At 59.2% G+C, this 109768-nt stretch carries 134 protein-coding genes and 1 tRNA gene (1 of these 135 cut by a window edge); 82 read left to right on the forward strand and 53 right to left on the reverse strand.

Features of this window, described 5'->3' with window-relative positions:
- Nucleotides 1-135: 135 nt before the first annotated feature.
- From rplI to EI185_RS09715, 7 genes are all read right to left on the reverse strand, one after another.
- Nucleotides 136-585 (reverse strand): 50S ribosomal protein L9, encoded by a 450-nt coding sequence (gene rplI, locus EI185_RS09685; protein ID WP_124704949.1) that lies wholly within the window; start codon nt 583-585, stop codon nt 136-138.
- 10 nt (nt 586-595) lie between these two features.
- A complete protein-coding gene (rpsR, locus tag EI185_RS09690; RefSeq protein WP_124704950.1) occupies nt 596-865 on the reverse strand; it encodes a 30S ribosomal protein S18 in 270 nt (89 codons plus the stop codon).
- A 13-nt stretch (nt 866-878) separates the two neighbouring features.
- The gene (priB, locus tag EI185_RS09695) at nt 879-1175 is read right to left on the reverse strand and encodes a primosomal replication protein N (protein WP_223247772.1); all 297 of its coding nucleotides are present in this window, start codon (nt 1173-1175) and stop codon (nt 879-881) included.
- 4 nt (nt 1176-1179) lie between these two features.
- Nucleotides 1180-1572, reverse strand: a complete 393-nt coding sequence (rpsF, locus tag EI185_RS09700) for a 30S ribosomal protein S6 (RefSeq protein ID WP_124704951.1) — start codon at nt 1570-1572, stop codon at nt 1180-1182.
- A 165-nt stretch (nt 1573-1737) separates the two neighbouring features.
- Nucleotides 1738-2082 (reverse strand): SpoIIAA family protein, encoded by a 345-nt coding sequence (locus EI185_RS09705; RefSeq protein ID WP_124704952.1) that lies wholly within the window; start codon nt 2080-2082, stop codon nt 1738-1740.
- A gap of 251 nt (nt 2083-2333) precedes the next feature.
- Complete coding sequence (locus EI185_RS09710; protein WP_306308278.1) at nt 2334-3185, reverse strand: DMT family transporter; 852 nt, start codon at nt 3183-3185, stop codon at nt 2334-2336.
- Nucleotides 3182-4291 carry an aromatic ring-hydroxylating oxygenase subunit alpha gene (locus EI185_RS09715; protein ID WP_124704953.1) on the reverse strand — a complete coding sequence of 370 codons (1110 nt, stop codon included), beginning with the start codon at nt 4289-4291 and terminating at the stop codon, nt 3182-3184. Before EI185_RS09715 ends, EI185_RS09710 begins: the two co-directional genes overlap by 4 nt.
- Nucleotides 4292-4463: 172 nt before the next feature.
- Between EI185_RS09715 and EI185_RS09720 the strand changes: the two genes are divergently transcribed.
- The 4 genes from EI185_RS09720 (at nt 4464) to folE2 (ending at nt 8335) form a co-directional block, all read left to right on the forward strand.
- Nucleotides 4464-4709: an exodeoxyribonuclease VII small subunit gene (locus tag EI185_RS09720; RefSeq protein WP_124704954.1), complete on the forward strand. Its 246-nt coding sequence runs from the start codon at nt 4464-4466 to the stop codon at nt 4707-4709.
- On the forward strand, nt 4699-5589 hold the full coding sequence (locus EI185_RS09725) for a polyprenyl synthetase family protein (protein WP_124705154.1): 891 nt from the start codon (nt 4699-4701) through the stop codon (nt 5587-5589). The genes EI185_RS09720 and EI185_RS09725 overlap by 11 nt, the downstream gene beginning before the upstream one ends.
- Nucleotides 5586-7439 (forward strand): 1-deoxy-D-xylulose-5-phosphate synthase, encoded by a 1854-nt coding sequence (gene dxs / locus EI185_RS09730; RefSeq protein ID WP_124704955.1) that lies wholly within the window; start codon nt 5586-5588, stop codon nt 7437-7439. The genes EI185_RS09725 and dxs overlap by 4 nt, the downstream gene beginning before the upstream one ends.
- Before the next feature lie 62 nt (nt 7440-7501).
- Nucleotides 7502-8335, forward strand: coding sequence for a GTP cyclohydrolase FolE2 (gene folE2 / locus EI185_RS09735; protein ID WP_124704956.1), 834 nt, complete (start codon nt 7502-7504; stop codon nt 8333-8335).
- Between the two features lie 71 nt (nt 8336-8406).
- Here folE2 and EI185_RS09740 read toward each other — a convergent pair whose 3' ends face one another.
- Together EI185_RS09740 and EI185_RS09745 are read right to left on the reverse strand one after the other, a co-directional pair.
- A complete protein-coding gene (locus EI185_RS09740; protein WP_189836363.1) occupies nt 8407-9300 on the reverse strand; it encodes a tetratricopeptide repeat protein in 894 nt (297 codons plus the stop codon).
- Between the two features lie 123 nt (nt 9301-9423).
- A complete protein-coding gene (locus EI185_RS09745) occupies nt 9424-10008 on the reverse strand; it encodes a retropepsin-like aspartic protease family protein (RefSeq protein WP_223247773.1) in 585 nt (194 codons plus the stop codon).
- Nucleotides 10009-10085: 77 nt separating this feature from the next.
- Here EI185_RS09745 and EI185_RS09750 point away from each other — a divergent pair, with 77 nt between their 5' ends.
- The 10 genes from EI185_RS09750 to EI185_RS09795 all read left to right on the forward strand — a co-directional run bounded on the left by EI185_RS09750 (nt 10086) and on the right by EI185_RS09795 (nt 19898).
- Nucleotides 10086-10790 carry a type 1 glutamine amidotransferase gene (locus EI185_RS09750; protein WP_124704958.1) on the forward strand — a complete coding sequence of 235 codons (705 nt, stop codon included), beginning with the start codon at nt 10086-10088 and terminating at the stop codon, nt 10788-10790.
- Nucleotides 10790-11053, forward strand: a complete 264-nt coding sequence (locus EI185_RS09755) for a hypothetical protein (protein WP_124704959.1) — start codon at nt 10790-10792, stop codon at nt 11051-11053. Before EI185_RS09750 ends, EI185_RS09755 begins: the two co-directional genes overlap by 1 nt.
- A gap of 79 nt (nt 11054-11132) precedes the next feature.
- The gene (locus EI185_RS09760) at nt 11133-11546 is read left to right on the forward strand and encodes a hypothetical protein (protein WP_124704960.1); all 414 of its coding nucleotides are present in this window, start codon (nt 11133-11135) and stop codon (nt 11544-11546) included.
- Between the two features lie 175 nt (nt 11547-11721).
- Nucleotides 11722-12939: a sulfate adenylyltransferase gene (gene sat / locus EI185_RS09765; RefSeq protein ID WP_124704961.1), complete on the forward strand. Its 1218-nt coding sequence runs from the start codon at nt 11722-11724 to the stop codon at nt 12937-12939.
- 171 nt (nt 12940-13110) lie between these two features.
- A complete protein-coding gene (aprB, locus tag EI185_RS09770; RefSeq protein ID WP_124704962.1) occupies nt 13111-13578 on the forward strand; it encodes an adenylyl-sulfate reductase subunit beta in 468 nt (155 codons plus the stop codon).
- Nucleotides 13579-13659: 81 nt separating this feature from the next.
- Nucleotides 13660-15681: an adenylyl-sulfate reductase subunit alpha gene (aprA, locus tag EI185_RS09775; RefSeq protein WP_124704963.1), complete on the forward strand. Its 2022-nt coding sequence runs from the start codon at nt 13660-13662 to the stop codon at nt 15679-15681.
- A gap of 228 nt (nt 15682-15909) precedes the next feature.
- A complete protein-coding gene (locus EI185_RS09780) occupies nt 15910-16824 on the forward strand; it encodes a YkgJ family cysteine cluster protein (RefSeq protein WP_124704964.1) in 915 nt (304 codons plus the stop codon).
- 7 nt (nt 16825-16831) lie between these two features.
- Nucleotides 16832-17644 carry a CbbQ/NirQ/NorQ/GpvN family protein gene (locus EI185_RS09785; protein WP_124704965.1) on the forward strand — a complete coding sequence of 271 codons (813 nt, stop codon included), beginning with the start codon at nt 16832-16834 and terminating at the stop codon, nt 17642-17644.
- Between the two features lie 9 nt (nt 17645-17653).
- The gene (locus EI185_RS09790) at nt 17654-19780 is read left to right on the forward strand and encodes a nitric oxide reductase activation protein NorD (protein WP_124704966.1); all 2127 of its coding nucleotides are present in this window, start codon (nt 17654-17656) and stop codon (nt 19778-19780) included.
- Between the two features lie 42 nt (nt 19781-19822).
- Nucleotides 19823-19898, forward strand: a tRNA-Lys gene (locus EI185_RS09795).
- A gap of 100 nt (nt 19899-19998) precedes the next feature.
- Here the strand turns inward: EI185_RS09795 and EI185_RS09800 are convergent.
- On the reverse strand, nt 19999-20316 hold the full coding sequence (locus EI185_RS09800; protein ID WP_124704967.1) for a CcdB family protein: 318 nt from the start codon (nt 20314-20316) through the stop codon (nt 19999-20001).
- 5 nt (nt 20317-20321) lie between these two features.
- Nucleotides 20322-20561: a type II toxin-antitoxin system CcdA family antitoxin gene (locus EI185_RS09805; protein ID WP_124704968.1), complete on the reverse strand. Its 240-nt coding sequence runs from the start codon at nt 20559-20561 to the stop codon at nt 20322-20324.
- Between the two features lie 357 nt (nt 20562-20918).
- Between EI185_RS09805 and EI185_RS09810 the strand changes: the two genes are divergently transcribed.
- Nucleotides 20919-21362, forward strand: coding sequence for a pilin (locus tag EI185_RS09810; RefSeq protein WP_124704969.1), 444 nt, complete (start codon nt 20919-20921; stop codon nt 21360-21362).
- A gap of 82 nt (nt 21363-21444) precedes the next feature.
- Complete coding sequence (locus tag EI185_RS09815) at nt 21445-23490, forward strand: O-antigen ligase family protein (RefSeq protein WP_124704970.1); 2046 nt, start codon at nt 21445-21447, stop codon at nt 23488-23490.
- Between the two features lie 64 nt (nt 23491-23554).
- Here the strand turns inward: EI185_RS09815 and EI185_RS09820 are convergent, their stop codons facing one another.
- The 5 genes from EI185_RS09820 to EI185_RS09840 all read right to left on the reverse strand — a co-directional run bounded on the left by EI185_RS09820 (nt 23555) and on the right by EI185_RS09840 (nt 28259).
- Nucleotides 23555-24241: an energy transducer TonB gene (locus tag EI185_RS09820; RefSeq protein ID WP_124704971.1), complete on the reverse strand. Its 687-nt coding sequence runs from the start codon at nt 24239-24241 to the stop codon at nt 23555-23557.
- Complete coding sequence (locus tag EI185_RS09825) at nt 24234-24635, reverse strand: ExbD/TolR family protein (protein ID WP_124704972.1); 402 nt, start codon at nt 24633-24635, stop codon at nt 24234-24236. Before EI185_RS09825 ends, EI185_RS09820 begins: the two co-directional genes overlap by 8 nt.
- Nucleotides 24632-25285: a MotA/TolQ/ExbB proton channel family protein gene (locus EI185_RS09830; RefSeq protein ID WP_124704973.1), complete on the reverse strand. Its 654-nt coding sequence runs from the start codon at nt 25283-25285 to the stop codon at nt 24632-24634. Before EI185_RS09830 ends, EI185_RS09825 begins: the two co-directional genes overlap by 4 nt.
- 234 nt (nt 25286-25519) lie before the next feature.
- Nucleotides 25520-27871 (reverse strand): TonB-dependent receptor, encoded by a 2352-nt coding sequence (locus EI185_RS09835; protein ID WP_124704974.1) that lies wholly within the window; start codon nt 27869-27871, stop codon nt 25520-25522.
- A gap of 73 nt (nt 27872-27944) precedes the next feature.
- The gene (locus EI185_RS09840; protein WP_124704975.1) at nt 27945-28259 is read right to left on the reverse strand and encodes a hypothetical protein; all 315 of its coding nucleotides are present in this window, start codon (nt 28257-28259) and stop codon (nt 27945-27947) included.
- Between the two features lie 211 nt (nt 28260-28470).
- On the opposite strand from EI185_RS09840, the gene hemN reads away from it, so the two are divergent.
- The 3 genes from hemN (at nt 28471) to EI185_RS09855 (ending at nt 31418) form a co-directional block, all read left to right on the forward strand.
- On the forward strand, nt 28471-29841 hold the full coding sequence (hemN, locus tag EI185_RS09845) for an oxygen-independent coproporphyrinogen III oxidase (RefSeq protein WP_124704976.1): 1371 nt from the start codon (nt 28471-28473) through the stop codon (nt 29839-29841).
- A 176-nt stretch (nt 29842-30017) separates the two neighbouring features.
- On the forward strand, nt 30018-30845 hold the full coding sequence (locus EI185_RS09850; RefSeq protein ID WP_124704977.1) for a TlpA disulfide reductase family protein: 828 nt from the start codon (nt 30018-30020) through the stop codon (nt 30843-30845).
- A 6-nt stretch (nt 30846-30851) separates the two neighbouring features.
- Nucleotides 30852-31418, forward strand: coding sequence for a TlpA family protein disulfide reductase (locus tag EI185_RS09855; RefSeq protein WP_124704978.1), 567 nt, complete (start codon nt 30852-30854; stop codon nt 31416-31418).
- Between the two features lie 249 nt (nt 31419-31667).
- Here EI185_RS09855 and EI185_RS09860 read toward each other — a convergent pair whose 3' ends face one another.
- Complete coding sequence (locus EI185_RS09860; RefSeq protein ID WP_124704979.1) at nt 31668-32756, reverse strand: TRAP transporter substrate-binding protein; 1089 nt, start codon at nt 32754-32756, stop codon at nt 31668-31670.
- 60 nt (nt 32757-32816) lie between these two features.
- On the opposite strand from EI185_RS09860, the gene EI185_RS09865 reads away from it, so the two are divergent.
- The 3 genes from EI185_RS09865 to EI185_RS09875 all read left to right on the forward strand — a co-directional run bounded on the left by EI185_RS09865 (nt 32817) and on the right by EI185_RS09875 (nt 37348).
- Nucleotides 32817-34502, forward strand: coding sequence for a glutamine--tRNA ligase/YqeY domain fusion protein (locus EI185_RS09865; RefSeq protein ID WP_124704980.1), 1686 nt, complete (start codon nt 32817-32819; stop codon nt 34500-34502).
- A gap of 1736 nt (nt 34503-36238) precedes the next feature.
- Nucleotides 36239-36598 carry an MbcA/ParS/Xre antitoxin family protein gene (locus EI185_RS09870; protein ID WP_124704981.1) on the forward strand — a complete coding sequence of 120 codons (360 nt, stop codon included), beginning with the start codon at nt 36239-36241 and terminating at the stop codon, nt 36596-36598.
- Nucleotides 36599-37348 (forward strand): RES family NAD+ phosphorylase, encoded by a 750-nt coding sequence (locus tag EI185_RS09875; RefSeq protein ID WP_124704982.1) that lies wholly within the window; start codon nt 36599-36601, stop codon nt 37346-37348.
- Between the two features lie 13 nt (nt 37349-37361).
- Here the strand turns inward: EI185_RS09875 and lplT are convergent, their stop codons facing one another.
- The 5 genes from lplT to EI185_RS09900 all read right to left on the reverse strand — a co-directional run bounded on the left by lplT (nt 37362) and on the right by EI185_RS09900 (nt 42992).
- A complete protein-coding gene (gene lplT, locus EI185_RS09880) occupies nt 37362-38561 on the reverse strand; it encodes a lysophospholipid transporter LplT (RefSeq protein ID WP_124704983.1) in 1200 nt (399 codons plus the stop codon).
- Nucleotides 38558-39793, reverse strand: a complete 1236-nt coding sequence (locus tag EI185_RS09885; protein ID WP_124704984.1) for an amidohydrolase family protein — start codon at nt 39791-39793, stop codon at nt 38558-38560. Before EI185_RS09885 ends, lplT begins: the two co-directional genes overlap by 4 nt.
- Nucleotides 39793-41913 carry a bifunctional acyl-ACP--phospholipid O-acyltransferase/long-chain-fatty-acid--ACP ligase gene (gene aas / locus EI185_RS09890; protein ID WP_124704985.1) on the reverse strand — a complete coding sequence of 707 codons (2121 nt, stop codon included), beginning with the start codon at nt 41911-41913 and terminating at the stop codon, nt 39793-39795. Before aas ends, EI185_RS09885 begins: the two co-directional genes overlap by 1 nt.
- A 21-nt stretch (nt 41914-41934) precedes the next feature.
- Nucleotides 41935-42246, reverse strand: a complete 312-nt coding sequence (locus EI185_RS09895) for an ArsR/SmtB family transcription factor (RefSeq protein WP_223247774.1) — start codon at nt 42244-42246, stop codon at nt 41935-41937.
- 146 nt (nt 42247-42392) lie between these two features.
- On the reverse strand, nt 42393-42992 hold the full coding sequence (locus tag EI185_RS09900; protein WP_124704987.1) for a peroxiredoxin: 600 nt from the start codon (nt 42990-42992) through the stop codon (nt 42393-42395).
- A 147-nt stretch (nt 42993-43139) separates the two neighbouring features.
- Between EI185_RS09900 and EI185_RS09905 the strand changes: the two genes are divergently transcribed.
- The 10 genes from EI185_RS09905 (at nt 43140) to EI185_RS09950 (ending at nt 52397) form a co-directional block, all read left to right on the forward strand.
- Nucleotides 43140-44159, forward strand: a complete 1020-nt coding sequence (locus EI185_RS09905; RefSeq protein ID WP_124704988.1) for an AI-2E family transporter — start codon at nt 43140-43142, stop codon at nt 44157-44159.
- Between the two features lie 133 nt (nt 44160-44292).
- Nucleotides 44293-45930 carry an ArnT family glycosyltransferase gene (locus EI185_RS09910; RefSeq protein WP_124704989.1) on the forward strand — a complete coding sequence of 546 codons (1638 nt, stop codon included), beginning with the start codon at nt 44293-44295 and terminating at the stop codon, nt 45928-45930.
- Nucleotides 45927-46298 (forward strand): SMR family transporter, encoded by a 372-nt coding sequence (locus EI185_RS09915; protein ID WP_124704990.1) that lies wholly within the window; start codon nt 45927-45929, stop codon nt 46296-46298. Before EI185_RS09910 ends, EI185_RS09915 begins: the two co-directional genes overlap by 4 nt.
- Before the next feature lie 2 nt (nt 46299-46300).
- Complete coding sequence (locus EI185_RS09920; RefSeq protein WP_124704991.1) at nt 46301-47425, forward strand: DegT/DnrJ/EryC1/StrS family aminotransferase; 1125 nt, start codon at nt 46301-46303, stop codon at nt 47423-47425.
- Nucleotides 47422-48372 (forward strand): glycosyltransferase, encoded by a 951-nt coding sequence (locus EI185_RS09925; RefSeq protein ID WP_124704992.1) that lies wholly within the window; start codon nt 47422-47424, stop codon nt 48370-48372. Before EI185_RS09920 ends, EI185_RS09925 begins: the two co-directional genes overlap by 4 nt.
- Nucleotides 48369-49289, forward strand: coding sequence for a formyltransferase (locus EI185_RS09930; RefSeq protein ID WP_124704993.1), 921 nt, complete (start codon nt 48369-48371; stop codon nt 49287-49289). The genes EI185_RS09925 and EI185_RS09930 overlap by 4 nt, the downstream gene beginning before the upstream one ends.
- 27 nt (nt 49290-49316) lie before the next feature.
- Nucleotides 49317-50360: a bifunctional UDP-4-keto-pentose/UDP-xylose synthase gene (locus EI185_RS09935; RefSeq protein ID WP_124704994.1), complete on the forward strand. Its 1044-nt coding sequence runs from the start codon at nt 49317-49319 to the stop codon at nt 50358-50360.
- Between the two features lie 578 nt (nt 50361-50938).
- Nucleotides 50939-51154, forward strand: coding sequence for a DUF433 domain-containing protein (locus tag EI185_RS09940; RefSeq protein ID WP_223247775.1), 216 nt, complete (start codon nt 50939-50941; stop codon nt 51152-51154).
- A gap of 1 nt (nt 51155) precedes the next feature.
- Nucleotides 51156-51491, forward strand: coding sequence for a DUF5615 family PIN-like protein (locus tag EI185_RS09945; RefSeq protein WP_223247776.1), 336 nt, complete (start codon nt 51156-51158; stop codon nt 51489-51491).
- Nucleotides 51492-51962: 471 nt separating this feature from the next.
- Nucleotides 51963-52397 (forward strand): lysozyme inhibitor LprI family protein, encoded by a 435-nt coding sequence (locus EI185_RS09950; protein WP_124704996.1) that lies wholly within the window; start codon nt 51963-51965, stop codon nt 52395-52397.
- A gap of 264 nt (nt 52398-52661) precedes the next feature.
- On the opposite strand, the gene EI185_RS09955 is transcribed toward EI185_RS09950, so the two are convergent.
- The 27 genes from EI185_RS09955 to EI185_RS10085 form a co-directional block, all read right to left on the reverse strand.
- Complete coding sequence (locus EI185_RS09955) at nt 52662-54806, reverse strand: phage tail protein (protein WP_124704997.1); 2145 nt, start codon at nt 54804-54806, stop codon at nt 52662-52664.
- Nucleotides 54793-54990, reverse strand: a complete 198-nt coding sequence (locus EI185_RS09960) for a hypothetical protein (RefSeq protein ID WP_124704998.1) — start codon at nt 54988-54990, stop codon at nt 54793-54795. The genes EI185_RS09955 and EI185_RS09960 overlap by 14 nt, the downstream gene beginning before the upstream one ends.
- Nucleotides 54987-55208 carry a hypothetical protein gene (locus EI185_RS09965; RefSeq protein WP_124704999.1) on the reverse strand — a complete coding sequence of 74 codons (222 nt, stop codon included), beginning with the start codon at nt 55206-55208 and terminating at the stop codon, nt 54987-54989. The genes EI185_RS09960 and EI185_RS09965 overlap by 4 nt, the downstream gene beginning before the upstream one ends.
- Before the next feature lie 14 nt (nt 55209-55222).
- Entirely contained in the window at nt 55223-56023 is an 801-nt protein-coding gene (locus EI185_RS09970) for a phage BR0599 family protein (protein ID WP_124705000.1), read from the reverse strand.
- Nucleotides 56020-57714: a hypothetical protein gene (locus EI185_RS09975; RefSeq protein WP_124705001.1), complete on the reverse strand. Its 1695-nt coding sequence runs from the start codon at nt 57712-57714 to the stop codon at nt 56020-56022. Before EI185_RS09975 ends, EI185_RS09970 begins: the two co-directional genes overlap by 4 nt.
- A 2-nt stretch (nt 57715-57716) precedes the next feature.
- The gene (locus tag EI185_RS09980; RefSeq protein ID WP_189836364.1) at nt 57717-58694 is read right to left on the reverse strand and encodes a hypothetical protein; all 978 of its coding nucleotides are present in this window, start codon (nt 58692-58694) and stop codon (nt 57717-57719) included.
- 11 nt (nt 58695-58705) lie between these two features.
- Nucleotides 58706-59905, reverse strand: coding sequence for a hypothetical protein (locus tag EI185_RS09985; protein WP_124705003.1), 1200 nt, complete (start codon nt 59903-59905; stop codon nt 58706-58708).
- On the reverse strand, nt 59905-62673 hold the full coding sequence (locus EI185_RS09990) for a hypothetical protein (protein WP_124705004.1): 2769 nt from the start codon (nt 62671-62673) through the stop codon (nt 59905-59907). Before EI185_RS09990 ends, EI185_RS09985 begins: the two co-directional genes overlap by 1 nt.
- Nucleotides 62674-62787: 114 nt before the next feature.
- Entirely contained in the window at nt 62788-63078 is a 291-nt protein-coding gene (locus EI185_RS09995; protein WP_124705005.1) for a hypothetical protein, read from the reverse strand.
- A gap of 2 nt (nt 63079-63080) precedes the next feature.
- A complete protein-coding gene (locus EI185_RS10000; RefSeq protein WP_124705006.1) occupies nt 63081-63419 on the reverse strand; it encodes a hypothetical protein in 339 nt (112 codons plus the stop codon).
- A gap of 114 nt (nt 63420-63533) precedes the next feature.
- Nucleotides 63534-63824 carry a hypothetical protein gene (locus EI185_RS10005; protein WP_124705007.1) on the reverse strand — a complete coding sequence of 97 codons (291 nt, stop codon included), beginning with the start codon at nt 63822-63824 and terminating at the stop codon, nt 63534-63536.
- Nucleotides 63821-65524 carry a LamG-like jellyroll fold domain-containing protein gene (locus EI185_RS10010; RefSeq protein ID WP_124705008.1) on the reverse strand — a complete coding sequence of 568 codons (1704 nt, stop codon included), beginning with the start codon at nt 65522-65524 and terminating at the stop codon, nt 63821-63823. The genes EI185_RS10005 and EI185_RS10010 overlap by 4 nt, the downstream gene beginning before the upstream one ends.
- Before the next feature lie 5 nt (nt 65525-65529).
- The gene (locus EI185_RS10015; RefSeq protein WP_124705009.1) at nt 65530-65970 is read right to left on the reverse strand and encodes a hypothetical protein; all 441 of its coding nucleotides are present in this window, start codon (nt 65968-65970) and stop codon (nt 65530-65532) included.
- Nucleotides 65971-65972: 2 nt separating this feature from the next.
- On the reverse strand, nt 65973-66425 hold the full coding sequence (locus EI185_RS10020) for a hypothetical protein (RefSeq protein ID WP_124705010.1): 453 nt from the start codon (nt 66423-66425) through the stop codon (nt 65973-65975).
- Between the two features lie 4 nt (nt 66426-66429).
- Nucleotides 66430-66939, reverse strand: a complete 510-nt coding sequence (locus EI185_RS10025; protein WP_124705011.1) for a phage tail fiber protein — start codon at nt 66937-66939, stop codon at nt 66430-66432.
- Between the two features lie 31 nt (nt 66940-66970).
- A complete protein-coding gene (locus EI185_RS10030) occupies nt 66971-67759 on the reverse strand; it encodes a phage tail tube protein (protein ID WP_124705012.1) in 789 nt (262 codons plus the stop codon).
- A 1-nt stretch (nt 67760) separates the two neighbouring features.
- Nucleotides 67761-68195 carry a phage tail terminator protein gene (locus tag EI185_RS10035; RefSeq protein ID WP_124705013.1) on the reverse strand — a complete coding sequence of 145 codons (435 nt, stop codon included), beginning with the start codon at nt 68193-68195 and terminating at the stop codon, nt 67761-67763.
- Entirely contained in the window at nt 68192-68602 is a 411-nt protein-coding gene (locus EI185_RS10040) for a gp436 family protein (protein ID WP_124705014.1), read from the reverse strand. The genes EI185_RS10035 and EI185_RS10040 overlap by 4 nt, the downstream gene beginning before the upstream one ends.
- Before the next feature lie 2 nt (nt 68603-68604).
- The gene (locus EI185_RS10045) at nt 68605-68790 is read right to left on the reverse strand and encodes a hypothetical protein (RefSeq protein WP_124705015.1); all 186 of its coding nucleotides are present in this window, start codon (nt 68788-68790) and stop codon (nt 68605-68607) included.
- A gap of 103 nt (nt 68791-68893) precedes the next feature.
- Nucleotides 68894-69838: a major capsid protein gene (locus EI185_RS10050; RefSeq protein WP_124705016.1), complete on the reverse strand. Its 945-nt coding sequence runs from the start codon at nt 69836-69838 to the stop codon at nt 68894-68896.
- A 29-nt stretch (nt 69839-69867) separates the two neighbouring features.
- Nucleotides 69868-70212 (reverse strand): capsid cement protein, encoded by a 345-nt coding sequence (locus EI185_RS10055; protein WP_124705017.1) that lies wholly within the window; start codon nt 70210-70212, stop codon nt 69868-69870.
- Complete coding sequence (locus tag EI185_RS10060; protein WP_124705018.1) at nt 70209-71372, reverse strand: peptidase; 1164 nt, start codon at nt 71370-71372, stop codon at nt 70209-70211. The genes EI185_RS10055 and EI185_RS10060 overlap by 4 nt, the downstream gene beginning before the upstream one ends.
- 294 nt (nt 71373-71666) lie before the next feature.
- Complete coding sequence (locus tag EI185_RS10065) at nt 71667-71876, reverse strand: hypothetical protein (RefSeq protein WP_124705019.1); 210 nt, start codon at nt 71874-71876, stop codon at nt 71667-71669.
- Between the two features lie 17 nt (nt 71877-71893).
- Nucleotides 71894-72262, reverse strand: coding sequence for a hypothetical protein (locus tag EI185_RS10070; RefSeq protein ID WP_124705020.1), 369 nt, complete (start codon nt 72260-72262; stop codon nt 71894-71896).
- Between the two features lie 19 nt (nt 72263-72281).
- Nucleotides 72282-72527 (reverse strand): hypothetical protein, encoded by a 246-nt coding sequence (locus tag EI185_RS10075; protein ID WP_124705021.1) that lies wholly within the window; start codon nt 72525-72527, stop codon nt 72282-72284.
- On the reverse strand, nt 72524-72931 hold the full coding sequence (locus EI185_RS10080) for a hypothetical protein (protein WP_124705022.1): 408 nt from the start codon (nt 72929-72931) through the stop codon (nt 72524-72526). Before EI185_RS10080 ends, EI185_RS10075 begins: the two co-directional genes overlap by 4 nt.
- Before the next feature lie 179 nt (nt 72932-73110).
- Nucleotides 73111-73431, reverse strand: coding sequence for a hypothetical protein (locus tag EI185_RS10085; protein WP_124705023.1), 321 nt, complete (start codon nt 73429-73431; stop codon nt 73111-73113).
- Nucleotides 73432-73467: 36 nt separating this feature from the next.
- Between EI185_RS10085 and EI185_RS10090 the strand changes: the two genes are divergently transcribed.
- The 43 genes from EI185_RS10090 to EI185_RS10295 all read left to right on the forward strand — a co-directional run bounded on the left by EI185_RS10090 (nt 73468) and on the right by EI185_RS10295 (nt 99037).
- Nucleotides 73468-73671: a DNA-binding protein gene (locus tag EI185_RS10090; RefSeq protein ID WP_124705024.1), complete on the forward strand. Its 204-nt coding sequence runs from the start codon at nt 73468-73470 to the stop codon at nt 73669-73671.
- A 19-nt stretch (nt 73672-73690) separates the two neighbouring features.
- Nucleotides 73691-73894: a hypothetical protein gene (locus tag EI185_RS10095; protein WP_124705025.1), complete on the forward strand. Its 204-nt coding sequence runs from the start codon at nt 73691-73693 to the stop codon at nt 73892-73894.
- A 52-nt stretch (nt 73895-73946) separates the two neighbouring features.
- Nucleotides 73947-74453 carry a hypothetical protein gene (locus EI185_RS10100; protein WP_223247777.1) on the forward strand — a complete coding sequence of 169 codons (507 nt, stop codon included), beginning with the start codon at nt 73947-73949 and terminating at the stop codon, nt 74451-74453.
- On the forward strand, nt 74446-74757 hold the full coding sequence (locus tag EI185_RS10105) for a helix-turn-helix domain-containing protein (RefSeq protein WP_124705026.1): 312 nt from the start codon (nt 74446-74448) through the stop codon (nt 74755-74757). Before EI185_RS10100 ends, EI185_RS10105 begins: the two co-directional genes overlap by 8 nt.
- A 57-nt stretch (nt 74758-74814) precedes the next feature.
- Nucleotides 74815-75744: a hypothetical protein gene (locus EI185_RS10110; protein ID WP_189836365.1), complete on the forward strand. Its 930-nt coding sequence runs from the start codon at nt 74815-74817 to the stop codon at nt 75742-75744.
- Between the two features lie 10 nt (nt 75745-75754).
- Nucleotides 75755-77512 (forward strand): helix-turn-helix domain-containing protein, encoded by a 1758-nt coding sequence (locus EI185_RS10115; protein ID WP_189836366.1) that lies wholly within the window; start codon nt 75755-75757, stop codon nt 77510-77512.
- A 123-nt stretch (nt 77513-77635) separates the two neighbouring features.
- Nucleotides 77636-78844 (forward strand): ExeA family protein, encoded by a 1209-nt coding sequence (locus tag EI185_RS10120; RefSeq protein ID WP_124705029.1) that lies wholly within the window; start codon nt 77636-77638, stop codon nt 78842-78844.
- Entirely contained in the window at nt 78844-79041 is a 198-nt protein-coding gene (locus tag EI185_RS10125) for a hypothetical protein (RefSeq protein WP_124705030.1), read from the forward strand. Before EI185_RS10120 ends, EI185_RS10125 begins: the two co-directional genes overlap by 1 nt.
- Nucleotide 79042: 1 nt before the next feature.
- Entirely contained in the window at nt 79043-79345 is a 303-nt protein-coding gene (locus tag EI185_RS10130; RefSeq protein ID WP_124705031.1) for a hypothetical protein, read from the forward strand.
- A gap of 80 nt (nt 79346-79425) precedes the next feature.
- Nucleotides 79426-80007 (forward strand): hypothetical protein, encoded by a 582-nt coding sequence (locus EI185_RS10135; RefSeq protein ID WP_124705032.1) that lies wholly within the window; start codon nt 79426-79428, stop codon nt 80005-80007.
- Nucleotides 80004-80198, forward strand: coding sequence for a hypothetical protein (locus tag EI185_RS10140; protein ID WP_124705033.1), 195 nt, complete (start codon nt 80004-80006; stop codon nt 80196-80198). The genes EI185_RS10135 and EI185_RS10140 overlap by 4 nt, the downstream gene beginning before the upstream one ends.
- Entirely contained in the window at nt 80195-80833 is a 639-nt protein-coding gene (locus tag EI185_RS10145; protein ID WP_124705034.1) for an HNH endonuclease signature motif containing protein, read from the forward strand. The genes EI185_RS10140 and EI185_RS10145 overlap by 4 nt, the downstream gene beginning before the upstream one ends.
- The gene (locus EI185_RS10150) at nt 80814-81053 is read left to right on the forward strand and encodes a hypothetical protein (protein ID WP_124705035.1); all 240 of its coding nucleotides are present in this window, start codon (nt 80814-80816) and stop codon (nt 81051-81053) included. Before EI185_RS10145 ends, EI185_RS10150 begins: the two co-directional genes overlap by 20 nt.
- Nucleotides 81053-81601 carry an HI_1489 N-terminal domain-containing protein gene (locus EI185_RS10155; RefSeq protein WP_124705036.1) on the forward strand — a complete coding sequence of 183 codons (549 nt, stop codon included), beginning with the start codon at nt 81053-81055 and terminating at the stop codon, nt 81599-81601. Before EI185_RS10150 ends, EI185_RS10155 begins: the two co-directional genes overlap by 1 nt.
- Nucleotides 81598-81915 carry a hypothetical protein gene (locus EI185_RS10160; protein ID WP_124705037.1) on the forward strand — a complete coding sequence of 106 codons (318 nt, stop codon included), beginning with the start codon at nt 81598-81600 and terminating at the stop codon, nt 81913-81915. Before EI185_RS10155 ends, EI185_RS10160 begins: the two co-directional genes overlap by 4 nt.
- A gap of 9 nt (nt 81916-81924) precedes the next feature.
- Nucleotides 81925-82155, forward strand: a complete 231-nt coding sequence (locus EI185_RS10165; protein ID WP_124705038.1) for a hypothetical protein — start codon at nt 81925-81927, stop codon at nt 82153-82155.
- Complete coding sequence (locus tag EI185_RS10170; RefSeq protein ID WP_124705039.1) at nt 82152-82658, forward strand: host-nuclease inhibitor Gam family protein; 507 nt, start codon at nt 82152-82154, stop codon at nt 82656-82658. Before EI185_RS10165 ends, EI185_RS10170 begins: the two co-directional genes overlap by 4 nt.
- Nucleotides 82659-82906: 248 nt before the next feature.
- The gene (locus tag EI185_RS18360; RefSeq protein ID WP_262982387.1) at nt 82907-83029 is read left to right on the forward strand and encodes a hypothetical protein; all 123 of its coding nucleotides are present in this window, start codon (nt 82907-82909) and stop codon (nt 83027-83029) included.
- A gap of 16 nt (nt 83030-83045) precedes the next feature.
- Entirely contained in the window at nt 83046-83429 is a 384-nt protein-coding gene (locus tag EI185_RS10175) for an ASCH domain-containing protein (RefSeq protein ID WP_124705040.1), read from the forward strand.
- 7 nt (nt 83430-83436) lie between these two features.
- A complete protein-coding gene (locus EI185_RS10180) occupies nt 83437-83835 on the forward strand; it encodes a regulatory protein GemA (RefSeq protein ID WP_124705041.1) in 399 nt (132 codons plus the stop codon).
- Nucleotides 83820-84176, forward strand: a complete 357-nt coding sequence (locus EI185_RS10185; RefSeq protein WP_124705042.1) for a Mor transcription activator family protein — start codon at nt 83820-83822, stop codon at nt 84174-84176. The genes EI185_RS10180 and EI185_RS10185 overlap by 16 nt, the downstream gene beginning before the upstream one ends.
- Nucleotides 84177-84289: 113 nt before the next feature.
- Entirely contained in the window at nt 84290-84550 is a 261-nt protein-coding gene (locus EI185_RS10190) for a hypothetical protein (RefSeq protein WP_124705043.1), read from the forward strand.
- A gap of 103 nt (nt 84551-84653) precedes the next feature.
- Nucleotides 84654-85115, forward strand: a complete 462-nt coding sequence (locus EI185_RS10195) for a lysozyme (protein WP_124705044.1) — start codon at nt 84654-84656, stop codon at nt 85113-85115.
- Nucleotides 85105-85350, forward strand: a complete 246-nt coding sequence (locus EI185_RS10200; protein WP_124705045.1) for a hypothetical protein — start codon at nt 85105-85107, stop codon at nt 85348-85350. Before EI185_RS10195 ends, EI185_RS10200 begins: the two co-directional genes overlap by 11 nt.
- Nucleotides 85340-85537, forward strand: coding sequence for a hypothetical protein (locus EI185_RS10205; protein WP_124705046.1), 198 nt, complete (start codon nt 85340-85342; stop codon nt 85535-85537). The genes EI185_RS10200 and EI185_RS10205 overlap by 11 nt, the downstream gene beginning before the upstream one ends.
- Nucleotides 85534-86139 carry a hypothetical protein gene (locus EI185_RS10210; protein WP_124705047.1) on the forward strand — a complete coding sequence of 202 codons (606 nt, stop codon included), beginning with the start codon at nt 85534-85536 and terminating at the stop codon, nt 86137-86139. Before EI185_RS10205 ends, EI185_RS10210 begins: the two co-directional genes overlap by 4 nt.
- A 94-nt stretch (nt 86140-86233) precedes the next feature.
- A complete protein-coding gene (locus tag EI185_RS10215) occupies nt 86234-86425 on the forward strand; it encodes a hypothetical protein (RefSeq protein WP_223247778.1) in 192 nt (63 codons plus the stop codon).
- Nucleotides 86425-86754: a DUF2730 family protein gene (locus tag EI185_RS10220; RefSeq protein ID WP_124705048.1), complete on the forward strand. Its 330-nt coding sequence runs from the start codon at nt 86425-86427 to the stop codon at nt 86752-86754. The genes EI185_RS10215 and EI185_RS10220 overlap by 1 nt, the downstream gene beginning before the upstream one ends.
- Nucleotides 86751-87050, forward strand: coding sequence for a VpaChn25_0724 family phage protein (locus tag EI185_RS10225; RefSeq protein WP_124705049.1), 300 nt, complete (start codon nt 86751-86753; stop codon nt 87048-87050). The genes EI185_RS10220 and EI185_RS10225 overlap by 4 nt, the downstream gene beginning before the upstream one ends.
- Nucleotides 87050-87568, forward strand: a complete 519-nt coding sequence (locus EI185_RS10230; protein WP_223247785.1) for a phage protein Gp27 family protein — start codon at nt 87050-87052, stop codon at nt 87566-87568. The genes EI185_RS10225 and EI185_RS10230 overlap by 1 nt, the downstream gene beginning before the upstream one ends.
- Nucleotides 87555-88940, forward strand: coding sequence for a terminase large subunit domain-containing protein (locus tag EI185_RS10235; protein ID WP_124705051.1), 1386 nt, complete (start codon nt 87555-87557; stop codon nt 88938-88940). Before EI185_RS10230 ends, EI185_RS10235 begins: the two co-directional genes overlap by 14 nt.
- A 1-nt stretch (nt 88941) precedes the next feature.
- On the forward strand, nt 88942-90444 hold the full coding sequence (locus tag EI185_RS10240; RefSeq protein WP_124705052.1) for a DUF935 domain-containing protein: 1503 nt from the start codon (nt 88942-88944) through the stop codon (nt 90442-90444).
- Entirely contained in the window at nt 90441-91775 is a 1335-nt protein-coding gene (locus EI185_RS10245) for a hypothetical protein (protein ID WP_124705053.1), read from the forward strand. Before EI185_RS10240 ends, EI185_RS10245 begins: the two co-directional genes overlap by 4 nt.
- Nucleotides 91775-92440, forward strand: coding sequence for a hypothetical protein (locus EI185_RS10250; protein ID WP_124705054.1), 666 nt, complete (start codon nt 91775-91777; stop codon nt 92438-92440). The genes EI185_RS10245 and EI185_RS10250 overlap by 1 nt, the downstream gene beginning before the upstream one ends.
- Nucleotides 92433-93131, forward strand: a complete 699-nt coding sequence (locus EI185_RS10255) for a phosphoadenosine phosphosulfate reductase family protein (protein ID WP_124705055.1) — start codon at nt 92433-92435, stop codon at nt 93129-93131. The genes EI185_RS10250 and EI185_RS10255 overlap by 8 nt, the downstream gene beginning before the upstream one ends.
- On the forward strand, nt 93128-93769 hold the full coding sequence (locus EI185_RS10260) for a Csf3-related protein (protein WP_124705056.1): 642 nt from the start codon (nt 93128-93130) through the stop codon (nt 93767-93769). Before EI185_RS10255 ends, EI185_RS10260 begins: the two co-directional genes overlap by 4 nt.
- Nucleotides 93757-94509 carry a phage head morphogenesis protein gene (locus EI185_RS10265; RefSeq protein WP_124705057.1) on the forward strand — a complete coding sequence of 251 codons (753 nt, stop codon included), beginning with the start codon at nt 93757-93759 and terminating at the stop codon, nt 94507-94509. Before EI185_RS10260 ends, EI185_RS10265 begins: the two co-directional genes overlap by 13 nt.
- A complete protein-coding gene (locus tag EI185_RS10270) occupies nt 94506-95024 on the forward strand; it encodes a phage virion morphogenesis protein (protein ID WP_124705058.1) in 519 nt (172 codons plus the stop codon). Before EI185_RS10265 ends, EI185_RS10270 begins: the two co-directional genes overlap by 4 nt.
- Before the next feature lie 136 nt (nt 95025-95160).
- Nucleotides 95161-95430, forward strand: a complete 270-nt coding sequence (locus EI185_RS10275) for a hypothetical protein (RefSeq protein WP_124705059.1) — start codon at nt 95161-95163, stop codon at nt 95428-95430.
- Nucleotides 95431-95476: 46 nt separating this feature from the next.
- Nucleotides 95477-95719, forward strand: a complete 243-nt coding sequence (locus EI185_RS10280) for a hypothetical protein (protein ID WP_124705060.1) — start codon at nt 95477-95479, stop codon at nt 95717-95719.
- Nucleotides 95712-95993 (forward strand): hypothetical protein, encoded by a 282-nt coding sequence (locus EI185_RS10285; RefSeq protein WP_124705061.1) that lies wholly within the window; start codon nt 95712-95714, stop codon nt 95991-95993. The genes EI185_RS10280 and EI185_RS10285 overlap by 8 nt, the downstream gene beginning before the upstream one ends.
- Nucleotides 95994-96329: 336 nt before the next feature.
- The gene (locus EI185_RS10290) at nt 96330-97220 is read left to right on the forward strand and encodes a polysaccharide deacetylase family protein (protein ID WP_223247786.1); all 891 of its coding nucleotides are present in this window, start codon (nt 96330-96332) and stop codon (nt 97218-97220) included.
- A gap of 131 nt (nt 97221-97351) precedes the next feature.
- Nucleotides 97352-99037 carry an ArnT family glycosyltransferase gene (locus EI185_RS10295; protein ID WP_124705063.1) on the forward strand — a complete coding sequence of 562 codons (1686 nt, stop codon included), beginning with the start codon at nt 97352-97354 and terminating at the stop codon, nt 99035-99037.
- A gap of 10 nt (nt 99038-99047) precedes the next feature.
- Here the strand turns inward: EI185_RS10295 and EI185_RS10300 are convergent, their stop codons facing one another.
- Nucleotides 99048-101363: a Tex family protein gene (locus EI185_RS10300; RefSeq protein WP_124705064.1), complete on the reverse strand. Its 2316-nt coding sequence runs from the start codon at nt 101361-101363 to the stop codon at nt 99048-99050.
- Between the two features lie 104 nt (nt 101364-101467).
- On the opposite strand from EI185_RS10300, the gene hslO reads away from it, so the two are divergent.
- From hslO to recQ, 3 genes are read left to right on the forward strand one after another with little or no spacing between them, the layout of a single operon-like run.
- A complete protein-coding gene (gene hslO / locus EI185_RS10305; protein WP_124705065.1) occupies nt 101468-102346 on the forward strand; it encodes an Hsp33 family molecular chaperone HslO in 879 nt (292 codons plus the stop codon).
- 11 nt (nt 102347-102357) lie between these two features.
- Nucleotides 102358-103449, forward strand: a complete 1092-nt coding sequence (gene corA / locus EI185_RS10310) for a magnesium/cobalt transporter CorA (RefSeq protein WP_124705066.1) — start codon at nt 102358-102360, stop codon at nt 103447-103449.
- The gene (gene recQ / locus EI185_RS10315; RefSeq protein WP_223247779.1) at nt 103437-105236 is read left to right on the forward strand and encodes a DNA helicase RecQ; all 1800 of its coding nucleotides are present in this window, start codon (nt 103437-103439) and stop codon (nt 105234-105236) included. Before corA ends, recQ begins: the two co-directional genes overlap by 13 nt.
- Before the next feature lie 54 nt (nt 105237-105290).
- Here recQ and EI185_RS18045 read toward each other — a convergent pair whose 3' ends face one another.
- Both EI185_RS18045 and msrA read right to left on the reverse strand, forming a co-directional pair.
- Nucleotides 105291-105467 (reverse strand): hypothetical protein, encoded by a 177-nt coding sequence (locus tag EI185_RS18045; RefSeq protein WP_189836367.1) that lies wholly within the window; start codon nt 105465-105467, stop codon nt 105291-105293.
- Between the two features lies 1 nt (nt 105468).
- A complete protein-coding gene (gene msrA, locus EI185_RS10320; RefSeq protein ID WP_124705067.1) occupies nt 105469-106041 on the reverse strand; it encodes a peptide-methionine (S)-S-oxide reductase MsrA in 573 nt (190 codons plus the stop codon).
- 117 nt (nt 106042-106158) lie between these two features.
- Between msrA and EI185_RS10325 the strand changes: the two genes are divergently transcribed.
- A complete protein-coding gene (locus EI185_RS10325; RefSeq protein WP_124705068.1) occupies nt 106159-106968 on the forward strand; it encodes a potassium channel family protein in 810 nt (269 codons plus the stop codon).
- A 57-nt stretch (nt 106969-107025) separates the two neighbouring features.
- Here the strand turns inward: EI185_RS10325 and EI185_RS10330 are convergent, their stop codons facing one another.
- Entirely contained in the window at nt 107026-107283 is a 258-nt protein-coding gene (locus tag EI185_RS10330; protein ID WP_124705069.1) for a hypothetical protein, read from the reverse strand.
- Between the two features lie 212 nt (nt 107284-107495).
- Here EI185_RS10330 and glyA point away from each other — a divergent pair, with 212 nt between their 5' ends.
- The 3 genes from glyA to ribD form a co-directional block, all read left to right on the forward strand.
- Entirely contained in the window at nt 107496-108740 is a 1245-nt protein-coding gene (gene glyA / locus EI185_RS10335; RefSeq protein ID WP_124705070.1) for a serine hydroxymethyltransferase, read from the forward strand.
- 69 nt (nt 108741-108809) lie between these two features.
- Nucleotides 108810-109259: a transcriptional regulator NrdR gene (gene nrdR, locus EI185_RS10340; protein WP_124705071.1), complete on the forward strand. Its 450-nt coding sequence runs from the start codon at nt 108810-108812 to the stop codon at nt 109257-109259.
- Nucleotides 109260-109289: 30 nt separating this feature from the next.
- A protein-coding gene (gene ribD / locus EI185_RS10345) for a bifunctional diaminohydroxyphosphoribosylaminopyrimidine deaminase/5-amino-6-(5-phosphoribosylamino)uracil reductase RibD (protein ID WP_124705072.1) crosses the window boundary here: on the forward strand, nt 109290-109768 show its beginning. The gene runs 592 nt beyond the window's last position; the window shows 479 of its 1071 coding nt (coding positions 1-479); the start codon lies at nt 109290-109292; its stop codon lies off the right edge, out of view.

Raw genomic sequence — 109768 nt, forward strand, 5'->3', positions numbered from 1 at the left:
CCTTGCCGTTCAGCTAACTCTTCCCCTTGCCGGGCGAGTAGAGGTCTTTCACCTCCAAGTAAGTGCGCCCTGCCGGGCGCACCAATAAAAAAAGGGGCTGTACTCAGCCCCTTTTCATGCGGTTATGAAACCGGCTTAGTGTTCGCCCAGCACCGAAACGGTAATCTCAGCCACCACGTCGGCATGCATCGCGACGCTGATGGGAAAATCACCGATGGCCTTGAGCGGGCCGGTCGGCATGCGCACTTCAGCCTTGGCCACTTCGAAGCCCTGCGCATTGAGCGCGTCAGCAATGTCCGCATTGGTTACGGAGCCGAACAAGCGGCCATCCATACCGGCCTTCTGCGAAATCTGCAGCAAGAAACCAGCCAGTTTCTCGGCACGGGCCTGAGCCGCAGCCAATGTGGCCGCATGAGCTTTTTCCAGCTCGGCGCGTTTTTCTTCGAAGTGCTTGAGATTGGCGCTGGTGGCGCGCTTGGCTTTGCCTTGCGGGATCAGAAAATTACGCGCGTAACCATCCTTGACCTTGACCACATCGCCCAGGGTACCCAGGTTGACCACTTTTTCCATCAGAATAATTTGCATGGCGGTCTCCTTAATGCAGGTCGGTGTAAGGCATCAGCGCAAGGAAGCGGGCGCGCTTGATGGCAGTGGATAGCTGACGCTGATACCGGGTCTTGGTCCCGGTAATACGGGCCGGGATGATCTTGCCGTTTTCAGCGACAAAATCTTTCAGGATTTCCACGTCTTTGTAGTCAACCCACTTGATACCTTCAACGGTAAAGCGGCAGAACTTGCGACGTTTGAACAGCTGGCGGGAACCTTCCCGGCGCTTGGTGTTTTTGCTATTGGTTGGACGAGGCATGATGCACTCCTATCTAAACTGTTTTTAAGCTGCAAATATGCAGCACGATCTGATTACTCTGCGGACTCTTTCGGGCCAGGAAACCTTCCACACTGATGTGGCTGCCGCCGGGTAGAGCACTGATACCTTGCGCTATTTCCCCGATTGCCACCGCCGCCATCTCTACATTTACCCGGCGCACTACACCTGCTTCCATCTGCTGCGATTCATGGCGGATATGCAGGCTCACCAAGGGTACCCCGGCCGGGGTATAACGCAGCGCTTCGGGTTCAGCAACAACGCCGGTCAGCGTCAGCCGGTTGGTTTCCAAGCACTCAGGCAGCCGATGCTTCCGGAGCGGCTTGCTCTGGCTTGGCTTCAACCGGCGGCTGGGTCAGGGAGCGCGATTTCTCTTCCTTCATCATTGGCGATGGCGCTGTGACTGCCTCATCCATCCGCACTGTCAATTGACGCAACACCGCGTCATTGAACTTGAAGCCATGCTCAAGCTCGTCCAGGGTTTCCTGGTCGCACTCGATGTTCATCAACACATAGTGGGCTTTGTGGACTTTCTGAATCGGATAAGCCATCTGACGACGGCCCCAGTCTTCCAGACGATGAACCAGACCATTGCGCGCTGCAATCTGGCCACGATAGCGCTCGATCATTGCAGGCACTTGCTCGCTCTGATCCGGGTGCACGATAAATACGATTTCATAATGACGCATGCAAACTCCTTCTGGGTTAAAGCCCCCCGTGCGTTGGCGGTGGGGCAAGGGAAACCGCGCATTGTACTGGTTATTCATGCACTTTTCAATGGCATTCGGTGCATCAACCCCATACTGGCGTTAATAGTTACCAGCGCAAGTACGCAAGTAACTTGGAGGCAAACTTTATTCTGCCAGCCAGTTCTCCGCCCCCTCCAAATCCTCGAAAACCTGAATCTGCGCCTCCACGAACAGGCGCGTGACCCACGCGCTCCAGATCATCCACTGGCTTTGGGCCACGACCGCAACACGGGCAAAATCAGCCGCATGTGCGCGACCAAAACTAATTTCTTCCCACGCCACATCCACAGTGAATTTGAGCATATCGCGCAAATCCAGCAATAGATTTACTCGCCCTTCGAGCTTCACGCCATACAGGATGGTCTGTTCAAATTCGCGGTAATCCGCCAAGGTGAATTCGCCCATTACGGCCGCGCGAACAGTATTGCCGCTGATAGAGATATTGATCATGGAATTCCCGGTATTGTTGTGGGTAGCTGAGAACAACTATAAGGGAGTTGTGTGTGACAGGCAAAAAAAGCGGGCGTCCGAAGACGCCCGAAATACCGCATGGAGGATGAAGATGAAACATGCATTAACTCGTAAACACATGCTCCGATTAGTATTAAGCAAATCCGATGCCAAGTAATTTATTGTTAAATAACCTGGTGTTAGTGAAATTTCATTATGACTGTTACGCATCAAAACTGTGCACTCCGGATTTATTTCGCCCCAACTGTACGCACACTCACCAGCCCGCTGATCACAATAAGCCCCATACCAAGCCATGCCTGCAGCGGTAAAATTTCATGCCATATCAGCATGCCAAACAAGCTGGCAAAAATTACTGTGCTATAGGCGAGACTGCCCACTACCAAGGCATTGCCCAGACGATATGCGCGCGTCAAAGCAAGTTGCGCCAGCGTGGCGGACATTCCCAGGCCGAGCAACAACAAAGCTGCGTGTGCATTGACCGCGTGCCAGCCATTCCAGGCCGCCCATGCGCCAGCGCCCAGCGTGGACACCAGCGTAAAATAAAATACCGTACGCCAGTCCGGTTCACCCATACGGCTCAAAACACGCAGATTCAAATATGCCACGCCCGCAAGGAAACCCGACGCCAATCCCATCAGGCCGGCGCTCAATTGCGCACTCTCAAGACTTGGGCGCAACAGCAACACCACCCCGCAAAACCCCAGCGTCACGCCCGCCACCAGGGGCCAGTGCGGTTTTTCACCCTGCCACAGGGTGAGCAATAGCGCCAGAAACAGGGGTGATGTGTAGTTGAGCGTTACAGCCGTTGCCAACGGCAACACATCTATCGCGTGGAAAAACAGGAGTAGTGCGACAAAGCCTGAAATACTGCGCACCAGGTGAGCTCGCAAATGTTGGGTGGAGAATGGCCGCGCGAGATGTGGATGACGGCGGCGGATCACCCAGTAAATCATCACCAGGCCAAACAGGGACCGGTAAAACACCAGTTCGGCACTGGAAAACTGGTCCGAAGCAAGTTTGACCAGCACGCCCATGATGGCGAACAGCAAACCCGCCACCAGCATCCAGGCGGATTTCACTCGCTCAGATGCGGTGCAATCTCGCGCCGAATGAATTCATGAAAATGCACCATGCCGTCTTCCATGGGAGATTGATATGGTCCCGCCTCTTCGCGCCCCTGGCGGTAAAGTTCACGGCGTCCCTGGTGCATACGGCGGCAAATTTCATCGTCTTCGAGTGCGGTTTCGTTATAAGCGGCCTGTTCGGCCTCCACGAATTCACGTTCGAACAGGACAATATCTTCAGGATAATAAAACTCCACCACATTGCGGCAGGATTCGATACCGGTAGGGATAATCGTGCTGATAACCAGCACATGCGGGTACCACTCCACCATGATGTTGGGATAGTAGGTCAACCAGATCGCCCCCTGGCGAGGGGTCTGGCCAGCATTGTATTGCAGCACCTGCTCCTGCCATTTTTGATACACGGGTGTGCCCGGCTTGCCCAGACCGCGTGCTACGCCAACAGTCTGTACGCTATACCAGTCGCCATATTCCCATTTGAGATCGGCGCAAGTGACGAAATTGCCCAGGCCTGGGTGGAAAGGCTCGACGTGGTAATCCTCAAGATAAACTTCGATGAAAGTCTTCCAGTTAAAGTCGTACTCCTCGACCATCACGCGGTCGAGCATATAGCCGTCAAAATCCAGGTCCTGCAGCACGCCCAGCCTGGCCAAATCGCGCGCCACATCACGCTGGCCATTGAACAGCAGGCCGTTCCAGTTTTGCAGGGGCGTCTTGCCCAGATTAAGACAGGGATTGCCAGGGAAATGCGGCGCGCCGAGCAGACGGCCTTCCATGTCATAGGTCCAGCGGTGCAGCGGGCAAACGATGTTTTTGCTGTGGCCCCGTCCCTCATACATCATGGCCTGGCGGTGACGGCAAATATTGGAAACCATTTCCACACCGTTTGCGTTATGCACCAGCATGGAGGCATTGTGCCTCGTTTCCAGTACCTGATAGTCACCCACATTGGGCACCATCAGTGCATGGCCGACATAACCCGGCGCGCAGGCGAACAGGTACTTTTGCTCAAGTGCGTAAACCTGGGCATCGAAATACCAGCTGATTGGTAGCTGGGGAGAGGTGTTGGTCAACGCAGCGCTGACAGCCAAATCGGTCATATTTAAATTCGGAATACCCTGGACGAAGTCCATGGACACGGATAATCAAGCTGACTGAGCGCCGCTTAAGCCCCTGTAACGCAAATGAAAACAAAGAGCGGAATTATCGCCAAAAATAGCTTTGAGCGCAATAATTCGGTAAGATTTCCGCCTTTGCCTATTCTCCACTGCAATGACACGCAAGCCCCCAGCCCAGCCTCAGAGCTTTGAAACCGCGATGGCGGAGTTAGAGCGCATCGTCGCCGACATGGAATCCGGCCAGTTGCCTTTGCAGCAATCACTGGCCGCCTATCAACGCGGTGCCGAATTGCTGCAATTCTGCCAGCAGGCGCTCGCTGCCGCGCAACAACAGGTGCAGGTACTGGAAAACGGCGTGTTGAAACCATTCACCACCCCGGACAGCAATGATGAATCCTGATTTTCTTGCCTGGTCTGGTAACCTGCAGGCGCGCATCGAGACCGTGCTGGAACGCCTGCTGCCTGACCCTCAACACACCCCGCAAACTCTGCACGCAGCGATGCGCTATGCTGCGCTGGAAGGCGGCAAGCGTGTGCGTCCACTACTGGCGTTTGCTGCTGGCGAAGTGGTGGGTGCCGATCCAGCGAGAGTGGAAATCGCAGCGAGTGCAGTCGAACTGATCCACGCCTATTCACTGGTACACGACGACTTGCCGTGCATGGACAACGACATGTTGCGCCGCGGCAAGCCTACCTGCCATGTCGAATACGGTGAAGCCACGGCGCTGCTGGTAGGTGATAGCCTGCACAGCCTGGCGTTCGAGCTGATCTCTGCACACACATTGTCGGATACCCCTGAACGCCAACTGGAAATGGTGAAACTGCTGGCCCTTGCGGCCGGATCGCGTGGCATGGCCGGCGGCCAGGCAATCGATCTGGTCAGCGTGGGGCAGACGCTCACACTTCCCGAGCTGGAATTCATGCATATCCACAAGACCGGCGCCCTGATTCGCGCGTCTGTACTGCTGGGCACCTACTGCGGCAGCGCATTGGACGACACTGCATTGGCCAAACTTGATCATTACGCCAAATGCGTCGGCCTTGCGTTCCAGGTTGTGGACGATATCCTCGACGCGGAAGCGCCCACTGCCACGCTGGGCAAAACTGCCGGCAAGGATGCCGAAAACAACAAACCCACTTATGTAACGCTGATGGGCAGTGCGCGCGCCAAGGCGTTCGCCGCCGAATTGCACAGCGATGCCCTGGACGCGCTGGCTGGGTTCGATTCGGCACAACGCCTGCGCGAGTTGGCCGATTTCATTGTGCAGAGACAATTTTGACTTCCACTTATCCGCTGCTGGACAGCGTTGCTTTACCTGCCGACCTGCGCAAGCTGAACCGGGAACAACTGGAAACTCTGGCCGCAGAACTGCGCGCCTTCATTCTGCACAGCGTCGCGCAAACCGGTGGTCATCTCGCCTCCAACCTGGGCGCGGTGGAACTCACCATCGCCCTGCACTATGTGTTCAATACGCCGGATGACCGGCTGGTGTGGGACGTCGGCCACCAGAGCTACCCGCACAAGATAATCACAGGCCGCCGCGAAGCCATGGCCGGGCTGCGCAAAGCCGGTGGCATTGCCGGCTTCCCCAAACGTGACGAGAGCCCATATGATACCTTTGGCACCGGTCACTCCAGCACCTCGATTTCTGCGGCGCTGGGGATGGCGGTAGCGGCCAAACTGGCTGGACTGGAACACCGTTCGGTAGCCATTATCGGCGACGGCGCAATGACTGCCGGCATGGCATTCGAGGCACTCAACAATGCGGGCGATATCGACGCCAATCTGTTAGTCATATTGAACGACAATGACATGTCGATCTCGCCCAACGTCGGCGCGCTCAACAATTATCTGGCCAGGCTCATGTCCGGGCGCTTTTACGCCGCGGCGCGCCGCGCCGGGGAAAAAGTGCTGGGCAAGGTTCCGCCCATGCTGGAACTGGCACGCCGCACCGAGGAACACGTCAAGGGTATGGTCACCCCGGGTACCCTGTTCGAGGAATTCGGCTTCAACTACATTGGTCCGATAGACGGTCACGACCTCGACGTATTGGTGGATACGCTCACCAACATCCGTCGCCTGCGTGGCCCGCAATTTCTGCACATTGTCACCCGCAAGGGTAAAGGCTATGCGCCGGCCGAGGATAATCCCTGCCTGTACCACGGTGTGAGCCGGTTTGAACCTGACACCGGCATAGTGGAAAAAATCGCTGCAAAACCAACCTACACCCAGGTATTCGGCGACTGGTTATGCGACATGGCAGCGACCGAACCGCGCCTGATCGGCATTACCCCTGCCATGCGCGAGGGATCCGGGCTGGTACGCTTCTCCGAGGAATACCCTGATCGTTACTTTGACGTCGGCATTGCCGAGCAACACGCACTGACTTTCGCCGCTGGCCTGGCCTGCGACGGCTACAAGCCGGTCGTGGCGATCTACTCCACCTTTTTGCAGCGCGCCTATGACCAGTTGATCCACGACATCGCTCTGCAGAAACTGCCGGTGGTACTGGCGATAGACCGCGCCGGGCTGGTGGGCGCGGATGGCCCCACCCACGCCGGCAGTTTCGACTTGAGCTACCTGCGCTGCATCCCCAATCTGACGCTGATGACGCCCTCTGATGAAAATGAGTGCCGCCAGATGCTCTACACTGCAATGACACTGGATGGTCCCGCTGCCGTACGTTACCCGCGCGGCACCGGGCCGGGTGCCGCAATCGAGGCTACCATGCATGCATTACCGGTCGGCAAGGGCATCTTGCGTCGCACAGGCCGGCGCGTTGCTTTGCTGGCGTTCGGCAGCATGGTCGCCCCCGCACTGGCTGCCGCGACCAGGCTCGACGCCAGCGTCGCCGATATGCGCTTTGTTAAACCGCTGGACGAAGAACTGCTGCATCAATTGGCACAAACTCACGAACTGCTGGTCACACTGGAAGAAAATGCGGTGATGGGCGGCGCCGGTAGCGCAGTGATCGAATGCTTGCTGCGCCTGGGGTTGCCCACACGAGTAGTACAGATGGGCTTGCCCGACATCTTCATCGATCATGGCGACCATGCCACCATGCTGAAAAACTGCGGGCTGGATGCAGACGGTATTGAAGCTATGGTGCACCAGCACTTACCCGAGTAGTTTACTCAACTATTAGGCTGGTTTATACTTTGTCTAAATCAGCTCACGAAGGAAAAAACATCATGAACGACTGCTGTGGAGTCGCCGCCATGCCCGATGTGCAGAACTATGCGGATACGCGCCAGCTTGCCATCAATAAAGTCGGCATCAAATCCATCCGCCACCCGGTCAGGGTCGCCGATAAAAGCGGCGGCGTGCAGCACACCGTGGCCAGCTTCAATATGTACGTCTATCTGCCGCACAATTTCAAAGGCACGCACATGTCGCGCTTTGTCGAAATACTGAACACACGCGAACGCGAAATCTCGGTGGAAAATTTCGAGTCCATGATGCGCCAGATGGTCGAACGCCTGGAAGCAGAATCCGGCTACATCGAGATGAATTTCCCCTACTTCATCAACAAGGCCGCGCCGGTATCCGGCGTGCAAAGCCTGATGGACTACGATGTCACCTTCATCGGCGCCATCGAAAATGGGCGCTATACCCACACCACCAAGATCGTGGTGCCGGTTACCAGCCTGTGCCCCTGCTCGAAAAAAATCTCCGACTACGGTGCGCACAATCAGCGCTCTCACGTCACCGTCAGCGCGCGCACCAACGGCTTCCTGTGGATCGAGGACATCGTGCGCATGGTGGAAGATCAGGCGTCATGCGAGCTATACGGCCTGCTCAAGCGTCCCGATGAAAAATACGTCACCGAACGTGCTTATGACAATCCCAAGTTTGTCGAAGACATGGTGCGCGACGTTGCGGCTGCATTGGAAAAAGAAACTAAAATAGACGCTTATGTGGTGGAATCGGAAAATTTCGAGTCCATCCATAACCATTCGGCCTACGCCCTGATCGAAAATGACAAGACGCACCCGACCCAAATCAGTTCAGAAGGAACCGCATAGATTTTGTTCTGCCAATTTGGCTCGGCCAGGTCAAGAACGGTTGTACAGCCGAGGTCCGGCAGGTACACCCATCATGGTTGCGCGGATTGCGCACGATTTGCCCAATATTCCGCTATGCGCGGGTCGGCAACAACCCCGTCGAGCCCCTTGGCATAAATATGCGCGAGGCTTTTCATCGCCATGACATGGCCATTGTCGGCGGCTTTTTTAAACCAGTACAGCGCCTTGGCACTATCCTGAGGTTCGCCATGACCGCTTTCATAGCGTGTCGCCAACCGGTATTGACTCTCTGCATCGCCGTCTTGCGCCAGTTTGTGAATGTCCGCAGGGTGTTGGTGAAATAATTCCGATACCTTGTAACGGGCGTTTTCCATAAATTGCAGAAACTCGGCAGCGGACCCAAAACCCTGGGACGCAGATTTGGCCAGCATATTGCCCGACAATGCCTGTTCGCGCGTATTGGAATCGCGCAGTTTGTACATTTTCCCCAATAGAAACTGCGCTTCGCTGTTACCTTCTATCGCTGCGCGCTGTAGCCAATATTCAGCTTTTTCCGGGCTCTTCTCCACACCGGCGCCGGCCAGATACATTTTGCCCAGGCTCACCTGCGCGTCGGTGTTACCACGCAGCGCCGCCTTGGTGCGCCAGTCCGCGCTGACCTTGAGATTTTCCGGCACGCCGCGCCCCTGCTCATACAGATCGCCCAGCATTTTCTGCGCGGCCACGTTGCCCTGTATCGCAGCACGTTCAAACCAGTACGCAGCCTGCTTTTCATCCTTTGCACGCGCCGCATCACCGTGCAGGTATTCGAACGCCAATAATAGTTGCGCACCATCGTTGCCGCGTTCGGCCGCATTGGACAGCATCACGGTTTCTTCCGGGGTCATCGCCTGGCTAATGGATGGAGACAGCATCCCCAGCGCCAGAACGGCCAATACTGCGATTTTTTTATGCATTCTTTTCATGTTGTGCGTTTCACGGAATTGATTCAAATTAATTGTTGATTTTAAATTGTACCGGCACTCGCGCAAAGGGTTGGCAAGGAATCTGCGCATTCGCCCCTATCATGCGACAAGGGATAGTGTGAATTAATAACGCTGGGTGAGCGTCATGATCGTACCTTCACGCTTCATGTCGAGCTGATTGAGAAAACTCATCCCCAGCAGCGCAACCGACATGCCGTCTCCTTCCAGCACCATCGCCGGCACCATATTGAGACTGATCCCGCCGATGCGCACATTGTTGAGCAACACCCGATACGCTACCGCCGTGCCATTGGCTGTGCTCACCAGAGTACGCTGCCCGCTACGGTAATTCACCCCCATTCGATCAGCCTCCCGAGAGCTGAGAGCGACTGAGCTGGCACCCGTATCCACCATAAAATCGACACTGTGACCGTTGATGGTACCGGTAGTAAAAAAGTGTCCGCGCCCATCTGCATTCAGGCTGACAATAGGCTTGGCACCTCCGCCACTGCCCGCATAAGATTGCCCCATGCTCAAAACGCGGCGTTTCCCATCCACTTCGAACGTAGCGGACTGCGCATCAGCAGACAGCAACTTCACCCCCTGCTCCGACTCCCCCGCAGCCAGGACACGCGGTTTGCCGCCATTGACTATCACCATGACCCTGTCCTTGAACAGCCCGCTCACGTTGATCTGGGTTGCTGTCACATTTGCGCTCAACAAAAGCGCAACAATTGCCATACAATACAATTTCATTCTATTCATCGCCGCCCCTGAGTTGAATCATGAAAACCGTTGCTATTTTTCGCCATACCCCGTCTGAGGGTCCCGGCTATTTTGCCACTTTTCTGAATAACCATGACATTCCATGGGAAATCATCAAAGTGGATGAAGGCCAACCGATCCCGGACGACCCGACAACCCATGCAGGACTGGTGTTCATGGGCGGGCCGATGAGCGTGAACGATCCGCTGCCCTGGATTCCGCCCATCCTGCAGCTTATTCGTTCCGCAGTGGCCGCTGACGTACCTGTGTTGGGCCATTGCCTGGGTGGGCAACTGATATCCAAAGCGCTTGGCGGCGTGGTCAAACGCAATCCGGTCAAGGAAATCGGCTGGGGTCAAATTTGCGCAACCGACAATGATGCTGCCCGTGCCTGGCTGGATGGGCTGACACAGTTCGAAGGGTTTCACTGGCATGGCGAGACATTCTCTCTGCCTGACACTGCCACCCATATCATGAGCAGTGCACATTGTGAAAACCAGGCTTATGTCATCGGCAAGCATCTGGCCATGCAATGCCATATCGAGATGACACCGACCATGATCCGCTCCTGGTGCAATAGCTGGGCCGATGAAATCGCAACCAGCGAAAGCCCCGCGGTACAGACCCCGGAAATCATGCAAGCCAATATGGAGGACCAACTCAGCGCACTCAACCAGGTAGCTGACCGGCTATATGGGCGCTGGATCAAAGGACTGGCGCAATAATGGAACTACTTCCGATCAGTCTGACGCAACTGCAGGGCATGATCGGCCTGCGTCTGCGGTGGCGCGACCTGGATTATGAAATAGTGGAAGTGCTGGAGGACGGCCCGTCACTGGTTGCGCAAAGCTTTGCAGTCAGTACCGCCATCCAGAGTGACGTGCACGGACGTGCTCGGCGCGAGGTGCAACAGGTAGTGGTCATTCCCGTACTCAACTCCGACAAAACCCTGCTGCATCCCGAATTTCTGGAAATAGAACTACTTTGACAAAGACTACAAACAGGCACACGATTACACCATAAAAACACCTTACAAAGGTTGCACTTTATTTAACGGAGAATGAAAAATGGAAACGGTGAATTACAGCCAGTTCAATTTCGGCAAACGCCTGCGTGAGTATATGCATGAAGTATTCAATCACAGCGGCGTAACCCGTACTGAAGCCGAGCTGACTGATGGCCAGAAAGTGTTCCTGAAAGCGCTCAAGCGCGAACTGTTGAAATATGTCGACACTGGCCGTACCGGTTATCCGCATAACCAGCTGGAACAGATGGAGTCCTTTACACGCACCATCGGCGATCTGCATAACTCCTACTTCGACAACGGCATGCACAAGATAAGCGACTGCCTGTTCAACCGCTGGCGCATGCTATTCGAAGAAACCAAAAAACTTGCTGCCGCCGGCGGAGCCAGCCAGCCTTGCTGGATAGAAAAGATCGAAGTCGAGCAATCCGACATGCCGATGTTTTTTGACGCCTGAACGAAAAGAAAATTTTTGAATAAAAAAGCCCGGCTAAGCATGCCGGGCTTTTTTATTCAGTATTGCCAAGAATCGAAAAATCTTATTTTGGAATAAGAAACTTGGATTAGGGCAGCCTAGCCTTAGTGCTATGCTAGCCAGCACTAATAATACTACCCGGATGAGGAAACAAAACATGTCCAAACTCGTGAAACCCCACGGTGGTGGTGAACTCAAGCCATTACTGCTTACCGGCGCTGCACATGACGCCGAACTCGCACGCGCACAAAGTCTGCCCAAGGTACGCATGTCGTCGCGTGAAACCGGTGATCTGATTATGCTGGGTATTGGTGGCTTTACCCCACTGGACGGTTTCATGACCCATGCCGACTGGCAGGGTGTATGTGATGGCTACAAAATGGCCAATGGTCTGTTCTGGCCGATACCCGTTACGCTTTCTACCGATGAAATCAGTGCACAAGGCGTCAAGGAAGGTTCGGAGATAGCGCTGGTGGATGGTGTGAGCGGCGAAATCATGGGCACCATGAAGATCACCGAAAAATACACCATCGACAAGGCACACGAGTGCATGATGGTGTACAAAACCACCGATCTCGAGCACCCCGGCGTCAAAATGGTCATGGAGCAAGGGCCGGTTAACCTCGCCGGACCGGTTAAAGTATTGTCCACAGGCGGTTTCAAGGAGGAATACGGCGACCAGTTCATGACGCCTGCCGAAACCCGCGCTGCGTTCGAGAAGGCTGGCTGGAGCCGGGTGGCTGCATTCCAGACGCGCAACCCGATGCATCGCTCGCACGAATATCTGGCCAAGATTGCCATAGAAACCATGGACGGCGTACTGATCCACTCACTGCTGGGCGCGCTCAAACCTGGCGACATCCCTGCCGAGGTACGTTCCGAAGCCATCAGCACCCTGGTTGAAAATTATTTTGCACCCAACACCGTCATTCAGGCCGGCTACCCGCTCGACATGCGTTATGCCGGTCCGCGCGAGGCGCTGCTGCACGCTCTGTTCCGCCAGAATTACGGCTGCTCGCATTTGATCGTCGGTCGCGACCACGCCGGTGTGGGCGACTACTATGGTCCGTTCGATGCACAGAAAATTTTCGACGAAATCCCTGCCGGCTCGCTCGAAACCACCAACATGAACATCGACTGGACCTTCTGGTGCAAAAAATGCGGTGGCATGGCGTCGCAGCGCACCTGTCCGCATGGTAAAGATGATCGCATCCTGCTGTCCGGCACCAAAGTGCGTTCGATGCTGTCCGAAGGCCAGGATTTGCCGGTGGAATTCAGCCGCCCGGAAGTGGCGAAGGTGTTACAAAAATACTACGCCGGCCTGAGCAAGGAGCAAAACGTCAAAGTTGAATTGAAAGGCCACTCGGCAGCTTGATGCTACGAAGTCGCATTCATTGATTGCGGCTGGATTTACAGAATTTGAAGCTCTGAGCCTCCCGGAAGCGGAAGAAGCTGGACAGCCCAGCATTCGCCCCGGCCAAGGCTGGTTCAGCGTCTCAAAGGGCCGCGACTTACGCGGTGTTTTTAACGTAATGGAGACTAAGACATGCCTACCTATGTTCGTACTGACAAGTGCGATGGCTGCAAGGGTCAAGATAAAACCGCTTGTATGTACATCTGCCCGCACGACCTGATGAAGCTGGACAAAGACGGTTCCGAAACCGGTCACGCCATGAAGGCGTTCAACCAGGAACCTGAGCAGTGCTGGGAATGCTATTCCTGCGTGAAAATCTGCCCACAAAACGCAATTGAAGTGCGCCACTATGCCGACATTGTCCCGCTGGGCGGTTCGGTGCAGCCATTGCGCGGCTCCGATTCCATCATGTGGACCATCAAATTCCGCAATGGCACGCTCAAACGCTTCAAATTCCCGATCCGCACGACTCCGGAAGGCTCGATTGACTGCTACGGCGGCAAAGAAACAGCCAAGCTGGAAAACATTACCAAATCAGGATTCTTCACCGCTTCGGGTGGCTATCGCGCCGGTAATCCTGCCGAGTTGATCCGCAAGTAAGCTGAGAAGTTAACCCAACACATATTGCAGGAGGGAGCGGGCCTGTGCGCCACGCTGAACTGCAAGCTAGGAGATTAGATAATGGCTGGAGAATTTGGTAATCCCGAAGTAGTTCAAGAGGAAGTAGACATCCTCTTCATTGGTGGTGGTATGGCCTGTTGCGGTGCCGCTTACGAAGTCATGCGTTGGGCAGACGCCGCCAAGGCTGAAACCGGCATCGACCTGAAAATCAAACTGGTGGACAAAGCCGCCATGGATCGTTCCGGTGCCGTGGCACAGGGACTGTCCGCAATCAATACTTATATCGGCACCGAGCAGGATCCGGCCGATTACGCCCGCATGGTATCCAACGACCTGATGGGTATCACCCGCGACGACCTGTCCTATGACCTGGGTCGTCACGTCGATGAATCCGTGCACCTGTTCGAAGAATGGGGCCTGCCAATCTGGAAAACCGACGAAAACGGCGAACGCCATGACGGCTCCAAAGGCATGCCTGCATTGAAAGATGGCGGCAAGCCAGTGCGCTCCGGCAAATGGCAGATCATGATCAACGGCGAATCCTACAAGTGGATTGTTGCCGAAGCCGCTAAAAAAGCGCTCGGCATGGACCGTATCGAAGAGCGTATTTTCATCGTCAAGCTGGTCAACGACAAGAACGATCCTTCGCGCATCGCCGGTGCTGTCGGCTTCTCCACGCGCGATCACAAGGTGGTCGTATACAAGGCCAAGGCCATCCTGCTGGCGGCTGGTGGCTGCGTTAACCTGTTCCGTCCGCGCTCCGTAGGCGAAGGTCAGGGCCGTGCCTGGTACCCGGTATGGAACGCCGGTTCGACCTACTCGATGGCTGCAGAAGCAGGCGCCGAGTTGACCATGATGGAAAACCGCTTCGTGCCCGCCCGCTTCAAGGACGGCTACGGCCCGGTGGGCGCCTGGTTCCTGCTGTTCAAAGCCCAGGCCACCAACGCCATTGGCGAAGTGTACATGGTGAAAAACAAGGAACTGCTGAACGACTACCCTCCCTACGGACAAGCAGCCGTGCCCGCTTCTTGCCTGCGTAACCACCTGATGCTGAAGGAAATGCGCGAAGGCCGCGGTCCGATTTACATGGATACGGTAACAGCTCTGGCCAAACTGCGTGAGACCCTGTCTCCACGTGAAGTGAAGCACCTGGAGGCCGAAGCCTGGGAAGACTTCCTCGATATGTGCGTGGGGCAATGCGGCGTATGGGTCGGTGAAAACATCGAACCGGAGAAGAAGAACTCCGAACTGATGCCTACCGAGCCCTACCTGTTGGGTTCACACTCAGGTTGCTGCGGTATCTGGGTATCCGGTCCCGAGGATCTCGGCGCCCCCACCTCGGAAGAACACGCCGAAGCAGACAAAATCCCGGGCTACCTGCCAAAAGGGTGGAACTGGGGCTATCGCTCCATGACCACGGTCAAGGGTCTGTTCACCGCTGGCGACGGCGTGGGCGCATCCGGCCACAAGTTCTCCTCCGGTTCGCATGCCGAAGGCCGCATGTGCGCCAAGGCCATGGTCAAGTACTGCATTGACAACAAGGACTGGAAACCCGAGCTGGACACCTCGCCCGAGCAACTGGTCGCGGACATCTATCAGCCGGTCAAGACCTACCTTGAGTTCAAGGACTACACCACCGCAATCGACATCAACCCGCACTACATCACGCCCAAGATGCTGCAGTTCCGTCTGCAAAAAATCATGGACGAGTACGTAGCCGGTGTTGCGACCTACTACCAGACCAACGCTCACATGCTGGCCGTGGCGGAAGAGAAACTGGAAATGCTGAAAGAAGACGCCATGAAGATGCGTGCAAAAGACCTGCACGAACTGCTGCGCGCCTGGGAAAACTACCACCGTATCCTGACGGCGGAAGCCCACATGAAGCATATCCAGTTCCGTGAAGAGTCCCGTTATCCGGGCTTCTACTACCGTATGGACAAAAACTTTGTGGACGAAGAAAACTGGCATTGTTTCGTCAACTCCGTGTATGACAAGAACTCCAAGAAATGGACGGTGTTCAAGCGTGCCCACGTGGATCTGGTGGACAAATCCAAGCTGTTCAAACCTGCCGCGCATTAATGCCGGTATCGCAGTAAAATTGAACCGGGCACCACGGTGCCCGGTTTTTTGTTTCCAAAGCAGTTGGAATACCGACTGCTTTGGAAACCTGATGCACACTTAAAAGCTTTTTGGCCATGGAGTTCACTGAGGGCAGACCATACGGGAATCACCATTCCTTCGTATTCTTCTCCGTAAACGCCGTGTCTCCGTAGCTACTGAATCACCGTTTATGCAACGAGGCCCATCATGCAACAACCTGACATCAATGATTTCCCCTTCCCGCAAAGCCCGGTTGTGCCACAACTGGTAGAAGGCGACAAAACCATCCAGTTCCAGTGTCGCAAAGGCATCAAGTGCTGGAATGCATGCTGCAGCAACATCGACATCAGCCTCACGCCATACGACGTACTGCGCTTGAAAAACCACCTCAACATGAGTTCCGGTGATTTCCTGGTCAAATATACCGTTCCATACGAACTCGAGCCCGGCGGCATTGCCGGCATCAAGCTGAAACCGGTCGATGAAGGCACCGCCTGCCAGTTCATGCGTCCGGAAGGTTGCAGCGTCTACGAAGATCGTCCTACCTCATGCCGCTACTACCCGGTCGCGCTGCTGTCCATGCGCCGCCAGGACGAAACCACCGACCGTACCTCCTACGCCATGGTGCAGGAGACGCACTGCCTCGGCCACAACGAACCGCGCAGCATCACCGTCAACGACTATCGCAAGGAACAGGGCGTCGAGATATACGACGAACTCGGGCGCGGCTGGCGCCAGCTCATCCTGAAGAAAAAATCCGCCGGACCCACCATCGGCAAACCCACGGACCGCAGCCTGCAACTGTTCTTCATGGCCTGCTACGACCTGGACCGTTTCCGCCAGTTCGTCGAGCACCCTTCGTTCCGCGAAGTTTACGACCTCAGCGACACTGAAATGAGCCAGATACTCGGTTCCGAACCGGAACTGATGCAATTCGGTTTCCGCCTGCTGCGCCAGGTCATGTTCAACGAGCCCAGCATTGCGCTGAAAGCAGACGCCTACGACAAGCGCCTGTCACGCAAGACCGAGCGTGAAGCGATCATGGATGAAATCACCGCCAAAATTCCGGCCGAAGCGATCCGGCACGGCGATCCCAACGACAAATACGAAATCAAAGACTGAGACCGCCGTGAACGCCCGCACCCTCAACCCGGAATCCAACTTCATCGAGCGCGAGCCGTATTACGAAGCGGTCGGCAGCGAAATCAGCATTTTCGAAGCCGCCTACGCCAACCGCCTGCCGGTGTTGCTGAAAGGCCCAACCGGCTGCGGCAAGACGCGCTTTATGGAGTATATGGCGTGGCGCCTGAAGCGTCCGCTGATTACCGTCTCCTGCCATGACGACCTCACCGCGTCCGACCTGGTCGGGCGCTACCTGGTCAAGGGCGGCGAGACGGTGTGGATGGACGGGCCACTGGCGCGGGCAGTGCGCGCCGGCGCGATCTGCTACCTGGACGAAATCGTCGAAGCGCGCAAGGACACGATGGTGGTGATCCATCCGCTGGCCGACGACCGCCGCGCGCTGCCGATGGAAAAGCTCGGCGTCATTATCGAAGCCAACGCGGATTTCTGTCTGGCCATTTCCTACAACCCCGGTTACCAGAGCGTGCTCAAGGACTTGAAGCAGAGCACCCGCCAGCGCTTCGTGGCGCTGGAATTCGACTACCCCAGCGCCAGCCTGGAAGCCAAGATCGTCGCCGCCGAGAGCGGCGTGGATGCGGCGCTGGCCGAGCGTCTGGTCAAATTCGCCCAGATGACGCGCAACCTCAAAGGCAGCGGCCTGGAAGAAGGTGCCAGCACGCGGCTGCTGATCCATGCCGGCAAGCTCATCGCCAAAGGTGTCCCGCCAGTCACCGCCTGCCAATGTGCAATTGCCCAGGCGATTACCGATGACGCGGAAATGCTGGCGGCGGTACAGGAACTGTCCTCGTCGCTGTTCTGATCCCCTTTGATGGTTCAGCACCCGCCGTTAACCGCCGAAGCAATTGAAACTTTCCTCGAACAAACGCTTGAGGCTGAGTTCTCCTTCCTGCGTCTGGATGAACTGATCGCCGCCATTCATCCCTTACCGCGGGCTCAGCAGGACTATCTGCTGGACTGGGTCAAGCGCATCAGCACCACCAATATCGAAATCGCCTACCAGTTCGCCGGACGCGCCGTGCCGCTGCTCGACCAGCTCGACCAGCGCGTCCTGGAAACCTGGGCGCTCACCGCGATGGACACCTACGACCGCACCGGCCTGCGCGATGCGCTGCTGGTTATCCGCAACGTCGAACAATTCGTCCATACCAGTGAAATCCGCACCTCCGGTACCGTGTTCGAAGATATCAGCGGCATCCTGTTCACTTTTATACGCGGCCTGTCCGGTCGCAAACTGAAGCTGGAACAGGCGGACGCGCCTTTCACCGACAGCGAAACCCTGTACCTGCCCACCGTCATCGCGTGGATGGAAACGGTGGAGGACAACTTCCGCCTGGCCAAAGCCATGGTCGCATTCCAGTGGGCACAAACGCGCTATGGCAGCTTTCGCGTCAACCTGCACGACGCACTGGCCGATTATCCCGACCAGGCGCATGCGCTCAATTGTTTTTTTGCACTGGAAACCCTGCGCCTTGACGCCTGCCTGGCGCGTGAACTGCCCGGGCTCTACCGCGACATGCTGGCGCTGCGGCAGGCACTCGGCCAAACCGCCCTGCCCGCCGGCTGGGACAGTTTTGCGCATGAACTGGCGTCGCCCGATGCTGGCGTCTCCGACACCCTGAGCTGCCTGCAATCCGCCTACCCGCACCCGGCACCCACACCAGTGTGCTACCAGGGCGAGCTGCGCCCGGATGCCGTAGCCAGCACACTAGCCGCACGGCTGGAACGCGAAAAAATGCTGCTGCGCGTCAAACTGGCGGAACTCGTCGACGACCTGCACCCGCCTCGGCAAGGCGAGGAAGAGAAGAAACCACCCGTGTTCAGCCTCAAGGAACCCGAAGAAGGCAACACCCCCAACATCGACCAGTTTGAAATCACCCTCAACGACATGCCTGTCGTACCGCCCGAAGACGTGCGCCAGCTGATCACCTCGATCAAGCTCGACCTCGGCGACATCCCGCCCGAATACCTCACCCCGGCGGGCGACGGCGAATACGACCCCAAGCTCTACCAGGACGAGGAACGCGATCCCGATGCCGTCTGGCAGGGCACCTACCACGAAGAAGGCGCACACCTCTATCCGGAATGGGATTGCGGCCGCAAGCACTACCGCAAGAACTGGTGCGTACTGCGCGAAAAGGACGTGCGTCCCGGTGAGCCCGGCTATGTGGCGGAAGTCCTCGCCCGCTACGGCGGCCTGGTCAAGCACCTGCGCAAGACCTTCGAAGCCATGCGCGACGAAAACCGCGTGGAGAAACGCCAGGTGCAAGGCGACGAGGTGGACATCGACGCGCTGGTGGAAGCCTTGGCCGACGCCCGCGACGGCAGCGAAATGAGCGACCGCCTGTTCACCCGCATGCACCGCTCCGAGCGCAATATCGCCGTCATGTTCATGGTGGACATGAGCGGCTCGACCAAAGGCTGGATCAACGACGCCGAGCGCGAAGCCCTGGTATTGCTGGCCGAGGCGCTGGAAGTGCTGGGCGACCGCTACGCGATTTACGGGTTTTCCGGCATCACCCGCAAGCGCTGCGAAATCTTCCGCGTCAAAAGCTTCGACGAACCCTACACGCCGGCAGTCAAGGCGCGCATCGCCGGCATCGCCCCCCAGGAATACACGCGCATGGGCGTCGCCATCCGCCATCTATCCAAACTGCTGATCGAGGTCGAAGCCCGCACCAAGCTGCTGATTACCCTTTCCGACGGCAAGCCCGACGATTATTTCGACGTCTACCGCGGCCAGTACGGCATCGAAGACACGCGCCAGGCGCTGATCGAAGCGCGCCGCGCTGGCATCCACCCGTTCTGCATCACCATCGACCGCGAAGCCAAAGCCTATCTGCCGCACATGTATGGTGCGGCCAATTACATCGAAATCGACGATGTAAAAAAATTACCGCTCAAAGCAGCCGACATCTACCGCAAACTCACGACCTGATGTTGACGGAGCAGCCTAATACCGTATAATGGCGGGCTTGCCGGGTCGGTAGCTCAGCCGGTAGAGCAGCGGACTTTTAATCCGTTTGTCGCGGGTTCGACCCCCGCCCGACCCACCAAAACAGCAAAAAGGCCACGTGAAAACGTGGCCTTTTTGCTTTATGTCAGTAGGTGTCTCTGCGGATTGAACCAAATCTCGCGACTGCCGTTTTTATCTCATCAAAACCCCTGAAACAGGAAATCCAGTGCTGCCGTGATTTCAAACTGGCTGGCCGCCAACGTGGTGACGCGTGTTTTCAGCAAGCACAGCGGCACAGCCGCGAGCTTGGGTATTTCCAGGATACATTCGATCCCCTCTATCTCGAACGTCGGCGTAAGATTGGTCGGCAAGCTAACATCAGGAAAACGATCGCGTCTGCGCAGCGGCACGACAATTCGCGTCTGCAGCCCTTGCAACAAATCGCTTTGCACATCCAACAGATACGGCGTTACATCAGCATGCGCGCCCGTGTTGCGGTACACATCAAAACGCGCCATACAGGCTAAAACGTCCGCCACTGATCCAGCGGCAAACCTTCAGCATCTACCGTCTGATTATAAGCAGTAACAAAATCGGCATGATCATGCTGCCAGCGGCGTTCGCGTTCAGCGCGCACCAACTCGCGCAAATATTGGTCGCACGCCTGCGAAATATTGATCTTCAAAGCCTTGGCTTCAGACAACACATCGGCGGAAAGCGTGATGTTGGTCGCTTTTTTGGCGGAATGAACCGTGGACAACATGACATGGACTCCTTTTACACTGGATAATCATGCGCATAATATAATAATACATTACATGGTGACATACGTCTTCGCCATCACCCTACCGCCACCTGCCGCAAAACGTCACTTTCCGCCTTGGATCATCACTGCGCCGATCACAATCCATGACCATGCGCACGCCTGAAATAAAAAATTAATGCGCCATCAAAATAGATTAAGCACTTAATAAACAAAACTATTTTTGTGCATTTAGCAGCCTGCCAGCAACGCCCACAGAAAACTGCCCAGCGCAAAATCAAGCTGGCACAGCCGTTGCAACTACCCAGCCAAACACTACGGTGTTTTGTTTTTCTTAACCAACAGGAGATATTCAAAATGAAAAGCATGCAAAAGGGTTTTACCCTGATTGAATTGATGATCGTCGTGGCGATTATCGGTATTCTGGCCGCCATCGCGATTCCCAGCTATCAGAACTACATCAAAAAGGCCAAGTTTACGGAAGTTGTGTCAGCTACTGCCCCTGTTAAACTTGCCGTCGAAGAGTGTGTCACTGACGGATCTTGTGTATCGGCTGGCGCCATCGTTGGCATTGCTGCAGGCGCTGCCGGCTTCCCAACCTTGCCTACCGCCTCTGGTAACCTGTCCAGCATGACCATCGCTGCAGATGGTACAATCACTGCTACGGGTGTAGCTGCCGTTGACAGCAAGACCATAGTGCTGAAGCCAACTGTGGCTGCTACGGGTGCAGGTGGCTCGGATCATGTCACATGGGGGACCGACGCAGCCTCTACATGTCTTGCAGCGGGTTTGTGCAAGTAAAGCCTGAGTCCGCACAGGGTGCATTAGCTAAAGATATAATGCACTCTACGCAAAAAAACGCCTCCTTCGGGAGGCTTTTTTAATGTCATTACTCGGTAGCATCTCCATGCATTTTCATCATCGACCTTTTACAATTAGCCTGCTAATAATTGCCAGTGTGATTTCCAGTTTTGCCACTACCGGGGCGGTGACAGCAGGCTTGTTAGTGCTATGGATAGGCTGGGCAACCTGGTTTGCATTAGGCAAACCCCTTTGGCCCAAGGGCAAGCTACCCCTCCTGATGCTGGGTTTTTTACTGTGGATTGCCACGTCAATCTGGTGGAGCCATTCCCCCTACAATAGCTGGAACACAGCCCTGATATTAGGTGCGCTCCCCCTCAGCTTTATTGCCTGGCAACTCGCGTCCAACCCGGACGAGATATGGGCGCAATTAAAAAAACCATTTATTGCAGGCGCATGGCTCGTTTCATTATGGGGTATCTATCAGGTTGTTTTTCCTGGTCTGCCCCGCGCGTTGGGCCCACTCGCAGATCCGAATGTATACGCATGCCTCCTGAATCTTGCATGGTTTCCCTTACTTGCGGCTTTTTTTAAACCTGATTCAACATTTGGAGAAAAGACGCGTTTTGCTCAATTGGTATTGGGTACGAGCCTATTGCTTGTAAGCCTGGCTTTTTTTGCAGCCTCGTCACGCGGCGCCATGTTGGCGTGGCTACTGCTCATGCCTCTCGCATTTTGGGCATTCAGACAGCTGCCAGGGTTCCGTAAAAACGTCTTCATATCATTGTCACTTGCGCTGGCAAGCTACTTGATCATTTCGGCCGTTACCCATATCAACCTGGCCGCACGCGCTAACCTTCATTATCTCGAAAGTGACGCGTCTGTTTCCTTAAGGCTGCTGATTTGGCGCAGCACGCTGGATATGTTTTCTGCACACCCATGGCTGGGAACGGGACTGGGAACCTGGGGCGATTTTTACCCAGCTTATCGTCAGGCAGCGGATAACAACACAGCCGGTTATTACGCCCACAATGATTATCTGCAAATTGCACAGGAGGGCGGGCTGGTTACTTTCGTACTGTTCATGTGCATTTTTGCCTTTCTCGCCTTGCTTGCCTTCCGTACAATTTCTCCTGCAAAACGACGGCCGGTTCAAATTGAGAATGTCGGGCTAATGCTTGGCATCATGGCGGCTTACCTGCATGCCGCTGTCAATTTCATTTTTTATCTCAACTACATCAATATCATTGTCGGTCTTTATGCGGCTCGCGTTTGGCAATCAAGCCAGGTGTCCCAGCGCGTCATGTTCGGCCTGCCAAAAACAGTTAGCCCGTCACTGCAACGTACCCTGCTGTTAATCGTGCTCGCCATACCGATTTCCCAAATCGCATTGCATGAAGCCAGTGAAATATTGCTGAACGGAAAGAGTCGGTCACTCTCATTGCTGCGGAAACAATTTCCGCAATTAACGCCCTACGACATCGCACGCTTCATAGCAGCCATCAGACCCAATGAATACATCGCACAACGTTATGTGGTGGACAGCGCGGCACAAGCGCTAGATGAAATCGACCCGCGCAATACATTGCTTCAAAAAGAAGTTTTTTTAGAGACCATCGAGAAATACGATGAGTTACGCCGGAATTCCGCAAACTCCCCCGAACTTGGAGCAGCGGAAGCAGATTTAATATTAAAGCACCGTCATCTCATGCCGGGTAACAGTGCGATTCAGCAGGCGCGTTCTATTGCCAAAAGCGCTTTAGAGTCTGACCCAAGACATGTAGCAAGCATCATTGCTCTGGCCGATAGCTATTTTCTGGAAGGAAACCCATCCTTTGGCTATGAAGTGCTGTCTACTGGAATATCAAAAATGATTTTTTTGAGAGACAGACTTGTCTTGCAAGCCGAAGTATTGAAACATCAAATCCCACAAAAAGAAGCGCTTGATCAAATTCAGGACAAATTAAGGAATATGCGATCTGCCTGCAAAGTTGGCGACTGCCTGGGAAATCAAGCAATAGAAGATGAGCAACAGACTCGGCTACGCAGATTCGCTGCTTTAATCGCGCCCATTTCTGATCCAGCAATCAATAATTCACTTTACTCACTCTTGGAAACAAAGCAATAAACCCAACCACCTCCGTTGTTCTCAATGACCATATTCAGGATTAAAGCCGATCCCGGCGCATGCCCTACTCCACATCAATCGCCACTTTCACGTCCTGCACCGACGCCACCGGTTTGCCGGCCTGGATTGCCGGGAAGAAGCGCCAGGTTTTGAGGGTGTTCAAAATCAGCTGATTGACGCGCGGGTTGGGGGCGGCCTGGGTCAGCTCGACCGTCGCGCTGCCGTCGGGCTTGATGTGGAAGCGTGCCATCACCACGGTGTGGATGGTTTCATCGCGCAGGTCCTCCGGCAGCGTCGGTTTGGGTTGGTACAGGGCGCGCGCGCCCATTTGCTGGGTGCCGCCCTGGCCGGTGCTGGGGCTGGGTTCCGGCTTGGGCGGCGGCGGAACAGGGGCAGGCTCGGCATGGGTTGGCGCTGGTACAGGTGCTGGTGGCGTGGGCAATGCCACTTTCGGCGCGGGCGGCGGCGTTTGCACAGCTTGCGGGGTAGGCCGCACCACCGGTACAGGGCGTGCCACTTTCTCCGCTTTAACCACCGGCTTGGGCTGGAGCTTGGGTGGGGCTGGAGGCGGCGGCAGCTCGATGATGCGTGCGTCTATCGGGGCGGGAGGAATGCTTGCTACCTTGGCAGGCGCTGCGAAAAAAAAGCCGAACCCCCACAGCATCAGCGCCCACAGCACTAGCGCCAGGGGCAACGGCCACCACGGGTTGATTGGTTGGACCGGCGGGTCAATAGCAACGGCGCTATTCATGTGCCACGGCAATCAGGAAATGCTGCGCGCCGGCTGCGCGCGCCTGCAGCATGGCCTGCACCACCACGCCTTGCGGGGCTTTGCTGTCTGCCGAAACCACGATGTTTTCCTCGCTGCTGCGCATCAGTGGCTTTAGCGTGGCGGCAAGGGTGGACAGGCTGACCGGCGCGCGGTTGATGAAGAGTTTGCCGTCGGCGGTGACCGATAGCGTCACCGGCGTTTCGGTACTCAGGCGCTCGGCCTTGCCCTGCGGCAGGTTGACCTTGAGCGAGTTGAGGCTCTGCATGGACAGGGACGCCAGCATGAACGTCGCCAGCAGAAAAAACATCACGTCGATCATCGGGATGATTTCGATGCGCCCCTTGCGCTGCACCCTGGCTTTGCGCAGCTTCATGGCCGTGCTCCTGCCGGCCCGTGTTCCTGCTCGTCAAGACGGATATGGTCGATCAGGCGCGTGCCGAGGCGTTCCATTTCATCCATAGTTTGCGCCTGCAGGCGCGAGAAATAGTTGAAGCCGAACAGCGAAATCAGCGCAATGAGCAGGCCCACTGCGGTGGCAATCAGTGCCTGCGCCACGCCGCCGGTCACGCCGGTGGGGTTGACCAGGCCAGCGCCGCCGATCAGCTGGAAAGCGTGCATCATGCCGCCGATGGTGCCCATCAGGCCGAGCAGCGGCGCCGCGGTGACGATGGTTTCCAGCACCCACAGGCGCCGCGACAGCGCGGTTTCGATGAGTTGCGCCTCGTCGGCGGCACGCGATTCCGTCCACCACGCCGGACGGCTGCGGTTGGCCAGCACCACGCTGAAAAAGCGCCGGAAATAATTGCGCTGGTTGAGCGCAGTCAGCTTGTGTTCCAGTGTCTCCCAGGCGAATCCATAGGTTTCCACCAGGTCGAGCAGCTCGCCGGAGAGGCGCGCGTAGCGCCAGTACAGCACCGCTTTTTCGAGCATGATGGCGAGTGCCAGCACGGCCAGCAGTGACAACGGAAAAATCATGACGCCACCGAGTTTGATGGCGATCCAGCTTTCGTGTAAATCTTGCATGAAGGTATCTCCTGAGTTATTCCAAGCCGTATTCAAGCAAATACGGCGTTACCGCTGCTTGTTGGTACCAATCGAGAAAAGCAGTTGAAGCCACAGAGAGCACAGAGGCCACAGAGTGTGTCGCAGGCTTTGAGGAAAATCGTTTTTTCCCCTTGACGGACAAATCTGGAAAACCACCAATGCATTGTTTTTCTCGGTGGCCTCTGTGTTCTCTGTGGCAACTGCCATGATTAATCAAAAAAACTTGTCGAGGCTGAAGTAAACCGCACGGCGCGGGCCGTATTGCGGGGCACCCACGCCGATGCCGCTGCCGTCGCGGATCTGGTAGCTTTGGTCGAACAGGTTGAGGATGCTCACGCGGCCTTCGAATTTGCCCAGTTGCGCCACGTTGAAGGTATGCGCGGCAGCAACGTTGACCTGGACATACGCGGGCAAATGCCCGGTGTTGGCAAAGCCGTTGCGCAGGCCGCTGCCATAGATCGCATCGGCGCTGTAGGTGGTGTCGCGCCAGCGATACGCGGTGCCGAGCGAGGCGGTGATGCGCTGGTCGTGATCCAGATGCACCCAGTTGTTGGCGATGTAGGCCAGTTCAGCCGCATCGAAATTGTACTGCGCCGAGTTGATACCGCGCCCCATTGCAGTGGAGTGGGCGAGATTGAGGTAAGCCGAGAAATTATCCTTGCGGTAATTGGCAGTCAGCTCCGCGCCGTATATCTTGCCCTGGCTGTAATTGAACGGCGTATACAGCAGCGCCGAGCCGAACTGGCCTTCGTCCAGCATGTTTTTCACCGTTTTGTAATAGCTGTCCAGCCCCAGCGTGAGGTGCGGCGTGAGCTGGTGGCTGAGGCCGATGTCGAAGTAGTCGGATGATTCCGATTTGACCGGGTCATTCTGCGTGCCTGGCGGCGCATTGGTGGTGCCCTGGAAGCTCGCCACGGTCTGCCCGCTGATCAGCTCGTTGGGCGGCGGCGTGAAGTAGCGCGCATAGCCTGCATGCAAGGTGGTCTGCGGGTCGATCTGATACACCGCGCCGAGACGCGGGCTCAACTGGTGGCCGGTGACGTAAGCGTCCACCTGATCAAAACGCGCGCCGTAGTTGATGGTGAGCTTGTTGGTAGCCTTCCATTCGTCCTGAGCATAGACGCCGTACAGATTGGCGGTTTTGCTGTTGTTGGCGGTAAAGCCGATCGGCGTGGTGCTGGTCTGGTTACCCGCACTGTCGGCCGGAAAGGTGAGCACATCATTGTTGTTATTGAGATGTTCCTGGCTGATGAATACACCGGTGCGCAAGGTGTGCCGGGGGTTCAGATGATAGCTGCCGTCGGCTTGCAGCCCGTTGGCCTGGCTGGTGCGCAGCACGCGCGAGGCAACCCCGGTATAGAGGAGATCGCCCGTGGCATCCGGCTCGAACAATACCTTGGAATAACGGCTGAACGCCGCAAGCTGGTAATCGAATTGATCGCCCAGCGTGCCTTGCAGCGCAAGAATGCCGTAGCGCGTGGTTTCGCGCTGGCGCTCGTCGAGGTTGGCGGACTGGTAACTGGTGACGCCATTCAGCGTGTAATTCGGCGTCTGGCCGGGCACGTTGGGAATCTGGAACTTGTTGTCGGAACTGCCCAGAATCAGGCTCAGTTTTGCGCTGTCGCTGAGCAGGTAGGAAAAGTAGCCGAAGCCCTTGTTCTGGTGCGTGGTGTCGTGGATGGCGCTGGTCGAGGCGGTGGGGTTTTCAATGCCGAGATCGTTTTTTAGGGCGGAGGCATTGAGGTAGTAATTCAGCTTGCCATTGTGTCCGCTCACTTCGCCCGACAGCTCGCGCGTGTTGTGGCTGCCCACGGTCACGCCGATGCGTCCGTCGTTATCAAACTCGCCGCTTTTGGTATGGATATCCACCACGCCCGCAGTGCGGTCGCCATATTGCGCCGGCAGCGCACCGGTGAGCAGATTGATGCTCTCGGCAAAGCGCGTATCCAGCGACTGGCCAAAGCCGGTGATGGCCTCCGGCACGATGATGTCGTTGATGCGGTACTGCACGTTGCCGTGGTCGCCGCGGATATGCAGCTGGCCGTAGGAATCCTGCGCCACGCCGGGCGCCTGCAACAGCACCTGGTTGAGCGGCGTGCTGGCGCCTTGCGGCAGCGCGGCCACATCCTTGGCGCTGATGCGGTAATTGCTGCTGCCGGTATCCACTGCGATGCCGTTGCGCGGACGCTCCCGTTTGCGCGCCGTCACCTTGACTTCCAGCGCCTGCGTGCTGGCCAGGGTAATGGTGCTGGCTTTGCCCGCATCGGCGTTCAGCGTGACGATGTCGGTGCCGGTCTGGAAATTGGCCTTGTCCACCACCACCGCATAAATGCCGGGTGCCAGCCGGGAGAAACTGAAATGGCCTTGCGCGTCGCTTTGCGTGACGCCCTGGGTTTTGCCGTCGGGTGATTGCAGCTTGATCGAGGCTGCAGCGACGGCATGCCCCAGCGTGTCGTTGACCCGGCCTTCGATCTGTCCGGGTTGAATGGCAGCCGCGCGCGCCGGTGCGATGACCGCAAATGCGAGCGCAAACGCCGCGCCCATGCGGGATAAACGAATATTCATAAGCCAGACTCCAGTAAGCAAAATGCCACACGCGCACGCTGCCAGGCGCGCGCGTTACATAAAAAACAGTGGATCAGGCTAATGGAGGGGCGTGAGAAGGGGGACGGACGTGGCGACGCAGAACAGGATAAACAACACGTACTGGATGCGCCGCAATCCAGTAGGCAAGGATAAGCGCCACCATCGGCAGCACAGCCGCAATCGCGGGTGTACCACCCGAGAAATGGGTAGCAAGATTACATGCAGGGCAGTTATCCTGCTGGGTGCTCAGGTCATGATGATGCTGAGTCAGCGCGACAAGCTGCAGGCTGAGTAGCACAGCCAGAAAAAAATTCAGTACGCTGCGCAGGCGTAACCTGGTGGGTTTTAGCTTGCTAGTGGATTGCATGGGCTAACTATAAAGGGGCGCCGGGTCCGGATCAAATACAATTTTTACTGAAGGTGCAATGCACTCAACAGACCGGATGCGTTTCGACAAGTTCAGCACTCGCCAAAAAATTTCGGCGTTGCATAAAACAGATGGTCATGGATAAACGGCTACAATACTGACAGAAACAGCGTCCAGAAATCGAATCTTTCAGCAGAAATCGGAGTTGACCATGCAGGCATCCTTTGCACTTCTGGAAAAGTACAGCAAGCCCGGCCCACGCTATACCTCCTATCCTACCGCGCCCTACTTCAGCACCACCTTCAGCGAGGCCGACTGGCGCGCCGAGTTGGCGCGCTCCCAGGCCAGCGGACGCGATCTCTCGCTTTACGTGCATATCCCGTTCTGCGACAGCCTGTGCTACTACTGCGGCTGCAACATGGTGGCGACGCAGGATTACACCAAAGCGACGACCTATCTTGACGTGCTGTTCGACGAAATCGAACGCAGCGCCAAGGCAGCCGGCGGCGGACGCGTGGTACGCCAGATCCACTGGGGCGGCGGCACGCCCACCTACCTCAAGCCCGCCGATATCCTGCGCCTGTCGCAGCATCTGCGCAGCCATTTCCAGGTGGACGATGACGCAGAGGCCGGGTGTGAAGTCGATCCGCGCGAGCTCTCCCGCGAGCACGTACAGGCGCTCAAGCAGGCGGGCTTCAATCGCATCAGCCTCGGGGTGCAGGACCTCGACGAGCGCGTGCAGCGCGCGGTGAACCGGCTGCAACCGCTGGCGCTGATCCAGCAGGTGTATGGCTGGATGCGCAGCGAGGGTTTTAACAGCATCAACATGGATTTGATGGTGGGATTGCCGCACCAGACCGTGGCCAGCTTCAACGCCACGCTGGATGAAATCCTCGCGCTGTCCCCCGACCGGCTGGCGGTATTCGGTTATGCGCATGTGCCCTGGCTCAAAAAACACCAGAAGCTCATTCAGGAGCCGGATCTGCCTGATTTCGCCACCCGTATCAGCCTGCAGGAGTTGATCCAGTGCCGTCTGTCCGAGGCGGGTTATGTTTATATCGGCATGGATCATTTTGCCAGGCACGACGATGAACTGGTGCGCGCCCAACAGCAGAAAACGCTATGGCGCAACTTTCAGGGCTACACCACGCACCGCGACTGCGACATCCTGGCCTTCGGCGCCTCGGCCATCAGCCAGACCGACGAAGTTTACGCGCAAAATTTCAAGCGGCTGGCGGACTATCACGCCAGCGTGGCGCAAGGCAGCCTGCCCATCGAGCGCGGCCTGCGCATCAGCCAGGACGACAAAATCCGCCGCGATGCCATCACCCGCATCATGTGCGACCTGGAGCTGGACAAGGCGGCATTCGCCCACGCATGGGGGCTGGATTTCGACACCTACTTTGCGCAGAGCCTGACAGAACTGGAGGCATTGTGCGCCGACGGGCTGGTCGAGCTCACCCCGGAAAAGGTACGCGTGACCGAAGCCGGGCGAATTTTTCTGCGCAATATCGCCATGACGTTCGACGCTTACCTGCAACAGACCGAAGGTGCCGCACCGCGCTATTCACGTACCGTGTAGGCGCCAGCTTGGCGTATCAACTTCGAAAAAACCGCTGCGAACGCAGAAGGCCGGCGTTAGCGCGGGTTTTCAGGCGAAAGTTTTCTCGTGGATAAGTCTGGATAAACCACCGCTACGTACACAGGGTCAGCAGACGAATTCTTCGTCCGTCTGGCACAGGCAAGGAAAAACTGAACATGCTATCCATGAATGTAGGTCCGTTCGCATTATCGGGCAATGTACTGCTGTTGCTGGCAGCCGGGCTGGTGGCGGCTGGCGTAGGCCACCTGGTTGGGCGGCGCCAGCAAACAGGGATCGTCAATACCTTGAGCGACATGCTGATCGCCGGGGTGATCGTGGCGCGCATCGCCTTTGTCGCCCTCTGGTTCGACACTTATCGCAGCAGCCCCTGGTCGATGCTCGATATCCGCGACGGCGGGTTCACACCCTGGGCCGGGATGGCGGCGGCGCTGCTGGTGGCGATCTGGCGCGGCTGGCGTCAGCCGGCACTGCGCAAACCGCTGCTGCTGGGGCTGACGGCAGGCGCGCTGGTGTGGGGCGCGCTGTTCGGTGCACTCCGCACGACTGAACGGCCGGCTCTGCCCAAGCTGGCGTTGACGACGCTTGCCGGTGCGCCGACCAGCCTTGCTGCGCTGGCCGACGGCAAACCCATGGTCGTCAACCTGTGGGCGAGCTGGTGCCCGCCATGCCGACGTGAAATGCCGGTGCTCGCCGCTACGCAACAACGCGAAACCGGGGTCCGTTTCGTGTTCGTCAATCAGGGCGAGGATGGGGCGACGGCGCAGCGCTACCTCAGCGCGGGTCAACTCAATCTCGCCAATGTGCTGCTCGATCCGGGCGCGGCGCTCGGTCGCGAAGTCGGCTCGGGCGCGTTGCCAACCACCCTGTTCTATGACGCCAATGGACGGCTGGTCGATAACCACCTGGGTGAGCTGTCCGCTGCTTCGCTGGCAAGCAAATTGGAACCGTTGCGCACGTCCGCCAGTGCTTCGGGCAAAGATTGAGACCTGATGATCAAAAATCCCCTGGCGTCTATTGCGGCAATACCGGGCGCGATGCGCCGAGTCTGGCACGGTTTGTCGACACGTAAACGGACCATTCTGGCGTTGGTGTTATTGGTGCTGGCATGGCAAGGGATACTGGGCGCTCTGCGCCTGATGGATAACTCGGCGCTGTCTGAAATGCAGGCGACGATGCTGTCTGGCGAATCGACAAACCTTGCCGCGCTGGCCGACGGCAAACCCATGGTCGTCAATCTTTGGGCAAGCTGGTGCCCGCCGTGCCGGCACGAAATGCCGATGCTCGCCGCCGCGCAACAACGCGAAACCGGGGTGCGCTTTGTCTTTGCCAATCAGGGCGAAAACGCGACAACCGTCCAGCGTTATCTGTCCGCCGGCCAGCTTGATCTGACTAATGTCATGCTTGATCGAGACACCCGGCTGGGTACTGTGGCCGGCTCGATGGTGTTACCCATCACACTGTTCTACGACGCTAGCGGACGGCTGATCGATACCCATCTGGGTGAGCTATCGGCGGCTGCACTGGCGAGCAAATTAAACCTGTTGCGTGCGCACTGAATTTCACCAGCAATGGCGTGCTCGATGGACTGTTTTGGCGGAATTCAATAACCCCGCTTTGCGTCGCACCTTGCGCACGATGATCTCCTGATTATGGATGGCGCTTAACTTTTGCCTTTTGCCTTTTGCCTTTTGCCTTTTGCCTTTTGCCTTTTGCCTTTTGCCTTTTGCCTTTTACCTTTTGCCTTTTGCCTTTTGCCTTTTGCCTTTTGCCTTCAGCGCCCTTAGGTCGGCAGCGGCGTAATTGCCTTACTTCATGTAATAGAGAAAATTCTCATACGGCGCTTCGGCCACCTTGAACCACTGGATTTCGCTGTCGCGGAATTTTTTCCATTCGCTGTAGATGGTCCTGAACGCCGGGTTCCTGGCTGATTCCTCGTCGTAGAGTGCAAACGCCGCAGCACGCGCGGCGAGCATGACATCCTTGGGGAAAGCGTGCAGCTTGACGCCGTTCTGCACCAGACGCATCAGGGCGGGAGCGTTGACGGTATCGTAGCGCGCCAGCATGGCCATGTTGGCTTCCACCGCAGCGACTTCAAACGCTTGCCGATACTGTTCGGGCAGCGCATTCCATTTTTGCAGGTTGACCATGAACGACAGTTGCGGACCGCCTTCCCACCAGCCCGGATAGTAGTAATTTTTCGCGATTTTGTAGAAGCCAAGTTTTTCGTCGTCGTAAGGCCCCACCCACTCGGCGGCGTCGAGCGCGCCGCGTTCCAGCGCCGGGTAGATGTCGGCGCCGGCCAGCGTCTGCGGCACGGCGCCGAGCCGCGCCATGATCTTGCCGCCGAGCCCGGGGATACGCATTTTCAGCCCCTTGAGGTCAGCCAGCGACCTGATCTCGTGGCGGAACCAGCCGCCCATCTGGGTGCCGGTATTGCCGCCGGGAAACTGGATGATATTGTAGCCTTTGAAGAAATCGCGCATCAGCGCAATACCGCCGCCGGAATACATCCAGGCGTTTTGCTGGCGCGCGGTGAGGCCGAACGGCAACGCGCAGTCGAAAGCGAACGCCATGTTTTTGCCCACATAGTAGTAGCTCGCCGAATGGCCGCATTCCACCGTGCCGTTCTGCACCGCATCCAGCACTTGCAGGCCGGGCACCAGTTCACCGCCGGCGAATACGCGAATCTCGAATTTGCCGTTGGTGAGTGCGGATACGCGCCTGGACAACAGTTCTGCTGCGCCGTAAATGGTATCCAGGCTCTTGGGAAAACTGGACGCCATGCGCCATTTTATGACGGGCGAATCGGCCGCCTGTGCCGGTAGCGCAGCAAGCGCCGCACCGCTAGCCAGACCCATTCCCCCTGCACCCTTCAGAAAATCGCGTCGTTTCATTGTTATCCTCCCGTGTTTAGCGGGTAAAATTATAAAGACCAAACTCCCGACCCTTCGAACATGTCCGAACCAGCCGAAAAAATCCCCGCGACCAATTTCATCCGCAACATTATTGCCGACGACATCGCCAGCGACAAATGGGGCGGCCGCGTTGCCACGCGTTTTCCGCCGGAGCCGAACGGCTATCTGCATTATGGCCACGCCAAATCCATCTGCCTGAATTTCGGCCTGGCACGCGATTACAACGGCGTGTGCCACCTGCGCTTCGACGACACCAATCCGGAAAAAGAAGAGCAGGAGTATGTGGACTCCATTCTCGATGCAGTGCGCTGGCTGGGTTTCGACTGGGGCGAGCATCAATATTTCGCCTCGGATTATTTCGCCAAACTCTACACTTTTGCCGAATACCTGATCGAGCAGGGTCTGGCCTATGTGGACAGCCTGAGCGCCGAAGAAATGCGCGCGCTACGCGGCAGCCACGTCGAGCCGGGCGAGAACAGCCCCTACCGCGACCGTAGCGTGGCAGAAAACCTCGACCTGTTCCGGCGCATGAAAGCAGGCGAATTCGCCGACGGCGCGCATGTGCTGCGTGCAAAAATCGACATGGCCTCGCCCAATTTCAATTTACGCGATCCGGTGATCTACCGCATCCGCCACGCCGAGCATCACCGCACCGGCAACGAATGGTGCATCTATCCGCTGTACGATTACACCCACTGCGTATCCGACGCGCTCGAGCATATCACCCACTCCATCTGCACACTGGAATTCGAGGACCATCGCCCGCTGTACGACTGGGTGCTCGACCAGTTGCAGCCGCTGATCGGCTGGCACCCGCAGCAGATCGAATTCTCGCGTCTCAACCTCACTTATGTGGTGCTGTCCAAGCGCAAGCTGATCGACCTGGTGGAAGGCGGTTATGTCGATGGCTGGGACGACCCGCGCATGCCAACGCTGGTGGGTGCGCGCCGACGCGGCTTTACCGCTGCGGGTTTCCGCCTGTTCACCGACCGCATCGGCGTGTCCAAGGCGGATTCGTGGATCGACATGAGCGTGCTGGAAGACTGCATGCGCGAGGATTTGAATATCGCCGCCGAACGCCGCATCGCGGTGCTCAATCCACTCAAGCTGGTGATCGATAATTACCCGGAAGGACAGAGCGAAGACTGCTTCGCGCCCAACCACCCGCTCAAACCCGAGCTCGGCAAGCGGGCCGTGCCGCTGTCGCGCGAACTGTGGATCGAGCGCGAGGACTTCATGGAGACGCCGTCCAAGGGCTATTTCCGCCTGTTCCCCGGTAACCGGGTGCGGCTGCGCTACGGCTACGTGGTCGAATGTACCGGCTGCGACAAGGACGCCGACGGCCACATCACCGCAGTGCACTGCACCTATCTGCCCGATACCAAATCCGGCACGCCGGGCTCGGACAGCGTCAAGGTCAAGGGCAATATCCACTGGGTCTCCGTCGCCCACGCCTACCAGGCCGAAGTGCGTCTGTACGACCGCCTGTTCGCCGCCGCCAATCCCGGTGCCGGGGACCGGGATTACCGGCTCGACCTCAATCCGGATTCCAAGACGGTGATCAGCGCCTGCCTGGAACCGTCACTCAGGGACGCGTCAGCAGAGGACAGCTTTCAGTTCGAGCGCCACGGTTATTTCGTCGCCGACCGCGTGGACAGCCAGCCGGGTAAACCGGTGTTCAACCGCACGGTGACGCTGAAGGATTCGTGGGGGAAACAGGGGTAGGTGGCATTGTTCTGGGTTTGACCCGATCACACCTTAGCGCGTCTTCCATATACGTAGAGTTAGACCCCTGCGGGTGCAGAAGACTATGACTGCACTTCATTTGGACTTTCATTGAGCGACCAATTGTTCTCGAATACGGACAACGGGAGTTTGTTTAGTTTCGACCAAGATATATCTCGAAACCATGCATCCTTTCGATTTGGGCCTGGTACATTTGCGCAAGCTTTGGCTACCGCATAAGGCACAACCCATGAACGGACAACGCCAGTTTTTGGTTTGAAGATAAGGACGATCCAATCGCAGTTTTTTCGGTCGTCAAAGCTAAACCATCGACTTGTTTTCCAGCCCTCGCTTTCACTTCTGGTCTTCACACTTACTCGCACAAGGCCACCGGTTTCGACTGCAAGGTCGTAAGCCTCCCAGTTATCTGGCATTTTTGCAGCGTACTTGCCGGCGAAGCTGAATTGACTGAGAGCGTAGTGCTCACCTGCATCGCCGAGGAGCTTGGAGGACGGGCGTACTTTTGGCGTCATAGAGAAAAGAGTTCTAACGAGGCTGTAGAAAAACTACTTGAGGGGTCAGGCAAACCGGTTTTCGGGGGTCACTTGATCCTTCCCCAGTCCACGATCGTTGAATACAGCGCATTTTGAGAGGTCGATTTTTATTCATTGTTGGTCCGATTTTTCGTCAGAGGGTTTTTCTACAGCGTCAACGTATAGCTAATCGGCGCTGCGCCAGCTTTATCGTGCAGCGCCCAGTAAATGAAGCGAGCCATGTTAGGAGTGTTCAATTCGCCATCCATGTGTGAGGTCCAGAAGGACACGGAGACTGCGGAGGGTCTTTTGGTTTTCGTGCTGGGTCTGTGCGAAAAGTGCCACACGCTACACAACGCCAACCTGTTTTTTCGTTTTTTAGCGGGACGATAGTTTTCTTGGCACGGCAAGTGCCGCAGTACCGAAGGCCCGTGAAATGACTAACCCATGTGCCAGTTGGTTCGTCCCATTTGAGCCAAGGGCGCTGGAGAACAATAAATACCAATAGAAGCATACATAACCATAGTAGTAGAGTTCCTATGTTTAGGAGCGTTACTGGGTCCTGTGCTGCTATGTGAGGCGATAGGGTGTTTTGGAACCACAGGGCAAGTGCTGACGGTGACGTGGCCAATAGGAACATTATGGCTGGGAACCACCATTTCTTTAAAAATTCACCAAGTGGAGTCATTGGATTGCCTCAACGTAATATAGACCGCACTGACTTTAGACCGCCATACCGTCTAAATCAATCATTCTGTACCATCCTTTTAATTTTGTTACCAATTATGGCTGTCGCTCATTTTGGTCTGACCTAAAATTCTGACAGTCAGGCCGTGGTTGCCCGGCGGCAAGTTCTTTCTTTGCTCGTGCAAAGAAATGAACCAAAGAAAGCACGCCCCACCTTGCAGGCCTTCGGCTTCCCCCTGGCATCAGGCCAAAAACCGGCCGGGACGGGAACTCGCCTGCGGCTCAAACAGCCGCCCCGCCTGATCGGTTTTTGGCCTGATGCCAGGGGCTGCTGCAGAGGGGAAATGCGTCCCATAATTTGTGTGTGCCGGGAAAGGCTGACTGTAGCTGTTGGCGCTTATCTGTGTCCTTTGTCATTGGAGTTAGTTAAATCCGTCGTTTTGTGCAAATTAAACAAATAACACATAAAATGTGCTAAATTGACAATAATTCTTGCGCTGAATCAGGAGGCACCCCATGAACTTGGCACTCGTACCCAATACTGATCAATCCAGTGTGCTGTCGGAAGCCTTGGCCAATGCCGGCAAGCACTTGGGGATGAGTCAGGCTGACCTGGGCGAGATCATTGGCAAGAACCGCACCGCCATCAGCCGGGGTGGTATCGACCCGGGCAGCAAGGCGGGTGAGTTGGCGCTGCTGTTCATCCGTTGTTACCGCGCGCTGTATGTGCTGGTTGGCGGCAACCCCGAGCAGATGCGGCACTGGATGCAGACCGAAAACCTGCATACGGGCGGGGTTCCGGGCGAGCAGGTCAAAACCGTGCAAGGGCTTACCACCGTGCTGGAATATCTGGATGCCATGCGGGGCAAGTTGTAAGTGATTGACTGGGATGCATGTCTGGCGGAAACCAGACCGCTGCGGCTTTCAGGCGAGTTACTGCGCCTGGTGGAAAGCCAGGAGCAGGTGGCGACCAATCAACTGGTCAGTTCGCTCGACCGCCAGGCGGTGCTGGAAGACCTGCTGGAGTCAACCAAGCCGCGTTTGCGCCCGGGAACCGAACGCCTGGATTATCTGCTGGCAACACCGTTTCGCTATCCGCCGCTGAAGCATGGCTCGCGCTTTGGTACACGCAGCGCACCCAGCCTGTTTTATGGGGCGTTGAAAACCGGCACAGTGCTGGCAGAAGCCGCCTATTACCGGCTCCTGTTCTGGTACGGCATGGTCACGCCTCCTGCGGGCAAGCTGGATACCCAACACACTTTGTTTGGCGCGGAATACCGGACCGACAAGGGGCTGCAACTCCAGGCAGCACCGTTTGCAGCGCATCGGGATGTGTTGAGCAGCCCGTCGGACTATGGCGCAAGCCAGGCGCTCGGTGCCAGCATGCGCGCGGCGGGGATTGAGGCATTCGAGTATGTTTCTGCACGCGACCCGGATGGCGGCATCAATGTCGCTCTGTATACACCGCAGGCCCTGAAGGGGAGTAAACCCGTGTTCCAGGAAGCCTGGTTATGCGAACTGACCGGCGAGCGCGTCAGCTTTCATGCCGCTCACAACCGCGCCCTGCATACATTTCCCATCGATATGTTCCTGATAGCGGGCAAGTTGCCACAGGCGGCGAATTAAGGTTTAGCCAATTTCATTCGCTGCGTGCCAGCCGCCACCAAGCCAGCAATCCTATCCCTACCAGTACCAGCGCGCCGAATCCGGTAGCCGCTGCGACAACTGAAATGCCGGATTTAATCAGCAGCACGTACACGCCGATCATCAGCAGCATGGTCAGGTTCTCGAAAAAATTCTGCACGGCAATGGCGTGACCGGCACCGACGGTTTCGTGGCCGCGTTCCTGCAACAAAGCATTGAGCGGCACCACGTAAAACCCGCCACAGGCACCGATCAGGACAAGCATGGCTATGGTGGTTGGCATGCTGGTGACATGTGCAAACACCATGATCAGCAGACCGATGGCGATACCGGCGGGCAGCGCGCGGTTGACATTGCTCAGGTTGACGAAGCGCGCAGCAGCGGCAGCTCCGAAGGCGATACCAATGGCGACGACACCGCTCAGGGTGGCGGGCACCGTATTGTCAGTGATGAGCAGGGCGACCGGTACCCACGCCACCAGCAAAAAGCGCAAGGTGCTGCCCGCACCCCAGAATATGCTGGTCCCGAGCAGCGAAAAACGTGCGTCGCGGTTGCGTATCAGGGTACGCAATGCACGGGCGAAATCCTTTACCAGCACGACAGGCGAGAGCTGCGTCAGCGGATGCTCTGCCGGAAGGCGCGGAATCAGCAGGTTGGACAGCGCCGCCAACAGGTAGACGCCGACCACGCTGGTCAGCGCGCCCAGCACCGACCAGTCCGCCAGCATGCCGCCCAGCACTGCACCGAGCAGAATAGCGACGATGGTCGAGCCTTCGATCAGGCTGTTGGCCTTGACCAGTTTGTCGGCGCTCACCAGGTCGCGCAGGATGCCGTACTTGGCCGGCGAATAGGCCGCCGCGCCGATTCCGACCAGGCTGTATGCCAGCAGCGGGTGTGCGCCGGACAGCATCATGGCAGCGCCGATCAGTTTCATGGCATTGGCCAGCAGCATGGCGCGGCCCTTGGGAATGTAATCGGCAAACGGCCCGACAAATGGAGCGAGCAGGATGAAGGCAAGCACGAAGGCTTCCTGCAGCAGCGGGGTTTGCCACGCTGCCGCCTGTTGCGATTTAAGCAGCGCGATGGCGGCAAACAGCAGCGCATTATCCGCCAGTGCAGAAAGAAATTGCGCAGCCAGCACCGCAATCATGCCGCGCGAAAACAGGCTTCCAGCCTTGAAGTTCGGAATGGTCATGCGGACTTCCTTTCAAAAAAACGACGTGTCTCGAATACGCTGGACGGAAATTGGTGTTGGTCAAAACGCAGCAAACGTTTCAGCGCAAAATCGAACAACAGCGGATTGTGCACCCTGATCTCCTGCAACAATGGCACTGCGGCAGGATCAAGCAAGCCCCTATTCGCCATGTCGATAGCCGAGAACAACGGCATGACGCCGGGCAAGGGATAATCGGAACCATTGAGCAGGCGCGGATGCCAGTCGTCGCGCTGCAATACGGCCTTGAGCGCCCAGGCCCGATTGAGCTGGGTCAGCGCAGAAATATCGGCATGCAGTTTATCCGCGTAGCGCGGCTCGTCCATCATGCGGGCGAACAGTTCGTAACTGCGCACGCGCGGACCATTCGGGCCTTGATCGATATCCTGGTCGCTGCCATCGGAGGCACAGTGGGCGACGACTACCCGTACGCCGTGATCCATTGCCCGGCGCAAGCGCAATGGATTGCCGAAATCCTGATTGCCGCCCTGCACTGCCAGCTCGCGCCCGGCATGGCTGATGATGGGCATATCCACCCCTGCCAGTGCTTCGTAAAATCGGTCGCAGCGTGATGAAAGCGGATCAATCCCCATAGCCGAGGGCAGCCATTTAACGGCCCGCGCGCCTTCACGCATTGCCGATTGCAGAGCCTCTACACAATCAGCCCGGTACGGGTGGATGGATGCCGCCCACTCGAAAGCCGCGGGATGGGCGTGCGCAACCTGCGCCGCATAGTGGTTGGAAATGTAGAAAATGGAGCGTTGCTTGTCGGCCTTGCCGGCTTCGTCATGAAACAGATCGAAAGCGAACAACAGGGCTTTGAATCCTGCCGGCAGGCTTTCAATCTGCTGGAGCATTCTGGCAACATAGCTGGTGTCGAGTTTGCCGGGAACTTCATTGACGCAGGCCGCGTTCATATAAAACGATTTCTGCAAGCGCAGCAACGGATGCCCCAAGCTGTTCATGTCCGGGCTGAACCATGCGCCATTGCCTGCATCTCCTTCACCTACCAGGTGAACATGGCTATCCCATACTTGCGCCGGATCCAGCCCTGCCCATACCGAGCGCATCAGCGGATGGTGCGCGACAGCTTCCGGCAGGCCGGCGAGACATGGGTTGGTGAATCCCTGTTCCGGCCAGTATTTCCATGCGCCCACGCCCGCAGCGCCCAACCCTAACGCGCCCAAAGCACCCAAAAATTCACGGCGCTTCATTACGCGGCTTCCGCCATCTGTTTCAGCGTGACGTAATCAATCTTGCCGGTACCCAACAGCGGCAATCCAGCCACCTGCATGATCTTGCGGGCTACAGCCAGTTCCGGGCTGCCCAGTTGCCGCGCGGCGCTGAGCAAAGCTTCGCGGCCAAGTCCTGCATCCGTGGTAAACAGCAGGATATTTTCGCCGCGCTGCGGATCAACTTGCGTGGTCGCGGCGTGTTGACAGTCCGGCGATGCAAGATTGGCAATCTGCTCCACCACTTCCAGCGACACCATTTCTCCGGCAATCTTGGCGAAGCGCTTGACGCGGCCCAGGATGCGCACGAAGCCATCCGCGTCGATCTCCACTACATCACCGGTGCTGTACCAGCCGTCTGCCGGCGGCTTCAGCACCCCGGGGTTATCGAACAGGTAATAGCCTTGCATCACATTGGGGCCGCGCACGCTGAGCAGGCCGCCCTGTGCAATGCCGGGTACGCTCTCCAGCCTTGATTCCAGACCAGGCAGCAGCGGACCAACCGTGCCGGCGCGGCAGGCCATCGGCGTATTGACCGCCAGCACCGGCGCGCATTCGGTGGCGCCATAGCCTTCCAGGATGCGGATGCCGAATTTTTCCATCCAGGTCTTGCGCACTTCTTCGTTGAGCTTTTCCGCCCCGGCCACGACGTAACGCAGCTTGTAGAAATCGTAAGGATGGGCGAATCGGGCATAGTTGCCGAGAAAGGTGCTGGTGCCAAACAGCACCGTGCAGCCACGGTCGTAAATAATCTCGGGAATGATGCGATAGTGCAATGGCGATGGATAAAGGAACATTCTGGAACCCGTCACCAATGGCATGATGCCCCCACACGTGAATCCAAAGGCATGAAACAGCGGTAGCGAGATCATGAATTTGTCGGAAGGCGAGAAGTCGATCACCGCTCGAATCTGAGCGATATTGGACAGGATGCCGCGATGCGTATGCACCACGCCTTTGGGTTTGCCTTCCGAGCCGGAAGTGAACAGCACGACCGCAGGATCGTCCGCTTGCCCTTGCTGCACAGCCAGGGCAGGCATCCAGCGGGCAAAGCCCATCAGCCATATCTTGTCCCACAGACTGAACTGCGTACGCAGGTCTTCCAGATAAACGATATTGAGATTTTCCAGACCTGCCAGGGCCGGTGCCAGTTTGGCGGCCGCCACGAATTGACGTGAGGTAACGATGGTACGCACCCCGGCTGCGATGCAGGCGTTCTGCATCCCGGCACTACCGGCCGTATAGTTCAGCATGGCGGGTATACGCCGCATGGCGCTCATGCCAAAAATCAGACAAATGGTATTGGTGACGTTTGGCAGCAGCACCCCTACGTTCTCACCGACAGCGCTGACCTTGCCGACCAGACGCCCCAATGCCAGGCTTTTTTTCAGTAGCTGGCCGTAGGTCTCCTCCCTCTGTTGCATGTCTTCCAGCAAGCGCGTGCCGCGTCCATGAATCTTGATTGCGTCGAGCAAGGCACTGAACAGTGTTTGCACCGGCTGCGAGGCGAACAGCATTTCCTGCATCACGCGGCGCATCGCTTCTCCCGCCATACGGCGACGCAATTTTGCGCTGGGCGCATCGGGCATGGTGATGGAGGTTGTGGGCAGAATGGACAGGGTGATTTTTGGAAAAATGCTGCGCGGGTGGTTGCCCGACAGGCGGCTGAAGTAGGAGCGTGCCGCCCCGTCCAGCCGTACCGGAAGTATGGTGGCGCCGGTCTTGGCGGCAACAAATCCCGGACCGTCATAGACTTTCATCAGACTGCCGGTCATGGTGATTCGGCCTTCCGGGAAAATCACCACCGGCTTACCTGCCTCCAGTAGCCGGATAACCTTCTTCATCGCCAGCGGGCTGGTTGGATCCACCGCCAGATGCGGCACACGCGATAATAGCAAGCGGAAAACCGGATTGTTCAGCACCGTGGTGTGCACCACAAAGGTTGCACGTATCGGCAGAAAAAGCCCCAGCAACAAACCATCCAGAAATGATTCATGATTGGCGATGATCAGCAGTTTTCCGGTTTCGGGCAGATTGACGCCACCGTGAATTTCAACCCGAAACAGTATCCTGCACAACAGGCGCAATAACGTTTTCAAAATCTCTCCCCTTTTTGTCGCTGTTCAACTATTGTTTTTGACGTAATCCAGTACACGCTGCAAGGTGGCGGCGATATTTTTTTTGTCGACCCAGAAGTACACTTCCTTGCCTATCTTTTCGCTTTGCAATGCCCCGGCCTGGCGCAGTATCTTGAGGTGGTGCGACACAGCCGTGCGACTAAGCGTAGATGCAGTCACAATTTGCGTAACGTTTAGCCGCTCCCCGGGCTGGAATGTGAGCAGGATGCGTTGACGTTGTTCATCGCCCAAGGCGACGAACATCCCGGAAACATCTTTCCACTCGTCTGGTAATGCCTGAATGAGATCGGTATACATGACTACATGTTTACTCATGTAGTTATATGTGTCAACAATTATTTCTACACAAGATAATCACTACCCATGCACAGTCATACTTCGGATACTCAAACCAAAACGGCCATCCCACAGGATGGCCGTTTTTAATTTAATACCGTGCTTGTTTACAGCGATTCAGCGTGCTCGGCCAGATACTTGGCCACGCCTTCCGGCGAGGCACCCATGCCGGCGTTGCCTTTTTGCCAGCCTGCCGGGCACACTTCGCCGTGCTCTTCGGTGAATTGCAGCGCGTCTATCATGCGCAGCATTTCGTCGACGTCACGCCCCAGCGGCAAGTCGTTTACCACCTGGTGGCGCACGATGCCGGAGCGGTCGATCAGGAACGAGCCGCGCAGCGCCACGCCGCCGTTCAGTTCCACATCGTAGGCGCGACAAATGTCGTGTTTGATGTCGGCCAGCAATGGATATTTAACTTGGCCGATGCCGCCTTTATTGACCGGGGTGTTTTTCCACGCCAGGTGGGTATATTCGGAATCGATCGAGGCGCCGATGACTTGCACGCCGCGCTGGTTGAATTCTTCCAGGCGATTATCGAAAGCGATCAGTTCGGACGGGCACACAAAGGTGAAGTCGAGCGGATAGAAAAACAGCACGACATATTTGCCCTGGGTGAATTCGGAAAAGGTGATGTCCTTGATTTCATTGTCGCCCAATACGGCGGTTGCGGTGAAATCGGGTGCGGCTTTGCCGACGAGAACTGCCATGAAAAACTCCTGTTGTGATAAAAATTCTGCCTCTGCTTGAGGCTTTTTCAATCTAGCCAGCGCAGGGCCATCTGTCAATTTTACTTAAGAATTAACTCCAGCAAACCGGTTAAACTGTACCCATCATAAAAAACAAACTGCCTAGCTATGGATGATGCCCGAACTTCACGTCCCACTGCTTGTGAAATAGCCGCATGGTTGGCGACAGCGGTCGTGCTGCTGTTTGTATTGGTGTTTCACTTGCTGCCTGCGCTGCTCGCCGGGTTGCTGGTGTTCGAATTGGTGCACCTGATCTCGCCCTGGATTGCGCGCCACTTGCCCGGCCAGCGTGCCAAGATTATTGCGGTGGCTCTTCTGTCATTTGCCGTGATCAGCGTGTTGACGCTGGCGTGCGTGGGACTCATCGCCTTTTTCCGTTCAGATGCCGGCAGTCTGCCCATGCTGTTTTCAAAAATGGCGCAAATTATTGAGGATTCACGCAAGATCCTGCCCGACTGGGTGCTTGAACGGTTGCCGGCGGATGCCGAAACATTCAAGCTCGTCGCCTCGGAGTGGTTGCGTACCCATGCCGCCACATTGCAGTTGGCAGGAAAAGAGGCCGGTCGTTTGATCGCGCACATTCTGATAGGGATGATCATAGGAGGCCTGGTGGCGCTGCGCGAAGTGGTGGCCGTGGAAGATTACAAACCGTTGGCGCGCGCGCTCACGGAACGTATCAGCCGGCTCGGCCTGGCATTCCGCCGCATCGTGTTCGCCCAGGTGCGCATTGCCGCAATCAATGCAACGTTCACGGCCATCTATCTGGTGCTGATTCTGCCGTTGGCAGGGATCCACCTGCCGCTGACCAAAACCATGATCGCAGTCACTTTCATCGCCGGCCTGCTGCCAGTCATCGGCAATCTGATTTCCAACACCATCATCGTGGTGGTGAGCCTGAGCCAGTCGCTGGCTGTGGCAATCGGCTCTCTGGTTTTCCTGATCCTCATCCACAAGCTGGAATATTTCCTCAACGCGCGCATTGTCGGCAGCCAGATCAGCGCCCGCGCCTGGGAACTGCTGGCGGCCATGTTATTGATGGAAGCAGCATTCGGTCTGCCGGGTCTGGTAGCGGGACCGATTTATTATGCTTATCTTAAAAACGAATTGTCGGCGCGTGGCCTGGTGTAATCGGTTCCGACAAAATTACCCCGGGTCCCGGATACTGAATAAACGCTTAAGCAGCCCGTAAGTCGGGTTTGATATAATCCGGTTCGCCCACCAACCAACTACACATCCCTACTTGAACTCTGCCCATCCCCCTTTGTCACGCGCCTGGCTTTTGCTGCTGCTGATTGTTGCAGCGTTTACCTGGTTCGCTCCCCTCGATTACAACGCGCTGATTCGACCCGACGAGGGCCGCTATGCGGAAATTCCGCGCGAGATGGTGGCCACCGGAGACTGGAACACGCCGCGCCTGAACGGAATCAAGTATTTCGAAAAACCGGCGCTGCAATACTGGGCCACGGCCACCGCTTTCACCCTGTTCGGGGAGCATAACTGGACCGCCCGGCTGTGGTCGGCACTGACCGGTTTCCTCGGCATTGTGCTGGTGTATTACACCGGCATGCGCCTGTTCGGGCGCGAGGCGGGGCTGATGGGTGCGCTGGTACTGGGTAGCAGCTTTCTCTATGTGATGCTGGGCCATATCAACATCCTCGACATGGGCGTCACTTTCTTCATGGAACTGACGCTGGCCACCATGCTGCTGGCGCAACGCGACGGGGCGAGCACTCGGGAAAATCGCAACTGGATGTACGTTTGCTGGGCCGCAATGGGCTTGTCCATGCTCAGCAAAGGCCTGATGGGCATCGCGTTGCCGGGCACGGTGCTGTTGTTGTACAGCCTGATCCAGCGCGACTGGGCGTTATGGAAACGCCTGCATCTGGGTGTGGGGCTGCTGATTTTTGTGGCCGTCGCAGCGCCCTGGCTCATTACCGTATCCATCGACAACCCGGAGTTTCCGTGGTTCTTTTTCGTGCACGAGCAGATCCTGCGCTTTCTGACCACGATTCACGGCCGCGTCCACCCCTGGTACACCTTTATTCCGGTGGTGATGCTGGGCATCCTGCCCTGGCTGTTCCCGATGTTCGACAGCCTCTGGCGTGCCTGGCGCAGCGAGGCGCCCGCACGCGGCCAGTTTGCGCCGCGCCGCATGCTGCTGATCTGGGTGGTGTTCATCTTCCTGTTTTTTTCCAAATCCGATTCCAAGCTGGTTCCGTACATCCTGCCGATCTTTCCGGCGCTGGCGCTGCTGATGGGCGATCGGCTCAGCCGCATATCCGGCAAGACGCTGTTCCGGCAACTCCTCATCATGTTGCCGATTGCACTGGCTGCCCTGGTATTCGCGCCCATGTCTGTGCGTGCCGGCAGCACCGAGGTGCCGGCTGCTTTGTATGCCCACTTCGTCCCCTGGATTCAGGCGGCAGCGGCCAGCTGGCTGATCGGCACACTGCTGGCATTATGGTTCTCACATCGCGAGCGGGTACGTCCGGCGGTGATTTCGCTGGCGCTGGCCGGCATGCTCACGGCGCAACTGACATTCATGGGTTATAACGAACTCTCACCGGCCAGTTCGGCCTACAATATCGCCCAGCAAATCAAACCCTACCTCAAACCGGGCGTACCGTTTTATAGTGTGGGGATGTACGAGCAAACGCTGCCGCCATACATTGATCGCACCGTCACATTGGTGGCGCACACCGATGAAATGGCATTCGGGCTGGAACAGGAACCCAACAAATGGATACCGACCGTGGAAGCATGGAAAAAAATCTGGCTGCAACAACCTTATGCGCTGGCGGTGATGTCGCCGTCAACTTATGACCAGTTCGTGCAGCAAAAACTGCCGATGCGTTTGATAGCCCGCGACACACGTCGTGCGGTGGTGACCACACCATGAGCGCGGTCAGTTGGATGTTGATTCTGACCGGCGTGCTGCTCAACGCCTGTGCGCAATTGCTGCTGAAAGCCGGCACCAACAGCGTTGGCGCATTTTCTTTCAGCGCCAATAATCTGCTGCCGGTCGGGATCAAGCTCGCCACCGAGCCGCATATCCTGGGCGGCCTGACCTGTTATGTGATCAGCGTGGTGGTGTGGATCATGGCGCTGTCGCGCGTCGAAGTCAGCCTGGCCTACCCGATGCTGTCGATCGGTTATGTGGTCAACGCGCTGGCGGCGTGGTGGCTGTTTGGCGAGGCACTGACTGTGGAACGTCTGGTCGGCATCGGCGTGATTATTTTTGGCGTATTTTTGCTGGCTAGAACCTGAACATGGATTTCTTACCCTTTACCCGCCCGTCACTGGACGAGCAAACCATCGCCGAGGTCGGCGACGTACTGCGCTCCGGCTGGCTTACCAGCGGACCCAAGGTGCAGGCGTTCGAGGCACAACTCTCCGCGCTGATGAACGGGCGCGTGGTGCGCAGCCTCAATTCCGGTACCGCCGCGCTGGAGATTGCCCTGCGTCTGATCGACATCCAGCCCGGCGACGAGGTCATCACCACGCCGCTGTCGTGGGTGGCGACCGCCAATGTGGTGGTGCTGGCGGGCGCGAAACCGGTATTTGTCGACATCGACCCGGTCACCCGCAATATCGACCTGGACCGGATCGAAGCTGCGATCACGCCGCGCACCCGCGCCGTCATCGCGGTGGATCTGGCCGGGCTGCCGGTGGATCGCGACCGTCTCTACACCATTGCCAAACAGTACAACTTGCGCATCATTGAAGACGCCGCGCAGTCGTTCGGGGCGACCTGGAAGGGGCGTGCGATCGGCAGTTTCGGCGATCTGGTGGCCTTCAGCTTTCATGCCAACAAGAACATCACCACCGGCGAAGGCGGCTGCCTGGTACTCCCCGACGCCAGCCTTACCGGCTTGTGTGAAAAACTGCGCCTGCAAGGTGTGGTGCGCCAGCCCGACGGCAGCATGGAGGTGGACGTGGCCGGCGGAAAATTCAACCTCACTGATATCGCCGCCGCCATCGGCCTCGGTCAGCTGCGCCACCTGGATGCATTCACTGCGCGCCGGCGCGAGCTGGCACGGCATTATTTCGATCATTTTGACCGCAACTTCGGCTGCGAGCTGCCGCCGGCAAACTTCACCGATTCCAACTGGCACATGTTCCAGATCGTGCTGCCGCTGGAGCGCATGAGCATCGCGCGCGGCGAATTCATCGCGCGCATGAAGGCCCGTGATATTGGTATCGGCGTGCACTACCCGCCCATTCACTTGTTCCAGCTCTACCGCGAGCTTGGTTTTAGCGCTGGTCAGTTCCCGCATGCCGAGCGCGTGGGCGCCGGCATTGCCACGCTGCCATTGTTCCCCGCCATGACCGAGGCCGACGTCGAACGCGTATGCGCTGCCTGTGCCGAAGTGTTGAACGAGGTGATGCAATGAGCGCGCTGCAGTTATCCGTGGTCATCCCGGTATACAACGAAGAGGCCGGCCTCGACGTGCTGTTCGCGCGCCTGTACCCGGCGCTGGACGCGCTGAATCTGAGTTACGAAATCATCTTCATCAACGACGGCAGTCGCGACCGTTCCGCTGCCATGCTGCGCGAGCAGTTCGAGCGCCGCCCGGACGTGACGCGCGTCGTGCTGCTGGCCGGCAATTTCGGCCAGCACATGGCGATCATGGCCGGGTTCTCGCGTTGCCGCGGCGAGCGTGTGGTGACTTTGGACGCCGACCTGCAAAATCCGCCGGAGGAAATCGGCAAGCTGCTGGCGCGCATGGACGAAGGCTACGACTACGTTGGCGGCGTGCGTCAGCAACGCCAGGATTCATCCTGGCGGCGCCATGCCTCGTGGGCGATGAACCGCCTGCGCGAGCGCATCACCCACGTGGTGATGTCGGATCAGGGCTGCATGCTGCGCGCCTACAGTCGCGAGGTGATTGCCGCCATCAACAATAGTCACGAGGTCAACACCTTCATTCCGGCGCTGGCCTATACCTACGCGCGCAATCCCGGCGAGGTGCAGGTCGCGCATGAGGAACGCGCGGCAGGCGAATCGAAATACTCGCTGTACAACCTGATCCGCCTCAATTTCGATCTGGTGACCGGCTTTTCGCTGGTGCCGCTGCAAATATTCTCGATGGTCGGGCTGGTGTTGTCGCTGCTGTCCGGACTGCTGGTGGTGTATCTGGGCCTGCGCCGCATCTTTCTGGGGCCGGAAGTGGACGGCGTGTTCACCCTGTTTGCGATTGTATTTTTCCTGCTCGGCGTGGTGCTGTTCGGCATCGGCCTGCTGGGGGAATACACCGGGCGCATTTACCAGCAGGTGCGCCAGCGTCCGCGCTATCTGATCGAAGCCGTGCTGGAGCAGACCGGGGCAGACCAACCGTGACCCGCGCCGTGGTGTTTGCCTACCATGATGTCGGCGTGCGCTGCCTGTCGGTGCTGCTCGACGCGGGTGTGGACGTGGCGCTGGTGGTGACTCACACCGACGCGCCGGGCGACACCATCTGGTTCGACAGCGTGGCGCAACTCGCCGCGCGTTACGACATCCCCACCGTCACCCCCGACGACCCCAATACGCCGGAATTCGTGGAAAAAATCCGCGCACTGACACCGGATTTCCTGTTCTCGTTCTACTACAAGCTGATGCTCAAGGCACCTTTGCTGGCGCTGCCAAAACGTGGCGCGCTGAACATGCACGGCTCGCTGCTGCCGCAATACCGGGGCCGCGTGCCGGTAAACTGGGCAATCATTCATGGCGAACGCGAAACCGGCGCGACCCTGCATTACATGACCGAAAAGCCCGACGCCGGTGCTATCGTGGATCAGCAGGCGGTGCCCATCCTGCGCGACGACACCGCCGCCGAAGTGATGCGCAAGCTTACTTGCGCAGCGGAAGCAACCCTGCACCGCGCCTTGCCTGACCTGATTTCCGGTACAGCTACCGCCACGGCTCAGGATTTGACCCAGGGTGGGTATTTTGGCGGACGCCGTCCCGAACACGGGCGTATAGACTGGTCACAGCCGGCACAAAGCATCCACAATCTGATCCGGGCCGTTGCACCCCCCTATCCTGGCGCCCATACCACGCTGGCTGGGAAACCGGCGCGCTTGTTACGCAGCCGGGTAGTTGGTACGCAAGCTGCGGTCACCTCCCCCGCTTTGCTTTGTGACGGTAAAACCTTCCATGCTGTATGCGGCGATGGCGGCATGCTGCGCATTCTTGAACTGGAACTGGACGGACAAATCATTGCGCCAGCCGATTTTGTCCAGCAATATGGTCGCCATTCAATCCCCCTGATATAAATTTTCAACTTTTAAACGGGCCTATTCATGAAAAAAATCCTTATCCTCGGCGTCAACGGTTTCATCGGTCATCACCTGTCCAAGCGCATCCTGGAGACCACCGACTGGGAAGTCTACGGCATGGACATGAACCGCGACCGCGTCGCCGAGTTTGCCGGCAACGAGCGCTTCCATTTCTTCGAGGGCGACATCACCATCAACAAGGAATGGATCGAATACCACGTCAGGAAATGCGACGTGGTGCTGCCGCTGGTCGCCATCGCCACCCCGGCCACCTACGTGACCGACCCGCTGAAAGTGTTCGAGCTGGATTTCGAAGCCAACCTGCCCATCGTGCGCCAGTGCGTCAAATACGGCACGCGCGTGTTGTTCCCGTCCACCTCCGAAGTCTACGGCATGTGCCATGACACCGAATTCGACCCGGAAAATTCCGAGCTGATACTCGGCCCGATCAACAAGCCGCGCTGGATTTACTCCTGCTCCAAGCAGCTCATGGACCGCATCATCTGGGCCTACGGCATGCAGGGTGCGCTCGAATTCACCCTGTTCCGTCCGTTCAACTGGATCGGCGCCGGGCTGGACAGCATCCACACTCCCAAGGAAGGCAGCTCGCGCGTCATCACCCAGTTCCTCGGCCACATCGTGCGCGGCGAAGACATCAAGCTGGTCGACGGTGGCAACCAGAAACGTGCGTTCACCTACGTCGCCGACGGCATTTCCGCGCTGATGAAAATCATCGACAATAAAGACGGCGTCGCCAACGGCCAGATCTACAACATCGGCAACCCGGTCAATAATTTCTCGGTCAAGGAACTGGCGACCATGATGCTGGAACTGGCCAAATCCTATCCCGAATACCGCGACAACGCCGCCAAGGTGAAGATGGTGGAAACCACCTCCGCCGCCTACTACGGCAAAGGCTATCAGGACGTGCAGAACCGCGTGCCGAAAATCGAAAACACCATGAAAGACCTGGACTGGAAGCCTGAATACAGCATGGAACAAGCGTTGAAACACGTATTCGATGCGTACAAGGATCAGGTGGCTGCGGCGCGGGATCTGGTAAATTAAAGCAGAGGTTTCGTGGGCGGGTTTGCCCGGTTTGCGTAAGGCCTAAGTAGGGTGCCAATAAGCGAAGCGCATTGCACCGGATGCGGCGTCCATTCGGCGCAATAACGATTGCGCCCTACGCGGGCTAAAGCGGGGTTCGTCTGCAGGTTGGGTCATGCCTGGAAATTTACCGGGCCGATAAATCGTGCGGCGCATTTCCCCCTCTGCAGCAGCCCCTGGTGTCGGGTCAAAAACCGATCAGGCGGGGCGGCTGTTTGAGCCGCAGGCGAGTTACCGTCCCGACCGGTTTTTGGCCTGATACCAGGGGGAAGCCGAAGGCCTGCAAGGTGGGGCGTGCTTTCTTTGGTTCATTTCTTTGCACGAGCAAAGAAAGAACTTGCCGCCGGGCAACCCCGGCCAATCACGCGCTGAATTGGTATCACATTTGCGAAATACATCATTACAATGATGTGACCATTATGACGGCGCTTATGACGGCGTGTGTGTAAAACAAACGACTTGATTGCGTCCCGCAGAGGTGTGTTTTAGACTCGCAAAATCAGTTCTGGTTGATGAAATTCAGAGTGGAGAAAATGCCAATGGAAAGAATTACCGTCAACCCCGATCAATGCGGAGGTCGCCCCTGCATTCGTGGCATGCGCATACGCGTCAGCGACATACTTGAATTGCTTGCTGCAGGTGAAAGCCGCGAACAGATACTGGTGGATTATCCCTACCTCGAAGCGGATGACATTACCGCGGTGCTGCTGTACGCCGCGCGCCAATTCGACCACCCCGTCCTGATAGCTGCCTGACGTGCTGCGCTTCCTGGTCGATGCGCAGCTGCCGCCCGCCCTGGCCAGAAAGTTGACCGCGCTGGGGCATAAGGCAATACATGTACTCGATGTTGATCTGCTCGAAGCGAGTGACAGTAAAATATGGGATTACGCCCTTGCAGACGGCGCAGTGATCATCACCAAAGATGAAGACTTTGCCATCCGGGCATCCGTCAGCAAAAATGCACCTGCCATCGCCTGGGTCAGGATAGGCAATTGCCCCAATGAAAAATTGCTTGCTTGGTTCGAGCGTGAGCTGCCTGCTGTCATCGCGGCATTTGAAGCTGGAAACCGATTAGTCGAGATTAGCGGCTGATGTGTTTATTGAAGACATTGAAATTGAAGCAACCTGAGTTGTTAAAGAATTAACATGCATTTTTATCTTTCGGAATTAAATTCGATAGGCAAAAGGCAAGACCCGGTTCTTGGCTCGTACTTGGCTCACGTTGGAAAGTGAACTCTGAGGCGCACTTCCCCTCTGCAACAGCCCCTGGCGTCAGGCCAAAAACCGATCAGGCGGGATGGCTGTTTGAGCCGCAAGCGAGTTCCCGCCCCGGCCGGTTTTTGGTCTGATGCCAGGGGGAAGCCGAAGGCCTGCAAGGTGGGGCGTGTTTTCTTTGGTTCATTTCTTTGCACGAGCAAAGAAAGAACTTGCCGCCGGGCAACCTCGGCTTGGTGTGACTGGCGAAATGCTACATGGCTAGACCCGACCCCGCGTTTTTACGAAGGTGCCTTCGCTGGCGCCCCTTCGGGGTGTCGCTCAACTCGAACACATTAGGGGCACTTAATGCGCGCATTGCAGCAAACGTTGTTATTACTGTGGCTTGTTTCTATACCTATACATACCTTTGCTTCTGATCCATGCGAAAAAGACGAAGTGACGCCTGATGCAACTGCAGCATGTTCTGTACAGAGACTAAACGAAGATAAACAGGCCGTAATGATTGAATACAAAAAGCTTTTGTCATTGCTTCCGCAAAAACCTGATGAAACATCGGAGATTGCTCCAAGTGCTACCAAGTCTTGGTTAAGAAACGCGCAAACTGCATGGACAAAATCTGTTGATATTAATTGTGAATTTGGCCCAGCCATTTCAGGAGGTGAATTCCATTATGTTATGGCGAGGGCGAACTCTTGCCGACAAAAAGAATATAAACGTAGGACCACACAATTACGCAACTGGCGGTCGTGTATTCAAGGAGATGCATCACAATGCCCCTAACCAATCTCTACGCGCCGAGTGATGGGGGTCGGGTCTTGCCGTCATCACATTTCTGGGTGACTAAAACAGGTTCGTACATTCTGTAAGCCGCGTCAGGCCGGGGGTTGCCCGGCGGCAAGTCACTTTCTCTTGCTTGCCCAAGAGAAAGTAACCAAAGAGAATGGCACTAACGCCGCGCGATATATTTTTCGCTCAGAAGTGAGATATTTGATGATTTAATATTTTGCATCAGTAACAAATAAATTGCATGTATTGCAATTGATCTTACCTTGAAAAGCTGACGTTGTGTTTCGTCCAGCTCACATATCCTGCTCTAACCGCCTCCAGTTCAATCCTCAAACTGGTATTAACAATACCGCCATTATCAGTCTGCTCGTCTGTGGTCAGATAGGTGTAGGTCGTGCCTGCCAATGCAGTGACTGTACGTTTCAGGGTACCGCCATCACCGTAGATACGCAGCGTGTAGGTCGTGCCAGCTTCAGGGCCAATGCTGACTTCGGACTGCTCGACCAGGTAGGCGGTTTGTTGCAGGCGGTCGCGGTGCGCCCAGTCTACGGTGAGCTGGCCTACGATGGTGGCGGGATAGGCCACGCCATTAATCAGCAGTTTACCTGGCGGATAGGGGCGGATGTAGCGCGCATTGAGAGTGATGCTGTCTGCTGGTGCGGCGGCTTCGGCCAGGGTGCCAAGGCTGGTAGTGGGCAGCAGCTTGATATTGACGATCTCGCCGCTGCTCCACTCTGTTTTGTCGATGGCATTGCGGGAATCGGCGAAATAGATGATCTCGCCGGCGCTGTGTGCGATCGGGACGGTATCGAGCACGCCGCGCGCGAACGTGACGGTGCTGGTGCCGACGGCTTTGACCTTGAGCATCTCCCCGCCCAGTATCGCCCACTTGTCGATTTGGACATCACCCAGCGCGGTTGGGTTGATGATGTTGATAATCGTATCGGTGACACCGATGCTGTTGGCCAGCACGGCGGTCGGGCAGAAACTGCCGTTGGCCTTTTTGCCGTAAGCGACTGCGCCGGTTCTATCCCACAGCTCATAGTTATAGGCATCACCGCTGGGCCGAGTACCGCTGGCGCCGACCAGTCCGGACAGCGGGTCGAGATCGGCGAACAGGCTGGGGAACTGGCCGATCACTTCGCGCACCAGGGTCCAGTACGGTACCTCGAACAGGATGCGTTGCGGGCAGGCTGCCGGGGCGCTGGAAGGTGAGGTCCAGCTGCTCGGCTGCGGTGCGGCGAACACCGCATGCGCGGCACTAAATATATCCTGCACGCACTCGATGCGGATTTGGCCGTCGGTGAGGTCGCCATAGTCGATCGAGGCGATACGCATCACTATATCGGTAACGCCATACGGCGCCCACTGCAAGCGGAATACGTCGCCCAGGTTAAGCCCCCATACGGTGCGGTTGCAGATCAGCGAAGCGCGGATCAGCGGCGTGGACAGTGTGGACAGCTCGCGCGCGGCGACAGCGGCTGCCAGCGTGCCGTCCGGAATGCCCTTGAAATCGCGCGTGACGCTGACTACCTGGCCGCCCTGCATCTGGATCACGGCGATGTCCTGCACGCTGACGCTGGCATCCTTGCCGGCATCGCGGTCGTGGTATTTGAGCACTACCTCGCCGGTCAGCTCGCCGGGTAGCGCCTGGCTGAAACGGTCGACGCGGATCACGTTGTTGCCGGACAGGATCGGCAGGCTGGATACCAGGTAATCGTTACGCGCTAATTTCAGGGTGAACAGGCCGGTGGTGGTTTTGACGTACAGGCTGGCGTCGATGTGCTGGAGGATGTCGCCGATGAAATCCTCGATGCTTTGCTGGCCTTCCCACAGGATGGACAGCCCGAAGTTTTCAGCGAACAGGGTATCGGCCACGCTGGTAAAGCTGGCCAGATCGAGGTCGGCGGCGTTATAGCCCATGCCGTACTGGCTATTGGTGAGTACGTCGTAGATGATGTGCGCCGGGTTGGCATTGCCGCTGATCTCGGCCTTGGCCGGGTACCACTGGCGCGGCACGCGCTTGGCGAAGATTGCCCAAGGTTTGATGTAGGGGTTCATCGCGGCCAGATACACCTGGCGCAGCACCAGGCTCAGCACGCCTCGGAATGCCGGTACCGGCGTGCCGGTGAGTTTGCTGGCCAGGTAATCGTTGACCGGTTGTCCCACCGCGCCGAATGCGATATCCACCGCGCCGGATACGCCACCCTCTTTTTTGGTGCCGCCGAACGCATCCTCCGCAGCGATGGTGATCTGCTGGTTGGCGGTGACGCTGCCGGTCCACACGGTTTTCTCGCCGACACGGATCTTGCTGACCTCGTCGACCGGGCCGTGGCAATACACCTGGTGCATGCCCAGGTAATATTTATAGCCGACGACTTGTGAGGAACTACTGCTGCCCATGTTTTATCCTCGCGTGTTGTGCTGCCTTGATCGCCATCGCGTCGCCGCTGGCATCGAGCAGATCGGCATCGATGCCGTCGCGCAGGAAACCAGGCCAATCGATGCCCATGCGCGCGCACCAGGCGCGTGCGCCACGCGTGCAGTAGTCCAGTTCGCGCAGGTCGGTGATGGTGACCATAATCATTTTTTACCGCCTTCGGCGTGTACTGGCGTGGTCAAAATATCGCCCCACCAGGCTACGGTCGGCGAGGCGATCCAGCGGCTTCCGTAGAGCACGGTGATCGGCCTGCCCTCCTCGATATTGGGCACCTCGACCTTGCCGGGCTTGGCATTCTGCGGCTTGGGTTGCAGCAGGTAGCTGACCACCAGGGAGACCACGAACAGGATGATTTGCACCCACATATATAGTGTCTCCTTTAAAAGCTGGAATCGCCCGCGAACGGGTTTTTCTGCGGCATCCAGGGCAGCCCGCCGTAATTGGCGATGTTGGCGAATTTAGCGTCGCAGGTGACCGGGGTATGGTCGCAGCCCGGATAGGCGACGATGGATTGACCGGCAGCCAGCCCCGGCAGCGCCGAGGCCAACGTGACTTGCGCAGCGGTATGCGCCACCACCATCCGGTACGTGTCCACGCCAAACTTGACCTTGCCACCCACCCACCAGCCGTTTGGCTGGGTGGCGAATACCGCCGCATCGATCACGGCGCCGTTCACCGACGACAGCGTGCCGCTGGCGGAATTGGCGCTGTCCGATACGCCGCAGCCACCGTCATATAGCGCATGGCGGCATTGGCGCTGCGCCACGGCGCGCAGGCCGATGCGTTTCAGGCTGGTGAAGATCGGCTCGCAGCTCATCGTTGCTTCGGCGCCCTGCAGCGCGATGCCCATCACCCGGCCGCGCCACAGCGTGACGAATTCGGTATCGGTGCGGTGCTTGCGCAAAATATCCAGGCGCAGCACGTTCTGCACCGGCGCGGCGATCAGCGTGACGACCAGCGGATTATCGCGCGGCATTTTCAGGTCCAGCTTGGATTTGGCGATCTCCGGGCTTTGCCCCACCTTGCCGCGCTCGATCTCGCGCGGCTCGAAACTTTGCGACAGGTATATCTGCGTGGCATCGGCGCTGGTGTAGCGCCAGGCCTGTGTACCGGCAGTGAACTGGTACAGCTCGACCGGCTGGCCGTCATGGATGGAGGTCTCGAATGTGTTGTAGCTCATGCCGGCAGCCCCCGTATCATCAGGCTGGCTTCGGCGATGGCGGCCGAGCGCCAGTCGATCTGCACCGAATCGCTATCCAGCCGGCACAGGCTCATGAAATGCACACCGGTGATTTGGGCGGCAGTGTAGGTGATGCCCAGCGCGGTGTCGATGCCCAGGGTTTCCTCGCTGGCATCGATCTCAGTGGCGCCGGTGATGCGCCGGTAATAAACATCGCCATCAACGGTATGGATGGCGATGTCGCGGCGGTGCGCCGCGGCGTTGATCAGCTGCGTATAGCCGATGTTGCGTACCACGATCTGCGTGTCGCTGAGCGATACGGTACGCGTCACGGCCAGATCATTGCCCTGCGACTCGCTCCAGAATGGTATTGCCGCACCGCGCCGCGCATACAGCCAGCTGCGGAATGCGGCGATGTCGGCGCGGCTGCGCAACAGCCAGCCGAACGACTTGAGCAGGGCGGCCAGGCCGGATTCATCGTCCTGCCACGGCTTGCCGGTGGCGTAATCCAGCGTGGCCAGCTTGCGCAGCATTTCCTGGTCGAGATTATCGACCCAGTTGGGGCGGTCGGTCAGCACCGGATAGCCCTGGTAGAGCGTGGCGCTGTCGATGGCGCTGAACCCGGGATTATCGTCGATGGCGAAATCGAAGCGCGCAACATTGTTTTGCGCTGTGTAACGGGTGAGCTTTTGCGACTTGGGCAAACGCGCCAGGCGGACAGGATAGAAACGCGTGCCGGCTGGCCAGGCAGATAGTGTAGCCAGTTTCAGGGTTACTGATGAAGCGCCGACGCTCAGCACCTCGACTGCCTCATGCTGGTCGTGCGCGCGCCACAGGATGGCGAGCTGGTCGGGTGCGAACTCATAGCCCGCCGTATTGCAGGGGATAATCAATGCACCGGCAGGCAGATCGGATGCCAGCACCTGCACCTCAGTCCATACCGGCAGCGCGAACAGGCGCGCCTGCCATCCGATCAGCACCGTGTCGAGGCGGTTGGACTGGTGCTGGTCCTGCGTGATCACCGAGTAGCTCAGCCCGCGCCGCGGGAATTCGCGCAGCGCCACGCGCTGCTCGGCGCCGCCGTAGCTGGCCATGATGTCGGTGAACCAGTCGTGGGTTTCGGTGATCGGCTCGGCCCAGTTCGGCGCATGGCCGAATACCACTACACGGCGGCCGATGACCGATAGCACTGGCGATTCGGTGGGGAAGGAAAACGTGTACAGCCCGTCGATGGTGGCCGGGCCGGCGGTATCCACGTTCAGGGTATAGATTTTCGATTCCAGCGGCGCAAAAGTCAGCGGCGCGGCGATGCCGGAGTTGGTGATGCCGGCGGTACCGGACTCGGCGATCGACGCCAGCAGCTGGCTGACGAAATGCGCGTTCCATACCTCGGCAGTGCGCGTCTGTATGCTGAGCAGGTTGCCCAGATCGAGGGTGCGCGGCAGGATATGCACGCGGTGGTACCAGTCGTCGCCAAAGGTGTTGAATTTGCTGCCGGCATAAGCGCGCGGAATCTCGCTGATCGGCAGGTTATTGGTCTGGCTTCCGGAAATAGCGGGCGTGCCATATGTGGCCTGAATCGCCGTGGCCCAGTCCAGCGCGGTAAACGCGCTGATATTCGCGCTGCGCTGCCACAGCGTGACATTGTCATAACTGGCGGATGGGAATAGCTGACCGGCGAAGCTGGGCATGATCAGGGCTGGTAGCGCACGGCGTAGCCGTAGTTGAATGAATATTGCGTCGGGTCTTTCTGGTAGCCTGGGAATACCATCCACTGCTCGCTGCCCAGGGTGATGATGTCGCCGATCGAATAGTTTGCAATATTCAGGAATCTCAGATGCGGGGCATAGCCCAGCGGTGACCAGAATCCGCTGGGACGCTGGCCGAACACATAGCCTGGCGACATCGGGGAAATTCCGTTGAAAGCATTGGCAACAGGGTTACTTGCCGGACCATTGAAAAACAGGCGCAGCATTGGTCCAGTCAACCAAGGCGCTCGAGTTCGATCTGCATCATTCGAGATGTAACCGAATCCGGTGTATGTGTCGTAATCCGCATGGACCTGCGTTGCCGGAGCTTGCTCAAAATTAGACCACAAAAATGGTAATGGTCGCAGGTGATGACCTGCCGACGATCCTGGCGTAATGTAATTTTTATATGAGGCGGTATCATAAATAGCACCATCGCAAAAATAACTGCCGCTTATCCATTCACCGCCAGGATAGGTGCCTGTTTTAGTCAACATACCGCCGCCGAGGTGGTTGATTATCCCTGGAGATACCTCGGCCACGCAAAACAACATGTCCGGCGCCACGCTGGCAAACAGGTGATAGGTGCCCGAGGCGCTGTGGTTGAATGTGCCGCTGTAGCCGTTGCCGGCGATGCTGCCGGGCTGTGCGTTCCAGGCGGAGGTACTGAGATAGCCGGTGGAAATCGAACAGGCGACGCCGGTGACCGCGATAGGATTAAATCCATATGTGGTATTGTTTAGCAGGTCTTCCGCCACGGCCGAGCGGAAATTCAGAAAAATCGTGCCTTTGTTGATATGCAGCCGGTTTCCGGTTCCGTTGGCGGCGTATAGGTTCTCGGTCCAGCCATTGAGCGCCGAAAAACTTCGGATCGCCGAGAGCAACTGGTCTGGAGTGCTGAATGATCCGGTCTGGTAAGTCATTTTATTTGTCCTTATGCGAGCTTGAGCGCCCAGAAATCGGCCACGCCGACCCGGTAGACATTTTGTACTACAAGGTAGTTGTCCGCGCCGATAGTGATCGTGTTTTCAGCTGCATTGCCAAATCCGCTAATCCAATAACACCCATCGAATTCACCATAAACATTACTAATACCTAAATAGGTTTCTTTCAGAGAGATTGGCAATAATGCATATTCTCCGGTTAGCGCTTCGCGCAATGCCGGTAAAGATCCGTCGTAATAAGACGTTGAGCCAGTATCTGTAGTATAAATTTCTGATGTGCCTGATCTGTTCATAAAAATTGCCCAGCGCCCACTGGTATCACGCAGCCGCGACATACTGCTTGTAGATGAAGATGTGAAATTACCAGGATCGACAAAATGCCGGTGATCCGGTCCGGTCAGGCTGGATAGCCAGCCGGCCGAACCGGTAAGCGAGCCGCCGACAAACAGCGGATAGGGATATTGGCCTGGTGTTGCATAGGGGAGGATGAACCCCAGGTACATCGCCTCATAGACAGTGCCGACCTTGGCTACCAGCACCAGGCGTCGCCCGCTGGCTACCAGCCAGTACGGCATGGCGGTATTCGCCAGCGTAACGCCGGGAAAATTCTGCCCGGCTGGCAATCTGCCCGGCTGGCTGAAAAAATCATTTCCGCCGACATAGCCGATATTGGCGCCGATTTGCCAGCGATAATACGGTGCACCGCTATCTTGGCTGGAATAGACGCCGCCATAGATCGCATCCGTCCCCGCCAGCCCCGGCGCATGAGTGAGCCATTCCTGCGTCGTCGCGCCGTCGATCCAGCGGTCATCTACCCAGCGCTCGCCTGCAATCATTCCGGATGCCACCACCGCCACCACGAACTGGTCGCCGACGATGAAATCCACCGTACCATCGGTGATCGTGAAATTGAGTAGTGCGTTGACGTAGGCCACGCCTACCGTGGCAGCGGGCTGTACGCCGGATACAGAGCCGCTGACGCTGAACGTGCCGGCGTTGACGGCGGCCGCAGTGCAGGTGAGGGTCCAGGTCTCCGACGGCGCCGCGACGCCGGGTTCGAGCAGCGTCAGCAGCCCGTTGCCGGTGCCGGTCTGGGCAATGGTGCCGGGCTGGGCGCGGCCGGTGACGAAGCGGCGCACGATGCGCAGCAGATCGCGGTAACTGGTGGCGGTGCCGGTTTTATAGGCCATCAGGAAATCACCTGTTTGATCGAGCCGGGATTGCGCTCGATGATGTTGAGGATGGCGCGCTCGCCCGCGCTGGTAGCGAGGAATCCGGACACCAGCGACGGGTCGATCACGTTGACGATTTTGGTCGAATTGTTGTTATTGATGGTAGGTGACGGGCTGGCCGCGCTGGGCAGGTTGACCATGCCGCCCTCGGCGTAGGAGAAGCGCGGCCCATGCGGGATCATGCCGCCCTTGGCGAGGCGGTGCAGGTTATCCAGCGCGCCGACGCCGAGGCGCTGCACGCTGGCCTTGCTGAACACGTATTCGCCGCCGTGCACGATGCCCTTGGGCTGATAGGTACCGCCGTCGCCGGTATAGCCGCCGGTGGCATAGCTGGCCGCGGCACTTGTCCCGCCGGAGAAATAGCTGGCCGCGGCATTGAAAATGCTGCCCCAGATGCCGCTACCGCTGCCGCTGCCCGATCCGCTTGAAAAAATACTCGAAAACAGCGAGCCGATGCCGTTGAACAAATCGCCGAATCCGCCTTTCAATCCGCTGAAAAACTCGCTGAAAAAGCTGCCGGTGCTGGTTTTGAATTCGTCGAATATGCCGCCGACCTTGGTGCCGATGGCATCGAATACGCTGCTGACCGGGCCTTTGGCATCGCCGGTTTTGAGCAGGCCGGCGGCACCGCTCGCCGCGCTGACATCCTGGACATACATCGGCGTCAGCGCGGTCTCGCCGCGCTTGGCGCCGCCCAGGCCGAGCAGACCGCCCAGGCCGACGACCGAATCCTTGGGAAACGCGGACAGGATGGTATCGGTAATATTGGCCGCCAGCACGTTGCTGAGCGAGGTTTTGATGATGTTGACCAGGCCCAGCACCGCACCGCGCGCGCCGTCTCCGTTAAAACCGTTCTGCAGCACCTCGGCGATGCTGCGCTGCAGGTTTTCGGTCAGCGCGCTGTAAATATCCTCGGCCTGTTTTTTCGCATCGTCCAATGATTTTTTACGGGCATCTGCGGCAGATTTCGAATCCAGCGCGCTGTTCAGCGCAATGCCCAGCTTGGTGTATTGATCGGCGGTGAGTTTGACCTTGAGGTTTTCCAGCTCCAGCAGCGCCACGGCACGGGCGCGCTCATCGTCGGTCAGGCCCAGCGCGAACGCCTCCTGGTTGAGTGCGTCGACCATGTCCTGCGCCGATTTCACCGCCTCGGCATTGGCCAGCACGCGCGCCCGCAGCGATGCAGCCTGCTGGTCGGCCAGGTCGCGCTCGGTCAGCGCGATATCGGTATTAATTTTGGCGATCTGCGTGGCGGCGGCGATCCTGTCGGCCAGCGCCGCCTTGGGGTCGGTCTGGATGGCGACCTGCACGGCGCGCTGCTTTACCAGCAAGGCGATTTCGTTATCCGCCTGCCGCTGCTGCAGCGCAGCCAGCGCGGCGTAATACTGGTCGGCGCTGATCAGCTTATCATCGTAGGCATGCTGGTTGGCATCGATGGAGCGCTTGATCTCATCCTGCTCCAGCCGGGCTGCCTGGATCGCCGCCTCGCGCTGGTAATCCAGCTGCGCCTTGGCAGCGGCCTTGGCGGCGCGGGCGGCATCGGCAGCGGCTTTTTTGTCGGGTTTGGCGGGCGGGGTTGCTGCTGGCTGTCGCAGCGGTCCGGGTGCGCGCGGGGTGAAACTCAGCGTATCAGCGCTGAGTTTTCCCGCGCTGTCAATCAATGACTGCTCAGCAAGAGCTTTGTTGGCAGCAAGTTGTTTAGTAAATGCGCCGAAATCACGGGTTTTCAGCAAATCGAAAAACGCCGATGTATTCGCTGCGGCGCGTCCGACTGCAATGCCCATTGCACCGGCAAAAAATACCACCGGCTTGAAAAAATTATCGATCAAAAATTGGCCTACAACTACCAATCCCTTCATTACTGGCACCAAGGTCTGGCCGATCGATGCGCTGAGTTTTTTCGTGCTCGAATCCAGCCTACCCTGTTCACCCTGCAATGTTTTTGCTGCCTCGGCCGCATTGCCGGCCTGGGCAGCCGTTTCGCGCATGATGCCGCTGACTTCGGCCTGGATTTTTTCCTGCGTGGTTAGGTTGGCAACCGATTTACCGATCGAGTCGGCATATTCCTTCCAGATCACCGAGACGTTTTTAGTCACGCCGGCATTGTCCACCAGTATGGAGTTCTCGTTTTTCAGGCCTTCGGTGGCAGTCAGCACCGCCTCGGACATCGACAGGCTGGCCTGGCGGTTGAACGCGGCAGAATCCTTGAGGTGGTTCAGCGTCGATTCAGCCTGGCTGACATCGTAGCCGCGCGACAACAGGTTTTGCAGTGCCTTGGAGGCATCCGATACCGTAACCAGGCCATCGGCTGTTACCCGGCTGACGACTTTCTGCGCCTCGGCAATGCCCAGGCCGGTGCTGTTGGCGACCGCCTCGAGGCCGCGATAGGCGGCTTCGGCGCGGCTGAATTCCTGCGTGGTATTACGCACGAAAGTGATCACCGCACCCACCGCAAACGCGGCGGCGAGGCGGCTTTGCAGCGCCGTGACGGCCTCGCTGGTGCGGCTGATACCGGTACGCATCTCGGCGGTCGGATCGGGCAGCTTGATACGTGCGGTATTGAGCAGACCGGCTTGCGTGGCGGCGATATCCTTACCCGCGCTGCCCATCTTCTGGCGCAGCTCACCGGTTTGCCGGTCTACCGCCTGGCGGGTTTCCTCGATCGCCTTTTTGGCGCTACTGGCGTCGCCGGTAATCTTGATGCCGAAGATGATGTTACCGCTCATTTTTTTTACTCATCTGCTCGGTTGCCGCGAGAAACAATCTCCACGGATAATCCAGTGCCTGGGCATGGCCGCCGCCGATCACGGCGCAGATCCACTCGTCCAGTTTTTTCAGGGTCAGCTGGCCGCCGGAAAGATCCGCGCCAGCATGGTAAAAAAATCCGGGTTCAGCTCCCGGGCGGCGGCCTCGATGCGGCGTATCTCCGACGGCCGCAGTTGTTCCGCCTTGTCCGCGGTCAGGTCGGACATCCAGTACAGATCCGGGATGCGCAGGCCGTCCATCAGCATGTGCGACAGCGCATCGACCTCGCCTTCGGTCTCGACGGCATGCTGCCAGGCGCGCACCTCACCCACTGTCATTTCGTGCACGGTGATGATCAGTCCATCCAGTTCGACGCGTTTGTTCATGGCTACTTTCTATTTTCTATGGGTTGCAACAGGCGCGCGGCGCGCGCCAGCTCGGCGTTATAGGCATTCAGGCAATGGTCTGTCTGCAAGGCATCCAGCACGCGTACCAGCCGGTGCCAGCGCGGGTCGGCGCGGTTATACCAGGCGCGCGCGGAGATGGTCTGGAACGGGCTGCCGCGCGACAGCGCATTCCACAGCAGGTCGATGGCGAGCAGGATATTGGCGCTGCGCGGGCCGGCATGGCGCGACACCAGCAGCAGCGCGGGCACCACGACCAGGCTGGGCAATAGGCACAGCGCGACCATGATCCAGATCACGGCGTTATCGAGGGTGCGGTTCATATTTTTTCCATTTTTATTTGTCCACGAAAAGCACGAAAATCACGAAATAAAAACTGCTTTTTCCTTGTTCGTGCTTTTCGTGTCTTTCGTGGACAGATGTTTCGGGTTTGCGCATCAGCGTTTCACCCGCACCGGCAGCAATGCCTCGATGCTCCATTTATCCAGCCCGCTGACGCCATTGGCCTCGAAAAAATAATTGGTCATATCGACCCCGGCACGGATGCGCTGGTACACCACCGCGCCGACGATCTGCGCGGCGCCGTCCAGCACCGCGGCGGGGCTGGCATCGACCCCGGCCACGACGGTGATGGCGATGGTGGCGCTATCGATGCTGGTGGTCAGGCGCGAGAAATCGAACTCCAGCGCGAACGCTTCGGACGGATGTTTGGGGCGGAATTCGGTCATGCGATGGCCCTGTAGCTGCGTGCCGGCGCCACCGCCTGGTAGTTGCGCGATGCGGCGACGGCGATGTAATCGGGATGGGGTTTAATCAGGCCGTTACCGGCCAGCAGCCCGGCGGCCTGGGCGCTGGCCAGCGCGGCGCCGTCCAGGTTGACGCGCAGCGTGAGCGTGGCGGATGCGCTGCTGGCGGCAGCGGCGCTACCGGCCAGCGACGTGGCGCCGGTCACATCCAGCCCCGCGGCGGCCAGCGCCGCGACCAGCGCCGCGCCATCCAGATGCACGCCGATATCCAGCCCGCCCGTTGCCATGCTGAGTGCCGCGGCGGATGAATTGACCGGCACGATCTGCGTCACATTGCCGGTGGCCGTGGCCAGCGTGATAGCGGCTCCCGTCATCGGCACGCCGTGGTCCAGCGCGGCACTGGCGATGCTGACCGCCCCCGCATCGCCGGACAGGCTGGAGGCATTGATCACCGTCAGGCCCGCCGCGGCCAGCGCAGCGGCCAGCGCCGATCCCGCCAGGCTGAGATTGAGCGACACATCGGCCGTCGCGGTGGCATTGGCGGCAGCAGATCCGGACAGCGGGTCGGCTTGACTCAGATCTGCGCCGGCAATCGCATTCGCCGCGGCGGATCCAGCCACCGGCGTCGCCTGCGTGATCCCCGCGCTGGCCAGCGCCTGCGCGATGGCCGCCACCGACAGCGGCACGGAGAGCGACAGCCCGCCCTGGGCATTGGCCGTCGCCGTGGCGGTACCGGCGAGCAGCGCACCTGCGGAGACCGCCAGATCGGCTGCTGCTGTTGCACTGCCAAATGCATCGCCCGCCACCGGCTTGGCCATGCTGAGCGCGCCGGTCGCCGTGGCCACGCTGATACCGGCGGCGGTGAGGGGGACGGATTGGGAGAGTGACGCGCTGGCGGCGGCAGTGGCGGCGGCGGCGCCGGCGAGGTCGATGATGCCGGCGGTGTTGGCTACCAGATACAGGTCGCGCTGTTTGGGGCGCAGGAGCTGGTAGGGATTTTTAGCTAGCTGTGATATTTCAATTGCCGAGAGCGCCCTGGGCCAAAGAGCTACCAAATAAATCGGGTCGTTAAAAAACGAATTGGAGTCCCCTGCGTCTGCGCCTATTCTCGAATCCACAGGATTGGTATAGGCATTGCTGATGGATGTAGTGATTGCAGCGACCTGTACGCCATCAACAAAGAGCCGATGATCGGTGGAAGAGTAGCGCACGCCATGAATAACGTGGCGTTTTCCATCGTTAATAGCTGGCCCGGTTTCGATATTGAATATCGCTCCCGCGTCATTTCGAACAGTGAATCCAGCCTGATACGTTGCTGCACTAATACCAAAACCTAATTTTAAAATATCCGAGCCAGTGGCGGCTCTCTCACAATAAATCGAGCTACCGCTCCCACCGGGTACTTTGGTAGTAGATATAACCGCCATTACCGACCAAACAGGCTGGCCGCTGAGGATTTTAGTCGGACTAGCCTTGTAATAGGCTATCTGCGACGTGCCGTGAAACGCTCTACCGCCTACGCCGATTAGCGGTGTAATCCCGCCGATAGCAGCAGCATCGTTGATCTGGGCGAAAACTTTGGATATGCCAACCGTAAGCGGATTCTCAGTATTTATCTCAACCGGGAAATCCGGGTTGAAATTCGCCAGTATCTGCGGGGCCGGAATAAAAAGCTGCGCCACGGCTATTACCTAGCCGCTATTTCAGTGATCGGCTGGACTCCAACTGCGGTACACACCATTGGCGACATGAGCAATTGCCCCTGTCCGTTGGCCGGGATCGTGGTGCCATTGTCCTGCGACCACTGCATATAAACATTGATGTTACCGGCAGGCGTGGCTGTGCTGATGTTGGCCTGTAAGGTGCCATCAAACTGCATTCCCTGGGTGGTTCCTACGCCACCGCCGCCGAGGTTGGAGGTGTCAATCCACGCGCTTGCCACGTATGCGCCAGATGCCAGGCTATTGCCTGATGTGGTGGCCAGTGGCGTGACAATTGCCGTGTCAGAAATCACGCCAGTCGCGGTCAAAATCTGCTTGAATCGCCCGATCAGAGTGAGTGTGTCGGTCGCGCCGAAGGCCACTCCAGTGGAATTTTGTGCTACGAATCGTACGTATAGAGGTAGCATGATTAACGCCCCATCGCGTGTTGTACGTCAATCGGCTGCACCGATGCACCGGAACCCCACAACACTTCTGCGCGGCTCCCGATCCGGGATGTCGCTGCGGTGATAGATGCAGTGGGCAAGTACGTCGGGAAATCCATAGACAGCGCAGAAAGCAGCCCAAGTACAGTTGCGTCCAGCGTCACTACAGTCACCCCGATAATCAGATTGAGCATCGGCGTCCACTTGGCTTGCAGCGCAGTAGTAGCGCCGCTCAGCGCCATTACAACCGGCGCAATCAGCAGCGCAAACGTGTCGTGCGAGATGGACGGCAGGCTGATCGTTGCCGCACCTGGGCCTGTCAGCGCATTGATCAGCGCCGCACATTCGTTGTCATTGCCAGCTGTGACGTACGGCGCATAGCCGAGCGCCATCGGATCGGTGGTCAGCTCGGTATTGAGTTGGGCATCGCTGAGCATGATCTTAGTTATCGATCTGGAACGTGGCCGCACCGGCCGCGAACGACACCGCATCGCCGGTATTGATGGTTTTGCTGATGGTCAGCGCGGCGTAGATCCAGAGGTTCCCGGCCGTCGCCGCGTCGGTGATGCCCCAGCACACCACGGTGCCCCAGCCTGCGGTCGGCGTCGGGAACGTGATCACGGCGTTGTTGCTGGTGGTGCCGCCGGTACCGCTCGATGCCACGGTGCTGCCGGCGGCCTGCGTGCCGGCCCAGGCGGCGAGCCCGGCGGTGACCGCCACGCGCGCATAGCTGCCGCCGGTGACTTCGGTACCGGCCGTGCTGTCGGTCGGGCAGACGGTATAGAGCGCCACATACCAGGTGACGGGGGTACCGATGGCCTGGGCGCGCAGCGTGGCGTCGACGATCTTGTTTTCGGCGAAATCGGTCAGCGCGGCGGCGGATGCCCAGCTCGGGAACGCCAGCGCAAAGGCCAGCAGTGCGGCGGTAAAGATGCGGTTGAGTTGTTTCATGTCCAGAGTCCTTAGTGGTTAGGTTGAGTACTTAAGCCGCCTGGCCGTCGATGTAGATCGCCTGGTAGCCGGTGCGCTTGAGGATCTCGATCTCGAACTGCAGGCTGGCGTAGGCCGGGTTCTCGCCGCCGCCTTTGAGCTTGAAGCTGCCGGTGGGCTTGAGGCTGACGCGCGGCATGTAGATGTCGCGGTTGGCGCCGGTCAGGTTGTTGGCCAGGAAACGCAGCCCGCCGTTGATGCTGGCCGAGACGCCGGTGGCGATCTGGCTGCGCGTGGCGATGGCCTTGGTATAGCTCACCAGGATGGTGTCATTGGCGAGGATGGTGCCACCCACCACCGGCAGGATGCGGCCGCGTACCAGGTCGAGCAGGTAATCGGTATTCAGCGCCTTGACCGTTGCGCCGACCTTGACGCTGACCGCGCTGATATTGCGCACGCCGGTCGGGTTGGCCAGCGACGCGCCGATCTGGTAATGCAGGCCGGGAGTGACCGGGCCGCTCGATTCGTCGACTATGCTGCCGGCCGCCTGTGCCAGCGTGCTGATGCCGCCCGCGAAAAACAGCGCGATGTTGTCGTTGCTCATGTCGTCGACGGTGAGCGTCAATTTGCGGTCGATCTTGTAGGGCAGGCTGAAATCTTTTTCCACCACGTTGGTGTCGCTGTCGTAGTGGTCAAGCACGGTGCTTTGCACGCTGATCTCGCCGCCCGGCGTATTGCCGAAATAACGCTCGCCGGTCAGCACGCCGGAAGTGTTTTCCTTGTCGAAATACACCTCGCCGGAAAAGACGGAATAGGATTTGGTGAACGTGTTCAGCGGCATGTCATGCTCCTTCGGTGATCAAATAGGTTTCAAAACGCAGCGGGTAATAGCCGAACGATGCGGAGAAGCCCGGTTTGGGTGCGCTGGCGCGGCGCAGCGCGGTAAATTCGGCGGATGGCCGCCAGCCCAGCATCAGCGCGATCAGCTCGGCGAGCAGCGGCCCGGCGGCATCCTGCACGCCGGCGCCGGTGGCCTGGCCGCGCCGGTTGCGCACCGCCAGCACCAGCAGCCAGTGCTGCTGCACCAGCTGCGATTCGTTCTGCCCGGCGATGCCGGCCGGGGTATCGCCGTCGTAAATCACGAACAGCGCCAAATCTTTAGCCGTCTTGGCATCCAGATCGGCGATGTCGGTGATGGCTTTCACATCCAGCTGCGGCAGATTGGCGCGCACATGCGCCTCGATCAGCGCGCCGGCGGCGAGGTAGTCGGCGATCACAGTTCAATCCCGCCGAAAATACTGGGGTTGGCGACGTACTGCACCGCGCCCGGCGCCTGCTGGCCGACCGAATCCGGGCCGAGGCTGGCAACACCGTTGGCGACGTTGGTCAAAAATTTGATGGCCGATTTGTAGCGGTCGGCGATTTCCTGCGGGGCGGCATCCTTGTACAGCAGGTAGCGCGCCATCTCGCGGTTGAAGCGCTTGAGCACCGACGGCGCCGGGCTCATCGGCAGGGTGTAGCGCCCCACCAGGTAGCTATCGATCTCGGCGGCGGCATCGTCCAGCGCGGTGGCGAGCACGGCCGCATCCACCGCGCCGAGCGGCGGATCGGCACGGTCGGTCAGCTGGATGATCTCCAGCGAGCCGAACGCATCGACCATTTCCGCCTGAGTCGTATAGGCCATGATTACTCGGCAGCGTCGGTGTCAGGGTGATGAATCACGCCCTGCTCGCGCAGTTTGGCGATCATCTCCTCATCGTCCAGCTCGACCGTGTCGCCGACGGCGTAGAGCACGCCGTCATGGTTGAGCGGGGACAGCACCTGGTGGCCGGTCGGCGCAGCGGCATCGGGTTTGGTTTTCTTGGCAGCCATGTTGTTCTCCTGTTTGTTTATCCACGAAAAACACGAACGGCACGAACAATGCAAAAACGATTTTCTTTCGTGATTTTCGTGTTTTTCGTGGACAGATTGTTTATTAAGCGACAGCGGCAGAGATCAGGTAACCGGCAGACGCACCGGCGATCACCGGGCTGACTTCGTCGGTGACCGGGTAGATCCACGATTTGGCATTGCGGTCCTGGTACGCCTGTTCGACGATCGGGTAACCGCGCAGCCGGTAGGTGTAGCCGAACGTCGGCAGGCCCATGTCGTTGATGCCGCCGATGTCGGTGTAGGCGATGACTACCGACTTGCCCCACACGTCGGCCATCGCGCCGGCGTCGTTTTCATAAATCGCATCGCCGACCACCACGCGCGCCACGCCGAACATCTGGGCCAGCAGCTCGGGGGTGGCGGTATCGCGGCCGGTGTACTTGATGCGGTCGATCACCTTGGGGTGGTTGCGCAGCTTGGCGAATACCGATGCGCCCATCACCACGGTGTTGGGGCGTTTGCCGATCAGCGCGCGCACCGCGTCCTTGGCGGTTTCCATGTCGGCGGCCGGGTCGGACACGCCGGTGGCGAAATCGCTCCACTGCGCGGTACCGGCCAGCGTGATCTTGTTGGCGGCGGCATAGTTGGCGGCGGTGGTGGCCAGATCGGCCTGGGATTTTTCCAGGCGCAGCGCGATGATGTTCTGTACTTTATTGACCGCGCCGATGCCCAGGTTGATGCCCGGCACCGCGGCGGCCTCCTCCATCAGCTCATACGGCACCATGCCCTCGAGCGAGTGCGACTCCAGCGCATAGCTGCCCGAGTCGTGGCCGAACTGCACGCGCTTGGTGTTGGCGCCCGGCACGCGGCCAGTGGCGTAGAGGCGGAAATCTTCCTTGCGGAACGACAGGATCTTGCCGCCGCGCTGGCCGACGGCCACCGACGGAAACAGGTTCATGCCGACCATCTCGGAATTTTTGTAGCCCTGGGCGGCGGTGGTCAGGATCGGGTCGATCACGCGGGCCTGGGCGGGGGTCATTTGGGGCATTTTGAATCTCCTTAATTAAGCGGGGTGAATCAGGCGTTGGGCAGCAGCAGCACTTCGACCAGCTGGCCGACGGCGGTGGCGGCCTGCAGCGCAATGGCAACTTTTGCACCGGCGGTCACCCAGGTGATCGCCTTGCCGGCGGCATCGGATTTGAGCGTGGCACCCAGCGCAAACGCGGCGCCAGCAGTGACGACAGCGGTGCCGATCGCGTCCACCGGTACCTTGTCAGCGGCGACGCCTGCGGTGCGCGCCACGCCGAGGGTCGCGGCATCGGCACCGGCCGTAGCACCGGCTGGCGTGACGAAGGTATTCGCCGCGACAGTGCCGGTCAGGGTGACAGGCAGGGTTAACAGGGCAATGGCTTGTGCGCTCATTTTGCAGCTCCTTTGGTAACCGCCTGCACGGCGGTGAGGTAATCGGTTTTGTTGGCGGCGGCGTAGGCCAGCGTCTGGCGGTGGATCTCCATCTGGCCGGGATCGGTGCCGTAGCCGTCCGGCGCGGCGAATGCGGCGGTATCGGCGTCATCGCCTGCAGCGCTGTGCTCGGCAAACGACACCTGCTCCGGCAGGCGCACCAGGAAACTCCGGAACCAGTCGATTGCAGGCAGCGATTTGGCGTCGCCGCCCTCGCCGAACGCGATCACGCCGGTGTCGTCGGGGCCGTCCATGTACGCCACCACCGCCAGGCGGTCGGCGGGCAGCAGGCGGCCGCGTGTGATCAGCCCATCGACAAATGAAACATTCTCGGCATGGCGGGTTTCGGCACGCAGGCGCGCCATCTCGGCGGTCGCCTCGGAAAATTCAGCTTCCCTGGCGCGCAGGGCGGCGTTGTCCGCCTCCAGTTGCGCCAGGCGCTGGCGGTCAGCGTCGGTCATCGGTGTATCTCCTGTGGTGGATTCGCCTTGCGGCGCGGAAAAAGCGGGTTGCGGTGTATCGGCGGGATCGTCGGGTTGTGCGGCGGCGGCCGTCAGGCTATCGACCTGGTAGCCGGGGATCACCTGGTCCGCGGTGGCCAGGTCGAATTTTTCGATCATCCAGTCGCGCAGGCTGCGGAACAGGCTGGCGACCGGATAAGCGGGCGCATCGGCGAACTCGACGGTGACCAGGTCGGCATCGTCATCGGCGAACTCGACTTGCTTGAGGCCGCGAATGGCCGGGGCGGCCGCGCCGAGAAAACCGATGTGCTTGAGGTAATAGGCGCCCGGTACCGGATTGCGCGGATGCGCCGGCGGGAAAAACGACCCCGACACGTGGCGGTAGCGTTTGGCGCGCACCAGGTCGGCGAACTGCGCCTCGACATCCACCGGCTGCGCGTGCAGGCCGTCGGCGTCGGATGCGACCTTGTCCACCCAGCCGTAAGCGGGCGCATCCAGCTGCGGATGCCCGACCACGATCGGCGCGCGGTACACGGCCGGATCGTAGGCCACGGCGGCGGCATCCAGATCGGCCTGGCTGAATTCGATGGCGCGCCCGGCCATGTCGGTGTGACGCCCGGCGCGGAAAAAATGAATCGGTTTGAGTTGTGTATTAGCCATGACCCGATGATGGGGCCATGCGCGCGGCAGGTATTTTAGCCGCGGCTAAAACCGGATGCGGGGGAAAGGATGGGGGGCTGCGGGTAGGGCGCAATCGTTATTGCGCCGCATGAACATCCGGCGCAATGCCCGTTGGTTATTGCGCCCTACGCACGATCTTGCAAAATGCTACCACACCTGCGCCCGCGAATGGCGCGCAGAATGTTTCCTACGACGCAGGGAGCGATTTATTTCGCGCGGGTGAGGGTCAGTGTGGGCGGGGCGGAAATAATCGCCTGTGGCGCGTTATTTTGGTCAGCGGTTATAGCGCCACCAGATCAGCGCGAACAATACCAGCAAGAGCCCCGCACCCAACATGGGCAGATCACTGATGCCGCCGATGATCAGGCTCAGCAGAATGGCACCAATAACCTGGAATACGGCAATGGATTCGCGCGTTTTCTCCTGGCGGATGCCACGTGCCATTGCATCGGATATTTTTTTATCCTGATCGTCGTTTTGCATTTTCTCCCCTTTCCGGTTTATTCCGGTTTCCCCACTGACAGCACGGTGCCGTCCGGGCTGATCACCGCCTCGGCATGATCGAAGATCAACGCGCCGAATGCATTTTTGCCGCGAAACTTGACGCCCATCAGCAGGTAGCTGCCATGATCTTCATAATCCACAGCGACGCGCTGGAAACTGTCCGGGTCGAGCATGCTGGATTGGATCTGCGCCTGCACCTGGTAATAGGCGTTATCGAGCACGTGCTGGACCTGGGCAGCACGCGCCTGCGCCGGGGTGAGCGGCGGCGGTGGTGGCTCAGGAAACAGCGCCAGCTTGATCCATCCTACCAGCACAGCACCCAATAAGACCCCAAATATGATTTTCATCTGTATTTTATTTGGCATTTTCTACTCCCCTTAAAAATCATTCTCCCGGATTCCGCACCCGCTCGCTCAGCGCATCCGCCAGCACGTGCACCAGGCTCAGCGTGAACAACGGATTGCGGTGTGACTCGCCCGCGGTATCCATGATGAACTTGCGCTGTTTGAGCTGCGCCACATACGCGAATCCGTAGACATCGCCCTTGCGGGCTTTGCTCAGCAGGAATTCCAGCGCCTCGACGACATCCGCAGAGGTATGGCTGGGCGCCAGCGTGAACGGTTTTCTCATGCCGCATCGTCCTTGCGTTTTTTACCGGGCGCGGGCTTCATCTCATCACCGAATTCCACCGGGCCGGTGCGTGGGCCGGTGTATTCGTCACTGAACTCCACCACGGATTTGCGCGTGCGCAGCGCGGGCTTGGCCTCGGCGGCCTGCTGGTAGGCCAGCGCGGCGCTTGTCGCCTTAAGTGCCGCCTGCCCTTCCGGTGGCGCATGCCGGAAATTCTCCAGCAGCGCCTCTTCCTCCGGCGTGACGTATTCCACGATGTAGCCTGCGCGCGTTTCTTCAACGGCCAGCGCACCGGCACGCAAGCCAGTGAGGATGTATTGCACGTCGGCACCAGCTGCGGCGATTGCTGACAAATATGCCGCATCCGGCATTCGTTCACCCTTCTCGTAATTGATTTGGCTCATCTTGGTTACACCTGCAATTTCTCCTATAGCAGGCTGACTTAAAGCCAATCGCTGACGCTCTTCCTTCAATCGCTCACCAATAGTCAAAATATTTTTACCATATCTCTTGACAAGTAAACGAACGTTTACCATACTTAAATCCAACGTTCATTCGCGTATCACCTTAGGACAAATGAAATCTACCTCTTGCCACCCTCGATCAAACCCAAAAACCAGTCTGGCTTTGCCGCGCTATCAGGCGATGGCGGCTTATCGGATGGCTCAACTCCAAGCCGAGCGTACTTCGCGATCAGTTGTGCGCCGCGCGTGTCGTGCTGTTCAGAAGGCAATTCATCGAGTGCTGAGCGCATCTGGCTTGCAAGCTCATCAAGGGGGATCGCGCCGGTGAACAGCAATAGCGCTATCAGCCTGTCCATGAGCTTTTCCAATGGGTCGGACACCTCCTGGCGAACCATGTCCGCCATCAGGTCGATCAGGATTTCACGTTCTTCTTGTTCCACTTTCAATCCCTCCTAACCATGAAAAAGGAGCCCCTCATGAATTCCGAAGCCGCCAAACAGCGCATCCGTGCGCAAGGCATCACCATCACCGAATGGGCATGCCGCGAAGGCTATCCGCGCGTGGATGTGTATCGCGTGCTCAATGGGCAGTACAAAGGCCATTACGGTAAAGCCCATGAAATCGCCGTCAAGCTCGGCCTCAAAGCCAACCCCGATGATGCCCTGCGCAACGCCGCCTGACCCCCACCGGAGACTCATCATGCTCACCATCCTCACTCACCCGCATGCCATCACCGCCGTGGTGCTGGCCTCATTTAACCAGCCCGACCGCGCCTACATCAACCGCGAGCTGGCCCGCTCCGGCTGCCCGCGCAGCCTGTACACCACCGCCTGCATCCTGCAGGCCGCGATGAAATTCGAGCAGGCCAATGTAGCGCCGGTGCAGCTGGTGGCTCAGCAATGATTTCATTTTACCTGACGAAAATTGTTTGCATAGACGCAAACACCGGGTTTGTTTGCGCCACCCTCCAAACCGGGGCATGCAAATGACCCGGCGCAATTGGAAGCGCTGCCAGCCCACCTCGCTGCGGCACGCCATCGAGCTGTGCAAAGACCACGCCAAGGAAGTGCGCAACCTGTCGGTGGAGCGCATCGCCGAGCTGATGGGCGAGGAATCGCACTGGACCGTGTACGGCTGGCTGCGCGACGGCGCCATGCCGCTGCGCAAGGTGGCCGCCTATGAAAACGTATGCCGCTGCGACTACATCACGCGCTGGATGGCGCACAGCGCCGGCAAGATGCTGATCGACATCCCCAACGGGCGCCTGACCGATGCCACCGACGTGCACGCCCTGCAAGGGCTGCTCAACGGCGCGGTGGGTGCGCTGATCGCATTCGCCCAGGGGCAGAGCGAGGCCAACCAGGTAATGGGCGAGGTCACCCACGCGATGGAGGGCCTGGCCTGGCATCGCGCCAACGTCGCCAAGGCGCAACAACCCGAACTGGAGCTGAATCATGAGTGAACCCAAATACAGCGTGGGCGCTGCCGTAAAAGTGCTCAAGGTGATGGACTGCCTGTTCGGCCATGAGGCCGATGGGCTGGCCAACAAGGATATCGCCGAGCGCGCCAGGATTTCACCCAGCGACGTGACGCGCTACATGAGCACACTGGAGGAATTCGGCTACGCCGAGCGCATCCCGGTGACCGGACGCTGGCGCATCAGCCCGCGCCTGGGGCAAAAGGCCATGCAAGTGCTCGCCAATATGGACAGTACGCATCGCCGCATCGATGAGACCAAAAACCGTTTGACCCGCGAACCCAACTAAAAAGGACGAGACATGACCTCCGGACGTAAACCCCTGCCCCCCGCCAAAGACGAAGTCGTGATCTTCAATGAAGAAGCATTGGCCGAGAATGCTGCAGAACAGAGTGTGCTTGACCAACTTGTGCCACGTATGAGCGAAGAGCGCGACCTGATGAATCAGATGCTTGGTCAGGTGCAGATGGCGCGCTCAATCAGCAAATTTGCCGACGTCGTCAGTTTGACGAAGCTGGCTCATATCAAGGAAACCAAGATGTACCGTGCCTTAGCGGGGAAAAAGGCCATTGACCAGGACGGTAACGAAATTGCCGACATCGGCACTTGGGATGGATTTTGCCGGGCCATTGGATCGACAAGATCAACGGTTGACGAGGATTTAACCAATCTACGTATATTTGGCGAAGATGCTCTCAAGCAGCTCAATCAGGTCGGCGCTGGTTACAGAGAGCTACGCCAGCTGCGCAAGCTGCCCGACGATGAACGTACCGCGCTGGTCGAAGCCTCCAAGGACGGCGACAAGGAAGCGGTGATGGAGCTGATCGAGGATCTGGTCACCCGCCACAACCGCGAAAAAGAACTCCTGCAGGACCAGCTCAAATCCAAGGAGGAGGAAATCAACGCCAAGGTGCGGCGCGAGAAAGACCTGAACGACCAGAACCATGCGTTGCTCAAGAAGGTGATCCGCATCGAAGAGGCCACGCCGGATGAGGACTACGCCATGCTGGCAGGCGAACTGGCGCAGATGGTTTATAAAATACAGACCAGCCTGACCGGGCTGCGCGGGGGATTCAACAAACTCATCATCCGTGGGGATGAGGTCGGCATCGCGCATTATGACACCTTGGTCGGGCACGTGACGCAGCTGCACCGCGAGCTGAACGCGCTGCGCAGCCAATATAGCCTGCCCATCGAACCCGATAAAACCGACTCCGAACGCGCCTTCGAGTATGCCGAGGCCGTCATCGCTGGCAATGCGCCCGTCATTAACTAAGGGGACGGCGATGCCACCCAGCCCACAACAGACCCAGCTCGCCGTGGCCTATGCCCAGCGCCTGCTCGATGCGCCGACCAAGGGGCGCGGCGCGATCATCGACGAGGCCAGCCAGGCGCTGGGCGTATCGCGCCCGACCTGCTACCGCTGGCTCAAGGATTTTGTGCTGAATGGTCGCAAGCGTCGTGCCGATGCGGGCAGCCTGGCGCTGCCCGAGGGCGAGGCACAAGTGATCTCGACCTATCTGGCCGAAGGCTACCGCAAGAACGCCAAGAAGCTGGTGAGCGTGGACCGCGCGCTGTCCGATCTGCGCGTCAATGGCCTGATCCGCGCCGATGCGGTGGACGAGCAAACCGGCGAAGTGCGGGCGCTGTGCGCCTCGACCGTGCACCGCGCGTTGCGCAGCTACGGCCTGCACCCCGAACAGATCCGCCGCGCCACGCCGCACGTGAGCCTGATGACCGAGCACCCCAACGAGCTGTGGCAGGTGGATGCCTCGGTGTGCGTGGTATTTTACCTGCCGCAGGGCGGCGCGATGATCGAGGAAATCGACCAGGCGGTGCATTACAAGAACAAGCCGGAGAACATCAAGGGCATCGAGCAGTGCCGGGTGATCCGCTATGTCGGCACCGACCACTGTTCGGGCACGGTGCGCTGGCGCTATTACCCGCACTCCGAAACCGGCGAGCACACGGTGCGCTTTGTGGCCTGGATGATGGGGCGCGAGCGCCCGGCCAGCGACCCGTTCCACGGCCGCCCCAAGCATTTGATGGTGGACCCCGGCGCGACCAGCGCCGGGCTGGTAAAGCGCTTTTGCCAGCGCATGGGCATCAGCCTGATCGTCAACAAGGCGCACAATCCGCGCGCCAAGGGCCAGGTGGAGTGCGCCAACAACCTGGTGGAGTGCGAGTTCGAGGGCGGCCTCAAAAACCGCCGCGCCGATATCCGCAGCATCGACCAGCTCAATACCTTGGCCGAGCAGTACCAGATCTGGTGGAACGCTACCGCCATCCATACCCGCCACCACGAAACCCGCTTCGGCAACTGGACCCGTATCAGCGCCGCGCAGCTGATCAAGACGCCGGCCGAGGTGATCCTGCTGGAGCTGGCCACCAATGAGCCGGTGGAGCGCAAGGTGCAGGGTGATATGACGGTCGAATTCAAAGGCCAGCGCTGGGAAGTCACCAGCGTGCCCGGTGTGATGGTGGGCGAAAAGCTCAGGGTGCACTGGCATCCGTTTATCGACAACACCGCGATGGCGGTGATCGAAGATGCCGAAGGCGAGCAGCATGTCGCGCTGACGCAGGTCACCACCAATGCCAACGGCTTCCCCAGCAACGCACGGCGCATCGGCGAATACCGCGCGCGTCCCGATACCCGGCTGGAGACCAACCGCAAGATGTTGGCGCGTATCGCCACCGGTGAAGCCGTGCTCGACACCGCAGAAAAGCTGCGCAATCGCAAGGATTACATCCCCATGCAGGGCCGCGTCAACCCCTACAAACAGGCCGAAGAAGCCGACCTGCTGGATTACCTGCCCAAGCGCAGCACCGAGCTGGCTATCAACCGGCCAGTGTTTGTGGCGCCCCTGCTCACCCACACCCAAGCCGCCCTGCGCCTGGTGCGCAGCGGCGTGGCGATGTCGCCGGAGCGCAACGCGCTGCTGCGCCAGTGGTATGCCGACGGCATCCCCGAGGACGAGCTGAACATGATTGCGCTGCGGCTGAACGAACAGGATGGCGATGGGCGGATGGCCCGCGCCGTGTAAATAAAACGGGCCGGTGTACGAGACCGGCCCTGTTTGCAACACCCCCGCGAGGGGGATTTTTAGCAACCCGATTGGAGATCGATATGCGAAAACTCATTTTATCACACCCCTGCGGAGCTTGTCATGAGCCAGCCCGCATTTAGACATCAGGAGCTGGAATACATGCCGCTCAAACTCAAGTCGATCATGGCGCGCGCCAACCTGAGCCAGCATGATCTGGTCAAGCGTATGCCCGCCGGGCTGCGCGGCCCCACCTGCAGGCCGACGGTGAGCCGCATTCTCAACTGGGACGAATGGCCGGTGAACATCGACCGCGACAGCATCGTCGAGGCGGTGGAAGCGCTGCTGCGCGAGGCGCATGTATCCGAGGCCGACATCGCCCAGGCCTGGCAGCCGGACAGCCCGGAAGTGCGCTACCTGCATCCCAAATTCAAAAGCAAACCACCCTTAGGAGACGACCCGATGATCCACCGCAAGGAAGCACTGACTGAGCAGGCCCGCAAACACTGGCGCTTATTCAAAGACCCGTTCACCGACGATATCAACGCGCCCGAGGATGTGTTCCTGGCCGATGACCAGCGCTATGTGCGCGAGGTGATGTACAGCGCGGCGCGGCACGGGCGCTTTGTCGCCATCGTGGGCGAATCGGGCAGCGGCAAGACCACGCTGCGGCGCGACATGATCGACCGCATCCGGCGCGAGCGCCTGCCGATCCAGGTGATCCAGCCGCGCACCATCGACAAGAACACGCTCACCGCCGGGGCGATCTGCGATGCCATCGTGCTGGACATGCAGCCGCACGCCAAGCTGCGCCGCACCCTGGAAGGCAAGGCGCGCGAGGTCGAACGGCTGCTGACCGAATCGAGCCAGGGCGGCTACAGCCACGTGCTGATGATCGAGGAATCGCACGACCTGTCGGTGTCGACGCTGAAATTCCTCAAGCGGTTCTGGGAGCTGGAAGACGGTTTCAAAAAGTTGCTGGCCATCATCCTGATCGGCCAGCCGGAGATGAAAAACCGCCTCGACGAACGCAACTTCGAAGTGCGCGAAGTGGTGCGCCGCTGCGAGCTGGTCGAGCTGCTGCCGCTGGACGGCAAGCTGGAAGAATACCTGACCCACAAGCTGCAGCGTGCCGGGGTGGATTACGCCAAGGTGTTCGCGCCCGGCGCCGCCGATGCCGCGCTGGCCAAGCTGATCCAGAAAGTCGGCAAGCACGACTACGTGAGCATGGCGTATCCGCTCGAAGTCAATAATTTAACCACGCGCGCGCTGAACGCCGCCGCCGCCATCGGTGCCACCAGCATCGACGCGGACCTGATCAAGGAGCTGTGATGGATAACCCGATACAAACCAATCGACGCCGTACCGAGATGAGCGAACTGCGCCGCCTGCTGGCGCTGGGCCGGGTGCTGGCGATGCTGGCCCAGCAATCCAATGATGAAACGCTGGCCGAACTCGGCGCGGCATGGGATCGCGAGCTGATGCGGTTACATTCCAACCAGCCTATTCAACCCTCCAGGGAGAACTGATATGCCTGCCACCCATCGCATCACCGACGACATCCACGACGGCGCCAACTGCCACGTATACGACAGCCTGCGCATCGCCAACCAGGCGCTGAAACTGCTCGACCACGACGGCTACACCGTCATCGATATGCGGATCGGCACGCGCAACCCGAAAATCTGGATCGCCGAGGCCCAGCGCGCCACGCGCGAAATGGACGGCGTGGTGTGCAAAACCGAGACCGTCGGCCAGCGCCGTTGCGAGGATTATTTCGCGCCGCGTTACGGCTGCGAGATCCACTGGCAACAAAACAGTAGGGCGCAATAACCAACGGGCATTGCGCCGGATATTTCATGCGGCGCAATAACGATTGCGCCCTACCAATTACCCACTATTAGGAGATACCAATGAGCGAACAACACAAATCACTGCGCGACGAGATCCTGTTCGTGCTGGGCCGCGCCAGCGCGCCGCTGAACACCGGCGAGATCTACGAGCGCTGCCAGCTGGCCGAGGAGGTCAAAGCTGTCGCCAATGCCGTGTGGGGATTGCGCACGGCCGGCAAGATCGAGCTGATCGATGCGCCCGGCCGCAAGGCTTACAAACTGGCGGACGGTACCAAGGTACCCGCGCCGGCGGGGCAGGCCGGGCGGCCCAAGGCGGCGGAACCTGTCGTCGGCGGTATCAATATCAATAACCAGTTGCCGGTGACCGAGAGCGATCCAGCGTTCGATCGCGTCGTGCACCAAGCCGAGCAGGCAGTAAAAATCGCCAATGCTATCCAGCATGACGTGGCATTTGTCGCGGCCAAAGCCATCCCGGCGTTCCTGCTCAAGCCCGAGCCGATCAAAGTGCCCCACCCGCCGCGCTTCCTGGTCGACGACGCCGGCGCGCTGGAGATCGAGGACGACGACACCACGCTGCGCATGGAAGCCCGCGACGTCAAGCGCCTGCTCAAGTTCCTGACAGCCGTAAAGGAATTGGCATGAGCAGCATCGCCAGCATCCGCATTTCGATGGGATGGGTCGACCCCAGCAATCGCGAGAAATGCGCCAACTGCAAATGGGTGCGCGAGGACAATCCTTCGTCCGGACGCACGTTCCCGACCTGGTACTGCACCAAGGGCAATTTCCTGACCCCGGCCAATGCGACGTGCCACAACTGGACGCTGCAGAAATGAAAAGGAAGCCCTGGACATCAGAACAGGACGCGCTATTACGCGCCCGCTATCCGCATGAAAAAACCGAACGCCTGGTTGAGGCGCTGGGCCACAGCATCGCATCCATTTACCAAAGGGCCGCGAATCTCGGGCTGCGCAAAACGCCGGCATTCCTCGCCAGCCCGGATGCCCGGCGCCTGGATGGGAAGATCGGCGCGGCGGGACGGTTAAAGAAAGGCCACGTACCCTGGAACAAAGGCATGAAGGGACTGCAGATGGGCGGCGTAGCCACGCAGTTCAAACCCGGCCACCGGGGCGGGAAAGCGGTCGATCTGTATCAGCCGATCGGCGCCGAGCGCATCAGCAAGGACGGCTACCTGCAGCGCAAGATCAATGACGACATGCCGCTGCAAAAGCGCTGGCGCGGCGTCCATATCCTCGTCTGGGAAGCGGCCAACGGCCCGCTGCCGGCAGGCCACGCAGTGACTTTCAAGGATGGCAACAAATCCAATATCACGCTGGACAACCTGGAGCTGCTCACCCGCGCCCAGCTCATGGCCAGGAACACCATCCACAACCTGCCGGAGGAGCTGCGCGACGTGATCCGGCTCAACGGCGTCATCAGGAGAAAGATCAATGGCACACGACATCAATGAACTGCGCAAACACCTGTTTGCGACTATCGAAGCGCTGAATGACAAGGATAAACCGATGGACATCGAGCGGGCTCACGCAGTCGCTGAAATCGCGCAGACGATCATCAACAGCGCCAAAGTTGAAGTGCAATACGCGGCAGCGAGCGGCGCAAAGGTCAGCAATTTTATTGGGCTCGATGCACCGAAAAACGGTGTGACCACTCACAGGTTGGGCAACTGATGAGAGTCGGCTGCCCCAACTGCGGCGCCGAGACCAGCCTGGACGCGCTGATCCAGCATGACGCGGCGCGCACTGCGCTGATCGAGGCGCTGGGTCTGTCGGTGCCGCTCGGCAAATTGCTGATCCAGTACCTCGGCCTGTTCCGCCCGGCCAAACGCCAGTTGACGATGGACCGTGTGGCCAGCTTGCTGGCGGAGCTGGCGCCGCAGATCCATGCCGCGCGCATCAGCCACAACGGCAGCGTGTACGCGGCGCCTGTTGAGGTGTGGCGCACGGCGCTGGAGCAGATGGTGGCCGGGCGCGACAAGCTGAGCCTGCCGCTCAAATCGCACGGCTACCTGCTGGCGATCATCGCCGGGCAGGCCAACAGCCAGGCGGCGCGCAGCGAGAGCCAGAACAACCGCCAGCGCGCCGGCATCACGCCGGTGGCGCAGCACGCCTCGCACCGGCCATTCAAGGCCGCCGAGGCCGGCGCGCAATCGAGCCCGGAAACCGCCGCCGCCGCATTGGCGCAGGCCAAATCACTGATCAAGGGAGGCAAACCATGAAAACCCAAAACGACCTGCTCGGCGTGCTGTCGCGCCACATCGGCCGCGAGCGTGCCGCCGGTGCCGCCGCGCTGGCGCGCGAGCTGGGCATCGACACGCGCCAGCTGCGCAAGCTGGTATCGGAGCTGCGCCTGGAGGGCATCGCGGTGTGCGCCCATCCGCGCGACGGCTACTACATCGCCGAGACGGTGGAGGAGCTGGAAGAGACCTGCCAGTTCCTGCACGCCCGATCCATGCACGCGCTGACGCTGGAATCGCGCCTGCGCAAAATCCCGCTGTCCGACCTGATCGGCCAGCTCCACCTACGCACTTAGGAGCACACCATGACCTGGACCAAGACCGCAGAGAAACAACCCATGCCACTGCACGACGTGCTGATCGCGCACGTGTGCGAAATCGACGACGAGCCGATTGTCGAGATCGCATTCCTCAGCAAAACCGGCCAGTGGCGCATCAGCAACGCCGCCGCCACGCCGATCGCACCGCCGCCGTTCTGGCAGTTCAAGCCCGCGTTGCCGCTGGCCTTGCAGCCGATGCAGCAGGAGGCCGCATGAGCAAGCGCATCAAGGCCAAAGCCAGCACCTACGTGCCGCAGTCGCAGGACGATTGCGCGGCCGATATCCGCCGCATCGGCGACCTGAGCCGCGAGCTGCTGCGCGGCACGACGGCGATGAACGACGAGATCGCCGCCATCACCGAGCGCTACCAGCCGCTGCTGGACACCCTCAAAACGCAGATCGAACCGCTGCAGGCCGGCGTGCAGACCTGGTGCGAGGCGCACCGCATGGAGCTGACCCGCGACGGCAAGGTGAAGAGCGCCAATTTCACCACCGGCGAGGTGCAGTGGCGCAGCCGTCCGCCCAGCGTATCGGTGCGCGGCGCGGAGGCGGTGATCGAGGTGTTGAAACGGCTCGGTCTGGCGCGCTTCGTGCGGACCAAGGAAGAGATCAACAAGGATGCGATTTTGAACGAACCCGCCGCGCTGCAGGGCGTGGCCGGGATCAGCATCAACAGCGGTATCGAGGATTTCGTGATCACGCCGTTCGAGGCGCAATAGATTCATAACCCCAGGCGCAGGTGGGGATGTAACCACGCCAGCCGGTGCGGAAACCGCAAAGGGCCGCCTCCACGCAGTACAAATAGGCCGCCGTGAACCGGCACCACGAATTTAGTAGGGCGCAATAACCAACGGGCATTGCACCGGATGTTAAGGAAAAAACAATGTGTGAATGCAGAGCAAAAATCAACGAAGCCATCGCACCGAAAAACGGCCGTATTGCAACGGTTATGAGGATAAGCAAGGACATGGCCCATCTATCCAGCCATTTGGTCGTGGCGGTGGAAAAGATCGACAAGACAAAACGCAAACCCGTCCCGCTGGTGGTGGCAAACTATTGCCCGTTTTGCGGCGAGAAGGATGCAGGCTGAGGCCAGGGAGAACATCATGCCAGCACTCAATTTCAAAGCCGAATTCGCCGATGCGGTCAAGCGCCTGGAAAAGCGCCAGACCATCCGCGCACGCGGCAAGCGTAAGCCGCCGCGTGTAGGCGATCCGCTGATGCTCTATACCGGCATGCGGCAGGCTGGCTGCAGAAAGCTGCTGGATGCTGTCTGTATTGCCATTGATGGTATCAGCATCAGTACCCGGAGCAAGACTGTGCAGATGCCTTATATGTTGGAAAATGGGGAGTCGATGTGGGCATTACTGCCAGACCATGAGATCGAGGCACTGGCAAAGGCCGATGGCTTCGCTTCTGCGGATGCGTTTTTTGCCTGGTTTGGCAAGACGTATGGCGACAGCTTCAGCGGCTATGTGATCAAGTGGTAATGCAGCCATGACTACTACCAACCCACGCACCAAAGAGCTCGCCGCCATCCACGTGGCCAAGCGCGACCTGCGCCTGACCGACGAGGAATACCGCGACATCCTGTTCGTGGTGGCGCGGGTGAAATCGGCGTCGGACCTGGACCATGCCGGGCGCCGCCTGGTGCTGGACCATTTCCGCAGCCGCGGTGCATTGGGCGGCAAGTCGTGGAAGCGCACGCCGGACGATCCGATGCTGAACAAGCTCAAATCGCTGTGGCTGGAATTGCACACGGCGGGCAGGGTCAACCACGTGGACGGGCTGGATGCGTGGGTCAAGCGCACCACCCGGGTATCCAGCCCGCGCTGGCTGAACAGCAAACAGATGACCACCTGTATCGAGGCATTGAAAAAATGGCTGAAGCGCTGATCAACGCCGAACCGGACAATTATCCGGAGATCCTAAGCGATGCGGCGATTCAGATCGCCGAGGCGCTGATGGCGCACGGCCTGGATGAGTCGGCGGCAGGCGAGATCGCCGACGCGGCGGCCGAGCGCATGCGCACCCACTGGGCCGGACAGCTGGTGTATATCCCATCGGGCCAGCAATACGAGATCGGCCTGCGCGACGCGCAAATCCTGGGCGAATTCAACGGCCGCAACCACAGCCAGCTGGCGCGCAAGTACGGGCTGAACATCACCTACATCTACCGGATCGTGAAGCGGCGCATCGCCGAGGAGCGAGATAGGCGGCAGGGGAATTTGATTTAGGAGAGGAAAGACGAGGGCGGTTCCAAGCCCTCCAACGTTTGAATTAACCGGCTGGCCGTCTTTCGGCCAGTCCGGGTTGAATGATTTGTTGGGCACTGGCCGGAGAGGAAATTATGAACACGAACCAACTTGCAGCAGCGCTACGAAACAAAGCGGAAGAGGTGCGCGAAGTAGGCGATGAGACACAACACGATCAGTTGATGCGCGATTCCTCATACCTATTGCGCGTGCTGGCCAATGTAGTTGATGGGATGCCGTTGGCCAAAGCTTTTGGCTCGCCCGGCGACTGGGGATACGACACACAGATTGGACAAGCACTGGCCATGCCTGCGGTGCCCAAAACCACCATAGACACCTCCCCAATGGTGGTGTAGAAAAATATACCATATAAATTTTTATAACCAGTAAGTCAGGGCCTGAATCCAGATTTAGACCCGTCTAAAATCCCTCCCGCGCGCGCAGGCCAATACTGGCTGCATGAGACGCGCATCCGATTCGATCATCCAGTTTATCCAGGCCGAGGGCAACGAGGGTTTTCGCGCCCGCCCCTATAACGACGGCGGCGGGGTGATGACGATCGGTCATGGCCATGTGATCCGCAAGCACGAAAAATTGCCTGTCCCGATGACCCGCGCGCAGGCGGATTTGCTGATGCGCAACGACCTTGCGCCGGTTGAAATTTATCTCTCGGCCATCGACACCAACCTGCCCGTGCCGCTGACCGGCAACCAGTTCGACGGGCTGTGCTCGCTGGTATTCAACATCGGCCTGGACCAGTTCGAAGATTCCACGCTGCTGAAAAAACTGCGCCGCGGCGACATGGCCGGTGCCGCCAGCCAGTTCAACTGCTGGATCTACGACAACAAAAAGAAAATCGCCGGGCTGGTCACACGCCGCGCTGCCGAGCGCGCCATTTTCGAATCGAAAGATGATGGCTGAGCATGATCCCGGCCGCTATGTATTCACCCGCCGTATCTGCGTGCGCATCCGCGGCCGCGTGCATGCCTGCCATATCGACGATGCCTCGGCGCAGGGGGATGCGGTAACGATGGGCGCAGCGTGCGCGTTGCGCGACCTGTATGGCGAGCTGGGCGTGTCCGTCGAGCCGACGTTCGATGTCAATTATTCAACCACTTATTGCGAGGCCGGCGATGACGGATGCGATGCCCAATAAAAAGCCCTGGTGGCATAGCAAGACGCTGTGGTTCAACGCCGCCGCCGCCGCGCTGGTAGCGCTGGAGGCCAACACCAACCTGCTGCAGCCGTACCTGCCGGTCAATTTTTACAGCGCGCTGGCCGTGGCCATGCCGATCGTCAACGCGGTGCTGCGCATCGTCACCACGCAGGGGCTGAGCAAATGATGGCGCCAGGCCTGCCCACGGCGAGGGCGACGGTGATTTTATGGCTGTTGCTGGCGGCGGCTGCCGGCGTGGCGATCCTGCTCGGCTGGATGCTGTTCATGCGCTCGGTGCTACCGCCCGCGCCGGTCAATGTCTCGGTCCCGGCGGTGGCGGCAGGCGAGATCCGCGCCATTCCCAAAACCGCTGTGGCCATCCGGGCGCCGGTCAAGGTCTACCGCGGCGGCGCGCCGCTCAAGCGCCGCCTGAATCTGCCGCAGCCCGTCGCGGACAATGCGGCGCAGCAGGTGATCGCGGCCAGCCAGGTGCGTGCCGACGACCATCCGCAGACCATCACCACGCTGATCAATACCGAGACCGGCGACAGCGAGACCTATGTGCGGCGCGACCCGCTGCCGTGGCTGGCATGGGATGCGCGCGGCGAGGCGGCGATGTATGTGGGCATCCAACGCGGCGGCCCGGCACTGCGCCTTGAAGCGCGTCAGGGCATGGTGCAGATCAAGGCATTGCATGTCGGGGTGATCGGCTCGGTGGACCAGCCGCTGGGCGGCGCGCCGCGCGATACGGATTATTTCATCGGCGCCGGAGTGTGGGCGAAATGGTGATCGCTGGCGTAGGGCGCAATAACCAACGGGCATTGCGCCGGATGCATGCGGTGCAATGCGCTGCGCTTATTGCACCCTACGTGGGGCTGGTCTGATGGATATATTCGACCGTGCCCAGGAAGTCGAGGAAAAAGAGCGCGCTGCCTGCCTGGACTGGGCACGCAACCGGCCATCGATGCTGCCGTCCGGGCATTGCTACAACTGCGACGAGGATCTGGCTGCAGGAAAATTATTTTGCGATGCGGATTGCCGCGACGACTATCAAAAACGCACGGGACGAAAATAATGGATTACAAAGGCTGGATCGACACGCTGCAATTCCTGATCATGAGCGCGGTGGGCGTATGGATGTACCTGGAGCGCAAAAACGACAAGGCGCACGAGCGCATCACCGCGCTGGAAACGGTGCTGGAAAACAATATCGCCCGGCATGCCGATCGGCTGATGAAGATCGAAACGCAGATCGAAGGCCTGCCCAGCCAGAACGATATCGGCAAAGTCTACGAACGCGTGCAGAGCATCGACCAGCGCATCAGCCACATCGAGGGCCAGTTCGTCGGCAGCAACCATACGCTGAACCTGATCCACGAATATCTGATGAAAGAAAAATCATGAAGCCGTTTACCCAGCACGTGGCCGAGGACCGCCGCCTGATGATCCTGCGCATCCTGTCCGAATCGGGCGAGTACCGGGCGAATATCTACCTGATCCAGCGCATGCTGGCCAACGTCGGCCACGCGGTCAGCGGCGACATGCTGCGCGACGATCTGGCTTGGCTGGAGCAGCACGGCCTGGTGGAGGTCACCACCACCGCCGGGCTGGAAATCCCCAGCCTGATCAGCCGCGGGCTGGATGCCGCGCTGGGCCGCACGCGCGTGCCCGGCGTGGCGCGCCCGATGCCGGAGGCATGATGGCGCGCCCGTCGAGCGTCAAGCGGCTGGACCCGAGCGTGCGCGCCGCGGTGGACGATGCGATCCGCGAGGGCCGCGCGACCATCGAGGATATCGTCGCGCTGCTGCGCAACCTGGGCGCCGATATCAGCCGCAGCGCGGTGGGCAGATACAAACAACAGGCCGAGTCGCAAATGGCGCGCTACCGCGAAGCGCAGGAGGTGGCCAAGGTGTGGATCGGGCGGCTGGAATCTGATCCGGAGGGCGATGTGGGGCGGCTGCTGCCGGAAATGCTGCGCGCGGTCGCGTTCCAGCAGCTTGCCGGGCTGGAGGATGGCCAGGTGGATAGCAAGGAAATCGCGTTGCTCGCCCGCGCTATCAAAGATGCGGCCGGGGCGACCAAAACCAGCGTGGAAGCCGAGCGCCTGCGCCGCGAAATGCGCGACGCATTGCGCAAGGTGGAGACGGCGGCGGAGACGGTAAGCCGCGATCCGGCAGCCCTGAAACGTGCCATTGCGGCGGCGTATGGACTCCTCTGAGATCACCCTCTATCCGTATCAGCGCGCCTGGCTGGAAGACCCGGCGCGCTTTGCCGTGGGCATGTTCGCGCGCCAGACCGGTAAAACGTTTACCACCACGCTGGCAGTGGTGCTGGATACGGTGCGCGCCGAGTTGGACGGCAAGCGCACGCGCTGGATCATCCTGTCGCGCGGCGAGCGCCAGGCGCGCGAGGCGATGGAGGCCGGAGTCAAGTTGCACCTGGCGGCCATCGGCACGGTTTTTCAGGCACACGAATACGAGTGGGAGCCAGGCATCAACGCGCTGGAAGTCACGCTGCCGGGCGGGTCGCGCATCACCGCCCTGCCCGCCAACCCGGATACGGCGCGCGGTTTCTCGGCCAACGTGATGCTGGACGAGTTCGCGTTTCATGCCGATAGCCGGAAAATCTGGACGGCGCTGTTTCCGGTGATCTCGGCGGGCTGGAAGTTGCGCGTGGTATCCACTCCGAACGGCAAGGGCAACAAATTTTACGAGCTGATGACGGACAAGGCGCTGGACGGCATCTGGAGCCGCCATACAGTGGATATTTACCAGGCTGTCGCGGACGGCCTGCCGCGCGACATCGAGGCGCTGCGCCTGGGTATCAACGATCCGGATGCGTGGGCGCAGGAATACGAGCTCAAATGGCTGGACGAGGCATCCGCCTGGCTGCCGTACGAGCTGATCGACGGCTGCGAGCATGCCGGCGCGGGGCTGCCCGATCATTACAGCGGTGGACCGTGTTTTATCGGCATTGATATCGCCGCGCGAAACGACCTGTTTGTGATCGCGGTGCTCGAGGCCGTGGGTGACGTGCTGTGGTGCCGCGAGATGATCGTGCGCCGCCGCATCAAATTTGCCGAGCAGGATGTATTGCTGGATGAGGTGATGCGGCGCTACCGGGTGGTGCGCGTGGCGATGGACCAGACCGGCATGGGCGAGAAGCCGGTCGAGGACGCGCAGCGCCGTCACGGCCAGCTGCGCGTGGAGGGCGTGCTGTTCAGCGCGGCGCGCAAACTGGATATGGCCACGGCGCTGAAAGAGCGCATGGAGGATCATACCCTGCGCCTGCCGATGGGCGACGCGCTGTTGCGTGCCGACCTGCATGCGATCAAAAAACAGGTGGGCGTCACCGGCATACCGCGCCTGTTGGCCGATGGCGATACCGACGGCCATGCCGACCGGTTCTGGGCGCTGGCGCTGGCCTGCGCGGCCGGATCCGGGCCGGTAGTGCAGATCGATTTCCAGTCCGCCGGCAGCCGCGCCGGCAACATCCTCGGCGATGCTGGCCTGGGCGGATTCAGCCAGGCCGATATCACCCGCACCGGCTGGGGTACGGTGAGCGGCAACCACGATTTTACGGGATTCTAATATGGCCACCAAACCACTGATGCAGGAAATCGCCACGTCTCTGGACGGGCGCGACATCACGCGCGGATTCATCGACCCGCTGCGCGTGCAGATGCCCGACGACACGGTGCTGATGCAGCGCGGGGGCGGCGATTACACGCTGTACCGCGAGGTGTTGCGCGACGATCACGTCAAATCGTCGCTGACCCAGCGCATCCACTCGGTGATTGCGCGGCCGTGGGAGGTGCGCCCCGGCGGAAAACGCGCGATCGACAAGGCGGCGTCGGATTTTTTGAGCGAGCAGGTGCAGGCGCTGAACTGGGACAGCATTACCGAAAAAATGCTCTACGGCGTGTTTTATGGCCATGCGGTCAGCGAGGTGCTGTGGGGCATCGACAATAACCGGCTGATCATTGCCGATATCAAGGTCCGCGACCGGCGCCGTTTCGGCTACGACGGCGCCGGGCGGCTGCGCATGCGCACGATGGCGAATTACGACGGCGAGCTGCTGCCGGACCGTAAATTCTGGCACTTTTCCACCGGCGCGGATCACGATGATGCTCCCTATGGGCTGGGCCTGGCGCACTGGCTGTACTGGCCGGTGTGGCTGAAACGCAACGGACTGAAATTCTGGGCAGTGTTTCTGGAGAAATTCGGCCAGCCAACGGCGGTGGGGAAATTTCCGGCCGGTACGTCGGACACCGACCAGAACAAGCTGCTGGCCGCGCTGCAGGCGATCCAGCGCGATTCCGCGATCATTTTTCCCGACGGCATGCAGGCCGAGCTGCTCGAGGCGACGCGATCCGGTACCGCGGATCACAAGGAATTCACCGCGATGCTGAATTCGGCCATCATGATCATCACCATCGGCCAGACCGCGACCACGCAGGGAACGCCGGGCAAGCTCGGCAATAACAAGGAACAGGCCGAGGTGCGCAAGGACATCTCCAAGGCCGATGCGGATCTGGTGTGCATGTCATTCAACGACACGATCGCGAGGTGGTTGACCGAATACAATTTCCCCGGCGCCGCGCTGCCGCAACTGTGGCGCATCATGGACGATGAGGAAAACCTCGATACGCGCGCGACGCGCGACGAGACCATCGCCAAGATCGGCTTCAAGCCCACGTTGAAATATATTACCGATACCTATGGTGGGGAATGGACCGAGCAAACACCGCCTGCGCCGCTGCCAGCGTTACCGGTACCGGCTGTTCCAGCACCGCCAGCAGCCCAGTTCGCTGCCGATGTAGCTGCCAACCCGACGCCGATCGATCCGCTGACCGAGCGCATGGCCGTGGAGGCTGCACCGGCATTTGGCGATCTGCTCAACCAGATCCGCCTGTATGTCGAATCGGCCGAGAGCATGGAACAGCTGCGCGACTGGTTGCTGACCAGCTACGGCGATCTGGATACCGGGCAGCTGCAGCAGGTGATGGCGATCGGATTCGCCAGCGCGGATCTGGCCGGCCGATTTGATGTCGCCAATGAAGACAAACTTATTTCAACAGGAGAAATACCATGAGCATCGCAGCTACATTTGATTTTCTGCGCCGTGCCGCGCAGACCGCCACGATCCGCACCGGGCGCGGTTTCGCCGATTTCCTGACCTCGCGCATCGTGCAGGCGACCACCGAACCATCCTTGCTGGCGGCGATGGAGCGTTTGCTAAAAAGCCTGGGTAGTGACATCAGCTATATCGGCGGCGAGAAAATGGCGCGATTCATGGCTGCTGCCGGGGGCGTCGAGGCCCCCGGGCTGCTCAGCTGGTTGCGCGCCTATCCAAACATGGCGGCCATGATTGCATTGCTGCGCAACGATGATGATTATGCGGCTGCACTGGCGAGCATCCAGCTGCCTGCTGCCCAGGTGGGCGACCGCGGTAGCGCGCCACCATCACGTCCCTGGCAGATCGGTATCAGCGCAATTTGCACCAGCCCATTGGCGCATGGCGCCGACGGCAAAGCCGGCAATGCCACCCTGTTCCGGCGCCAGCAGGTACTCAGCACCACGGGGCAGGTGCTCGATCTGCCCTTCTACGCCGGCAATGCCGTGCGCGGGCAACTGCGCGACATCCTGGCGGATCACTTCATCGGCGCGCTCGGCCTGACAGTCAGCCGGGTGCGTCCGCCGCTGGCATTGTGGTTTTTCCATGCGCTGTATGCCGGCGGCGTGCTGGAGGAGGGCGGCGGCGATGCGATCAAGGCGGTCGGCAACGAGCTGGGCAATAACGGCACCTTGCGCACCGAGGGCGTGCACCGGCTACGCGATCATCTACCTGCGCTGTCTCTGCTGGGCGTGGCGCTCGGCAATCGGGTGCTGCCGGGCCGTCTGTATGCCGGCGATCTGCGGCCGCGTTGCCGCGAGTGGGGAAACGGCGCGATCGATGCCGCCGAGCTGATGGAGTGGACGTTCCTGACGCGCCGCGAGGACCACGAGGATCACGCCGACAACCACAGCATGATCGCCAATACGGAATGCCTGCGCACCGGCACGGTGCTGGAAGGCGGCATCGACCTGGATACTCATGCCGGCGATCTGGAGCGCAGCGCGCTGGGTTGCGGGCTGGCGCTGCTACAGCAGCGCGGGCTGCTCGGCGCGGAAAACCGGCGCGGCCTGGGCAGAGTGGACATGGCCATCAGCGGCGCGCCCGATCCGGCGCTGTATCTGGACTGGCTGGCCGCTGAAAAGCCGCGCATCCTTGATTACCTGGCCGGCATCCATGCCACGGATACCAGCGGCAACGATGCGATTCTGGGCGCGCAGCGCGCCGCCAAATCCAAACCCAAAGGCAAGCCGGCGAAGGCGGCGGTTGCGCCTGAACCGTTCCAGGATGATTCGCTGGCTGGCCTGTAATGCACGCGGTCGACCTGATCTATTCCGCACTGGATCCGGATAATCCGGAATATCCGGTATTGCCGGGCGATCCGGTCGATGGTATCTGCTGTATCACCGGACAGAGCGGCCCATGCCTGCCGCGCAAATCGCTGCTCGGCCCGAGCTTCACCACCGGCGATTTGCTGGCATTGCCGGGCGGCACTCAGGTCGGCGTTGCCGCCTATGTCGCGCTCAAATACAAATGGGAGCGCATGGGCGCGTGGATCTGCGATGGCAAAACCTTCCGGCGCCTCGATCGCCAGGGCGTGCGGGCTGCCGTGCTGGGCGCAGTACCCAAGCGGCCCTGGGCCGGATTTGCAACAACCAGCTATAAAAAGCATGGCGCGCTGCTGGCGCCGGTCAATAACCGCGATCGAAATGTCTGGCTGTGGAACGTGGAGCATATCGATTGCTCCGACCGCGAGCAGGTCGTCGAATTGTGGGATGCTCTGAATGCGGCGCTGCGCGCGGGCATCGGCCGCACGGTCATCGAGTCCCTGGATTGCCCGGCGTGGCTGCTGGAACGCATCGGCCTGGACGTATGGCTGGCATTCGTGCGCTGGGCGCGGCCTCATCACAAGAGCGGTCTGTACCGGTTTCTGACGTATCTGCTGCCGAGCCAGGAGGAGCTGAAAAGTGCGTGATGCGCTTTATCGCAAAGTCCATGCGCATCGGTACCGGCGCGCGATCGATGATGCCCATGCGGTGATCGTCCGGGCGCTGCAACAGGCTGGCGATGCCATCGTGGCTATCGGGGTATCCGGTGGCAAAGACAGCGTGGCAATGTGCCACCTGGTGGCCCAGCATTGCCGGCCGCTCATCATCTACAACGATTCGGGCCTCGAAATGCCGGAGAGCCTGGACATGGTGCGCGCCGTTGCGGAGCGGTTGGAGCTGGAAATCCATATCGCCCGGGGCGATGCCGTCGCTTTGCAAGCGGCGGGATTGCGTAACTACGATGCCATTCTCGAGCCGGTACAGCGTGCCATAAGAGAGCGCGGTGTCGCTCTGGAGTTTGTCGGGCTACGCCGTTGCGAGAGCCGCCACCGGCGTATGCTGATCGGCCGCTATGGCCCGGTGCATCAGTCTATACGCTGGGGCTGCCTGGTGGCATGGCCGATGCGCAACTGGAGCAGCGGCGATGTGTTTGCCTATCTGGACGAGTACGGATTGCCCGTGCATCCGGCCTATTTGCGCTATGCGGGTATCGATCGGGACGCCATCCGCGTGTCGTGGGCATATGACCCGGACCGCCACGAGGACGGTGATGCGGAATATGTCCGCCAGTGGTATCCGGCGCTTTTTCGCCAGTTGCGAGACAAGGGATTGCTATGAGTGACAATTTAAAAATCACGATCACGCTGGATGGCACCGGCCTGTACTACGACCCATCCGAGCCTATCCACATCGACGCGCTGATTGCGTGGGCGCTGGCGCCGATCCAGGCGACGCAACGCAATCTGAGCCGGGATGATTTGCCGGAAGCGTTGCGCCTGCCTATTTCCAAGCGCAGCGCCGGGAATACCTGGGTATACGCCGCTTCCGCCCTGTTTCCGGAGGGCGAAACTGCGGAGACATTTACCCACTGGCGCAAGCGTTTCCGCGTCGGGCGCGCCGAGCTGACGCGCGGATCGCCCAATCTGACCAACAGCACCTACCGCGACTGGAACATGCCGATGCCATTGCTGCTCACGCATCGGATGATCGGCTATGCCATCGGAGACCGGCGCGATTTGATTAAATTGCTGCGCCGTATTCCGGCCCTCGGCAAAAAGCGCGCACACGGCCACGGCCGCATTACTGGCGTAGAGATCGAGCGTGTGGACTATGATTGGTCGATGACCTGCGAGGGTCGCGCCATGCGCTGGTTACCAGACCCGTCCGGCACGCGCCTGGTGCGCCCGCAGCCACCGTATTGGAACCCGCATGAGAGGGTGAATTGTTGTGAAGTGGGTGATTTATGGACAGCATAGGCTACGATCCGCGCCTGCCGTTCACCGAGCAGATCGCGTTTTTTCTGGGTAAATCCACCAATCTGATCCCCACCAAACGCTGGACCGATCTGCTCAAAGCCCAGCACGACCGCGCATTCATGGTCGCCGGCGCGATGAAAGCGGATCTGCTGGCGGATCTGTACGAGGCCGTTGAGCAGGCCATCGGCCTGGGCACCGGCATCGGCGAATTCCGCAAGGCGTTCGACGCGACGGTGCAAAAAAACGGCTGGGACTATACCGGCGAGCGCAACTGGCGCACGCGGGTGATTTACCAGACCAATATCAGCACCAGTTATGCCGCCGGGCGGCTGGTGCAGCTCAAGGATGGCGGTTTCAAATACTGGATGTACAAGCATTCCGATTCGGTCATGCACCCGCGCCCGCTGCACCTGAGCTGGAATGGCATCACCCTGCCTGCCGGGGATGCCTGGTGGAAAACGCATTACCCGCCCAATGGCTGGGGCTGCCAGTGCCGGATCATCGGCGTGCGCAATGCGGCCGGCGCCAAACGCCTGGGCGGCAATATCGTGGATACGGCACCTGATGACGGCGTGGTGCCGGGCACCGATCGGCCGAAGGGAATCGATCTGGGCTGGGATTACCAGCCTGGCGCGACGGTAGTGGATGATCTGCGCAAGCAGCTATCATCCAGGCTGGCCAGCCTGCCCGCGCAAATTGCAGATGCCCTCAAAAAAGACCTGCAGGGGCCATCCAAATGATCACCATTATTGCGGATGATAAAGCGGTCATCGAGGCGCTGAACCAGCTGCGTGCCAGGACATCGCACATGCTGCCGCTGATGCAGGATATCGGCGAGCTGCTGAGCGAGACGACCAAGCGGCGATTTGATACCTCGACTGCGCCGGATGGGACACGCTGGGCGGTGAATAGCGAGGTGACGATCCTCAGATACCTGGGTGATAATAAGGGTAGCTACACGAAGGCCGGAAATCTATCTAAAGCTGGCAAGCAGCGTTCAGGTTCAAAACGCCCATTGATTGGGTTGACCGGAACATTGCAAAGTACGATCGATTATGATGCGCAGAATGACTCTGTGGTGATCGGCAGCCCTAAAAAATACGCAGCTACCCAGCATTTCGGTGCCAAAAAACACGAGTTCAAAGGTGTGGCGCCGTGGGGAGATATCCCCGCCCGTACGATATTTGGCGTTAGCTCCAGCGACCATAATTCGCTGTTGGAGCTAATCAACGAGTATCTCGACCCGGCATCGTAAAAATATTTTCAATTATTTGCAAAAAGTGCTTGTGTGTAGGGCAAATATGCCCTAACATTTAATCACTGGAGCAAACAATTGCACCAGCCTGATCCAGCCCAGGAGCGGCTCGGAACCAAGATAGAGGTAATAGATCATGAGCGACTTAACCTACAACGGCATCAACCTGACACTCACCTCGGACGCTGACTATAGTAATCGTTTATTGCCAGGTGGATATGTCAACTACCATGAGGCGAGCGCTGGTGAGGCATACGACTTTGAGATGCAAGCCACTGCAACCGATGAGGCTGGCAACAGCTACCTCGTCTACTGGATATACGAGGGCGTCAAAGGAGATGATGACCGTCCATTAGACTGGTACGACTACAGCTCAGACGAGATTGACCGGATAGAGGTGCAATAAGGCAACCCAGGCCGCTTCGGCGGCCTGACATGACATGGAGATCATTATGCGTACAACAGTAATCATCACAAAACGCGGCGAAGGCTACATCAGCACCGTGTCCGGGCAGTTCGGAGGCGGTCATCAGGGTGCCCGGTGTGGACTTACTCCTTATGAGGCCGCATCAGCAGCAGCCCGATATATGATCGAGTATGCGCAATCAAATCCGGATGGTGGCGATCTGATGGCGCCAGCCGAAGTGCTCGATCTGGTGCCTGAGCATTTGAGGGCAATCAAAGCGTATGGTTAATCAAAATCTGATCGAATCATGGCTCGCCGTGATGATGATCCCCGGCATGACCACGGCTCAGGCGATCCGTGACCTAAACGACGAGCTGGGCACGCTCTACACAGCTCAGGATTTTGGCAAGTTCCGCCGGGGTTCTCGACCAATCCCCCAACCGATGCAGGATTACATGCTCCGGTGTGCGATCGGCTATGCGATCGGCCAGTCTGGAGTCAGCATCGACGATGATTTGCTGGATGGGATTGTCGATCGGCTCGTTCCCCCAAAGCGCCGCTGATTTCTGCCTGTTTTTTTGTTTCTCTGTGCGAAAATGTTTTTTATTTTTTTGTTTTCTTTTTCCCGCTTAATCCTTAAATATCTCGCGTAATCCCATTAAATATCTCACTCCCCCTCATGGCACCCCACCGTACCGGCCCTGCGGGCTACCCTCGAATTGCCGGGAAAGCCGGGCGGCTGCGGAACTCGCGCTGCGCGCTCAGACAGTCCTCGCCGACTACCCCCGGCTTGATCGGCAAATCGAGGCGGCGCAGAAGGGGATAAAACCGGATTAGGGTTCAATTGTTATTGCACCCTGCGTTTTTCAACTTTCTGTTAAATGGATCAAATCGTGCGCATGCTTGCCCTGAAAATTGACGTTGACACCTACCGCGGCACCCGCGAAGGCGTACCGCAACTGGTGCGGATGCTGCAGGCCCATCAGGCCGGCGCGACTTTTCTGTTCAGCCTCGGACCCGATCATACGGGGCGGGCGCTGCGCCGGGCGTTCCGCCCCGGCTTCATGAAAAAGGTGTCGCGTACTTCGGTGCTGGAGCACTACGGCCTGAAGACGCTGCTCTACGGCACGCTGCTGCCGGGGCCGGACATCGGCCGCAAGTGCGCCGACATATTGCGCAGCGTGCGTGATGCCGGTTTCGAGACCGGCATTCATACCTTCGACCACGTCAAATGGCAGGATTATGTGGCGAGCAAGGACGCCGCATGGACGCAGCGCGAAATGGCGCGTGCGATGCAGCGTTACACGGAAATCTTCGGCCAGCCCGCTCCTACCCACGGTGCGGCAGGCTGGCAGATGAACGACGCTGCGTTCGTGCAGGAACAGCAATGGGGCATGGCGTATTGTTCCGATTCGCGCGGCACCCATCCTTTCATCCCGCTGCTGACGAATGGTCAAACCAGCTGCCCGCAACTGCCCACCACGCTGCCCACGCTGGATGAACTGATCGGCGCCGACGGCGTGGATACCGAAAATGTCGCCGACGCCGTGCTGGCGATGACCCAGGCTGATTCACCTACCGGCCATGTCTATACCCTGCATGCGGAACTCGAAGGCATGAAACTCGCACCCGTGTTTGAACGCCTGCTCGCCGGCTGGCAACGCCAGGGCTACACACTGGTTTCAATGGCGGATTATTTCGCTGCGCTGGATGTGGCCGCCTTGCCGCGTCTTGCGGTCAGCCTGCGAGAAATCCCGGGCCGCTCGGGCACGCTTGCAGTGCAGGGCTGATGCGGGACAATTAAGCAAACTGTAAGTCAGGTCAGTTATAATCCGCCCCGTCCGGAAATAATTCAGCTGAAACAAACTCAGCATTTTCTCCGGATGCACTGCCGCCCATAAAAAAACAACTGAGCAAATTCATGGCAAACAACATTCAGCCTGACCGGCTTGCAAGCAGTGGGCTGAATCAGGGCATCGAATCCCCCCGTTTACATATCTCTTTTGGCTGGTTTCTGCTGCTGGCAACGGCGTATGTATTACCGGGCCTGATCGGGCACGACCCCTGGAAGCAGGATGAAACCTACGTCTTCGACATCCTCTACCAAATGTTGAGCCGTCATGACTGGATCGTGCCGCACCTGGCAGGCGAGCCTTTCATGGAAAAACCGCCGCTGTATTACTGGCTGGGTGCGGCGCTGGCTCGCATTTTTTCAGGCTTGCTGCCGCTGTATGACGGCGCGCGTCTGGCCACCGGCGTATTCATGGCGATCACTTTCCTGTTTGCAGGGCTGACGGCGCGACATGCCTGGGGAACGGGACATGGCCGCTACGCCGTGCTGGTGCTGATGAGCTGCTTTGGCCTGCTCTACGAGAGTCACATCATGATCACCGATGTGCCGATGCTGGCCGGATTTTCCATCGCCAGTTACGGCTTTATCCTGAGCCGCGCGCGCCCGCTGGCGGCGGGCATCTGGCTTGGTGTCGGTGTCGGCGTCGGCTTTCTCGGCAAGGGCGTGCTGGTTCCGGGTGCGGTCGGCGTAACCGCGCTGCTGCTGCCGCTGTTATTTCAAAACTGGCGCAGCAAAACCTACGCGCGCAGCCTGGGCGTGGCGTTTGTGGTCGCGTTGCCGTGGCTGCTGATCTGGCCGATTGCCCTGTATCTGCGCGACCCGCATCAGTTTTACGTGTGGTTCTGGCTCAATAACGTCGGCCGCTATCTGGGCTTTTCGGTTGCCGAACTGGGCGCCAACAACGAGCCCTGGTTCTGGCCGGAAACGCTGCTGTGGTTCGCCTTCCCGGCCTCGTTGCTGGCGCTGGCGAGTGTGTGGCAACGGCGTCATGAGATTCGCCGCAGCGCGCCGCTGCAATTGGGTCTGGTCAGCTTTGGCGTGTATCTGACGGTGCTGCTGACTTCAGCTTCGGCCCGCACGTCTTACGGCCTGCCCATGCTGGCGGCGCTGGCGCTGCTGGCAGCCCCGCAGGCGGCGACGCTGCCCGCTGCTCTGAGCCGCTGGCTCGATTGGGGCGCGCGGCTGTTTTTCGGTACGCTGGCGGCGCTGTTCTGGGGCGTCTGGGGCAGCATGATCGCCACCGGCCACGCGCCTCACTGGACGTTCCTCACGCGCGTGTTGCCCGCCGATTTCGTCATGCCGTTTCTGCCGCTGGCGGTCGGTGTCGCGGCCGTGGCGACGCTGGTCTGGCTCGCCGCCTGGTATGGCCTGCCGCGCCTGCAAGAGCGCGCCATCGTGAGTTTTGTCGCCGGACTGACGCTGTGCTGGCTGTTGTTTGCCACACTGTGGCTACCGTGGCTGGACAACGCCAAAAGCTACCGCAGCGTATTTGTGGCAATGCAACCGAATTTGCCTGTACAGCACAACTGTGTAGCAAGCATCGGCCTGGGCGAATCGGAGCGCGGCATGCTGGATTATTTTCTCGGCGTGCAAACGCTGCGCCGTGAAATTCACCCTGACATTGATTGCGACGTAGTACTGGTGGAAGGCTCGGCGGATACGCCGCCCGGCCTGCCTGGGCCGGCTTGGCACCAGGCATGGCAGGGTGGGCGGCCCGGAGATAACAAGGAGCATTTCTGGCTGTTCGTACGCTGACGCCAACGGGCTATTTGTTGCGCAGCGCGCGCGCCAGCGCATCCGCCATGGCACCGCCTGCCGGAGCGGGTACGGCTGCCTGTCGCACCTGTTTCGGCGTGGCTTTGGATTCAGACTTATCGCGCGCAGCTGGTGCCGCGTCTCCGAGCCGCATGGTCAGCGCCACGCGCTTGCGCTGCACATCCACTTCAACCACCTTCACCTTCACCACATCGCCGGCCTTGACCACGCTGTGCGGGTCTTTGACAAACTTGTCGGCCAGCGCGGAGATATGCACCAGGCCGTCCTGATGCACACCCACGTCAACGAATGCGCCGAAGTTGGTCACATTGGTGACCACGCCTTCGAGCACCATGCCGGGCTGTAAATCCTTGAGGTCTTCGACGCCTTCTTTGAAGATGGCGGCTTTGAACGCCGGGCGCGGATCGCGGCCGGGCTTTTCCATTTCGCGCAGGATGTCCTGCACGGTGGGCAGACCAAAGCGCTCGTCGGTGTAGCGATTTGCATCCACCGCATTGAATACACCGCTCTGACCAATCAGCGCACGGCTGTCGGGCTTGCCATCCAGACGCGCCAGCAGGTCGCTGAGGATGCGCTGCGCCAGCGGGTAGGCTTCCGGGTGGACGGCGCTGGCATCGAGCGGGTTGTCGCCGCGCACGCGCAGGAATCCCGCCGCCTGCTCGAAGGTTTTCGCACCCAGGCGCGGCACCTGCTTTAACGCTTCGCGGCTGGAGAACGCACCGTGCACGTCGCGGTAGGCCACGATGTTTTCGGCGAGCGCGGCGGATAGCCCGGAAATGCGCGCCAGCAGCGGCACCGAGGCCATGTTCACATCCACGCCCACGGCATTCACGCAGTCTTCTACCACTGCATCCAGGCTTTTGGCGAGTTTGAACTGGCTGACATCGTGCTGGTACTGGCCGACGCCGATGGATTTCGGGTCTATTTTCACCAGCTCTGCCAACGGGTCCTGCAGACGCCGCGCGATGGACACTGCGCCGCGCAGGCTGACGTCAAGCTGCGGAAATTCGCGCGCGGCGAATTCCGAGGCGGAGTACACCGACGCGCCGGCTTCCGATACCACGATTTTGCTGAGCTTGAGTTCGGGATGCTTGCCGATCAATTCGGCAGCCAGCTTGTCGGTCTCGCGCGAAGCGGTGCCATTGCCGATACTGATTAATTGCGCGCCGTGCTTGTGTGCCAGCAGCGCCAGCATGTGCAACGCGCCGTCCCAGTCGTTGCGCGGGACGTGCGGATAAATGGTGGCGGTGTCGAGCAGCTTGCCGGTCGCATCCACCACCGCCACCTTGACGCCGGTACGCAGGCCGGGATCGAGACCGATGGTCGCGCGCGGGCCGGCCGGTGCAGCCAGTAACAGGTCATGCAGGTTGCGTGCGAACACGCGGATAGCTTCTTCCTCGGCGCGCTCGCGCAAGCTTCCCAGCAAATCCAGTTCAAGATGCAGCGAGAGCTTCACGCGCCAGGTCCAGCGCACCGTATCGGCCAGCCATTTGTCGGCAGCGCGTCCCTGGCTGGTAATGCCGAAGCGCCTGGCGATCATGCCTTCGCACGGATTGGAGGTGGCGGCCTCATCCAGGTCTTCAGGTAATTTCAGCGCCACCCGCAGCATGTCTTCGTTGCGCCCGCGGAACAGCGCCAGCGCGCGATGCGGCGGCACCGCTTTCAGTGGCTCGCGATAATCGAAGTAATCGCGGAATTTTGCGCCTGCTTCCTCTTTGCCTTCCGCCACGCTGGATACCAATATGCCGTTTTCTTCGAGATGCGCGCGTAGTTGGCCCAGCAGCACGGCATCTTCGGCAAAGCGTTCCATCAGGATGTGGCGCGCACCTTCCAAGGCAGCCTTGGTGTCGGCGACCCCCTTATCGGCATCCACATAGCGAGCGGCTTCCGTTTCCGGCACCCGCGCCGGGTCGTTCAACAAACTCTCTGCGAGTGGCTCCAGCCCCGACTCTTTGGCAATCTGTGCTTTAGTGCGGCGCTTCTGCTTGTAAGGCAGGTAAAGGTCTTCCAGCAATTGCTTGGTATCGGCGTGGGAAATTTGGTTTTGCAGTTCCGGCGTCAGCTTGCCCTGCTCGGCAATGCTGGCAAGGATGCTGCCGCGCCGCTCTTCCAGCTCGCGCAGATAGCCCAGGCGTTGCTCCAGATTGCGCATCTGGGTGTCATCCAGTCCGCCGGTGGCTTCCTTGCGATAGCGCGAAATAAACGGCACTGTGGCGCCTTCATCGAGCAGGGCGATAGCGGCAGCAACCTGGTTGGGACGGGCGTTGAGCTCAGTAGCGATGCGGTGTTCTATGGATGGCAGCATGCGGGACAATGACAAATGAAAGCCTGTAACTATGCAGAAAGCACGCTTGGCTGGCAAGGTATAATCACGAAACCTCTGTGGCAAAACGTTTTTTAATACTATCCATGTCCACTACCGATATCCTCACCCGTTTCCTGTTTGAATCCGCCCCGGTGCGCGGCGAGCTGGTCAGCCTCGACGCCACCTGGCAGGAAGTGCTGAAGCACGCAGCTTACCCGCTGCCGCTACAAACCCTGCTGGGCGAACTGATGGCCGCCGCTGCACTGCTGAGCGCAATCCTAAAATTCGACGGCAGCATGATTCTGCAAATGCATGGCAGCGGCGCGGTCAAGCTGGTGGTGGTGGAAGCCACTTCCGACCGTACCCTGCGCGCCACGGCCAAATGGGAAGGCGAAGTGCCGGCAGGCGGTTTCGATGTTGTGCTGGGTGAAGGCCGCTTCGTGATCACACTCGACCAATCCGCCAGCGGCAAACAGAATTATCAGGGCATCGTGCCACTGACCGGCGCGAGCGTGGCCGAGGCACTGATGCACTATATGCAAAGTTCCGAACAGCTCGACACCCAAATCCACCTGGCCGCCAATAACCAGCGCGCCGCCGGCATGTTGATCCAGCGCCTGCCGGGGGTGGAAACCACCGATGCGGATGCCTGGAATCGCGCCGTGCATCTGGCATCCACGCTTAAGCCGGAAGAGTTGCTGAGCTTGCCGGCCGACGTCATCCTGCAGCGCCTGTTTCATGAAGAAGACGTACGCGTGTTCGAAGCCGAACTGGTCAGCTTTCGCTGCACCTGCTCGCGCGAACGGGTGGGCGGGATGCTGAAAATGCTGGGCCGCGAAGAAGTGGAGGCGGCATTGGCCGAGCGCGGCGAGATTGAAGTACGCTGCGAATTCTGCAACCGCCAATACCGGTTTGATCCGGTGGACGCTGCACAGTTGTTTGTGGCGGTGCCGCCGGTGCCGGCGCCGCAAATCAAACATTGAGGTCAACAGTCATGTTCAAACCCCGTCGCGACTCCCATCACCGCCCGCGCAAGCAGCGCGCCAAAAAAGCCGGCCTGCCGCCCGGTTCGCTGGTACATCTGGGCGAAGTGAAAACGGCGGCACCGACGCTGTCGCTGATCGAATACGACGACGGCGGACTGGCGGAAGTGAAGTTTGCCGATACGGCAGCCTGGCAGGCCCATTCATCCCGGTACGCCACGCATTGGCTCAATCTGCACGGCTTGCACGACACCGCGCTGCTGCGCGAAATCGGCACGCGTTACGGGCTGCATCCGCTGGTGCTGGAAGACATTCTCAACACCGACCAGCGTCCCAAGGCCGAATCCTACGGCGAGTATCTGTATGTGGTAGCGCGCTATATAAGCTATGACGCCGACAGCCTGAATGTGAGTTCGGATCAGGTAAGCCTGGTATTGATGCGCAACGCAGTGCTGAGTTTTCAGGAACGTCCGAGCGGCACCTTCGAGCCGGTGCGCGAACGCCTGCGCAGCGAGCGCGGGCAGATACGCAAGCTGGGCGCTGACTATCTGGCTTACGCCCTGCTCGATGCGATTGTGGACCAGTATTTCATCGTGCTGGAACAGTTGAGCGAACGCACCGAAGAACTGGAAGACGCGCTGCTGGAAAAACCCACCCAGGAATCGCTGCAAACCCTGCACAAACTGCGCCGCGCTACGCATAACCTGCGCCGCGCGGTGTGGCCGCTGCGCGAAGTGCTGAATACGCTGATCCGCAACGAAGAAGGTTTTTTCCAGCCCGGTACCGGCCTGTATTTGCGCGATGTCTACGACCATACTGTGCACATCGTCGAATCCATCGAAGCATTGCGCGATCTACAGGCGGGGATGCTGGATGTTTACCTGTCCAGCCTGAGCAACCGCTTCAACGTCGAGCTGCGTGCATTGACGGTCATCACCACGCTGTTCATGCCGGCTGCGCTGGTGGCGGGGATTTTCGGCATGAACTTCAAGCATATGCCGTGGCTGGATCTGCCGCATGGCTTTGCGCTGGCGATGGGTCTGATGGGCAGTATCGCGCTGGTGATGGTGGCCATATTCTGGCGGCGCAATTGGCTGCGCTGAACGCGCTTTCCCTGCTTCACACGGTATTCGGCTACCCGGCGTTTCGCGGACGCCAGGCCGAAGTGGTCGAACAGGTGGCGAACGGCGGCGACGCACTGGTGCTGATGCCCACCGGCGGCGGCAAATCGCTGTGCTACCAGATTCCCGCGCTGCTGCGCGAAGGCACCGGCGTGGTGGTGTCGCCGCTGATTGCGCTGATGCACGACCAGGTGGCGGCGCTGCGCGAAGCCGGCGTACGCGCCGCCTATCTGAATTCCGCACTGTCGGCGCAGCAGGCCGCTGCAGTAGAGCAAACCTTCCTGCGCGGTGAGTGGGATCTGCTCTATGTCGCGCCGGAACGGCTGGTCACGCCGCGTTTTCTGGATTTGCTCGGACGTGCAAAACTCGCGCTGTTCGCAATTGACGAGGCGCATTGCGTATCGCAATGGGGCCATGATTTCCGCCCGGAATACATCCAGCTGTCGCTGCTGCACGAGCGTTTTCCCGAGGTGCCGCGCATCGCGCTCACCGCCACCGCCGACGCGCAAACCCGCGCCGAGATTGTCACCCGCCTGCAACTGGAGGACGCGCGCCAGTTCGTCTCCAGCTTCGACCGCCCCAACATCCGCTACCAGATCGTGGAGAAAGCCGACCCGCGCAAGCAGCTGCTCGACTTTATCCAGGCCGAGCATCGCGGCGACGCAGGTATCGTGTATTGCCTGTCGCGCAAGAAGGTGGAAGAAACTGCGGCCTGGCTGGAAAAACAGGGGATCCGCGCCCTGCCCTACCACGCCGGCATGGACGTGCAGACCCGCCAGCGCAATCAGGATGCCTTTCTGCGTGAAGACGGCATCGTCATGGCCGCAACCATTGCATTCGGCATGGGCATCGACAAGCCCGACGTGCGTTTCGTGGCGCATCTCGACCTGCCCAAAAGCATCGAAGGTTATTACCAGGAAACCGGCCGCGCCGGGCGCGACGGGCAACCCGCCGACGCGTGGATGACCTACGGCCTCACCGATGTGGTACAGCAGCGGCGCATGATCGAGTCCGGCGACGCCGACCCGCAGTTCAAGCGCGTCGGGCTGGCCAAGCTCGACGCCTTGCTGGCCATGTGCGAGGCCACCACCTGCCGCCGCGTGCGCCTGCTCAACTATTTCGGCGAGGATGCCGAAGCATGCGGCAACTGCGACGTGTGCATCAGCCCGCCGGCTACCTGGGATGGCACCGTCGCCGCGCAAAAAGCATTGTCCGCCGTGTATCGCACCGGCAGCCGCTTCGGCGCGGTGCACCTGATCGATGTGCTATGCGGCCACGCCACCGACAAGGTGCAACAATGGGGGCACGACAAACTCACGGTATTCGGCGTGGGTGCGGAAATGGACGAAAAAGGCTGGCGCGCGGTGTTTCGCCAGCTCGTCGCGCAGGGCTTGATAGGCGTGGATCACGACGCCTTCGGCGCACTTACCCTGACCGACAAAAGCCGCGCAGTGCTCAAAGGCCAGCAGCAGGTGTGGATGCGCCAGGAAATCGCTGGCAAAACCGCACGCAAATCGCGCCGCCCCATCGCCGCGCCGGAAAACCCGGTGGACGACGCACTGTTCGAAAAACTGCGGGTGTGGCGCCAGGCCGCCGCACGCGAGCATAACGTCCCGGCCTATGTCATTTTTCACGACGCCACTTTGGCGCAGATTGCACAATTTCGCCCGGTCACGCTGGACCAACTGGGCAGCGTTTCCGGCGTCGGCGCGCGCAAGCTGGAGGCTTATGGCGCGAGCATACTGGAAGTGGTGAATGCGACGGAATAGAGCTTGGGGAAACCCGACATGACACCCACTCCGGAGTACATGTTTTTGCGCGGATTATTGATCCTCACTGTGCTTCAACAAACGCTTCAACGCCGCGCGTTGCGCGCCGTTATCCTTGCCGTGGGCGCCGCCTCGCTTGCCGCGCAACGCCAATGCCGCCGTGTTGCGCGGTTTCTGCTGCGGCAGCTGGAACACCATTTTCTGGCGGGTATTCAGAGTTTTGTTAGCCATTTTATTCTGGCTCAAGCGTACGGCTTTTGTCCGGAAAAACCTGCAGGAATTTTCCCAGTTTCGGCGCTACCACAAACTGGCAATAGGGCTGCTGCGTGTGATTGCGGAAATATTCCTGGTGATATGCCTCGGCTGGATAAAAGGTCGTGACCGGACTGATTTCCGTGACAATCGGATTTTCCCAGGTCTGCCGCGCCGTCAAATCCGCCACCATTTTTTCGGCTGCTGCCCGTTGCTCGGGTGTGTGGTAAAAAATCGCCGAACGATACTGCGTGCCGCGGTCATTACCCTGACGATTCAGCGTGGTCGGATCGTGTATGGTAAAAAACACTTCCAGCAGCGTTTCCAGCTTCAATTCTGCCGGGTCGAATTCAATCTGCACCACCTCCGCGTGGCCTGTTCTTCCTGTGCAAATATCCTCATAGCTGGGATTATCGAGATGACCGCCCATATAACCCGAAGTCACCTTGCGCACCCCCTGCAGGCGTTCATATACCGCCTCGAGACACCAGAAACAACCGCCAGCAAGCGTGATGGCGGACAAAGCGGGCGCAGCAGATGGATTGGACGTCATGGCGCTTCCTTTTTTGGTGGTGCAGAATACAAAGAGTACGAATTTAAACTTCCCGAGCAGAAAATGAAAGCATGAATAATGTGCTTCCAGACACTGATGATAAAGATATGCTGATCCATGCTCAATGAACCCATTTTCCTGTTCGGTATGGCAGGGCCGTCACCACATGACAATCCACGTACGCTAAGCTGGAGAGCACGGCTGCACTGGCCGATGTTCTTCATCACCCTGCTCACCATCCCGGCCTTTTATCTGGAACTGGCCGCGCCGACGCCGGCTATCGGCAATGCCGGGCGGTCTTTGTACGGCATCGTCGCACTCGCCTATGCGGCACACCTGATCATGATGCTCGCACTCAGCCATGCACGCACGGTCTATCTGCGCCGCAACTGGGTGGATGTGCTGGTGATGCTGGGGGTCGCGCTGAGTCAGGTTGCCGGTTCGCTTGGTACCTGGTCGGGTGTGGAGTGGGTGTTGCGCATGACGCTTGCCGCCTTGGTGCTGCTGCGCCTGATGGGATATCTGCGCGGCCTGTTTACCCTGAAAGGGGTGATACCCATTGTGTTTATCGGTATTGCCACGCTGATGATGTCAGGCGCGGGGTTTTACTGGCTGGAACCCGGCATTCACAGCTACGCCGACGGCTTGTGGCTGGCTTTTACCACCGGCGCCACCGTGGGGTATGGCGACGTCGTGCCGCGGACAGCCGCCGGCAAGGTGTTCGCCGTGTTCGTGGTGTTGCTGGGCTATGCGATATTTTCTCTGGTGACGGCAAGTATCGCCGCATTTTTCATGGATGAGGATGAACGGCAGATGCGCCGCGAGATGCATCACGATATCAGAGCGCTGCGCGGAGAAATCGAAGCCCTGCGCGCGGAATTGCGCGCCAGTGAAGCCGGGCGGAAGTCGGCACCTTGCACAAAATAAGATGCTCATAAAAAAGCCGGCTCGACAGCCGGCTTTCCCAGGCATCCGAAGCGCTACTCACTTCTTCATTGCATCCTTGGCGCCAGCGACCGCACCTTTGGCAGCACCTTCAACGACTTCTGCAGCGTTTTTGGCGGCATCCCTGGTTGCATCCACCGCATGGCCCGCAGCATCCGCTGCTTTGTCGGCCGCCGCCCTGGCATCCGCGGCGGCAGCATTGGCAGCGTCTGTAGTCGGTGTGGGAGGCTCATTTTTCTTGCTGCAGGCGGTCAGGGCCAGGACCATCATCGCGGCAATTAACAGGGAACGGCTCATCATCATCTCCAGTTTGTAATTTTAACCATGAAAAATTCTGCTCGCATTTCCATCCATGGAAATGCGAATGGACAAACGAAAAAAATTCGCCTGTTCATGAATTATACTCATGCTTTCCATGAGATCCGGTATAGGTGCCGGTTTTTTCTACACATTTTCCATGTCATGGCATGATAAAATGCGCGACTCGATTGTCCACAGGATGCCTACCGATGTTTAACCCTCAGCACACACTTGCCCAAACCGACCCCGATCTCTGGAAAGCCATGGAGGCGGAACGCGGTCGCCAGGAAGACCACATCGAGCTGATTGCCTCGGAAAACTACACCAGTCCGGCGGTGATGGAGGCCCAGGGCTCGGTGCTGACCAACAAATACGCGGAAGGCTACCCCGGCAAGCGCTACTACGGCGGCTGCGAATACGTGGATATCGCCGAACAGCTGGCAATTGACCGGATCAAGAAATTATTCGGCGCGGAGGCCGCCAACGTGCAGCCGAATTCAGGCTCGCAAGCCAATCAGGCGGTATTCCTGGCCTTCCTCAAGCCGGGCGACACCATCATGGGCATGAGCCTGGCCGAAGGCGGCCACCTCACCCACGGCATGGCGCTCAACATGTCGGGCAAGTGGTTCAACGCGGTGGCCTACGGCCTGAACGAAAAAGAAGAAATCGATTATCCGCGCATGGAAGCGCTTGCGCGCGAGCACAAGCCCAAGCTCATCATCGCCGGCGCTTCGGCCTATTCCCTGCATATCGACTTCGAGCGCTTTGCCAAAATAGCCAAGGAAATCGGTGCGATTTTCATGGTGGATATGGCGCACTATGCCGGGCTGATTGCGGCGGGCGTGTATCCCAACCCGGTGCCGCACGCGGATGTGGTGACCTCCACCACGCACAAGACGCTGCGCGGTCCGCGCGGCGGCATTATCCTGATGAAAGCCGAACACGAAAAGGCGATCAATTCCGCCATCTTCCCGGGCTTGCAGGGCGGCCCGCTGATGCATGTGATCGCCGGCAAAGCGGTGGCATTCAAGGAAGCCATGGGCAAGGACTTCAAGTTGTATCAGGAGCAGGTGGTCGACAATGCGCGCGTAATGGCGAAGGTGCTGCAGGAACGCGGCCTGCGCATTGTTTCCGGCCGTACCGATTCGCACCTGTTTCTGGTCGACCTGCAACCCAAGAACCTCACCGGCAAGGAGGCAGAAGCCGTTCTCGGACGGGCGCACATCACGGTCAACAAAAACGCCATTCCCAATGATCCGCAAAAACCCTTCGTCACTTCCGGCATCCGTATCGGCACACCGGCGATGACCACACGCGGTTTCAAGGAGCTGGAAGCCGAGGAGCTTGCGCATCTGATCGCCGACGTGCTCGATGCGCCGGCTGACGAAGCCGTCATCACGCGTGTGGCCTCTGCCGCGCAAGCCTTGTGCAAGCAATATCCGGTATATGGATGAACTGCTGGCGGGTAGCCAAACCTGGCTGCACGCCGCTGACTATTACCTGACCGTTACGAAACAGCCCTCATGAAATGTCCGTTCTGCAGCGCGTTCGACTCCCAGGTCGTGGATTCGCGCCTCTCCGAAGCCGGCGACTCGATTCGCCGGCGGCGCCGCTGCACGTCTTGCGACAAACGCTTTACCACCTACGAAACCATAGAGCTGCGCCTGCCGCAGGTGGTCAAAAGCAATGGCGTGCGTCAGGAATTCAGCCAGGAAAAACTGCGCGAGGGCTTTCGCCGCGCGCTGCACAAGCGTCCGGTGCCAACCGAATATGTGGATGCGGCGATTGATCGTATTGTTAAACAAGTGTTGTCGCTGGGCGAGCGTGAAGTGCCTGCGCGCCAGATTGGCGGGATGGTGATGAACGAATTGAAACGCCTGGACAAGATCGCCTACATCCGCTTTGCTTCGGTATACAAAAGCTTCCAGGATGTGGACGATTTCCGCGACGTGCTCAAAGACTTCGACAAATAAACTGTGTTTTCGCAGACCGATTACATCCACATGGCACACGCGCTGCAGCTTGCTGAGCGCGGCCTGTACACCACCAGCCCGAATCCGCGCGTGGGCTGCGTCATTGTCAAGGATGGCGCCATGGTCGGCAGCGGCTGGCACCAGCAGGCCGGACAGCCGCATGCCGAAATCCACGCGTTGCGCGAGGCCGGCGACGCGGCGCGCGGTGCCACGGTCTATGTCACGTTAGAGCCATGCAGCCACCATGGCCGCACCCCGCCGTGTGCCGAGGCGTTGATCGCCGCAGGCGTGGCACGCGTCGTGGTCGCCATGCAGGATCCCAATCCGCAGGTGGCGGGCAACGGCCTGGCGCTGCTGCAGAAGGCCGGCATAGCGACCGCCTGCGGCCTGCTCGAAGTGCAGGCACGTGAACTCAATGCGGGCTTTATCAAACGCATGGTCATGGGGCATCCCTGGTTGCGCATCAAGACCGCCAGCTCGCTGGATGGCAAAACAGCGCTATCCGGCGG

The sequence above is a fragment of the Sulfuriferula multivorans genome (assembly GCF_003851125.1).
GTDB lineage: Bacteria > Pseudomonadota > Gammaproteobacteria > Burkholderiales > Sulfuriferulaceae > Sulfuriferula > Sulfuriferula multivorans.

Excerpts from the sequence above, each read along its gene's own strand:
- rpsR (WP_124704950.1), bottom strand. The coding sequence starts at position 865 with ATGCCTCGTCCAACCAATAGCAAAAACACCAAGCGCCGGGAAGGTTCC.
- msrA (WP_124705067.1), bottom strand. The coding sequence starts at position 106,041 with ATGACGTCCAATCCATCTGCTGCGCCCGCTTTGTCCGCCATCACGCTT.
- EI185_RS10265 (WP_124705057.1), top strand. The coding sequence starts at position 93,757 with ATGGACAGCATAGGCTACGATCCGCGCCTGCCGTTCACCGAGCAGATC.
- EI185_RS10030 (WP_124705012.1), bottom strand. The coding sequence starts at position 67,759 with ATGCCGCTGAACACGTTCACCAAATCCTATTCCGTCTTTTCCGGCGAG.
- EI185_RS10170 (WP_124705039.1), top strand. The coding sequence starts at position 82,152 with ATGAGCAAGCGCATCAAGGCCAAAGCCAGCACCTACGTGCCGCAGTCG.
- EI185_RS10165 (WP_124705038.1), top strand. The coding sequence starts at position 81,925 with ATGACCTGGACCAAGACCGCAGAGAAACAACCCATGCCACTGCACGAC.
- EI185_RS09850 (WP_124704977.1), top strand. The coding sequence starts at position 30,018 with ATGCTATCCATGAATGTAGGTCCGTTCGCATTATCGGGCAATGTACTG.
- EI185_RS09840 (WP_124704975.1), bottom strand. The coding sequence starts at position 28,259 with ATGCAATCCACTAGCAAGCTAAAACCCACCAGGTTACGCCTGCGCAGC.
- EI185_RS18045 (WP_189836367.1), bottom strand. The coding sequence starts at position 105,467 with ATGGCTAACAAAACTCTGAATACCCGCCAGAAAATGGTGTTCCAGCTG.
- EI185_RS10050 (WP_124705016.1), bottom strand. The coding sequence starts at position 69,838 with ATGCCCCAAATGACCCCCGCCCAGGCCCGCGTGATCGACCCGATCCTG.
- EI185_RS10300 (WP_124705064.1), bottom strand. The coding sequence starts at position 101,363 with ATGCTGCCATCCATAGAACACCGCATCGCTACTGAGCTCAACGCCCGT.
- EI185_RS10275 (WP_124705059.1), top strand. The coding sequence starts at position 95,161 with ATGAGCGACTTAACCTACAACGGCATCAACCTGACACTCACCTCGGAC.
- aprA (WP_124704963.1), top strand. The coding sequence starts at position 13,660 with ATGGCTGGAGAATTTGGTAATCCCGAAGTAGTTCAAGAGGAAGTAGAC.
- EI185_RS09810 (WP_124704969.1), top strand. The coding sequence starts at position 20,919 with ATGAAAAGCATGCAAAAGGGTTTTACCCTGATTGAATTGATGATCGTC.
- EI185_RS09940 (WP_223247775.1), top strand. The coding sequence starts at position 50,939 with ATGGAAAGAATTACCGTCAACCCCGATCAATGCGGAGGTCGCCCCTGC.
- EI185_RS10115 (WP_189836366.1), top strand. The coding sequence starts at position 75,755 with ATGCCACCCAGCCCACAACAGACCCAGCTCGCCGTGGCCTATGCCCAG.
- EI185_RS09870 (WP_124704981.1), top strand. The coding sequence starts at position 36,239 with ATGAACTTGGCACTCGTACCCAATACTGATCAATCCAGTGTGCTGTCG.
- EI185_RS10120 (WP_124705029.1), top strand. The coding sequence starts at position 77,636 with ATGAGCCAGCCCGCATTTAGACATCAGGAGCTGGAATACATGCCGCTC.
- EI185_RS10045 (WP_124705015.1), bottom strand. The coding sequence starts at position 68,790 with ATGGCTGCCAAGAAAACCAAACCCGATGCCGCTGCGCCGACCGGCCAC.
- EI185_RS10190 (WP_124705043.1), top strand. The coding sequence starts at position 84,290 with ATGAACACGAACCAACTTGCAGCAGCGCTACGAAACAAAGCGGAAGAG.
- EI185_RS09805 (WP_124704968.1), bottom strand. The coding sequence starts at position 20,561 with ATGTTGTCCACGGTTCATTCCGCCAAAAAAGCGACCAACATCACGCTT.
- EI185_RS10130 (WP_124705031.1), top strand. The coding sequence starts at position 79,043 with ATGCCTGCCACCCATCGCATCACCGACGACATCCACGACGGCGCCAAC.
- EI185_RS10125 (WP_124705030.1), top strand. The coding sequence starts at position 78,844 with ATGGATAACCCGATACAAACCAATCGACGCCGTACCGAGATGAGCGAA.
- EI185_RS10230 (WP_223247785.1), top strand. The coding sequence starts at position 87,050 with ATGGCGCGCCCGTCGAGCGTCAAGCGGCTGGACCCGAGCGTGCGCGCC.
- EI185_RS10205 (WP_124705046.1), top strand. The coding sequence starts at position 85,340 with ATGCCCAATAAAAAGCCCTGGTGGCATAGCAAGACGCTGTGGTTCAAC.
- EI185_RS09725 (WP_124705154.1), top strand. The coding sequence starts at position 4,699 with ATGAATCCTGATTTTCTTGCCTGGTCTGGTAACCTGCAGGCGCGCATC.
- EI185_RS09990 (WP_124705004.1), bottom strand. The coding sequence starts at position 62,673 with ATGAGCGGTAACATCATCTTCGGCATCAAGATTACCGGCGACGCCAGT.
- sat (WP_124704961.1), top strand. The coding sequence starts at position 11,722 with ATGTCCAAACTCGTGAAACCCCACGGTGGTGGTGAACTCAAGCCATTA.
- EI185_RS10105 (WP_124705026.1), top strand. The coding sequence starts at position 74,446 with ATGAGTGAACCCAAATACAGCGTGGGCGCTGCCGTAAAAGTGCTCAAG.
- EI185_RS09755 (WP_124704959.1), top strand. The coding sequence starts at position 10,790 with ATGGAACTACTTCCGATCAGTCTGACGCAACTGCAGGGCATGATCGGC.
- EI185_RS10325 (WP_124705068.1), top strand. The coding sequence starts at position 106,159 with ATGCTCAATGAACCCATTTTCCTGTTCGGTATGGCAGGGCCGTCACCA.
- EI185_RS09830 (WP_124704973.1), bottom strand. The coding sequence starts at position 25,285 with ATGCAAGATTTACACGAAAGCTGGATCGCCATCAAACTCGGTGGCGTC.
- EI185_RS09965 (WP_124704999.1), bottom strand. The coding sequence starts at position 55,208 with ATGTGGGTGCAAATCATCCTGTTCGTGGTCTCCCTGGTGGTCAGCTAC.
- EI185_RS09915 (WP_124704990.1), top strand. The coding sequence starts at position 45,927 with ATGAGCGCGGTCAGTTGGATGTTGATTCTGACCGGCGTGCTGCTCAAC.
- EI185_RS09865 (WP_124704980.1), top strand. The coding sequence starts at position 32,817 with ATGTCCGAACCAGCCGAAAAAATCCCCGCGACCAATTTCATCCGCAAC.
- EI185_RS10160 (WP_124705037.1), top strand. The coding sequence starts at position 81,598 with ATGAAAACCCAAAACGACCTGCTCGGCGTGCTGTCGCGCCACATCGGC.
- EI185_RS09900 (WP_124704987.1), bottom strand. The coding sequence starts at position 42,992 with ATGGCAGTTCTCGTCGGCAAAGCCGCACCCGATTTCACCGCAACCGCC.
- EI185_RS09955 (WP_124704997.1), bottom strand. The coding sequence starts at position 54,806 with ATGGGCAGCAGTAGTTCCTCACAAGTCGTCGGCTATAAATATTACCTG.
- EI185_RS10185 (WP_124705042.1), top strand. The coding sequence starts at position 83,820 with ATGGCTGAAGCGCTGATCAACGCCGAACCGGACAATTATCCGGAGATC.
- EI185_RS10090 (WP_124705024.1), top strand. The coding sequence starts at position 73,468 with ATGAATTCCGAAGCCGCCAAACAGCGCATCCGTGCGCAAGGCATCACC.
- EI185_RS10280 (WP_124705060.1), top strand. The coding sequence starts at position 95,477 with ATGCGTACAACAGTAATCATCACAAAACGCGGCGAAGGCTACATCAGC.
- EI185_RS10055 (WP_124705017.1), bottom strand. The coding sequence starts at position 70,212 with ATGAGCGCACAAGCCATTGCCCTGTTAACCCTGCCTGTCACCCTGACC.
- EI185_RS10215 (WP_223247778.1), top strand. The coding sequence starts at position 86,234 with ATGGATATATTCGACCGTGCCCAGGAAGTCGAGGAAAAAGAGCGCGCT.
- EI185_RS09935 (WP_124704994.1), top strand. The coding sequence starts at position 49,317 with ATGAAAAAAATCCTTATCCTCGGCGTCAACGGTTTCATCGGTCATCAC.
- EI185_RS09985 (WP_124705003.1), bottom strand. The coding sequence starts at position 59,905 with ATGGCCTATAAAACCGGCACCGCCACCAGTTACCGCGATCTGCTGCGC.
- EI185_RS10200 (WP_124705045.1), top strand. The coding sequence starts at position 85,105 with ATGATGGCTGAGCATGATCCCGGCCGCTATGTATTCACCCGCCGTATC.
- EI185_RS09950 (WP_124704996.1), top strand. The coding sequence starts at position 51,963 with ATGCGCGCATTGCAGCAAACGTTGTTATTACTGTGGCTTGTTTCTATA.
- EI185_RS10330 (WP_124705069.1), bottom strand. The coding sequence starts at position 107,283 with ATGAGCCGTTCCCTGTTAATTGCCGCGATGATGGTCCTGGCCCTGACC.
- EI185_RS09835 (WP_124704974.1), bottom strand. The coding sequence starts at position 27,871 with ATGAATATTCGTTTATCCCGCATGGGCGCGGCGTTTGCGCTCGCATTT.
- EI185_RS10290 (WP_223247786.1), top strand. The coding sequence starts at position 96,330 with ATGCTTGCCCTGAAAATTGACGTTGACACCTACCGCGGCACCCGCGAA.
- EI185_RS09855 (WP_124704978.1), top strand. The coding sequence starts at position 30,852 with ATGATCAAAAATCCCCTGGCGTCTATTGCGGCAATACCGGGCGCGATG.
- EI185_RS09885 (WP_124704984.1), bottom strand. The coding sequence starts at position 39,793 with ATGAAGCGCCGTGAATTTTTGGGTGCTTTGGGCGCGTTAGGGTTGGGC.
- EI185_RS10220 (WP_124705048.1), top strand. The coding sequence starts at position 86,425 with ATGGATTACAAAGGCTGGATCGACACGCTGCAATTCCTGATCATGAGC.
- EI185_RS10060 (WP_124705018.1), bottom strand. The coding sequence starts at position 71,372 with ATGGCTAATACACAACTCAAACCGATTCATTTTTTCCGCGCCGGGCGT.
- EI185_RS09920 (WP_124704991.1), top strand. The coding sequence starts at position 46,301 with ATGGATTTCTTACCCTTTACCCGCCCGTCACTGGACGAGCAAACCATC.
- EI185_RS09815 (WP_124704970.1), top strand. The coding sequence starts at position 21,445 with ATGTCATTACTCGGTAGCATCTCCATGCATTTTCATCATCGACCTTTT.
- EI185_RS10025 (WP_124705011.1), bottom strand. The coding sequence starts at position 66,939 with ATGAAACAACTCAACCGCATCTTTACCGCCGCACTGCTGGCCTTTGCG.
- EI185_RS10285 (WP_124705061.1), top strand. The coding sequence starts at position 95,712 with ATGGTTAATCAAAATCTGATCGAATCATGGCTCGCCGTGATGATGATC.
- EI185_RS09750 (WP_124704958.1), top strand. The coding sequence starts at position 10,086 with ATGAAAACCGTTGCTATTTTTCGCCATACCCCGTCTGAGGGTCCCGGC.
- EI185_RS10140 (WP_124705033.1), top strand. The coding sequence starts at position 80,004 with ATGAGCAGCATCGCCAGCATCCGCATTTCGATGGGATGGGTCGACCCC.
- EI185_RS09740 (WP_189836363.1), bottom strand. The coding sequence starts at position 9,300 with ATGAAAAGAATGCATAAAAAAATCGCAGTATTGGCCGTTCTGGCGCTG.
- aprB (WP_124704962.1), top strand. The coding sequence starts at position 13,111 with ATGCCTACCTATGTTCGTACTGACAAGTGCGATGGCTGCAAGGGTCAA.
- EI185_RS09760 (WP_124704960.1), top strand. The coding sequence starts at position 11,133 with ATGGAAACGGTGAATTACAGCCAGTTCAATTTCGGCAAACGCCTGCGT.
- EI185_RS10020 (WP_124705010.1), bottom strand. The coding sequence starts at position 66,425 with ATGCTCAGCGATGCCCAACTCAATACCGAGCTGACCACCGATCCGATG.
- EI185_RS10175 (WP_124705040.1), top strand. The coding sequence starts at position 83,046 with ATGCCAGCACTCAATTTCAAAGCCGAATTCGCCGATGCGGTCAAGCGC.
- EI185_RS09825 (WP_124704972.1), bottom strand. The coding sequence starts at position 24,635 with ATGAAGCTGCGCAAAGCCAGGGTGCAGCGCAAGGGGCGCATCGAAATC.
- EI185_RS10260 (WP_124705056.1), top strand. The coding sequence starts at position 93,128 with ATGAGTGACAATTTAAAAATCACGATCACGCTGGATGGCACCGGCCTG.
- rpsF (WP_124704951.1), bottom strand. The coding sequence starts at position 1,572 with ATGCGTCATTATGAAATCGTATTTATCGTGCACCCGGATCAGAGCGAG.
- EI185_RS10150 (WP_124705035.1), top strand. The coding sequence starts at position 80,814 with ATGGCACACGACATCAATGAACTGCGCAAACACCTGTTTGCGACTATC.
- EI185_RS09905 (WP_124704988.1), top strand. The coding sequence starts at position 43,140 with ATGGATGATGCCCGAACTTCACGTCCCACTGCTTGTGAAATAGCCGCA.
- EI185_RS10295 (WP_124705063.1), top strand. The coding sequence starts at position 97,352 with ATGGCAAACAACATTCAGCCTGACCGGCTTGCAAGCAGTGGGCTGAAT.
- EI185_RS10250 (WP_124705054.1), top strand. The coding sequence starts at position 91,775 with ATGCACGCGGTCGACCTGATCTATTCCGCACTGGATCCGGATAATCCG.
- folE2 (WP_124704956.1), top strand. The coding sequence starts at position 7,502 with ATGAACGACTGCTGTGGAGTCGCCGCCATGCCCGATGTGCAGAACTAT.
- EI185_RS10135 (WP_124705032.1), top strand. The coding sequence starts at position 79,426 with ATGAGCGAACAACACAAATCACTGCGCGACGAGATCCTGTTCGTGCTG.
- EI185_RS10000 (WP_124705006.1), bottom strand. The coding sequence starts at position 63,419 with ATGAACCGCACCCTCGATAACGCCGTGATCTGGATCATGGTCGCGCTG.
- hemN (WP_124704976.1), top strand. The coding sequence starts at position 28,471 with ATGCAGGCATCCTTTGCACTTCTGGAAAAGTACAGCAAGCCCGGCCCA.
- EI185_RS10270 (WP_124705058.1), top strand. The coding sequence starts at position 94,506 with ATGATCACCATTATTGCGGATGATAAAGCGGTCATCGAGGCGCTGAAC.
- EI185_RS10005 (WP_124705007.1), bottom strand. The coding sequence starts at position 63,824 with ATGACCGAATTCCGCCCCAAACATCCGTCCGAAGCGTTCGCGCTGGAG.
- EI185_RS10070 (WP_124705020.1), bottom strand. The coding sequence starts at position 72,262 with ATGCCAAATAAAATACAGATGAAAATCATATTTGGGGTCTTATTGGGT.
- EI185_RS09925 (WP_124704992.1), top strand. The coding sequence starts at position 47,422 with ATGAGCGCGCTGCAGTTATCCGTGGTCATCCCGGTATACAACGAAGAG.
- lplT (WP_124704983.1), bottom strand. The coding sequence starts at position 38,561 with ATGACCATTCCGAACTTCAAGGCTGGAAGCCTGTTTTCGCGCGGCATG.
- EI185_RS09790 (WP_124704966.1), top strand. The coding sequence starts at position 17,654 with ATGGTTCAGCACCCGCCGTTAACCGCCGAAGCAATTGAAACTTTCCTC.
- nrdR (WP_124705071.1), top strand. The coding sequence starts at position 108,810 with ATGAAATGTCCGTTCTGCAGCGCGTTCGACTCCCAGGTCGTGGATTCG.
- EI185_RS10235 (WP_124705051.1), top strand. The coding sequence starts at position 87,555 with ATGGACTCCTCTGAGATCACCCTCTATCCGTATCAGCGCGCCTGGCTG.
- EI185_RS10155 (WP_124705036.1), top strand. The coding sequence starts at position 81,053 with ATGAGAGTCGGCTGCCCCAACTGCGGCGCCGAGACCAGCCTGGACGCG.
- EI185_RS10040 (WP_124705014.1), bottom strand. The coding sequence starts at position 68,602 with ATGGCCTATACGACTCAGGCGGAAATGGTCGATGCGTTCGGCTCGCTG.
- EI185_RS10080 (WP_124705022.1), bottom strand. The coding sequence starts at position 72,931 with ATGAGCCAAATCAATTACGAGAAGGGTGAACGAATGCCGGATGCGGCA.
- EI185_RS10065 (WP_124705019.1), bottom strand. The coding sequence starts at position 71,876 with ATGCAAAACGACGATCAGGATAAAAAAATATCCGATGCAATGGCACGT.
- EI185_RS09820 (WP_124704971.1), bottom strand. The coding sequence starts at position 24,241 with ATGAATAGCGCCGTTGCTATTGACCCGCCGGTCCAACCAATCAACCCG.
- corA (WP_124705066.1), top strand. The coding sequence starts at position 102,358 with ATGTTCAAACCCCGTCGCGACTCCCATCACCGCCCGCGCAAGCAGCGC.
- EI185_RS18360 (WP_262982387.1), top strand. The coding sequence starts at position 82,907 with ATGGCCCATCTATCCAGCCATTTGGTCGTGGCGGTGGAAAAGATCGAC.
- hslO (WP_124705065.1), top strand. The coding sequence starts at position 101,468 with ATGTCCACTACCGATATCCTCACCCGTTTCCTGTTTGAATCCGCCCCG.
- EI185_RS09800 (WP_124704967.1), bottom strand. The coding sequence starts at position 20,316 with ATGGCGCGTTTTGATGTGTACCGCAACACGGGCGCGCATGCTGATGTA.
- EI185_RS09715 (WP_124704953.1), bottom strand. The coding sequence starts at position 4,291 with ATGACCGATTTGGCTGTCAGCGCTGCGTTGACCAACACCTCTCCCCAG.
- EI185_RS09975 (WP_124705001.1), bottom strand. The coding sequence starts at position 57,714 with ATGCCCAGCTTCGCCGGTCAGCTATTCCCATCCGCCAGTTATGACAAT.
- EI185_RS09720 (WP_124704954.1), top strand. The coding sequence starts at position 4,464 with ATGACACGCAAGCCCCCAGCCCAGCCTCAGAGCTTTGAAACCGCGATG.
- EI185_RS09995 (WP_124705005.1), bottom strand. The coding sequence starts at position 63,078 with ATGAACAAACGCGTCGAACTGGATGGACTGATCATCACCGTGCACGAA.
- EI185_RS09705 (WP_124704952.1), bottom strand. The coding sequence starts at position 2,082 with ATGATCAATATCTCTATCAGCGGCAATACTGTTCGCGCGGCCGTAATG.
- EI185_RS09970 (WP_124705000.1), bottom strand. The coding sequence starts at position 56,023 with ATGAGCTACAACACATTCGAGACCTCCATCCATGACGGCCAGCCGGTC.
- EI185_RS10210 (WP_124705047.1), top strand. The coding sequence starts at position 85,534 with ATGATGGCGCCAGGCCTGCCCACGGCGAGGGCGACGGTGATTTTATGG.
- EI185_RS09960 (WP_124704998.1), bottom strand. The coding sequence starts at position 54,990 with ATGATTATGGTCACCATCACCGACCTGCGCGAACTGGACTACTGCACG.
- EI185_RS10075 (WP_124705021.1), bottom strand. The coding sequence starts at position 72,527 with ATGAGAAAACCGTTCACGCTGGCGCCCAGCCATACCTCTGCGGATGTC.
- EI185_RS09780 (WP_124704964.1), top strand. The coding sequence starts at position 15,910 with ATGCAACAACCTGACATCAATGATTTCCCCTTCCCGCAAAGCCCGGTT.
- EI185_RS10095 (WP_124705025.1), top strand. The coding sequence starts at position 73,691 with ATGCTCACCATCCTCACTCACCCGCATGCCATCACCGCCGTGGTGCTG.
- rplI (WP_124704949.1), bottom strand. The coding sequence starts at position 585 with ATGCAAATTATTCTGATGGAAAAAGTGGTCAACCTGGGTACCCTGGGC.
- EI185_RS09860 (WP_124704979.1), bottom strand. The coding sequence starts at position 32,756 with ATGAAACGACGCGATTTTCTGAAGGGTGCAGGGGGAATGGGTCTGGCT.
- glyA (WP_124705070.1), top strand. The coding sequence starts at position 107,496 with ATGTTTAACCCTCAGCACACACTTGCCCAAACCGACCCCGATCTCTGG.
- EI185_RS10015 (WP_124705009.1), bottom strand. The coding sequence starts at position 65,970 with ATGCTACCTCTATACGTACGATTCGTAGCACAAAATTCCACTGGAGTG.
- EI185_RS10195 (WP_124705044.1), top strand. The coding sequence starts at position 84,654 with ATGAGACGCGCATCCGATTCGATCATCCAGTTTATCCAGGCCGAGGGC.
- EI185_RS09980 (WP_189836364.1), bottom strand. The coding sequence starts at position 58,694 with ATGACTTACCAGACCGGATCATTCAGCACTCCAGACCAGTTGCTCTCG.
- EI185_RS10145 (WP_124705034.1), top strand. The coding sequence starts at position 80,195 with ATGAAAAGGAAGCCCTGGACATCAGAACAGGACGCGCTATTACGCGCC.
- EI185_RS10240 (WP_124705052.1), top strand. The coding sequence starts at position 88,942 with ATGGCCACCAAACCACTGATGCAGGAAATCGCCACGTCTCTGGACGGG.
- EI185_RS10245 (WP_124705053.1), top strand. The coding sequence starts at position 90,441 with ATGAGCATCGCAGCTACATTTGATTTTCTGCGCCGTGCCGCGCAGACC.
- EI185_RS10225 (WP_124705049.1), top strand. The coding sequence starts at position 86,751 with ATGAAGCCGTTTACCCAGCACGTGGCCGAGGACCGCCGCCTGATGATC.
- EI185_RS10180 (WP_124705041.1), top strand. The coding sequence starts at position 83,437 with ATGACTACTACCAACCCACGCACCAAAGAGCTCGCCGCCATCCACGTG.
- EI185_RS09895 (WP_223247774.1), bottom strand. The coding sequence starts at position 42,246 with ATGTATACCGATCTCATTCAGGCATTACCAGACGAGTGGAAAGATGTT.